The 114,190-nt window shown below is 72.7% G+C and carries 102 protein-coding genes, 1 pseudogene and 1 riboswitch; of the genes and pseudogenes, 74 read left to right on the top strand and 29 right to left on the bottom strand.

Features of this window, described 5'->3' with window-relative positions:
* The first annotated feature begins 70 nt into the window (after positions 1–70).
* The 3 genes from ACIQ9G_RS32205 (at position 71) to ACIQ9G_RS32195 (ending at position 4,030) form a co-directional block, all read left to right on the top strand.
* Positions 71–958: a FadR/GntR family transcriptional regulator gene (locus ACIQ9G_RS32205; RefSeq protein ID WP_403616700.1), complete on the top strand. Its 888-nt coding sequence runs from the start codon at positions 71–73 to the stop codon at positions 956–958.
* A gap of 547 nt (positions 959–1,505) precedes the next feature.
* Positions 1,506–3,047 carry an RNA polymerase sigma factor gene (locus ACIQ9G_RS32200; RefSeq protein ID WP_403616697.1) on the top strand — a complete coding sequence of 514 codons (1,542 nt, stop codon included), beginning with the start codon at positions 1,506–1,508 and terminating at the stop codon, positions 3,045–3,047.
* A 122-nt stretch (positions 3,048–3,169) separates the two neighbouring features.
* A complete protein-coding gene (locus ACIQ9G_RS32195; RefSeq protein ID WP_403616694.1) occupies positions 3,170–4,030 on the top strand; it encodes a S1 family peptidase in 861 nt (286 codons plus the stop codon).
* A 143-nt stretch (positions 4,031–4,173) separates the two neighbouring features.
* Here the strand turns inward: ACIQ9G_RS32195 and ACIQ9G_RS32190 are convergent, their stop codons facing one another.
* Entirely contained in the window at positions 4,174–4,404 is a 231-nt protein-coding gene (locus tag ACIQ9G_RS32190; RefSeq protein ID WP_392195154.1) for a hypothetical protein, read from the bottom strand.
* Positions 4,405–4,843: 439 nt separating this feature from the next.
* Here ACIQ9G_RS32190 and ACIQ9G_RS32185 point away from each other — a divergent pair, with 439 nt between their 5' ends.
* The 6 genes from ACIQ9G_RS32185 to ACIQ9G_RS32160 all read left to right on the top strand — a co-directional run bounded on the left by ACIQ9G_RS32185 (position 4,844) and on the right by ACIQ9G_RS32160 (position 11,819).
* Entirely contained in the window at positions 4,844–6,967 is a 2,124-nt protein-coding gene (locus tag ACIQ9G_RS32185; RefSeq protein WP_403616691.1) for a type IIA DNA topoisomerase subunit B, read from the top strand.
* 205 nt (positions 6,968–7,172) lie between these two features.
* Positions 7,173–7,769, top strand: a complete 597-nt coding sequence (locus ACIQ9G_RS32180) for a DUF1453 domain-containing protein (protein ID WP_403616689.1) — start codon at positions 7,173–7,175, stop codon at positions 7,767–7,769.
* Positions 7,766–8,917: a sensor histidine kinase gene (locus tag ACIQ9G_RS32175; protein ID WP_403616686.1), complete on the top strand. Its 1,152-nt coding sequence runs from the start codon at positions 7,766–7,768 to the stop codon at positions 8,915–8,917. Before ACIQ9G_RS32180 ends, ACIQ9G_RS32175 begins: the two co-directional genes overlap by 4 nt.
* The gene (locus ACIQ9G_RS32170) at positions 8,914–9,606 is read left to right on the top strand and encodes a response regulator (RefSeq protein WP_403616683.1); all 693 of its coding nucleotides are present in this window, start codon (positions 8,914–8,916) and stop codon (positions 9,604–9,606) included. Before ACIQ9G_RS32175 ends, ACIQ9G_RS32170 begins: the two co-directional genes overlap by 4 nt.
* A gap of 60 nt (positions 9,607–9,666) precedes the next feature.
* Entirely contained in the window at positions 9,667–10,230 is a 564-nt protein-coding gene (locus ACIQ9G_RS32165) for a DUF485 domain-containing protein (RefSeq protein WP_403616680.1), read from the top strand.
* Positions 10,227–11,819, top strand: a complete 1,593-nt coding sequence (locus ACIQ9G_RS32160) for a cation acetate symporter (protein ID WP_403616678.1) — start codon at positions 10,227–10,229, stop codon at positions 11,817–11,819. Before ACIQ9G_RS32165 ends, ACIQ9G_RS32160 begins: the two co-directional genes overlap by 4 nt.
* Positions 11,820–11,920: 101 nt before the next feature.
* Here the strand turns inward: ACIQ9G_RS32160 and ACIQ9G_RS32155 are convergent, their stop codons facing one another.
* Complete coding sequence (locus ACIQ9G_RS32155) at positions 11,921–12,613, bottom strand: response regulator (RefSeq protein WP_403616675.1); 693 nt, start codon at positions 12,611–12,613, stop codon at positions 11,921–11,923.
* 160 nt (positions 12,614–12,773) lie between these two features.
* Between ACIQ9G_RS32155 and ACIQ9G_RS32150 the strand changes: the two genes are divergently transcribed.
* The 3 genes from ACIQ9G_RS32150 to ACIQ9G_RS32140 all read left to right on the top strand — a co-directional run bounded on the left by ACIQ9G_RS32150 (position 12,774) and on the right by ACIQ9G_RS32140 (position 15,583).
* Positions 12,774–13,589 (top strand): ABC transporter ATP-binding protein, encoded by an 816-nt coding sequence (locus ACIQ9G_RS32150; protein ID WP_403616673.1) that lies wholly within the window; start codon positions 12,774–12,776, stop codon positions 13,587–13,589.
* Positions 13,579–14,442 (top strand): ABC transporter permease, encoded by an 864-nt coding sequence (locus ACIQ9G_RS32145; RefSeq protein ID WP_403616670.1) that lies wholly within the window; start codon positions 13,579–13,581, stop codon positions 14,440–14,442. Before ACIQ9G_RS32150 ends, ACIQ9G_RS32145 begins: the two co-directional genes overlap by 11 nt.
* A gap of 79 nt (positions 14,443–14,521) precedes the next feature.
* Positions 14,522–15,583, top strand: a complete 1,062-nt coding sequence (locus ACIQ9G_RS32140) for an ABC transporter substrate-binding protein (RefSeq protein ID WP_403616667.1) — start codon at positions 14,522–14,524, stop codon at positions 15,581–15,583.
* Between the two features lie 54 nt (positions 15,584–15,637).
* Here ACIQ9G_RS32140 and ACIQ9G_RS32135 read toward each other — a convergent pair whose 3' ends face one another.
* The 4 genes from ACIQ9G_RS32135 to ACIQ9G_RS32120 form a co-directional block, all read right to left on the bottom strand.
* The gene (locus ACIQ9G_RS32135) at positions 15,638–16,318 is read right to left on the bottom strand and encodes a response regulator (protein WP_403616664.1); all 681 of its coding nucleotides are present in this window, start codon (positions 16,316–16,318) and stop codon (positions 15,638–15,640) included.
* Positions 16,315–17,994, bottom strand: coding sequence for an ATP-binding protein (locus ACIQ9G_RS32130; RefSeq protein ID WP_403616661.1), 1,680 nt, complete (start codon positions 17,992–17,994; stop codon positions 16,315–16,317). Before ACIQ9G_RS32130 ends, ACIQ9G_RS32135 begins: the two co-directional genes overlap by 4 nt.
* 117 nt (positions 17,995–18,111) lie before the next feature.
* Entirely contained in the window at positions 18,112–19,074 is a 963-nt protein-coding gene (locus ACIQ9G_RS32125; RefSeq protein ID WP_403616658.1) for a sucrase ferredoxin, read from the bottom strand.
* Positions 19,075–19,128: 54 nt separating this feature from the next.
* Positions 19,129–20,388, bottom strand: a complete 1,260-nt coding sequence (locus tag ACIQ9G_RS32120; protein WP_403616655.1) for a citrate/2-methylcitrate synthase — start codon at positions 20,386–20,388, stop codon at positions 19,129–19,131.
* Positions 20,389–20,485: 97 nt separating this feature from the next.
* Between ACIQ9G_RS32120 and ACIQ9G_RS32115 the strand changes: the two genes are divergently transcribed.
* Both ACIQ9G_RS32115 and ACIQ9G_RS32110 read left to right on the top strand, forming a co-directional pair.
* Positions 20,486–21,649 carry a citrate synthase/methylcitrate synthase gene (locus tag ACIQ9G_RS32115; RefSeq protein ID WP_403616653.1) on the top strand — a complete coding sequence of 388 codons (1,164 nt, stop codon included), beginning with the start codon at positions 20,486–20,488 and terminating at the stop codon, positions 21,647–21,649.
* A 199-nt stretch (positions 21,650–21,848) separates the two neighbouring features.
* Positions 21,849–23,063 (top strand): CobW family GTP-binding protein, encoded by a 1,215-nt coding sequence (locus tag ACIQ9G_RS32110; protein WP_403616650.1) that lies wholly within the window; start codon positions 21,849–21,851, stop codon positions 23,061–23,063.
* A 282-nt stretch (positions 23,064–23,345) separates the two neighbouring features.
* Here the strand turns inward: ACIQ9G_RS32110 and ACIQ9G_RS32105 are convergent, their stop codons facing one another.
* Positions 23,346–25,796 carry a DNA topoisomerase (ATP-hydrolyzing) subunit A gene (locus tag ACIQ9G_RS32105; RefSeq protein WP_403616648.1) on the bottom strand — a complete coding sequence of 817 codons (2,451 nt, stop codon included), beginning with the start codon at positions 25,794–25,796 and terminating at the stop codon, positions 23,346–23,348.
* A 338-nt stretch (positions 25,797–26,134) separates the two neighbouring features.
* On the opposite strand from ACIQ9G_RS32105, the gene ACIQ9G_RS32100 reads away from it, so the two are divergent.
* The 4 genes from ACIQ9G_RS32100 (at position 26,135) to ACIQ9G_RS32085 (ending at position 30,974) form a co-directional block, all read left to right on the top strand.
* Positions 26,135–27,496, top strand: a complete 1,362-nt coding sequence (locus ACIQ9G_RS32100) for a M16 family metallopeptidase (protein ID WP_403616646.1) — start codon at positions 26,135–26,137, stop codon at positions 27,494–27,496.
* Complete coding sequence (locus tag ACIQ9G_RS32095) at positions 27,493–28,881, top strand: M16 family metallopeptidase (RefSeq protein ID WP_403616643.1); 1,389 nt, start codon at positions 27,493–27,495, stop codon at positions 28,879–28,881. Before ACIQ9G_RS32100 ends, ACIQ9G_RS32095 begins: the two co-directional genes overlap by 4 nt.
* Positions 28,882–29,132: 251 nt before the next feature.
* Positions 29,133–29,293, top strand: a riboswitch (cyclic di-AMP (ydaO/yuaA leader).
* A gap of 13 nt (positions 29,294–29,306) precedes the next feature.
* Positions 29,307–30,077 (top strand): M23 family metallopeptidase, encoded by a 771-nt coding sequence (locus ACIQ9G_RS32090; RefSeq protein ID WP_403616640.1) that lies wholly within the window; start codon positions 29,307–29,309, stop codon positions 30,075–30,077.
* Positions 30,078–30,278: 201 nt separating this feature from the next.
* Positions 30,279–30,974: a GntR family transcriptional regulator gene (locus ACIQ9G_RS32085; RefSeq protein WP_403616637.1), complete on the top strand. Its 696-nt coding sequence runs from the start codon at positions 30,279–30,281 to the stop codon at positions 30,972–30,974.
* 230 nt (positions 30,975–31,204) lie between these two features.
* Here ACIQ9G_RS32085 and ACIQ9G_RS32080 read toward each other — a convergent pair whose 3' ends face one another.
* Positions 31,205–31,486, bottom strand: coding sequence for an HPr family phosphocarrier protein (locus tag ACIQ9G_RS32080; RefSeq protein ID WP_403616634.1), 282 nt, complete (start codon positions 31,484–31,486; stop codon positions 31,205–31,207).
* Positions 31,487–31,733: 247 nt separating this feature from the next.
* Here ACIQ9G_RS32080 and ACIQ9G_RS32075 point away from each other — a divergent pair, with 247 nt between their 5' ends.
* From ACIQ9G_RS32075 to ACIQ9G_RS32060, 4 genes are read left to right on the top strand one after another with little or no spacing between them, the layout of a single operon-like run.
* Positions 31,734–34,715 (top strand): GNAT family N-acetyltransferase, encoded by a 2,982-nt coding sequence (locus ACIQ9G_RS32075; protein WP_403616631.1) that lies wholly within the window; start codon positions 31,734–31,736, stop codon positions 34,713–34,715.
* Positions 34,716–34,768: 53 nt separating this feature from the next.
* Entirely contained in the window at positions 34,769–35,365 is a 597-nt protein-coding gene (locus tag ACIQ9G_RS32070; protein WP_402438386.1) for a DUF5998 family protein, read from the top strand.
* Positions 35,365–36,555, top strand: coding sequence for an alkaline phosphatase family protein (locus tag ACIQ9G_RS32065; protein ID WP_403616629.1), 1,191 nt, complete (start codon positions 35,365–35,367; stop codon positions 36,553–36,555). Before ACIQ9G_RS32070 ends, ACIQ9G_RS32065 begins: the two co-directional genes overlap by 1 nt.
* A 60-nt stretch (positions 36,556–36,615) precedes the next feature.
* Positions 36,616–37,266 (top strand): thymidine kinase, encoded by a 651-nt coding sequence (locus ACIQ9G_RS32060; protein WP_403616626.1) that lies wholly within the window; start codon positions 36,616–36,618, stop codon positions 37,264–37,266.
* 92 nt (positions 37,267–37,358) lie between these two features.
* Here ACIQ9G_RS32060 and ACIQ9G_RS32055 read toward each other — a convergent pair whose 3' ends face one another.
* Together ACIQ9G_RS32055 and ACIQ9G_RS32050 are read right to left on the bottom strand one after the other, a co-directional pair.
* Entirely contained in the window at positions 37,359–37,574 is a 216-nt protein-coding gene (locus tag ACIQ9G_RS32055) for a DUF397 domain-containing protein (protein WP_403616623.1), read from the bottom strand.
* Positions 37,571–38,509, bottom strand: coding sequence for a helix-turn-helix domain-containing protein (locus ACIQ9G_RS32050; protein WP_403616854.1), 939 nt, complete (start codon positions 38,507–38,509; stop codon positions 37,571–37,573). The genes ACIQ9G_RS32055 and ACIQ9G_RS32050 overlap by 4 nt, the downstream gene beginning before the upstream one ends.
* 149 nt (positions 38,510–38,658) lie before the next feature.
* On the opposite strand from ACIQ9G_RS32050, the gene ACIQ9G_RS32045 reads away from it, so the two are divergent.
* Positions 38,659–39,144: an ATP-binding protein gene (locus ACIQ9G_RS32045; protein ID WP_403616621.1), complete on the top strand. Its 486-nt coding sequence runs from the start codon at positions 38,659–38,661 to the stop codon at positions 39,142–39,144.
* Between the two features lie 94 nt (positions 39,145–39,238).
* On the opposite strand, the gene ACIQ9G_RS32040 is transcribed toward ACIQ9G_RS32045, so the two are convergent.
* Positions 39,239–40,042, bottom strand: coding sequence for a VOC family protein (locus ACIQ9G_RS32040; protein WP_403616619.1), 804 nt, complete (start codon positions 40,040–40,042; stop codon positions 39,239–39,241).
* Between the two features lie 291 nt (positions 40,043–40,333).
* Between ACIQ9G_RS32040 and ACIQ9G_RS32035 the strand changes: the two genes are divergently transcribed.
* Entirely contained in the window at positions 40,334–41,185 is an 852-nt protein-coding gene (locus ACIQ9G_RS32035) for a sulfurtransferase (protein ID WP_403616617.1), read from the top strand.
* 95 nt (positions 41,186–41,280) lie between these two features.
* Here ACIQ9G_RS32035 and sepH read toward each other — a convergent pair whose 3' ends face one another.
* Entirely contained in the window at positions 41,281–42,315 is a 1,035-nt protein-coding gene (gene sepH / locus ACIQ9G_RS32030; protein ID WP_403616614.1) for a septation protein SepH, read from the bottom strand.
* A 475-nt stretch (positions 42,316–42,790) separates the two neighbouring features.
* Positions 42,791–44,110, bottom strand: a complete 1,320-nt coding sequence (locus ACIQ9G_RS32025; protein WP_403616611.1) for a D-arabinono-1,4-lactone oxidase — start codon at positions 44,108–44,110, stop codon at positions 42,791–42,793.
* A gap of 266 nt (positions 44,111–44,376) precedes the next feature.
* Here ACIQ9G_RS32025 and ACIQ9G_RS32020 point away from each other — a divergent pair, with 266 nt between their 5' ends.
* Both ACIQ9G_RS32020 and ACIQ9G_RS32015 read left to right on the top strand, forming a co-directional pair.
* Positions 44,377–45,504: a ferrochelatase gene (locus ACIQ9G_RS32020; RefSeq protein ID WP_403616608.1), complete on the top strand. Its 1,128-nt coding sequence runs from the start codon at positions 44,377–44,379 to the stop codon at positions 45,502–45,504.
* Between the two features lie 8 nt (positions 45,505–45,512).
* Positions 45,513–46,328, top strand: coding sequence for an inositol monophosphatase family protein (locus tag ACIQ9G_RS32015; protein WP_403616606.1), 816 nt, complete (start codon positions 45,513–45,515; stop codon positions 46,326–46,328).
* 128 nt (positions 46,329–46,456) lie between these two features.
* Here the strand turns inward: ACIQ9G_RS32015 and ACIQ9G_RS32010 are convergent, their stop codons facing one another.
* On the bottom strand, positions 46,457–46,630 hold the full coding sequence (locus tag ACIQ9G_RS32010) for a hypothetical protein (protein ID WP_356188208.1): 174 nt from the start codon (positions 46,628–46,630) through the stop codon (positions 46,457–46,459).
* Between the two features lie 437 nt (positions 46,631–47,067).
* On the opposite strand from ACIQ9G_RS32010, the gene ACIQ9G_RS32005 reads away from it, so the two are divergent.
* The 4 genes from ACIQ9G_RS32005 (at position 47,068) to ACIQ9G_RS31990 (ending at position 50,659) form a co-directional block, all read left to right on the top strand.
* Positions 47,068–47,721, top strand: coding sequence for a response regulator transcription factor (locus ACIQ9G_RS32005; RefSeq protein ID WP_403616604.1), 654 nt, complete (start codon positions 47,068–47,070; stop codon positions 47,719–47,721).
* A 6-nt stretch (positions 47,722–47,727) separates the two neighbouring features.
* Positions 47,728–48,960, top strand: a complete 1,233-nt coding sequence (locus ACIQ9G_RS32000; RefSeq protein WP_403616601.1) for a sensor histidine kinase — start codon at positions 47,728–47,730, stop codon at positions 48,958–48,960.
* A gap of 393 nt (positions 48,961–49,353) precedes the next feature.
* The gene (locus tag ACIQ9G_RS31995; RefSeq protein WP_005481602.1) at positions 49,354–49,650 is read left to right on the top strand and encodes a DUF4193 domain-containing protein; all 297 of its coding nucleotides are present in this window, start codon (positions 49,354–49,356) and stop codon (positions 49,648–49,650) included.
* A gap of 13 nt (positions 49,651–49,663) precedes the next feature.
* Positions 49,664–50,659: a hypothetical protein gene (locus ACIQ9G_RS31990; protein ID WP_403616599.1), complete on the top strand. Its 996-nt coding sequence runs from the start codon at positions 49,664–49,666 to the stop codon at positions 50,657–50,659.
* A 171-nt stretch (positions 50,660–50,830) separates the two neighbouring features.
* On the opposite strand, the gene ACIQ9G_RS31985 is transcribed toward ACIQ9G_RS31990, so the two are convergent.
* Positions 50,831–51,307 carry a DUF3093 domain-containing protein gene (locus ACIQ9G_RS31985; protein ID WP_403616596.1) on the bottom strand — a complete coding sequence of 159 codons (477 nt, stop codon included), beginning with the start codon at positions 51,305–51,307 and terminating at the stop codon, positions 50,831–50,833.
* Between the two features lie 57 nt (positions 51,308–51,364).
* Here ACIQ9G_RS31985 and ACIQ9G_RS31980 point away from each other — a divergent pair, with 57 nt between their 5' ends.
* The 7 genes from ACIQ9G_RS31980 (at position 51,365) to ACIQ9G_RS31950 (ending at position 58,148) form a co-directional block, all read left to right on the top strand.
* Entirely contained in the window at positions 51,365–51,949 is a 585-nt protein-coding gene (locus tag ACIQ9G_RS31980) for a PaaI family thioesterase (protein ID WP_403616594.1), read from the top strand.
* Positions 51,946–52,497, top strand: a complete 552-nt coding sequence (gene dut / locus ACIQ9G_RS31975) for a dUTP diphosphatase (RefSeq protein WP_356188197.1) — start codon at positions 51,946–51,948, stop codon at positions 52,495–52,497. Before ACIQ9G_RS31980 ends, dut begins: the two co-directional genes overlap by 4 nt.
* A 1-nt stretch (position 52,498) precedes the next feature.
* Positions 52,499–53,260 (top strand): DUF3710 domain-containing protein, encoded by a 762-nt coding sequence (locus ACIQ9G_RS31970; protein WP_403616592.1) that lies wholly within the window; start codon positions 52,499–52,501, stop codon positions 53,258–53,260.
* Positions 53,261–53,628: 368 nt separating this feature from the next.
* The gene (locus ACIQ9G_RS31965; RefSeq protein ID WP_403616589.1) at positions 53,629–56,187 is read left to right on the top strand and encodes a DUF4118 domain-containing protein; all 2,559 of its coding nucleotides are present in this window, start codon (positions 53,629–53,631) and stop codon (positions 56,185–56,187) included.
* The gene (locus ACIQ9G_RS31960) at positions 56,187–56,903 is read left to right on the top strand and encodes a response regulator (protein ID WP_403616587.1); all 717 of its coding nucleotides are present in this window, start codon (positions 56,187–56,189) and stop codon (positions 56,901–56,903) included. Before ACIQ9G_RS31965 ends, ACIQ9G_RS31960 begins: the two co-directional genes overlap by 1 nt.
* A gap of 75 nt (positions 56,904–56,978) precedes the next feature.
* Complete coding sequence (locus ACIQ9G_RS31955; protein ID WP_356188189.1) at positions 56,979–57,377, top strand: OB-fold nucleic acid binding domain-containing protein; 399 nt, start codon at positions 56,979–56,981, stop codon at positions 57,375–57,377.
* Positions 57,378–57,380: 3 nt separating this feature from the next.
* The gene (locus tag ACIQ9G_RS31950) at positions 57,381–58,148 is read left to right on the top strand and encodes a DUF3159 domain-containing protein (protein ID WP_392195113.1); all 768 of its coding nucleotides are present in this window, start codon (positions 57,381–57,383) and stop codon (positions 58,146–58,148) included.
* Positions 58,149–58,258: 110 nt separating this feature from the next.
* On the opposite strand, the gene ACIQ9G_RS31945 is transcribed toward ACIQ9G_RS31950, so the two are convergent.
* Together ACIQ9G_RS31945 and ACIQ9G_RS31940 are read right to left on the bottom strand one after the other, a co-directional pair.
* On the bottom strand, positions 58,259–58,936 hold the full coding sequence (locus ACIQ9G_RS31945; RefSeq protein ID WP_403616585.1) for a potassium channel family protein: 678 nt from the start codon (positions 58,934–58,936) through the stop codon (positions 58,259–58,261).
* Complete coding sequence (locus tag ACIQ9G_RS31940) at positions 58,936–59,607, bottom strand: potassium channel family protein (protein WP_403616582.1); 672 nt, start codon at positions 59,605–59,607, stop codon at positions 58,936–58,938. Before ACIQ9G_RS31940 ends, ACIQ9G_RS31945 begins: the two co-directional genes overlap by 1 nt.
* Before the next feature lie 409 nt (positions 59,608–60,016).
* Between ACIQ9G_RS31940 and ACIQ9G_RS31935 the strand changes: the two genes are divergently transcribed.
* Positions 60,017–62,068, top strand: coding sequence for an APC family permease (locus ACIQ9G_RS31935; RefSeq protein ID WP_403616580.1), 2,052 nt, complete (start codon positions 60,017–60,019; stop codon positions 62,066–62,068).
* Positions 62,069–62,202: 134 nt separating this feature from the next.
* Positions 62,203–63,531 (top strand): class I SAM-dependent RNA methyltransferase, encoded by a 1,329-nt coding sequence (locus ACIQ9G_RS31930; RefSeq protein WP_403616577.1) that lies wholly within the window; start codon positions 62,203–62,205, stop codon positions 63,529–63,531.
* 20 nt (positions 63,532–63,551) lie between these two features.
* Here ACIQ9G_RS31930 and ACIQ9G_RS31925 read toward each other — a convergent pair whose 3' ends face one another.
* The 5 genes from ACIQ9G_RS31925 to ACIQ9G_RS31905 form a co-directional block, all read right to left on the bottom strand.
* Entirely contained in the window at positions 63,552–64,400 is an 849-nt protein-coding gene (locus ACIQ9G_RS31925) for a hypothetical protein (protein WP_403616575.1), read from the bottom strand.
* Between the two features lie 126 nt (positions 64,401–64,526).
* Positions 64,527–66,248: an MFS transporter gene (locus ACIQ9G_RS31920; RefSeq protein ID WP_403616572.1), complete on the bottom strand. Its 1,722-nt coding sequence runs from the start codon at positions 66,246–66,248 to the stop codon at positions 64,527–64,529.
* A 234-nt stretch (positions 66,249–66,482) separates the two neighbouring features.
* The gene (locus ACIQ9G_RS31915) at positions 66,483–67,112 is read right to left on the bottom strand and encodes a lactate utilization protein C (RefSeq protein WP_403616851.1); all 630 of its coding nucleotides are present in this window, start codon (positions 67,110–67,112) and stop codon (positions 66,483–66,485) included.
* 56 nt (positions 67,113–67,168) lie between these two features.
* The gene (locus ACIQ9G_RS31910) at positions 67,169–68,713 is read right to left on the bottom strand and encodes a LutB/LldF family L-lactate oxidation iron-sulfur protein (protein ID WP_403616570.1); all 1,545 of its coding nucleotides are present in this window, start codon (positions 68,711–68,713) and stop codon (positions 67,169–67,171) included.
* Positions 68,710–69,477 (bottom strand): (Fe-S)-binding protein, encoded by a 768-nt coding sequence (locus tag ACIQ9G_RS31905; RefSeq protein ID WP_403616567.1) that lies wholly within the window; start codon positions 69,475–69,477, stop codon positions 68,710–68,712. The genes ACIQ9G_RS31910 and ACIQ9G_RS31905 overlap by 4 nt, the downstream gene beginning before the upstream one ends.
* Positions 69,478–69,702: 225 nt before the next feature.
* On the opposite strand from ACIQ9G_RS31905, the gene ACIQ9G_RS31900 reads away from it, so the two are divergent.
* Entirely contained in the window at positions 69,703–71,376 is a 1,674-nt protein-coding gene (locus ACIQ9G_RS31900; RefSeq protein ID WP_403616565.1) for an L-lactate permease, read from the top strand.
* Positions 71,377–71,504: 128 nt separating this feature from the next.
* Here the strand turns inward: ACIQ9G_RS31900 and ACIQ9G_RS31895 are convergent, their stop codons facing one another.
* Positions 71,505–72,242, bottom strand: coding sequence for a FadR/GntR family transcriptional regulator (locus tag ACIQ9G_RS31895; RefSeq protein WP_403616562.1), 738 nt, complete (start codon positions 72,240–72,242; stop codon positions 71,505–71,507).
* Positions 72,243–72,384: 142 nt separating this feature from the next.
* Here ACIQ9G_RS31895 and ACIQ9G_RS31890 point away from each other — a divergent pair, with 142 nt between their 5' ends.
* Positions 72,385–72,549 (top strand): hypothetical protein, encoded by a 165-nt coding sequence (locus ACIQ9G_RS31890; RefSeq protein WP_403616560.1) that lies wholly within the window; start codon positions 72,385–72,387, stop codon positions 72,547–72,549.
* 7 nt (positions 72,550–72,556) lie between these two features.
* Positions 72,557–72,832, top strand: a complete 276-nt coding sequence (locus tag ACIQ9G_RS31885) for a hypothetical protein (protein WP_403616558.1) — start codon at positions 72,557–72,559, stop codon at positions 72,830–72,832.
* 167 nt (positions 72,833–72,999) lie between these two features.
* Here ACIQ9G_RS31885 and ACIQ9G_RS31880 read toward each other — a convergent pair whose 3' ends face one another.
* Positions 73,000–75,669 (bottom strand): LuxR C-terminal-related transcriptional regulator, encoded by a 2,670-nt coding sequence (locus tag ACIQ9G_RS31880; protein ID WP_403616556.1) that lies wholly within the window; start codon positions 75,667–75,669, stop codon positions 73,000–73,002.
* A 177-nt stretch (positions 75,670–75,846) separates the two neighbouring features.
* On the opposite strand from ACIQ9G_RS31880, the gene ACIQ9G_RS31875 reads away from it, so the two are divergent.
* The 4 genes and pseudogenes from ACIQ9G_RS31875 to ACIQ9G_RS31860 all read left to right on the top strand — a co-directional run bounded on the left by ACIQ9G_RS31875 (position 75,847) and on the right by ACIQ9G_RS31860 (position 79,035).
* Positions 75,847–76,335: an ATP-binding protein gene (locus tag ACIQ9G_RS31875; RefSeq protein WP_403616554.1), complete on the top strand. Its 489-nt coding sequence runs from the start codon at positions 75,847–75,849 to the stop codon at positions 76,333–76,335.
* 67 nt (positions 76,336–76,402) lie between these two features.
* Positions 76,403–77,077: pseudogene (locus tag ACIQ9G_RS31870) on the top strand (rhodanese-like domain-containing protein); the annotation flags it as partial.
* A 151-nt stretch (positions 77,078–77,228) separates the two neighbouring features.
* Positions 77,229–77,816 (top strand): class I SAM-dependent methyltransferase, encoded by a 588-nt coding sequence (locus tag ACIQ9G_RS31865; RefSeq protein WP_403616551.1) that lies wholly within the window; start codon positions 77,229–77,231, stop codon positions 77,814–77,816.
* A 229-nt stretch (positions 77,817–78,045) separates the two neighbouring features.
* A complete protein-coding gene (locus ACIQ9G_RS31860) occupies positions 78,046–79,035 on the top strand; it encodes a mechanosensitive ion channel family protein (protein ID WP_403616549.1) in 990 nt (329 codons plus the stop codon).
* A gap of 24 nt (positions 79,036–79,059) precedes the next feature.
* On the opposite strand, the gene ACIQ9G_RS31855 is transcribed toward ACIQ9G_RS31860, so the two are convergent.
* Positions 79,060–80,793 carry a hypothetical protein gene (locus ACIQ9G_RS31855; RefSeq protein ID WP_403616546.1) on the bottom strand — a complete coding sequence of 578 codons (1,734 nt, stop codon included), beginning with the start codon at positions 80,791–80,793 and terminating at the stop codon, positions 79,060–79,062.
* Positions 80,794–81,043: 250 nt separating this feature from the next.
* Here ACIQ9G_RS31855 and ACIQ9G_RS31850 point away from each other — a divergent pair, with 250 nt between their 5' ends.
* The 5 genes from ACIQ9G_RS31850 to ACIQ9G_RS31830 all read left to right on the top strand — a co-directional run bounded on the left by ACIQ9G_RS31850 (position 81,044) and on the right by ACIQ9G_RS31830 (position 84,859).
* Positions 81,044–81,433, top strand: a complete 390-nt coding sequence (locus tag ACIQ9G_RS31850; RefSeq protein ID WP_403616544.1) for a cell division protein SepF — start codon at positions 81,044–81,046, stop codon at positions 81,431–81,433.
* 78 nt (positions 81,434–81,511) lie between these two features.
* Entirely contained in the window at positions 81,512–82,777 is a 1,266-nt protein-coding gene (locus tag ACIQ9G_RS31845) for an AAA family ATPase (RefSeq protein ID WP_403616541.1), read from the top strand.
* Positions 82,774–83,202 (top strand): nucleotide pyrophosphohydrolase, encoded by a 429-nt coding sequence (locus ACIQ9G_RS31840; protein WP_403616538.1) that lies wholly within the window; start codon positions 82,774–82,776, stop codon positions 83,200–83,202. The genes ACIQ9G_RS31845 and ACIQ9G_RS31840 overlap by 4 nt, the downstream gene beginning before the upstream one ends.
* 208 nt (positions 83,203–83,410) lie before the next feature.
* Positions 83,411–83,881: a DUF6099 family protein gene (locus ACIQ9G_RS31835; protein ID WP_403616536.1), complete on the top strand. Its 471-nt coding sequence runs from the start codon at positions 83,411–83,413 to the stop codon at positions 83,879–83,881.
* A 54-nt stretch (positions 83,882–83,935) separates the two neighbouring features.
* Positions 83,936–84,859 (top strand): LLM class F420-dependent oxidoreductase, encoded by a 924-nt coding sequence (locus ACIQ9G_RS31830; protein ID WP_403616535.1) that lies wholly within the window; start codon positions 83,936–83,938, stop codon positions 84,857–84,859.
* A gap of 151 nt (positions 84,860–85,010) precedes the next feature.
* Here the strand turns inward: ACIQ9G_RS31830 and ACIQ9G_RS31825 are convergent, their stop codons facing one another.
* From ACIQ9G_RS31825 to ACIQ9G_RS31810, 4 genes are all read right to left on the bottom strand, one after another.
* Complete coding sequence (locus ACIQ9G_RS31825) at positions 85,011–85,478, bottom strand: NUDIX hydrolase (protein ID WP_403616534.1); 468 nt, start codon at positions 85,476–85,478, stop codon at positions 85,011–85,013.
* Positions 85,479–85,649: 171 nt separating this feature from the next.
* Positions 85,650–86,054 carry a nuclear transport factor 2 family protein gene (locus ACIQ9G_RS31820; protein WP_403616532.1) on the bottom strand — a complete coding sequence of 135 codons (405 nt, stop codon included), beginning with the start codon at positions 86,052–86,054 and terminating at the stop codon, positions 85,650–85,652.
* Between the two features lie 15 nt (positions 86,055–86,069).
* Entirely contained in the window at positions 86,070–87,035 is a 966-nt protein-coding gene (locus ACIQ9G_RS31815) for an NAD-dependent epimerase/dehydratase family protein (protein ID WP_403616530.1), read from the bottom strand.
* Positions 87,036–87,114: 79 nt separating this feature from the next.
* On the bottom strand, positions 87,115–89,958 hold the full coding sequence (locus tag ACIQ9G_RS31810; RefSeq protein ID WP_403616527.1) for an alpha/beta fold hydrolase: 2,844 nt from the start codon (positions 89,956–89,958) through the stop codon (positions 87,115–87,117).
* A gap of 919 nt (positions 89,959–90,877) precedes the next feature.
* On the opposite strand from ACIQ9G_RS31810, the gene ACIQ9G_RS31805 reads away from it, so the two are divergent.
* The 23 genes from ACIQ9G_RS31805 to ACIQ9G_RS31695 form a co-directional block, all read left to right on the top strand.
* Entirely contained in the window at positions 90,878–91,660 is a 783-nt protein-coding gene (locus tag ACIQ9G_RS31805; protein ID WP_403616524.1) for a DNA-binding response regulator, read from the top strand.
* A 35-nt stretch (positions 91,661–91,695) separates the two neighbouring features.
* Positions 91,696–92,487, top strand: a complete 792-nt coding sequence (locus ACIQ9G_RS31800) for a LuxR family transcriptional regulator (RefSeq protein WP_403616522.1) — start codon at positions 91,696–91,698, stop codon at positions 92,485–92,487.
* Positions 92,488–92,772: 285 nt separating this feature from the next.
* Positions 92,773–93,639, top strand: coding sequence for an ACP S-malonyltransferase (locus tag ACIQ9G_RS31795; protein WP_403616519.1), 867 nt, complete (start codon positions 92,773–92,775; stop codon positions 93,637–93,639).
* Between the two features lie 31 nt (positions 93,640–93,670).
* Positions 93,671–94,423, top strand: a complete 753-nt coding sequence (locus ACIQ9G_RS31790) for a thioesterase II family protein (protein WP_403616516.1) — start codon at positions 93,671–93,673, stop codon at positions 94,421–94,423.
* Positions 94,420–95,178 carry a helix-turn-helix domain-containing protein gene (locus tag ACIQ9G_RS31785; RefSeq protein WP_356194317.1) on the top strand — a complete coding sequence of 253 codons (759 nt, stop codon included), beginning with the start codon at positions 94,420–94,422 and terminating at the stop codon, positions 95,176–95,178. The genes ACIQ9G_RS31790 and ACIQ9G_RS31785 overlap by 4 nt, the downstream gene beginning before the upstream one ends.
* A gap of 130 nt (positions 95,179–95,308) precedes the next feature.
* Complete coding sequence (locus tag ACIQ9G_RS31780; protein WP_356194314.1) at positions 95,309–95,563, top strand: acyl carrier protein; 255 nt, start codon at positions 95,309–95,311, stop codon at positions 95,561–95,563.
* A 31-nt stretch (positions 95,564–95,594) separates the two neighbouring features.
* A complete protein-coding gene (locus ACIQ9G_RS31775; protein ID WP_403616512.1) occupies positions 95,595–96,860 on the top strand; it encodes a beta-ketoacyl-[acyl-carrier-protein] synthase family protein in 1,266 nt (421 codons plus the stop codon).
* The gene (locus tag ACIQ9G_RS31770) at positions 96,857–98,008 is read left to right on the top strand and encodes a beta-ketoacyl-[acyl-carrier-protein] synthase family protein (protein ID WP_403616510.1); all 1,152 of its coding nucleotides are present in this window, start codon (positions 96,857–96,859) and stop codon (positions 98,006–98,008) included. The genes ACIQ9G_RS31775 and ACIQ9G_RS31770 overlap by 4 nt, the downstream gene beginning before the upstream one ends.
* Positions 98,005–98,886, top strand: coding sequence for a beta-ketoacyl synthase N-terminal-like domain-containing protein (locus ACIQ9G_RS31765; protein ID WP_403616507.1), 882 nt, complete (start codon positions 98,005–98,007; stop codon positions 98,884–98,886). Before ACIQ9G_RS31770 ends, ACIQ9G_RS31765 begins: the two co-directional genes overlap by 4 nt.
* A 22-nt stretch (positions 98,887–98,908) precedes the next feature.
* Positions 98,909–99,757, top strand: coding sequence for an alpha/beta fold hydrolase (locus ACIQ9G_RS31760; RefSeq protein WP_403616505.1), 849 nt, complete (start codon positions 98,909–98,911; stop codon positions 99,755–99,757).
* The gene (locus ACIQ9G_RS31755; protein ID WP_403616503.1) at positions 99,754–100,725 is read left to right on the top strand and encodes a hypothetical protein; all 972 of its coding nucleotides are present in this window, start codon (positions 99,754–99,756) and stop codon (positions 100,723–100,725) included. Before ACIQ9G_RS31760 ends, ACIQ9G_RS31755 begins: the two co-directional genes overlap by 4 nt.
* The gene (locus tag ACIQ9G_RS31750) at positions 100,722–101,066 is read left to right on the top strand and encodes a hypothetical protein (protein ID WP_356194297.1); all 345 of its coding nucleotides are present in this window, start codon (positions 100,722–100,724) and stop codon (positions 101,064–101,066) included. Before ACIQ9G_RS31755 ends, ACIQ9G_RS31750 begins: the two co-directional genes overlap by 4 nt.
* The gene (locus ACIQ9G_RS31745; protein ID WP_403616500.1) at positions 101,067–101,474 is read left to right on the top strand and encodes a hypothetical protein; all 408 of its coding nucleotides are present in this window, start codon (positions 101,067–101,069) and stop codon (positions 101,472–101,474) included.
* Positions 101,474–101,863: a hypothetical protein gene (locus ACIQ9G_RS31740; protein ID WP_403616498.1), complete on the top strand. Its 390-nt coding sequence runs from the start codon at positions 101,474–101,476 to the stop codon at positions 101,861–101,863. Before ACIQ9G_RS31745 ends, ACIQ9G_RS31740 begins: the two co-directional genes overlap by 1 nt.
* 53 nt (positions 101,864–101,916) lie before the next feature.
* On the top strand, positions 101,917–103,047 hold the full coding sequence (locus ACIQ9G_RS31735) for a beta-ketoacyl synthase N-terminal-like domain-containing protein (RefSeq protein WP_403616496.1): 1,131 nt from the start codon (positions 101,917–101,919) through the stop codon (positions 103,045–103,047).
* 91 nt (positions 103,048–103,138) lie between these two features.
* A complete protein-coding gene (locus ACIQ9G_RS31730) occupies positions 103,139–103,387 on the top strand; it encodes an acyl carrier protein (protein ID WP_403616493.1) in 249 nt (82 codons plus the stop codon).
* Positions 103,387–103,788: a 3-hydroxyacyl-ACP dehydratase FabZ family protein gene (locus ACIQ9G_RS31725; protein WP_403616490.1), complete on the top strand. Its 402-nt coding sequence runs from the start codon at positions 103,387–103,389 to the stop codon at positions 103,786–103,788. Before ACIQ9G_RS31730 ends, ACIQ9G_RS31725 begins: the two co-directional genes overlap by 1 nt.
* Positions 103,785–104,318, top strand: a complete 534-nt coding sequence (locus ACIQ9G_RS31720) for a 3-hydroxyacyl-ACP dehydratase FabZ family protein (protein ID WP_403616488.1) — start codon at positions 103,785–103,787, stop codon at positions 104,316–104,318. Before ACIQ9G_RS31725 ends, ACIQ9G_RS31720 begins: the two co-directional genes overlap by 4 nt.
* Positions 104,315–105,061 (top strand): 3-oxoacyl-[acyl-carrier-protein] reductase, encoded by a 747-nt coding sequence (fabG, locus tag ACIQ9G_RS31715; RefSeq protein WP_403616485.1) that lies wholly within the window; start codon positions 104,315–104,317, stop codon positions 105,059–105,061. Before ACIQ9G_RS31720 ends, fabG begins: the two co-directional genes overlap by 4 nt.
* Before the next feature lie 95 nt (positions 105,062–105,156).
* On the top strand, positions 105,157–105,780 hold the full coding sequence (locus ACIQ9G_RS31710) for a 2-hydroxychromene-2-carboxylate isomerase (RefSeq protein WP_403616482.1): 624 nt from the start codon (positions 105,157–105,159) through the stop codon (positions 105,778–105,780).
* A gap of 79 nt (positions 105,781–105,859) precedes the next feature.
* On the top strand, positions 105,860–106,072 hold the full coding sequence (locus tag ACIQ9G_RS31705) for an MbtH family protein (RefSeq protein WP_403616480.1): 213 nt from the start codon (positions 105,860–105,862) through the stop codon (positions 106,070–106,072).
* A gap of 200 nt (positions 106,073–106,272) precedes the next feature.
* A complete protein-coding gene (locus tag ACIQ9G_RS31700; RefSeq protein ID WP_403616478.1) occupies positions 106,273–110,262 on the top strand; it encodes an amino acid adenylation domain-containing protein in 3,990 nt (1,329 codons plus the stop codon).
* Between the two features lie 44 nt (positions 110,263–110,306).
* On the top strand, positions 110,307–114,190 hold a 3,884-nt coding region (locus tag ACIQ9G_RS31695; protein ID WP_403616475.1), incomplete at its 3' end, for an amino acid adenylation domain-containing protein.

Here is a 114,190-nt window from a genome sequence, read left to right as displayed (position 1 = left end):
GCGATCACCCTTTCGTGTGCTTTTCACCAAAGACCTCAAGGGAGTTGGAGACGGCGCCGACAAAGGATCCGTGAGTACCCTTGCGCACACCATGATGACCGCCGCCCGCTCCTCAGACTCCGGCCTCGTCGGCCCGGGCGGACTCGACCGCTACCCCTACGCCGAAGCGCCCGTCCCCGATCGCGTCGGCGCCCCCTCCTGGGAGGGGCCGGAACCGGAGCTGGGCCGGGTGGGCCGGCGTGCCACGGGCAGCCGCGGCCGCGGACTGCACGGCCAACTCGTTCAGCAGCTGGGACAGATGATCGTTTCCGGGGATCTGGGCGCCGACCGCCCGCTGGTGCCCGAGGAGATCGGCCAGCGCTTCGAGGTCTCCCGCACCGTCGTCCGCGAGTCCCTCCGCGTGCTGGAGGCAAAGGGCCTGGTCAGCGCCCGCCCGAACGTGGGCACGCGCGTACGCCCGGTCAGCGACTGGAACCTGCTGGACCCCGACATCATCGAGTGGCGGGCCTTCGGGCCGCAGCGCGACGACCAGCGCCGCGAGCTGAGCGAGCTGCGCTGGACGATCGAGCCGCTCGCCGCGCGCCTCGCCGCCGGGCACGGGCGCGAGGACGTCCAGCAGCGCCTCGCCGACATGGTCGAGATCATGGGGCACGCCCTGGGCCAGGGCGACGCGCTCACGTTCTCCCGCGCGGACGCCGAGTTCCACACCCTGCTCATCCAGATCGCGGGCAACCGCATGCTGGAGCACCTCTCCGGCATCGTGTCCGCCGCCCTCCAGGTCTCCGGCGGCCCCGTCACGGGCTGCGAACGGCCGAACGAGACCACCCTGGCGCAGCACGCGCGGATCGTCGACGCGCTCGCGGCGGGCGACGGCGCGGCGGCGGAGGCCGCCATGCGCCAGCTGCTCACGGTGCACCCCGAGGTCGAGCGCGTCGTCCCCGCGCCGCGCGAGCACTGACCCGCGCGGAGACGACACGGCCGGGCTCTGCCGTCCTCTCGAGCGGACGGCACGGCCGGCTGCATCGCCCCTCGCGGCCCCACCGAGGCGCCGGACCGCCGCTCGCAGGACCTCGCCGGATCCCTTGTGCATCCGGCGAGGTCCGCGAGCGACGGTCGCGAGCGACCGGGCGGCGTGGCGATCGGCCGGGAGCGAACGGCGAGTGCGCGGCGAGCGGCGCGGAAGCGGCTCGGCGGTGCGGCTACCGTGGTGAAGTCCGCAGGTAGGGTCCGGTCAGCGGCACAGGTGACCCCAATTGCCCACATCTGGCCGTTCTTGAGTGCTTACGGGGTGTGACTCGGGCCACGCAGATTGGGCGTAACGCTCGTGGAGACAGCGCGATGACCTAAGAGGTGACAGCCGCGGAGGGAATACGGACGCCGTTCACGGCGCTGTGCCTCTTCCCGGCCCCCGCCCGCGCCGTCGGCCCATCCCCAGGCCGGTGGTCGGCTCCTGTCCCCCGTGGACGGGGCCGGAAGCCGTTTTCCAACGTTCCGAGAGGTTGTTCGTGTCGGCCAGCACATCCCGTACGCTCCCGCCGGAGATCGCCGAGTCCGTCTCTGTCATGGCGCTCATTGAGCGGGGAAAGGCTGAGGGGCAGATCGCCGGCGACGATGTGCGTCGGGCCTTCGAAGCTGACCAGATTCCGGCCACTCAGTGGAAGAACGTACTGCGCAGCCTCAACCAGATCCTCGAGGAAGAGGGTGTGACGCTGATGGTCAGTGCCGCGGAGCCCAACAAGCGCACCCGAAAGAGCGTCGCAGCGAAGAGTCCGGCCAAGCGCACCGCCACCAAGACGGTCGCGGCGAAGACGGTGACCACCAGGAAGGCCACCGCCACCGCCACGCCGGCGGAGCCCGCCGCCGACGCGCCCGTCGAGGACGACGCCCCCAAGAAGGCCGCCGCCAAGAAGACGACCGCCGCCAAGAAGACGGCGGCGAAGAAGACCACTGCCGCCAAGAAGACGGCGGCGAAGAAGACGACCGCCGCCAAGAAGGACGACGCGGAGCTCCTCGAAGAGGAGGTCCTCGAGGACGCCCCGAAGGCCGGCGACGAGCCCGAGGGCGCCGAGAGCGCCGGTTTCGTGCTCTCCGACGAGGACGAGGACGACGCCCCGGCCCAGCAGGTCGCCGCGGCCGGCGCCACCGCCGACCCGGTCAAGGACTACCTCAAGCAGATCGGCAAGGTCCCCCTGCTCAACGCGGAGCAGGAGGTCGAGCTCGCCAAGCGCATCGAGGCCGGCCTGTTCGCCGAGGACAAGCTGGCCAACGCCGACAAGCTCGCCCCCAAGCTCAAGCGCGAGCTGGAGATCATCGCCGAGGACGGCCGCCGCGCCAAGAACCACCTCCTGGAGGCCAACCTCCGTCTGGTGGTCTCCCTGGCCAAGCGCTACACCGGCCGCGGCATGCTCTTCCTGGACCTCATCCAGGAGGGCAACCTCGGTCTGATCCGCGCGGTCGAGAAGTTCGACTACACCAAGGGCTACAAGTTCTCCACGTACGCCACCTGGTGGATCCGTCAGGCGATCACCCGCGCCATGGCCGACCAGGCCCGCACCATCCGTATCCCGGTGCACATGGTCGAGGTCATCAACAAGCTCGCGCGCGTGCAGCGCCAGATGCTCCAGGACCTGGGCCGCGAGCCCACCCCGGAGGAGCTGGCCAAGGAACTCGACATGACCCCGGAGAAGGTCATCGAGGTCCAGAAGTACGGCCGCGAGCCCATCTCGCTCCACACCCCGCTGGGCGAGGACGGCGACAGCGAGTTCGGTGACCTCATCGAGGACTCCGAGGCGGTCGTCCCGGCCGACGCGGTCAGCTTCACGCTGCTGCAGGAGCAGCTGCACTCGGTCCTCGACACCCTGTCCGAGCGCGAGGCGGGCGTCGTCTCCATGCGCTTCGGTCTCACCGACGGTCAGCCGAAGACTCTCGACGAGATCGGCAAGGTCTACGGCGTCACGCGTGAGCGCATCCGCCAGATCGAGTCCAAGACCATGTCGAAGCTGCGCCACCCGTCGCGTTCGCAGGTGCTGCGCGACTACCTCGACTAGGTCGCAGCGGTACGGCTCCGAAGGCCCGGTTCCCCTCAGGGGCGCCGGGCCTTCGTGCTGCGGCCCGCGCCGCTCTGAATCACTCTGGGTGTTCGATGACGCCCAAGGAGTGAGGAGTGTGCATGCGAAGCCGTATTGCCCGGGCACTGGCCCGGCCGCTGGTCATAGCGGCCGCCACGGCCGCGATACCGCTGGTGAACGCCGCCCCGGCGACCGCCGACGGCGTGGTCGTCGGCGGTACTCCCGTAGACGTGTCCGTGAGTCCGTGGGCGGTGGCGCTGTCCAGCCGTGACCGGTTCGGGGGTACCCGTGCCGGACAGTTCTGCGGAGGTGTGGCCATCGGCCCGACCACCGTGCTGACGGCCGCCCACTGCATGGCCAAGGAGGTCATCGGCGCGCCACCGACACCCGATCTGAAAGTCATCACAGGGCGTACGGATCTGCTCTCGGACGAGGGCAGGGAAGTCTCCGTACGCAGCGTCTGGATCAATCCGCGCTACAACGGTGCCACCAACGCCGGCGACTTCGCGGTGCTCTCCCTCGATGAGCCGCTGCCCCAGAGCTCGGTCATCGCGATGGCGGGCCCGGGCGACCCGGCGTACACACCGGGCACCGGCGCGACGGTCTACGGCTGGGGGGACACCACCGGCAACTCGGCGTATCCGCACACCCTGCACGCCGCCGGCGTGCACATCCTGTCCGACGCCCAGTGCCGACGGGCGTACCCGGGCGGTGTCGACGGCACCTACATGCCGCAGACCATGCTGTGCGCGGGGGAGGAGGAGGGGGGCAAGGACGCCTGCCAGGGGGACAGCGGTGGGCCGCTGGTCGCCGAGGGGCGGCTGGTGGGCCTCGTGTCCTGGGGGAACGGCTGCGGGCGGCCGGGGAGCCCGGGGGTCTACACGCGCGTGTCCGAGGTCGTACGGACGCTGGGCGCCTCCACCGGCAAGAACAAGACGCCGCACGGATCCCGCCAGGGCTGACGGGGATCAGCGGGGCGTGACGGCGATCGATGGATCAACGACGGCCCGGTGCGCGACGGCCACGTGGACGGGCGGCCGCTCCTGTGTGAGGAGTGGCCGCCCGTTCGCCGGCCTGCGCCGGCAGTGGCTCGTCGTGCGAGGTGTCAGCGCTCATCTTCGGACGCGGAAGCGGGAACGGTGGTGAGGCGCTCCGTCTCGTCCTGTATCTCAGCGGCGATCTTCTTGAGTTCCGGCTCGAACTTGCGGCCGTGGTGGGCGCAGAAGAGCAGTTCGCCGCCGCTCGCCAGGACGACGCGTAGGTACGCCTGGGCGCCGCAACGGTCGCAGCGGTCAGCGGCCGTCAGCGGGCTCGCGGGGGTCAGAACAGTAGTCACGTCGCCTCTTCTCTAGCTCGACGAGCTGTCGTACCAGGGTCAACATCCAACCAGCCCCAAACGTTCCCGCTCGTGGCTTTTTCTCGAAAAACCTTTCCGAGACGTCGGCTGCTGCCGGTTTGGCGGCGAATGTGCCGTATTGCGTTTCTGTGTGTCTTACGGTTTCGCGCGGTCGGTCATGGATCGGTCCTCCCGGCCGGGTTGCCGGTTGTTCATGAGGACGTGCCCGGAGCCTAAATGGTTCATGCCTCGAAGGGAACGTGATTCGTGCTTCACTCCATCGAAGGATCGAACATCCATACGACTCTCTACTACTCTGGGTCTCAGCCGAGGGTTGCGTTGCAAGGGCTCTACCAGGCCTCGGTACCCTCTGAGCGGCTACCGATGCCACGCCCTCACCCCGCAGGGCCCACTCGAAATTCAGCGAGGAGCGAACCGCGTGACCGCCGAGACGTCCGTGCCGTCCACAGCTCTGCTGGCAGGAGCAGACCGGGACGGTTCCAACTACACCGCGCGGCACCTGCTCGTCCTCGAGGGGCTCGAGGCCGTACGCAAGCGCCCGGGCATGTACATCGGCTCGACCGACAGCCGCGGTCTGATGCACTGCCTCTGGGAGATCATCGACAACTCCGTGGACGAGGCCCTGGGGGGCTACTGCGACCACATCGACGTGATCCTGCACGACGACGGCTCCGTCGAGGTGCGGGACAACGGCCGGGGCATCCCGGTCGACGTCGAGCCCAAGACCGGCATGTCCGGCGTCGAGGTCGTCATGACCAAGCTGCACGCGGGCGGCAAGTTCGGCGGCGGCTCGTACGCGGCCTCCGGCGGTCTGCACGGTGTCGGCGCCTCCGTGGTCAACGCCCTGTCCGCCCGCCTCGACGTCGAGGTGGACCGCGGCGGCCACACCCACGCCATCAGCTTCCGGCGCGGCGTCCCCGGCGCGTTCACCGGCAGCGGGCCCGACGCCAGGTTCGAGGCCAAGGGGGGCCTGCGGAAGGCCAAGAAGATCCCCAAGACCCGCACCGGCACCCGGGTGCGCTACTGGGCCGATCGGCAGATCTTCCTCAAGGACGCCAAGCTCTCCCTGGAGAACCTGCACCAGCGAGCCCGCCAGACCGCCTTCCTGGTGCCGGGCCTGACCATCGTGGTCCGCGACGAGTACGGGCTGGGCGAGGGCGGCAGCAAGGGCGAGGAGTCCTTCCGCTACGACGGCGGCATCAGCGAGTTCTGCGAGTACCTGGCCAGTGACAGGCCTGTCTGCGACGTCCTCCGCTTCACCGGGCACGGCACCTTCAAGGAGACGGTCCCGGTCCTCGACGACCATGGCCAGATGACGCCCACCGAGGTCACCCGTGAGCTCGGCGTGGACGTCGCGCTGCGCTGGGGAACCGGCTACGAGACGACCCTCCGGTCCTTCGTCAACATCATCGCCACCCCCAAGGGAGGCACCCACGTCGCCGGCTTCGAGCAGGCCGTCGCCAAGACGATGAACGAGGTGCTGCGGGCCAAGAAGCTGCTGCGCGTCGCCGAGGACGACATCGTCAAGGACGATGCCCTCGAGGGCCTCACCGCGGTCGTCACGGTCCGCCTCGCCGAACCGCAGTTCGAGGGCCAGACCAAGGAGGTCCTCGGTACCTCGGCGGCCCGCCGGATCGTGAACACCGTGATCAGCAGGGAACTCAAGGCGTTCCTGACCTCCACCAAGCGCGACGCGGCCCAGCAGGCCCGCGTGGTCATGGAGAAGGCCGTCGCCGCCGCACGCACGCGCATCGCCGCTCGGCAGCACAAGGACGCACAGCGCCGCAAGACGGCCCTGGAGTCCTCCTCGCTGCCCGCCAAGCTCGCCGACTGCCGCAGCGACGACGTCGACCGCAGCGAGCTCTTCATCGTCGAGGGCGACTCGGCCCTCGGTACGGCGAAGCTCGCGCGGAACTCCGAGTTCCAGGCGCTGCTGCCGATCCGAGGCAAGATCCTCAACGTCCAGAAGTCGTCCGTGACGGACATGCTGAAGAACGCCGAGTGCGGCGCGATCATCCAGGTGATAGGAGCGGGGTCAGGCCGGACCTTCGACCTGGACGCTGCCCGCTACGGCAAGATCATCATGATGACCGACGCCGATGTGGACGGCTCCCACATCCGCACCCTGCTGCTCACGCTCTTCCACCGCTACATGCGGCCCATGGTCGAGGCGGGCCGGGTGTTCGCCGCGGTGCCGCCGCTGCACCGCGTCGAGCTGATCCAGCCGAAGAAGGGCCAGGACAAGTACGTCTACACGTACTCGGACCGCGAGCTGCGCGACAAGCTGCTGGAGTTCCAGAGCAAGGGCATCCGCTACAAGGACTCGATCCAGCGGTACAAGGGCCTCGGTGAGATGGACGCCGACCAGCTGGCCGAGACGACCATGGACCCGCGCCACCGCACCCTGCGCCGGATCAACCTCTCCGACCTGGAGTCCGCGGAGCAGGTCTTCGACCTCCTGATGGGCAACGACGTGGCACCCCGCAAGGAGTTCATCGCGAGCTCGGCGGCGACGCTGGACCGCTCACGCATCGACGCGTAGCCGCTCCGCCGGGCGGGTGCGGGTGCCGGGGGAGTCCCTCTCCTCCGGCCTCCACCCGCGGGTGGAGAGGCGCGGTGTCTCGGGCTCCACCCTTGATCCACCCGTGGTCCACCCCGGCTCCGATCACCCGGCCCGCCGATTTCCGTAGCGTCGAAGGCGTCGGCGGCACTCGGCCGTCGCACCCCTTCCGTTTACGGAGGCTCCGATGTCCGGGCTGGTCAACGCGCTGGTGATCGTGGTCGTCGCCGCCCTGGTGATCTCGCGGCAGTTCCGCGCCCGCCGATTCGACGCCGACCGGCGCTGGTGGCTCCTGCCCGCGGTCCTCGCGGTCGTCGCGCTGCGCGATCCCGTCATGGTCGACGTCCGCCACCGCACCGAGTCCGTCGCGCTCCTCGCCGCCGAGGTCGCCGTCGGCCTCGCCGTCGGCGCCGGCTGGGCCTGGACCACCCGTTTATGGGTGGAGGCGGACGGCACGGTATGGACCAGGAGCGGCAGGGCCGGCGCGGCCGTCTGGATCGCGGGCGTCGCCGTGCGCGGGGGCCTCTTCGGACTCGGCGTGCTGCTGGGCGTGCGTCAGAACAGTTCCGCCGTGACCCTCGCCCTCGCGGGTACCTTGCTGATTCGCTCCGCCGTCCTGGCCTTGCGGACACGGGCCCTCGCCCCGTCCGACGTCCGTGTCCCGTCCGGCCTCCGCGCCACGACGGACGTCCCTGTCCCGTCCGATCTCCGCGCCACGACGGACGTCCGTGCCGCGGCGTACCGTGACGACAGGCCGCGGCCCGCGTGGAAGGAGCGCGTGTGACGGAGAACGTCTGGACGCGCTGGCCCTCGCGCGAGGCGCTCGGACGCGCCGGGATCTCCCGGGCGCGGCGATTCCTGGCGCTGTTCGCGAGGCTGCTGGTCCTGGGCATGCTGCTGTGGGGCGTCTTCACCGGAAGTCACGTCCACCCCTGGGCCGCGGCCGGGGCGGCGGTGGGCCTGCTGGCGGCCGCCCTGGCCTCCTGGGCCTTCTTCCGCACAACGCTCGACCACAGACTCCGGCCGTCCCTCGCTCTGGTCGCCGTGCTCATGGCGATCGGGGTGGTGGCACAGGTCACCGGCTTCCGGGTGCCGGCTCTGGTCCTCTGGTGCGGCTGCGCCGTGGTGTCGCTGGAGCGGCTGCCCCTGGCCGCCGCCCTGCCGGTGACGTCGGCAGCCCTCGCGACGTACGCGGCGGTCGACAGCGACCCGTGGCTGACCACCGCCGCCACGACCGCGGGCCTGGCCCTGGCCGGATACGTCCTGCGTCTCGACGCGGAGGCCCAGGGCCAGGCCCAGCGGCTGCTCGTCCAGGAGCGGGCGGCGCGGGCCGCGGAGGCGGAGTCGGCGGCGCTGGCGGAGCGGGCCCGGATCGCCCGGGAGATCCACGACGTCCTCGCCCACAGCCTCTCGGCGCAGCTCGTGCACCTGGAGGCCGCCCGGCTCCTGATCGAGCGGGGTGCCGACCGGGAGCAGATCCTTCAACGGGTGGTGGCGGCACGGGGCATGGCCCGCGACGGCCTCTCCGAGACCCGGCAGGCGCTGTCCGCCCTGCGCGGGGAGCTGACCCCGCTGGAGGACTTCCTCAACGGGCTCGTAGGGATGAACGACGGTGCCGATGTCACCGTCACGGGTGAACGCAGACCGCTGCCGGCCGAGGCCTCGCAGACCGTGCGCAGGGTCGCCCAGGAGGCGCTGACCAACGTCCGCAAGCACGCTCCGGGCGCCCGGGTCCGGGTGCGGCTGGACTACGGCGAGCACCAAGTCACCCTCGCCGTGCGGGACACGGGCGGCACGCCGGGAGAACTGACCGCGTCCGGAGGGGGGTACGGTCTGCTGGGCATGCGGGAGCGTGCCGAGCTGCTGGGCGGCTCGCTGGAGGCAGGGCCGCACGAGGAGGGTTTCGCGGTGACGCTGAAGGTGCCGGTATGACGGAAGAGCCCGGGAAGAGGCCCGCGCGGGTCGTCGTGGCGGACGACCAGACCGTGGTCCGCGAGGGCATCGTGATGCTGCTCGGGCTGCTGCCCGGGATCGAGGTCGTCGGGTCCGCGGGCGACGGGGACGAGGCGGTGGAACTCGTCGCCGAGCTGGCTCCGGACGTGGTCCTGATGGACCTGCGCATGCCCCGCTGCGACGGCGTGGAGGCCACCCGCCGGATCCGCTCGGAACATCCGGGGACACAGGTGGTGATCCTCACGACGTTCGCGGACGACGACTCCCTGTTCCCCGCTCTCGCAGCGGGAGCCCGCGGCTACCTCACCAAGGACGCCGGCGGGGACGAGATCGTCCGGGCCGTACAGAGCGTGCTGTCCGGGGACGCCGGACTGTCACCCGGCATCCAGCGGCGCCTGCTGGAGCGTCTGGCCGAAGCGCAGCCCCCGCCCGCCGTCCCGGCCGCGGCGCCGGACGGGCTCACCGCGCGGGAGACCGAAGTGCTGGAGCTCATCGCCGACGGCCTGAGCAACCAGGAGATCGCCCGCCGACTGCACGTCTCGACCGCCACCGTGAAGACCCACATCAACAACCTGTTCGCCAAGACGGGCCTCAAGGACCGTGCCCAGGCGGTGCGTTACGCCTATGCGAAGGGGCTGGTCCGGCCACCGACCCGGCCGATCACCTAATGGGGTGAAGAGGGCGGCGAAGAGAAGTCGGGGATCTTCCCGTTCTGTCCATCCTTGGACATGCAGTCAAGCAACGGTCGTTCCCGCGGTGGCGGTGAAGGTCCCGAGAACGTGGTCGAGAGCCACGAGGGCCAGGATTCGTCATCCGGAGACATGAGGTATCGGGACCCCTGGTACGACGCACTGGCCTCCGGATGGGGTGAGGGGGACGGAGTGCCCGTCCCGGCCGCACCGGTGCCGGGGGCGCGCCGGGAGGATCAATCCGTCGGCGCCGTCGGCGCCGTCGGCGCGGCGGCCGGCGTCTATCTCGAGGTGCAGCGCAGCGCGGCGTTCCGGGAGGTGCGCGGCCGGTACCGGAGGTTCGTGGTGCCGGCGGTCGCGGTCTTCTTCACCTGGTACGTGGGGTACGTGGTGACGGCGACGGCGGCGCCCGGGGTCATGGCGCGACCGGTGCTGGGCGCGGTGAACGTGGGGATGCTGGCGGGGCTCGGCCAGTTCCTCAGCACGTTCCTCCTCACCTGGGCCTACGCGCGGCACGCGCGGCTGCGCCGGGACCGGCCCGCGCTGGAACTGCGCTGGGACACCCAGGAACTGACGCGTGGCGTGCGGGGCGGGGTCTCGTGACGGACAACCATCAGACCCTGGCGCTGCTGCTGTTCAGCGCGTTCGTCGCCGTCACGCTGGGGATCACGACCTGGGTGAGCCGTCATCGGCACGGCTCGGCTGAGGAGTTCTACGCGGGCGGCCGGCTCTTCTCGCCCATGGAAAATGGTTTTGCCATCGCCGGCGACTACATGTCGGCGGCGTCCTTCCTGGGCGTCGCCGGGCTCATCGCGCTGTTCGGCTACGACGGGATGCTGTACGTGGTGGGCTTCCTCGTGGCCTGGCTGGTGGTGCTGTTCCTGGTCGCCGAGCTGGTGCGCAACTGCGGGCGGTTCACCCTGGCCGACGTGGTCGCGGCCCGGATGAGCGAGCGTCCGGTGCGGATCGCGGCGGGAACCTCGTCGGTGACCGTCTCGGTTCTGTACCTGGTGGCGCAGATGGTGGGCGCGGGCAGCCTGGTGGCGCTGCTCCTCGGACGGACCGACCAGGGGGCGCAGGCCTGGACGGTCGTCGGCGTCGGAGCCCTGATGGTGGTCTACGTGTCCTTCGGAGGGATGCGGGCCACCACCTGGATCCAGATCGTCAAGGCGGTCCTGCTGCTCGGCGGCACCGTCGTGCTGACCGTGCTCGTCCTGGTCCGGTTCCACGGCGACATCGACCGCCTGCTGCTCACCGCCGCCGAGCGCAGCGGCCACGGAGACGCCTTCCTGGCCCCCGGCCTGAAGTACGGCGGGGACTGGACGGCCCGCCTGGACTTCATCAGTCTCGGACTCGCCCTGGTGCTGGGCACGGGCGGACTGCCGCACATCCTGTCCCGGTTCTACACGGTGCCGACGGCGCGGGCCGCCCGCCGGTCGGTCATCTGGTCGATCGGACTCATCGGGGGCTTCTACCTGATGACGATCGTCCTCGGCTTCGGGGCGGCCGCGATCGTCGGCCCCGCGGCCGTGCGGGGCTCCAACGCGGCCGGGAACACCGCGGTTCCGCTGCTCGCCCTCGACCTGGGAGGCGGCGCGGACTCCACGGGGGGCACGGTGCTGTTCGCGGTGGTGGCCGCCGTCGCCTTCGCCACGATCCTCGCCGTCGTCGCCGGGATCACGCTCGCCTCCTCGGCGTCGGTGGCCCACGACCTGTACGCCTCCCTGCGCCGCCGGGGCGCCCGGCAGCGCAGCGAGGTCGCCGTGGCGCGGGTCGCCGCGGTCGGCATCGGCGTGGTGGCGATCGGGCTCGGTCTGCTCGCCCGCGATCTGAACGTCGCCTTTCTGGTGGGCCTCGCCTTCGCCGTCGCCGCCTCCGCGAACCTGCCCGTGCTGCTCTACTCGCTGTTCTGGCGGGGCTTCACGACGCGCGGCGCCGTGTGGGCCGTATACGGCGGGCTGGTGCCGGCGCTTGTGCTCGTCGTGCTGTCGCCGGTGGTGTCCGGCAGTCCCGACTCGCTGTTCCCGGGTGTCGACTTCCAGTACTTCCCGCTGCAGAACCCGGGCATCGTCTCCGTCCCGCTGGGCTTCCTCGCCGGCTGGCTGGGCACCGTCACCTCCGCCGAACTGCCGGACGAGGCCAAGCACGCGGAGACGGAGGTGCGGTCGCTGACCGGCGCGGGAGCCGTATAGACGCCGTCTCCGATGGATCAAGGGCGCGGGCAGGCGGTGAAAGCGCCCTTGATCAGGCCCGGTGAGCCGGTGGCGTCCCGTCGTGGTGTCCGGGTGCCGGGTTACGGCGCCACCCACGCGTACCGGTGTTCGGGGCGGCCCGTGTCGCCGTATCTGAGGGAGAGGCGCAGACGTCCGGCCTGTTCCAGGTGGCGGAGGTAGCGCTGGGCCGTGGAGCGGCTCAGGCCGGTCTCCGCGGCCACCTCGTGGGCCGACAGGGGCCCGCCGGCCCGGTGCAGGACGCCGCAGATCAGATCCGTGGTCGGCTCCGAGTGACCGCTGGGCAGGCCGGGGGAGGACGGCGCGGGGCTGGTGCGCAGGGCACCGAAGATCCGGTCCACCTGTTCCTGCCCGGCCACTCCCCGGCCGCCGACGCGGTCGACGGTGCGGCGCAGGGCCGCGTAGGAGTCCAGGCGGGTGCGCAGCGCGGCGAAGGTGAAGGGCTTGACCAGGTAGTGCAGCGCGCCCAGGCGCATCGCCTGCTGCACGGTCGCCACGTCGCCGGCCGCGGTGATCATGATGACGTCGGCGCCGTGGCCCTGTTCCCGCAGGTGATGGACGAGTTGCAGACCCGTCCGGTCGGGCAGGTAGTGGTCGAGCAGGACCAGGTCGATGCCGCCGCGCTGGACGGCGGTCAGAGCCTGCGCGGCACTGTGTGCGCGGGCGGTCACCCGGAAACCGGGAACCTTTCCCACGTACTTGGCGTTGATCTCGGCGACACGGAAGTCGTCGTCGACCACCAGGACGTCAATCATCGGGCCTCTCTCCCTCAAGGCCTTGGCGAGCGTCAAGCCCGTATTCGGCTACGTTGTTGTAGCGCGAGCAAAACGAGCACAACAGGTGCTTGCGAGCAAAAGAACGGCTTGCGCCCAGAAGACTGCTGCTGTGGCCCGCACCACACCTACCGTCCCGGCCATGAGCGCAGACACCAGCCCCGCCATCGAACTGCGGGGCGCCAGCAAGACGTTCAGGACCCCGTCAGGGGGCCTGCACACGGCCGTAAGGGGCCTCGACCTCACCGTGGCACGCGGTGAGTTCGTGGCCGTCGTCGGCCCCACCGGTTGCGGCAAGTCGACCACGCTGACCCTGGTCAGCGGCCTGGAGGAGCCCAGCGAGGGCGAGGTGCTGGTCGCCGGCACACCGGTTCGCGGTGTCGGCGACAAGGTCGGGTTCGTCTTCCAGCAGGACGCCACCTTCCCCTGGCGGACCGTGCTGTCCAACGTGATGGCCGGACCGCGTTTCCGCGGCGTACCGAAGGCGGAGGCGAAGGAGAAGGCGCGCGCATGGCTGGCCCGGGTCGGCCTCGCCGCCTTCGAGGACCGCTACCCGCACCAGCTCTCCGGCGGCCAGCGCAAGCGCGTCGCCCTCGCCGCCACCTTCGTCAACGACCCCGAGATCCTGCTGATGGACGAGCCGTTCTCGGCCCTCGACGTGCAGACCCGGGCGCTGATGTCGGACGAGCTGCTGGAGCTGTGGGAGGGCACGGGCGCCTCGGTCGTCTTCGTCACCCACGACCTGGAGGAGTCGATCGCGCTGGCCGACAAGGTCGTCGTGATGACCGCCGGTCCCGCGACGGTGAAGCACGTCTTCGACATCGACCTGCCCCGGCCGCGCAAGGTCGAGGAGGTGCGGCTGGAGCCGCGGTTCATCGACATCTACCGCGAGATCTGGGAGTCCCTCGGCGAAGAGGTCCGCATCACCCGTGAGAGGGGTGCCGCCCATGTCGCCTGAGGTCCTCACCACGCCCGTCGTCGACACGGCCAAGACGCCGGACCGCGCGCACTCCCGGGCCCGCGCCGCCCGCCGCCGCAGGACGATCGTGACCACCATGCGGGTCCTGCTCCTGGTCGCCGTGCTCGGCCTGTGGGAGGCGCTCTCCCGGGCCAGGATCATCGATCCGTTCAACTTCTCGATGCCCTCGAAGATCTGGGACCAGATATGGACCTGGATCACCCACGGCACCGCGCTCGGCTCGCTGGGCGAGCAGATCTGGTACACCCTGCACGAGGCGCTCCTCGGCTGGCTGTTCGGCGTCGTGGCCGGTGTGGTCCTCGGCATCGTGCTCGGCCGCGTCGCCTTCCTCGCCGACGTCCTCGGGCCCTACATCAAGGTGCTCAACTCCATACCGAGGATCGTGCTCGCCCCGATCTTCGTGATCTGGTTCGGGCTGGGACCGGCCTCCAAGGTCGCCTCCGCCGTGGTCCTGGTCTTCTTCCCGGTGTTCTTCAACGCCTTCCAGGGGGCCCGGGAGGTCGACCGCAACCTGGTGGCCAACGCCCGGATCCTCGGTGCCGGCGACCGCAGGGTGACCCTTCAGGTCGTCGTCCCGTCCGCCACCTCCTGGATCTTCACCAGCCTCCACGTCAGCTTCGGCTTCGCCCTCATCGGCGCGATCGTCGGCGAGTACATCGGCGCGACCAAGGGCATCGGCCTGCTCGTCGCGCAGTCCCAGGGCACGTTCAACGCGGCCGGTGTGTACGCCGCGATGGTGATCCTCGCCGTGGTCGCCCTCTTCGCCGAAGGGCTGCTCACCTTCGCCGAGCGCCGCATCTTCCGCTGGAAGCCCGCCGGCTCCGGGGACTGAACGAACCCCTCCCGTATCGCAGTTCGCATCATCAGCGCTTCTGCTGCCCGCACCGCCTCTCACAAGGACGTGAACTCCCATGCGCAAGACCGCCAGACTCGCCGCGTCGGCCGCCGCCGGCCTGCTCGCCCTCACCTCCCTCACCGCCTGCGCCAACGACGCGGCCAGTTCGACGTCCGACTCCGGCAGCGGCTCGGGGGGCGGCAAGGGCGAGCACGTCAAGATCATGGTCGGGGGCCTGGACAAGGTCATCTACCTGCCCGCGATGCTCACCCAGCGGCTCGGCTACTTCACCGCGGAGGGCCTGGACGTCCAGCTGCTGAGCGAGCCCGCCGGCGTCCAGGCCGAGACCGCGCTCGTCTCCGGCCAGGTCCAGGGCGCCGTCGGCTTCTACGACCACACCCTCGACCTGCAGGTGAAGGGGAAGTCGGTCGAGTCCGTCGTCCAGTTCTCGCACGCGCCCGGCGAGGTCGAGGTCGTCTCCGGCAAGGCGGCGGGCACGATCACCTCGCCCAAGGACTTCAAGGGGAAGAAGCTGGGCGTCACCGGCCTCGGCTCCTCGACCGACTTCCTCACCAAGTACCTCGCGGTCAAGAACGGGGTCAAGGTCAGCGAGTTCACCCCGGTGGCCGTCGGCGCCGGACCGACCTTCATCTCCGCGCTCCAGAAGGGCGCCATCGACGGCGGTATGACCACCGATCCGACCGTCGCGACGATCCTGGACAAGAAGGCGGGGAAGGTCCTCGTCGACATGCGGACACCGGAGGGTTCGCAGCAGGCGCTCGGTGGGCCGTACCCGTCGTCGAGCCTGTACATGCAGACGGACTGGGTCAACAGCCACAAGGACACCGTCCAGAAGCTGGCCAATGCGTTCGTCAAGACGCTCACGTGGATGTCCACGCACAGCGCCTCGGAGATCGCCGCCAAGATGCCCGCCGACTACTCCCAGGGCGACAAGGCGCTCTACGCCCAGGCGATCAAGAGCACGCTGCCGATGTTCACCAAGGACGGCATCATGCCGGCCGACGGACCGGGGACGGTCGAGAAGGTCCTCAAGGCGTTCAACCCGAACATCAAGAACGCCAAGATCGACCTCAGCAAGACGTACACGACGGAGTTCGCCGAGAAGGCCGCGGGCTGACATCCGTATGCATGGGGGGCACGGTCCCTTCCCCCGCCCCCACGGGCCGTGCCCTCAGGCGCGGGTCGCCCACACGTAACGGTGTTCCGGGCGGCCCGCGTCGCCGTACTTCAGGGTCAGCCGCGCCCGTCCCGTACGCTCCAGCAGCTTCAGATAGCGCTGGGCGGTCTGCCGGCTCACCCCGGTCCGCTCCGCGATCTCCTGGGCGGACACCGGCGCGTGCGCGCTCATCAAAGACCTGCGGACGAGTTCGGCGGTGGCGGGGGAGTGCCCCTTGGGCAGTCCGGGCTCCGGCGCCGCGGACAGCGTCCCGAAGATCCGGTCCACCTGCGCCTGCTCGGCCTCGCCGCCGCCGTCCAGGGTGCGCCGCAGCCGGGCGTACGCCTCCAGCTTGGCCCGCAGACCCGCGAAGGCGAACGGCTTGACCAGGTACTGCAGGGCTCCGTGCCGCATCGCCGCCTGCACGGTCGCCAGGTCCCGGGCCGCCGTCACCATGATCACGTCGAGCCGGTGACCACGCCGGCGCATCTCCCGGACCACCGCCAGGCCCGTCCCGTCGGGCAGGTAGTGGTCCATGAGCACCAGGTCCACCCGCGGCAGCGTCTCCAGCAGGCGCAGCGCCTCGGCCGCGCCGTGCGCCTCGCCCGCCACGTGGAAGCCGGGCACCTTCTCGACATAGGCCGCGTGGACCCGCGCCACCCGGGTGTCGTCGTCCACGACCAGGACCTCGATCATCGCGACTCCTCCCCGGCGGCACTCCCGGCCGCCCCATCGGCGGCGGCCGGCGCCGGTTCCGGGCCCGGCTCGGCTAGTGCCTCGGGCAGGACGACCGTGAACCGCGCGCCGCCGCCGTCCGCCTCGTCCACCGACACGCTCCCGCCCTGCCGCTCGGCGAGCCTGCGCACCAGGGACAGGCCGATCCCCCGCTTGCCGTGCGCCGGCGGCTGCTTGGTCGACCAGCCCTCCGTGAAGATCAACTCGCGCTGGTCCGCGGGAACGCCGGGCCCCGTGTCGCACACCCGGAGGACGGCGGTGCGTCCCTCGGCGCGCAGTTCGACCTCCACGCGCGCGTGCGGTGTGGCCGCGACCGCGTCGAGCGCGTTGTCCACCAGGTTGCCGACGACCGTCACCAGCCCCCCGGGATCGACCAGCCGGTCCGGCAGCCGGGTCCGGTCCGACACCCAGAGCGCGACCCCGCGCTCGGCGGCGACGGTCGCCTTGCCGACCAGCAGGGCGGCGAGCAGCGGGTCCTGGATCTTCTCGGTGACCTGTTCCGACGTGGCCCGGTGGTCGCCGACCACCTCCCCGACGAACTCGACGGCCTCGTCGTACATCTCCAGCTCCAGCAGCCCGAGCAGGGTGTGCATCCGGTTGGCGTGCTCGTGGTCCTGGGCGCGCAGGGCGTCGATCAGGCCGCGTGTGGAGTCCAGTTCGCGGCCCAGCTGCTCCAGTTCGGTGCGGTCGCGCAGGGTCGCCACGGCGCCGCCGTCACCGGTGGGCATGCGGTTGGCGACGAGGACGCGCTGCCCGCGGACGGTGAGCAGGTCGGTGCCGGTCACCCGGCCGGCCAGGACGTCGGTCGTGCGGCCCGCGCCGAGGGCCTCGTCGAGGGACCGGCCGACCGCCTCGTCGCCGAGGCCGAGCAGCCGCCGCGCCTCGTCGTTGAGCAGCCGGACGCGGCCGGTGCGGTCCAGCGCCACGACCCCCTCGCGGATGCCGTGCAGCATCGCCTCGCGTTCCGCGAGCAGCGCCGCGATGTCCGAGAAGGCCAGGTCCCGCGTCTGCCGCTGGACCCGGCGGGAGATCAGCCAGGCGGCCAGCGCGCCGACGGCCAGGGCGCCGCCCGCGTACGCGAGCAGGCCCGGGATGGCATGGAGCAGCCTGGCCCGGACGCTGTCGTACGCGATGCCGACGGAGACGGCCCCGACGATGCCGTGGTCGGCGCCGTACAGCGGCACCTTGCCGCGGGCGGAGCGGGCCAGCGTGCCCTTGTCGATCTCCATGACCTCCCGGCCGGCCAGCGCCTCGGTGGGGTCGGTCGACACGGGCCGGCCGATCCGCCGCGGGTCGGTGTGCGACCAGCGCACGCCCCGCCAGTCCATCACGACGATGTACTCCGCCCGCGTGGCCAGCCGGATCCGCTCCGCCGCCCGCTGTACGGGCCCGTCGGCCGTCGGGGCGGTGTTCTGCACGTCCCGCGCGATCTCGGGGTCCTGGGCGACGGTCCGCGCGATGGCGAGGGCGCGGCGCATCGCCTGGTCGTCCAGCTGATGGCTGAGCGGCGCGAGGAACAGCCCGGTCGCCAGCACCGCCACTCCCGCGGCGATCGCGAGCTGCATCAGCAGCACCTGCGAGAACACCCGCCGGGGCAGGCCGAGGCGCCGGCGGCGTGCCGGGGGAGTGGGGCTCATGCCCATGACGGTACGTCGGAGGGCGGGGGCCGCCCCAGGGGGTGTGGCGCGGATCTCGTGCCCCGTCGCGGGCCGACGGGACCGCGCGGGGGCCGGCCCCGGCGTGGGCCGGCGGGATCAGCCGGCGAGCCGAGCCGCCGTCAGTTCGCGCAGGGCCACCACGTCCATCCGGCCGGGCGTGCCCAGCACCGACGCGCCGCAGCTCTCGGGGCCGGGCGGCAGCGAGGTGTCCTGCGCCACGGACACCTGCCACCGTCGTCCGTCGGCATGGGCCACGGTCACCTCCCAGCGGGGCGCGGACCCTTCGGGGCACACGACGGCCGGCTCGGTGCGCACGACGGTCAGCGCGTCCGCCCCGTCCTCGCCCGTCGCCGCGCGCACGGCCAGCTCGGCGGCCTGCGCGGGCCGCTCCCAGGCCGTGCGGCCCCGGCAGCCCTCGACGACGACCCGGCCCTCCCGCACGGCGTGCAGCACGTCCTTGACGGCGTGCGCCTCGGCCCGGCCGTAGGCGTATCCGTACGGCAGCACCAACAGCGTCGGGGAGAAGCGGTGGCCGCCGAGGTGCGTGACCTCCCAGACGCCCTCGACTCCCGAGGCGGCGAGCTCGGTCGCCAGCGGACGGCCCAGCAGGGCGCAGCAGCGGTCGCGCTTGCCGTTGGTGCACACGAGGGCGAGCGGGTCGCCCGTGTGGGGCCGGCCCCCCAGCACCGCGTCGAAGGAGTGGTGATCGCCCCGGCCCAGCGCGGCGAAGTCGAGGTCGAGCAGCCGTTCCGGGGCGGCGGTCAGGGCGCTGCGCAGCCACATTCTCCCCGGAACGGTGTGGGCGGCGTATACCCGCCGCACGGACGGAGTACGGCGGTCGGCGTGCCGTCCGGGGCGGCGGATGAGCGCGACGCGGACGCCGGTGTCCCGCGTGGCCCGCTCCAGGGCGCGGCCCACGGCGGGGTCCAGGTGACTCGAGGTGAGCGCCTTGGCACCCCAGGGGCCGGGCTGTTCCAGGAGCAGCCACGTCGTCGCCGTGGCCGCGGTGGCGGACAGCGGCTCGTCGTGATCCCGGGAGGCGGTCGCGCAGGTACTCACACAGGTGAGCCTAACCTGACTCGGAGCGGAGCGACGCCCGACCGCCCGGGTGATCTATTCCGGCAGCGGTTGCGGTGGCCGCGGTCCCACGTAATGGCCGCTCGGGCGCATGCGCAGCGGACGCTCCCCGTACTCCTCCAGGGCGTGGGCGATCCAGCCCGCCGTCCGGGCCACGGCGAAGATCGTCTCGCCCGCGGTGTACGACATGCCGCTGGACGCGGTGAGCACGGCGAGCGCCAGGTCGACGTTGGCGTGCAGCGGGGTGTGGCGGGCCGCGGTGACCTCGATGTCGCGGGCCGCGGCGAGGGCCGGGGCTGCGCCCGGGATGCCCTCCAGGATCTCGAACAGCGCACGCGCGCGCGGGTCCTCGCCCGTGTAGAGGCGGTGGCCGAGTCCCGGGATGCGGCGGCCGTCCCGGAGTTCCTCGGCGATCACGGGGCCCGCCGAGCCCCGGTCGAGCACCTCCAGCAACAGCCGGTGGGCGAGCCCGCTGGCGGCGCCGTGCAGCGGGCCCTCGATCACGCCCAGTCCGGCGGAGACCGCCGCGTAGGCGTGCGCGCGGGCGGAGGCGGCGACGCGCACGGCGAGCGTCGAGGCGGCCAGATCGTGGTCGACGAGCAGGGCCAGCGCGGTGTCGAGGGCGCGCAGCGACACGTCGTCGGCCGGGCGGCCGCTCAGCCGCGCCCACAGGCGGTGAGCGAGCGGACCCTCGTCGTGGTGGTCCCCCATGACTGGCGGCAGCGCGGTGACGAGGGTGGGGATGAGGATGCGCGCGGTGCCGAGCACCGCGTCCTCCGACAGGTCGAAGCGCAGCGGGTCCGCGGCCGCGGCGGCGATCGCGGCGACCCGCAGCCGGTCGGTGGGCCCGGCGTGCTCGGGCAGGGCGTGCACGGCGCGGCGGGCCACGGCGACGGAGGCGGCGGGCGCGGTGAACGTGACACCGGGACGCAGCCGCCCCGTCCACAGCCACTCGGCGACCTCCTCGTACGTGTGCCGGGCGGCCAGCGCGGTCGCGTCGACGCCGCGGAAGTAGTACCGGTCCTTCTCGATGAGCGTGATGCGGGTGCGTACGGACAGTTCGCCGCCCGGGGCCGCCGAACCGCCGCCGCCCTCCCGCCTGTTGCGGCGGGCGAGCGTCTCGACCTCACGGGCGTCGAAGGTGCTGCCCCGGCCGCCCGGCGCACGCCGGCTGCTCAGCTGACCGCGGCTCACATAGGCGTACACGGTCTCGGGCTTCACACCGAGCAGTTCGGCGGTCTCCCTGGTGCTCAGCCGCCGCTCCGCGGAGCCGGGGGCGGGTTCCTGATCGCGCATGGGGCTCACGGTATCCGTCCGGTCGCGTATTGATCGAATCAATATTGACAATGAACGAGTCAAGCATGGACAGTCGAATCAAGTCCAGGGAGGAAACATGTCCAGCAACAGGGCCGCAGCCACGTTCGTCGACGTACCGCGGGGACTCGCGGGAGTCGTGGTCACCGACACCCGGATCGGTGACGTCCGCGGACGCGAGGGCTTCTACCACTACCGGCAGTACTCGGCCGTCGAGCTGGCGCGGACCCGCCGCTTCGAGGACGTCTGGCACCTGCTGGTGCACGGCGAACTGCCCGATCCGGAGGCGGGCGCCGCCTTCGCCGCGCGAACCGCGGCGCTGCGCCGGCTGCCCGAGGAGGTCCGGGCCGCGCTGCCCGCCGTCGCGGCCGCGAGTGCCCGGTCCGGCCCGCTCGCCGCGATGCGCACGGGGCTGTCCGTGCTGGGCGCGGCGAAGGGCTTCCGCCCGGTGTACGACATCGACCCGGACCGGCGGCGCGAGGACACGCTGACGGCCTGCGCGGCCGTACCGACGCTGCTCACCGCGCTGCACCGGCTGGGAAAGGGCCTTGAGCCGGTCGAGCCGCGCGAGGACCTGTCGTACGCGGCGAACTACCTGTACATGCTGACGGGTTCCGAGCCGGACCCGGAGCGCGCCCGTGCGGTCGAGCAGTACTTGATCTCAACCATTGACCACGGATTCAACGCGTCAACCTTCACGGCCCGGGTCATCGCCTCGACGGGCGCCGATGTGGTGGCATGCCTGGTGGGGGCCGTCGGCGCCCTGTCCGGACCGCTGCACGGCGGTGCGCCCAGCCGGGCACTGGACACCCTCGACGCCATCGGCACGCCCGACCGCATCGCCCCCTGGATCCGGGAACGCGTCCTCGCGGGCGAGCGCATCATGGGCTTCGGTCATGCGGTCTACCGCACCGAGGACCCCCGCTCCCACATGCTCCGGGAGACGGCCCGGCGCTTCGGCGGCCCGCGAGTCGAGTTCGCCGTCGAGGTGGAACGCCGGGTGGAGGCGATCCTGGCCGAACTGAAACCGGGCCGCGAGCTGCACACGAACGTGGAGTTCTACGCGGGCGTGGTCATGGAACTCTGCGGTCTGCCCCGCGAGATGTTCACCCCGACCTTCGCCGCGGGACGGGTGGTGGGCTGGAGCGCGAACATCCTCGAACAGGCGGAGGACTCGAAGATCATCCGCCCGGTGGCGCGGTACGTCGGACCTCAGGCGCCGGTGACGGTGCCGGCGGCCTGAGTGGCGGCCGGTCCGCAGCGGCGGCGGCAGCGAGGGGCGCACGGCCCGGCGCAATGTCCGACGTCGCCCCGCGCGAGCCGCTGACGATCGTTCACTCCGGCGGGTTTCCCGCGGCTCGTATCCTGTGTCGGCATTCAGTGTTGGTCCGCGCGTCACAGGGGTGAGCCGGTGCGCGCGTCGGCGTGAGAGAGGTCGCACGGTGAGTCAGCCGAGCCCGCGTACGGGGTCCACCCCGCGTCCGGGGCCGAGTCCGAGCGCGGGCACCCGCCCGGATCCCCGCACGAGTACCCGGCAGATCCCGGTCGTCGTACTCGCCGGATTCCTCGGCTCGGGCAAGACCACGCTGCTCAACCATCTGCTGCACCGCAGCGGCGGCAGCCGCATCGGCGCGATCGTCAACGACTTCGGCGCCATCGAGATCGACGCCATGGCGGTCGCGGGCGCGCTCGGGGACTCCACCGTCTCCCTCGGCAACGGATGCCTGTGCTGCGCCGTCGACGACAGTGAGCTCGATCTGTATCTGGACCGGCTCACCGCGCCCGCCGCCGGGATCGACGTCATAGTCATCGAGGCCAGTGGGCTCGCCGAGCCGCAGGAGCTGGTCCGCATGGTGCTGGCCAGCGAGAACCCCGCGGTCGTCTACGGCGGCCTGGTCGAGGTGGTCGACGCCGCGGAGTTCCACGGCACCCGGGCGCGGCACCCCGAGATCGACCGCCACCTCGCGCTCGCCGACCTCGTCGTCGTCAACAAGGTCGACCGGGCCGACGACGGCGAGAAACTGGTGGAGCTGGTGCGGTCCCTCGTCGACGGGGCCGCCGTCGTCCCGGCCCGCTACGGCCGCGTCGACCCCGAGTTCCTCTTCGACTGCCGCCCCGCCGGGGAGCGCGTCGGGCAGCTCTCCTTCGACGATCTGCACGGCGACCCGCCGTACGAGTGCGCGGAGCACGCCCCCGCCGGGCACCTGCACACCGGCTACGACAGCCTCTCCTTCACGTCCGACCTGCCCCTGGACCCCCGCCGGCTGATGCGGTTCCTCGACAGCCGCCCCGACGGGCTCTACCGGATCAAGGGCTACGTCGGATTCGGCCCCCACGACCCGCGCAACCGCTACGCCGTGCACGCCGTCGGCCGGTTCCTGCGCTTCTACCCCGAGCCCTGGCCGGCCGGCGACCCGCGCCGCACCCAACTCGTGCTCATCGGCTCCGCCATCGACACCGAAGCTCTCGGCAAGGAGCTGGAGGCGTGCGGGAACGACGCCCCGGACGCCGACGAGCACGGCATGTGGGGCGTCCTGCGCTACATACGGGACCCCGACCAGCGGGAGGTACAGGACCCCGACGAGCCCGAGCCCGACCCCGGGCCGGGCTCCGTGGGGCAGCACTCCGGCCCCACGGACCGTCCGGACGCGCTCTAGGCGAGAGGGCCCGGGCCCCGGCCCGGCATGCCAAGGGCCTGTCCGGCGGATCATGCCGCGGACGCGGGGTCCGGCACGCCCTCCCCCAAGCTCTTCGAGCAGGGGGTACCCCAGTGGCGTTGTCGTCGGTTGCCGACTCTCCCAAGCTCTCGGCTTCGGTCGAGAGGGGGACCTCCATCGCGTCGACGCCCTCCTCCGCCTTGCAGCTGGACGCCCCAGCCCCCGCTCACCTGCGCTGATGACGCGCCGTTGCCTCTCTGCGAATTGAACCGCCGGACAGGCCTAGACCGGCCCCGCCACCGCCGCGACCGTCTTCGCCAGCGACACGCCCGAGCCGTCGCGGCGCGGGTCCGTCTCCGGCAGCTCGGCCGGGGTGCCGTTCTTCTGCGCGGCCCGTGCCGGGATGGGCCCCGCCCAGGCGAAGGACAGGCAGTCCTCGCCCTTGAGGAACCGCTGGCAGCGGACCCCGCCGGTCGCCCGGCCCTTGCGCGGGTACTGGTCGAACGGCGTCAGCTTGGCCGTGGTGTGGACCGAGTCGTCCAGCGTGCCGCGCGAGCCGGCCACCGTGAAGACGACCGCGTCCGCGGCCGGGTCGACGGCCGTGAACGAGATGACCTTGGCGCCCTCGGCGAGCTTGACGCCCGCCATGCCGCCGGCCGGGCGGCCCTGCGGACGGACCTGCGCGGCCTGGTAGCGCAGCAACTGGGCGTCGTCGGTGATGAAGACCAGGTCCTCCTCGCCGGTGCGCAGCTCGACCGCGCCGACGATCCGGTCGCCCTCCCTGAGGGTGATGACCTCCAACTCGTCCTTGTTGGCCGGGTAGTCGGGCACCACGCGCTTGACCACACCCTGCTCGGTGCCCAGCGCCAGGCCCGGCGAGGACTCGTCCAGGGTGGTCAGGCAGACGACGGTCTCGTCGTCCTCCAGGGACACGAACTCGGCGAGCGGCGCGCCCCCGGAGAGGTTCGGCGCGGTGGCCGACTCCGGCAGCTGGGGCAGGTCCACGACGTTCAGCCGGAGCAGCCGGCCGGAGGAGGTCACCACGCCCACCTCGCCCCGGGCCGTCGCCGGGACCGCCGAGACGATCACGTCGTGCTTGTGGCGCCTGCCCTCGTGGGGCAGCGGCTCGTCGGTCATCGTGCGGGCCAGCAGGCCCGTCGAGGACAGCAGGACCCGGCACGGGTCGTCCGCGACCTGGAGGGACACGGCCGTGGCCGGGGCGGCGCCCGCCTCCAGCAGCAGAGTCCGCCGGGGCGTGGCGAACTTCTTCGCCACCGCCGCCAGTTCGGCGGAGACCAGCTTGCGCAGCTCCGCGTCCGACTCCAGGATCCGGGTCAGCTCCTCGATCTCCGCGATGAGCCTGTCCTTCTCCGCCTCCAGCTCGATGCGGTCGAACTTGGTCAGACGGCGCAGCGGCGTGTCGAGGATGTACTGGGTCTGGACGTCGCTCAGCGAGAAGCGCCGCATCAGGCGCTCCTTGGCCTGTGCGGAGTTCTCGCTGGAGCGGATCAGGCGGATCACCTCGTCGATGTCCACCAGCGCGGTGAGCAGGCCCTCGACCAGGTGCAGCCGGTCGCGCCGCTTGCCCCGGCGGTACTCGCTGCGCCGCCGCACCACCTCGAAGCGGTGGTCGAGGTAGACCTCCAGCAGCTCCTTCAGGCCCAGCGTCAGGGGCTGGCCGTCCACCAGCGCGACGTTGTTGATGCCGAAGGACTCCTCCATCGGCGTCAGCTTGTACAGCTGCTCGAGGACCGCCTCGGGCACGAAGCCGTTCTTGACCTCGATGACCAGGCGCAGGCCGTGCTCGCGGTCGGTGAGGTCCTTGACGTCGGCGATGCCCTGGATCTTCTTGGAACCGACCAGGTCCTTGATCTTGGCGATCACCTTCTCCGGGCCGACCGTGAAGGGCAGCTCGGTCACGACGAGGCCCTTGCGGCGCGCCGTCACCGTCTCCACCGTGACCGTCGCGCGGATCTTGAAGGTGCCCCGGCCGCTCTCGTAGGCGTCGCGGATGCCGGACAGGCCCACGATCCGGCCGCCGGTGGGCAGATCGGGGCCCGGGACGTGCTTCATCAGGGCGTCCAGATCCGCGTTCGGGTGGCGGATCAGGTGGCGGGCGGCCGCGACGACCTCGCCGAGGTTGTGCGGCGGCATGTTCGTGGCCATGCCGACCGCGATGCCCGACGCGCCGTTGACCAGCAGGTTCGGGAAGGCGGCGGGCAGGGCGACGGGCTCCCGCTCCTGACCGTCGTAGTTCGGCGCGAAGTCGACCGTGTCCTCGTCGATCGACTCCGTCATCAGGCTCGTCGCCTCGGTCATGCGGCACTCGGTGTACCGCATGGCGGCGGGCGGGTCGTCGTTGCCCAGGGAGCCGAAGTTGCCGTGACCGTCGACCAGGGGCACCCGCATGGAGAAGGGCTGCGCCATGCGCACCAGGGCGTCGTAGATCGACGCGTCGCCGTGCGGGTGGAGCTTGCCCATGACCTCGCCGACGACGCGAGCGCACTTCACGTAGCCGCGTTCGGGGCGCAGGCCCATCTCGTTCATCTGGTAGACGATGCGGCGGTGGACCGGCTTGAGGCCGTCCCGGGCGTCCGGCAGGGCGCGCGAGTAGATGACCGAGTACGCGTACTCGAGGAAGGAGCCCTGCATCTCGTCGACGACGTCGATGTCGAGGATCCTCTCCTCGTACGGCTCGTCGGGCGGCGGGGTCTTCGTGCTGCGGCGGGCCATCGCTGCCGGCTCCTTGCTGAAGCGTTGACGGGATCTGACGCGGACCATTGTGGACCGCGCGACTGACAGTGCGGACCAGGACCCGGCACCCGTTGCTTCACCCGGGGTTCCAAGGGGCCGTCGGAGCCGCCCCCCGGGGGTGGCGAGGCGACGGTTGCGGCACCCGCGGGGCGTGCGCGGCGCGGCACCCCGCTCTCGCTTTCGGCCCGCCCTCCCGTGCTCGCTCTCGGCGTACGACCTCCGGGAACTTCGCCAGGCGTGCGCGCGCTTGCATACAGTGGCAGGACGGCAGGAAAACGGCGGTTTCGACGACCGCCACCGCGATCGAAGGGACGTACATGCCCAAGGGTCACACGGCCACAGCCGAGGCAGGCTCCGGCGGCCTGACAGCGACCGAGCACCGCCTGGCCAACGGCCTGCGCGTGGTGCTCTCCGAGGACCACCTGACCCCGGTCGCGGCGGTGTGCCTCTGGTACGACGTCGGCTCCCGCCACGAGGTCAAGGGACGTACCGGTCTGGCTCACCTTTTCGAGCACTTGATGTTCCAGGGCTCCGCGCAGGTGAAGGGCAACGGCCACTTCGAGCTGGTGCAGGGCGCGGGCGGCTCGCTGAACGGCACCACCAGCTTCGAGCGCACCAACTACTTCGAGACCATGCCCGCCCACCAGCTCGAGCTCGCCCTCTGGCTGGAGGCCGACCGTATGGGCTCGCTGCTCGCGGCCCTCGACGAGGAGTCGATGGAGAACCAGCGGGACGTCGTCAAGAACGAGCGCCGCCAGCGCTACGACAACGTTCCGTACGGCACCGCGTTCGAGAGGCTCACCGCGCTCGCCTACCCGGAGGGCCACCCGTACCACCACACGCCCATCGGCTCGATGGCCGACCTGGACGCGGCCACGCTGGAGGACGCGCGCGCGTTCTTCCGCACGTACTACGCGCCCAACAACGCCGTCCTGTCCGTGGTGGGCGACATCGACCCCGAGCGGACGCTCGCCTGGATCGAGAAGTACTTCGGCTCCATCACCTCGCACAACGGCAAGCCGCAGCCCCGCGACGGCTCCCTGCCCGAGGTCATCGGCGAGCAGCTGCGCGAGGTCGTCGAGGAGGAGGTCCCGGCGCGGGCGCTGATGGCCGCCTACCGGCTGCCGCACGACGGCACGCGCGCGTGCGACGCGGCGGACCTGGCCCTGACCGTCCTGGGCGGCGGCGAGTCCTCCCGCCTCTACAACCGGCTGGTGCGCCGGGACCGCACGGCCGTCGCGGCCGGGTTCGGCCTGCTGCGGCTGGCCGGCGCGCCCTCCCTGGGCTGGCTGGACGTGAAGACCTCCGGTGACGTCGAGGTCCCGGTCATCGAGGCCGCCATCGACGAGGAGCTCGCCCGGTTCGCCGAGGAGGGCCCGACCGCCGAGGAGATGGAGCGGGCCCAGGCCCAGCTGGAGCGCGAGTGGCTGGACCGGCTCGGCACCGTCGCGGGCCGCGCCGACGAACTGTGCCGCTACACCGTCCTGTTCGACGACCCGCAGCTCGCCCTCACCGCCGTGCACCGCGTTCTGGAGATCACGCCGGAGGAGGTCCAGGAGGTCGCCAAGGCCCGCCTGCGCTCCGACAACCGCGCGGTGCTCGTCTACGAGCCGGTCGCGGCCGAGACCGAGGGCGCGGACGCCGCGGCCACCGACGACACCGAGGAGGCGGCGAAGTGACCGAGCTCGCCACGATGGAGTTCCACCCCCGGCCGCAGGCGGGCGAGGCCAGGCCGTGGGCGTTCCCGGCCCCCGAGCGCGGGACGCTGGACAACGGTCTGACGGTGCTGCGCTGCCACCGTCCCGGCCAGCAGGTCGTCGCCGTCGAGGTGCTGCTGGACGCGCCCCTGGAGGCGGAGCCGGCCGGCCTGGACGGCGTCGGCACGATCATGGCGCGGGCCTTCTCCGAGGGCACCGACAAGCACTCCGCCGAGGAGTTCGCCGCCGAGCTGGAGCGCGCCGGCGCCACTCTCGACGCGCACGCCGACCACCCCGGCGTCCGCCTGAGCCTGGAGGTCCCGGCGTCGCGCCTGGCCAAGGGGCTCGGCCTGCTCTCCGACGCGCTGCGGGCCCCCGCCTTCACCGAGAGCGAGGTCGAGCGGCTGGTGCGCAACCGGCTCGACGAGATCCCGCACGAGCTGGCCAACCCGTCCCGCCGCGCCGCCAAGGAGCTCTCCAAGGAGCTGTTCCCGGCCTCCTCGCGCATGTCGCGCCCGCGCCAGGGCACCGAGGAGACGGTCCGGACCATCGACTCGGCGGCGGTCCGCGCCTTCTACGACCGCCACGTCCGCCCCGCCACGGCCACCACCGTGGTCGTCGGCGACCTCACCGGCATCGACCTCGACGCGCTGCTCGGCGAGACCCTGGGCGCGTGGAGCGGCTCGCAGGCCAAGCCGCGGCCCGTGCCGCCCGTCACCGCCGACGACACCGGCCGCGTGGTGATCGTGGACCGCCCGGGCGCCGTCCAGACGCAGTTGCTCATCGGCCGTATCGGCCCCGACCGGCACGACCGCGTGTGGCCCGCCCAGGTGCTGGGCACCTACTGCCTCGGCGGCACCCTCACCTCCCGTCTGGACCGCGTCCTGCGCGAGGAGAAGGGCTACACCTACGGCGTGCGGGCGTTCGGCCAGGTGCTGCGCTCCGCTCCCGACGGCTCGGGCGCCTCGATGCTCGCGATCAGCGGCTCCGTCGACACCCCGAACACCGGCCCGGCGCTGGGGGACCTGTTCACGGTCCTGCGCAAGCTCGCCGCCGACGGTCTGACCGACGCCGAGCGGGACGTCGCCGTGCAGAACCTGGTGGGCGTGGCACCGCTCAAGTACGAGACGGCGTTGGCCGTGGCGGGCACGCTGGCCGACCAGGTCGAGCAGCACCTGCCCGACGACTACCAGGCGACGCTGTACCAGCAGCTCGCCGCGACCGGCACGGTGGAGGCCACCGCGGCGGTCGTCAACGCCTTCCCGGTGGACCGCCTGGTGACCGTCCTCGTCGGTGACGCGGCGCAGATCAAGGAGCCGGTCGAGGCCCTCGGCATCGGTCAAGTCGGCGTCGTGGCAGCCGAATAGGCGGCCGCGGCGCCCGCGCGGCACGGGTCCGCGCCCACCCACCCGCGCGGGCGGCCGGCGAGCGGTACGCGTGAGGGAGCCCCGGTGGCCGAAGTGTCACCGGGGCTCCCTGATGTCCGAATTGAGGGAGAGGCTGCCTTTCTGCCCTGTGTCCTGCGCTACAAAACCCACCATTCGTTTGGGATTTGAAAGCGGGCCCGTTTAGCGTCGGTCCGGCTGTCCGTCAGGCAACGCGCCGCGCCCGCGGCACCGGACAGTCATCGCCGAGTCCCCGTACGGCGCGAGCCAGGGGAGCCGGGGACCCACCGTCCCTGGGGTGAATCGGACACCCGCGCGTGCCGCGAGGGGGTCCGTAGGAGACCTTCCTGCTCCGAACCCGTCAGCTAACCCGGTAGGCGAGAAGGAAGGAAAGGAACAACGTCTGCATGGCGTTCACCCGCGCCACCGGGAAGCACCGTCGTCCCAGCCGGATGCACCGCACCACCGCACGCGCGGTGGGCGTCGCCGCCCTCACCACCTCCGGCGTCCTCGGCACCCTCTCCGCCGCCCCGGCCCTGGCCGCCGAGACGCCCGCTCCCGAGGACACCGGTCTCACCCCGGTCGTCACCATCGGTGACTCCGTCGCCGAGAAGATCGACGCACAGGCCGTCGCCCAGCACCGGGCCGCCGCCCAGAAGCAGGCCGAGGAGGCCGCGCGCGAGAAGGCCGCCGAGCAGGCGCGGAAGGCCCGCGAGGCGGCGCGTGAGGCCAAGGAGCGCGCGGCCCGCGCGGCCGAGCGCAAGCGCCTCAACACCTTCGTGGCGCCGATCTCCGACTCCTACGTCTCCACCGGGTACAAGACCGGCGGCACCCTGTGGTCGTCCGGCTCCCACACCGGTATCGACTTCCACGCCTCCAGCGGCACCGCCGTCCACGCGGTCGGCACGGGCACCGTCGTGAACACGGGCTGGGGCGGGGCGTACGGCAACCAGGTCGTGATCAGGATGGCCGACGGCATGTACACCATGTACGGCCACCTGTCGTCCATCGGCGTCTCGGTGGGCCAGAAGGTCGTGCCGGGCCAGCAGATCGGGCTCTCCGGCGCCACCGGCAACGTCACCGGACCGCACCTGCACTTCGAGGCCCGCACCACCCCGGAGTACGGCTCCGACATCGACCCCGTCGCCTACCTCCGCAAGCACGGCGTCGACGTCTGACGCGGCACCGGCGCCGCCCGCCTCCCGCGCATCCGAAGCCCCGGCTCTCGCAGCCGGGGCTTTCGGCGTTTAGGACGCCCCGCTGTCCAAAAAAACTCCATGGATTCCGACCCGCCGTCGGAAATTCCGGCTCATTGCAATAGAGTCACGGAACGGGCGTCCATCGTCGACGTTTCACGGGGATTAAGGCGGAGGTCGGTCATGCGTATTCCGGCGCACTCGGTGTGCACGGCGATCCGGGACGACATCGTCGCAGGCGTCCACGAGCGCGGCAGCCGGCTCACCGAGGAAGTCCTCGCGCGCCGCTACGGCGTCTCGCGCGTCCCCGTGCGCGAGGCCCTGCGCACCCTGGAGGCCGAGGGTTTCGTGGTGACCCGGCGGCACGCGGGCGCGTGTGTGGCCGAGCCGACCGAGCAGGAGGCGGCGGACCTGCTGGAGATGCGGATGCTCCTGGAGCCCCTCGGCGCCGCCCGCGCGGCCCAGCGCCGCACCGAGGCCCATCTGAAGGTCCTGCGCGGCCTGGTCAGGCTGGGCCAGGAACGGGCCCGCAGGGGCAGCAGCGAGGACCTGCGCTCCCTGGGCGGCTGGTTCCACGAGACGCTCGCCCAGGCCTCCGGCAGCCCCGCGCTGACCTCGATGCTGACCCAGCTGCGGCACAAGATCTCCTGGATGTACACGGTCGCGGCGCCGGCCGACCCGGTGGAGTCCTGGGTGGAGCACGGCGCCATCGTGGACGCCGTCGCGCGGGGCGACGGCGAGCGGGCGCGGACGGTCACCGCCGTGCACACCGAGCGCGCGACGGCCGCGCACCGGCTGCGTCCGCCCGGCGCCGCGCCCCGCGCCGACCGTGTGAGGACTTCGCAACATCCCGTAAACACGTCGGGCCCGTGCTATTAACACGAGCACCGTATACAAAGAAGGGATATTCGGCCGAGGTGTATTTCGGCTGCCCTTTTCCATGACCCCGGGAATTTCCGATCGGCGTGCCCCGAGGGGTGCGCGCCGTCCCAGGACGAATGTCCGCGCCAATTCGTCGGACCCGCCGAAACGTCGGACGGACCCGCCGGAACGCAGGAGGCCGCGCCGCCCGGAAAGGGCGACGCCGCCTCCTGCGCGCGGTGAGGCGGTCAGACCGTCTCGGGGAGCTCCTCGAGCCCCTCGGCGACCAGCTTGGCCAGCCGGTCGAGGGCGATCTCCGCGCCCTCGGCGTCGGAGGCCAGGACGACCTCCTCGCCGCCCTGGGCGCCGAGGCCGAGGACGGCCAGCATGGAGGCCGCGTTGACGGGGGTGCCGTCGGCCTTGGCGATCGTCACGGGGACCCCTGCGGCCGTGGCCGCCCGGACGAAGATGGAAGCGGGGCGGGCGTGGAGGCCCTCGGCCCAGCCGACGTTGACGCGGCGCTCAGCCATGTGATGCTGCCCTTCAGGTGTTCAGGGTTGTCTAGACCAGTTTTCCATATCGCGCGGCACCCTCCCGGAGCGGTCCGGTGTTCCGTACCCGGGAGGGCGTCGGGCCGCGGCCTCGGCCCGACATGTGCCTCCCACAGACTGCCTCGCGCCGTCGCCCTCGCGCCAGGGCGCGCCGTGCGGACCCCGACCGGACAGGCCCGGGTCCGCACTGATCCGAAAGGAAGATCCTGGCCGTACTCTGGGGCCCATGCAGAGCTCGTCGGACCGGCATGTGTACCCCGCCCACTGGGAGGCCGACGTGGTGCTGCGCGACGGCGGCACCGCACGGATCCGCCCCATCACCGTCGACGACGCCGACCGCCTGGTCAGCTTCTACGAGCAGGTGTCGGACGAGTCGAAGTACTACCGTTTCTTCGCGCCCTACCCACGCCTGTCCGCGAAGGACGTCCGCCGCTTCACGCACCACGACTTCGTGGACCGGGTGGGCCTCGCGGCCACGGTGGGCGGCGAGTTCATCGCCACCGTGCGCTACGACCGCATCGGCGCCGACGGCATGGCCGCGACGGGTCCCTCCGACGAGGCCGAGGTCGCCTTCCTCGTGCAGGACGCGCACCAGGGGCGCGGGGTCGCCTCCGCCCTCCTGGAGCACATCGCCGCCGTCGCGCGCGAGCGCGGCATCCGGCGCTTCACCGCCGAGGTGCTGCCCGCCAACAACAAGATGATCAAGGTGTTCACGGACGCCGGCTACACGCAGAAGCGCAGCTTCGAGGACGGCGTCGTCCACCTGGAGTTCGGCATCGAGCCGACGGACCGCTCGCTGGCGGTGCAGCGCGCCCGGGAACAGCGAGCCGAGGGCCGGTCGGTACGGCGCCTGCTGGCGCCCGGGTCGGTCGCTGTCGTCGGAGTCGGCCGCACCCCCGGCGGCGTGGGCCGCAGCATCCTCGGCAACATCCGCGACGCCGGGTTCACCGGCCGCCTGTACGCCGTGAACAGCGCCTTCGCCGAGGACCTGCGGGAGATCGACGGGGTGCCCGCGCACCGCTCGGTGCGGGAGATCGACTCCCCGGTCGACATCGCGGTCGTCGCCGTGCCCGCCGACCACGTCCCCGAGGTCGTCACCGAGTGCGGCGAGCACGGCGTCCAGGGGCTCGTCGTGGTCTCCGCCGGATACGCGGAGAGCGGCCCCGACGGACGCGAGCGCCAGCGCGCCCTCGTGCGGCACGCGCGCGCGTACGGCATGAGGATCATCGGGCCCAACGCCTTCGGCGTCATCAACACCTCGCCCGGCGTCCGGCTGAACGCCTCCCTCGCGCCCCGGATGCCCCGGCCCGGCCGCATCGGGCTGTTCGCGCAGTCCGGCGCCATCGGCATCGCGCTGCTGTCCCGGCTGCACCGGCGCGGCGGGGGCGTCACCGGCGTCACGGGCGTGTCGACGTTCGTGTCGTCCGGCAACCGGGCCGACGTCTCCGGCAACGACGTCCTGCAGTACTGGTACGACGACCCCGACACCGACGTCGCCCTCATGTACCTGGAGTCCATCGGCAACCCGCGCAAGTTCACCCGGCTCGCCCGGCGCACCGCCGCGGCGAAGCCGCTGGTCGTCGTCCAGGGCTCCGGCAGCGGCCCGCAGGGGCACACCGTACGGGCGACGCGGCTGCCGCACGCCACGGTGTCCGCGCTGCTCCGGCAGGCCGGGGTGATCCGCGTGGACACGATCACCGAACTGGTCGACACGGGCCTGCTGCTCGCCCGGCAGCCGCTGCCCGCCGGGGCGCGCGTGGCGATCCTCGGCAACTCCGAGTCGCTCGGCGTGCTGACGTACGACCGCTGCCTCGCCGAAGGGCTGCGCCCGCAGCGTCCCGTGGACCTGACGACGGCGGCCTCGGCGGAGGACTTCCGCGCGGCGCTGGCCCGGGTGCTCGCCGACGACACCTGCGACGCCGTGGTCGTGACGGCGATCCCGGCCGTGGGGGAGGGGGCCGCCGAGGACGCCGCCCTGGCCGAGGCGCTGCGGTCGGCCGCGGAGACGGTGCCCGGCAAGCCGGTGCTGGTGGTCCACGTCGAGCTGGGCGGACTCGCGGAGGCGCTGTCGGCGGCGGCCAGCACCGGCCCGCAGGCGGGCCCGGACACCGCCCCCCAGGCTGGACCGGACGCCGGTGCGCAGACCGGCCCCGAAACTGGCCCGCAGGCCGGACCGGACGCCGGCCCGGGCACCGCCCCGCAGGCCGCCCGAGACGCCGCCCCCCAGCCCGGCCCGGACACCCGCAGGCCCCCCGCCGCGGCGCCCCGAGCGGGCGCGGAGCCCGCCGCCGCGGCGTCCGCCCCGGCGCCCGAGACCCCGGCACCCGAGGCCTCCGGCGCCTGCTCCCGCCTGATCCCCGCGTATCCCGCCGCCGAGCGAGCCGTACGGGCCCTCGCCGAGGCGGTCAGGTACGCCCAGTGGCGGCGCGACGCCGCCGACCCCGGCAAGGTGCCCGAGTACGACGACATCGACGAGAAGGGCGCCGCCCAGCTGATCGACGGGCTGCTCGCGCGCGGGCAGGGGCTCACCCTCGGAGCCGAGGAGACCGGCGAGCTGCTCGGCCGCTACGGCATCCCCGTCCGCCGGGCCCTGCCCGCGCCGACTGCCGACGCCGCCGCCGAGGCCGCCCGCTCGCTCGGCTACCCCGTCGCCCTGAAGGCCACCGCCCCCCACCTGCGCCACCGCGCCGACCTCGGCGGCGTACGCCTGGACCTCGCCGACGAGGAGCAACTGCGCCGGGCGTACACGGAGTTGACCGACCTGTTCGGCAAGCCCGAGGAGCTGCGGCCGGTGGTGCAGGGCATGGCACCCAGGGGCGTCGACACCGTCGTACGGGCCGTCATCGACCCGGCGGCCGGCGCGGTGCTCTCCTTCGGGCTCGCCGGGGCCGCCTCACAGCTGCTCGACGACATGGCGCACCGGCTGGTCCCCGTCACCGACCGGGACGCCACCTCGATGCTCCGGTCGATCCGGATGGCCCCGCTGCTGTTCGGCTGGCGCGGCTCCGCGCCGGTCGACAGCCCCGCGCTGACGGAGCTGCTGCTGCGCGTGTCCCGGCTGGTCGACGACCACCCGGAGGTCGTCGCCGTCACCCTGGAGCCCGTCGTCGTGGCCCCGCGCGGGCTGAGCGTGCTGGGCGCCGGCGTCCGCCTCGCGCACCCGCCCGCCCGCGGCGACCTCGGCCCGCGGACCCTCCCGGCGTACTGAGCCGCGTTTCCCCGGCCCGCGGCGGTGCCTCGCAGTCAGTGCGCCCCCGTAGGATGGACGGCATGGCCAAGACCAGTACGACGACCCAGGGGCTGCGGGCGGCGATCGAACGCAGCGGCTACTACCCGGCTCTCGTGGCCGAAGCGGTGGAGGCCGCCGTGGGCGGCGAGCCCGTCCGGTCGTACCTGGTCCATCAGGAGACCACGTTCGACCAGAACGAGGTGCGGCGGCACGTGACCGTGCTCGTCCTCACCGGCAACCGCTTCATCGTCAGCCACACCGACGAGCAGGCCGCCGACAGCACCTCCCCGACGCCGTACGCCACCACCTCGACGGAGTCGGTGAAGCTCGACCGGATCTCCTCGGTCGTGGTCAGCCGCGTGGTGGCCAACCCGGAGCAGTACACGCCGGGCACCCCGCCCCGCGAGGTCGTGCTCACCATCGGCTGGGGCGCCGTCTCCCGCATCGACCTGGAGCCGGCCGCCTGCGGCGACCCCAACTGCGACGCGGACCACGGCTACACGGGCAGCTCGACGGCGGACGACCTGAGCCTCCGCGTCAGCGAGGCCGGGGACGGCCCGGAGACGGTGCGCCAGGCGCTCGCCTTCGCGCAGGCCGTCTCCGAGGCGACCGCGGACCCGACCCGCTGATGGCACAGCCCACCGCCTGGGACCACCCGGAGCCCCTGGCCGTCGAGTCCGCCCCCGTGCCGCAGTACGGATCCGGCTCGCTCGCCGACCTGCTGCCCACGCTCGCCGCCGGCATGGGCGTGCCGGACATGACCGCCGCGATCCAGGAGCTGACCCCGGCCGACCGCGCCTGCGTCTTCCTGATCGACGGACTCGGCTGGGAGCAGCTGCGGGCGCACCCCGAGGAGGCGCCCTTCCTGACCTCCCTGCTCGGCAGCTCGCGCGGCGGCACCGGCCGTCCGATCACCGCCGGCTACCCGGCCACCACCGCCACCTCCCTCGCCTCCGTCGGCACCGGCCTGCCGCCGGGCGCCCACGGCCTCCCCGGCTACACCGTGCGCAATCCCGGCACCGGCGAGCTGATGAACCAGCTGCGCTGGCACCCGTGGGCGCCTCCGCGCCCCTGGCAGCCGTACCCCACGGTCTTCCAGCTGGCCCACGACGCCGGTGTGCACGCCGCCCAGGTGTCCTCCCCGACCTTCCAGAACACCCCGCTGACCAAGGTCGCGCTCAGTGGAGGAACGTTCCTCGGGCGGCTGACCGGCGAGGACCGCATGGACGTCGCGGCCCGCGAGCTCGCCGCCGCGGACCGGGCCCTGGTCTACACGTACTACTCCGAGCTCGACGGCGCGGGCCACCGCTACGGCGTCGACTCGGACACCTGGCGCGGCCAGCTCATGCACGTCGACCGGCTCGTCCAGCGCCTGGCCGAGCAGCTCCCGCCGCGCAGCGCGCTCTACGTCACCGCCGACCACGGCATGGTCGACATCCCGTTCGACGAGCAGCACCGCATCGACTTCGACGAGGACTGGGAGCTGAGCGCGGGCGTCGCCCTGCTCGGCGGCGAGGGACGCGCCCGGCACGTGTACGCGCACCCGGGCGCCGCGAACGACGTGCTGACCTGCTGGCGCGAGGTGCTCGGCGAGCAGTTCTGGGTCGCCTCGCGGGACGAGGCGATCGCGGCCGGCTGGTTCGGGCCGCGGATCGACGACCGCGTCTACGAGCGCATCGGCGACGTGGTCGCGGCCGCCCGCGACGACGTGCTGCTCATCGCCTCGGAGCGCGAGCCCAAGGAGTCGTCGATGGTCGGCAACCACGGCTCGATGACCCCTGCCGAGCAGCTCGTCCCCCTGCTCGAAGTACGCTCCTGACGCCGCCGCCCGTCGCCCGCCGTCCCCGTCCGACCTCGCCCGAAAGGTGCTCGACTCCCCATGCCCGAGCTGGTGTTCTTCTCCGGAACGATGGACTGCGGGAAGTCGACACTGGCACTGCAGATCGAGCACAACCGCTCGGCGCGCGGGCTGGTGGGCCTGATCTTCACCCGCGACGACCGCGCCGGTGAGGGCAAGCTGTCCTCGCGCCTGGGCCTGGTCACCGACGCGGTGGAGGTCGAGGACGGTGTGGACCTGTACGCGTACATCGTCGAGCACCTGTCGCAGGGCGGCCGGGCCGACTACGTCATCGCGGACGAGGCGCAGTTCCTCGACCCGGAGCAGATAGACCAGCTCGCCCGCGTGGTCGACGACCTGGACGTCGACGTCTACGCCTTCGGCATCACGACCGACTTCCGCTCCAAACTGTTCCCCGGCTCGCAGCGCCTGGTGGAACTGGCCGACCGGGTCGAGGTCCTGCAGGTCGAGGCCCTGTGCTGGTGCGGCGCCCGCGCCACGCACAACGCCCGCACGGTGGGCGGCGTCATGGTCGTCGAGGGTGCCCAGGTCGTCGTCGGCGACGTCAACCGGTCCGCCGACGAGATCGGCTACGAGGTGCTGTGCCGGCGCCACCACCGCCGCCGCATGACGGCCGCATCGGCCCACGCGGCGGTGCTGTCACCGGACGTCCTGCCGGTGTCGTCCGGCTGACCGGTGTCGTGACATAGGGCGAGGAGACCGCCGACCTGAAAGAGCCCTGCCCTCCGACAGGAACAGGCAGGGCTCTTGCGGCCGCACGGGCGTCAGACGCGCCGCTCCCACGAGGCCGGCCCGACGAACCCCGCCCACGCCTCACGCGTGACCGTGAGCACGGGGCCGGGGACGGCCTTGGAGTCTCGGACGTGCACGGCAGCCGTTCCGGCCGCGACCTCTACACACTGACCGCCCTCAGTTCCGCTGTAGCTGCTCTTGAACCAGAGGAGACCAGTAGCGACGGTCGAGGACTCAGCGTTGTTCATGGTGATCCCAGCAACCCTTCGACGAACGCCAGCGACTCTCGCGGAGTGAGAGCTTGCGATCGGATAATCCCATAGCGTGCGGCGGCGAGAGCCGTCTGTTCCGGGTCGGTTTCAAGAGCGCTGGTGGCGTGCGTCTCGGCGTACACGAACTTCTTGCCGTCCTTGCGGGTGACGACCGTGAACGGTCCGTTCACGCCCGCATTGTCCTCGCATTCGGTCGGCATGACCTGGATCTCGACGTTCTGCTTCTGGCCGACCAGGAGGATGAGTTCCAGTTGTCCCCGCACGACACCCTTGCCGCCGTACCGATGCCGCAAGACGGCCTCGTCCATCACGAAACTCAGCAGTGGCGCGGGCCGCCGGTCGAAGATGTCCTGCCTGGCCAGCCGAGCGGTTACCCGCTGCTCGACCGTTTCCGGTTCCAGGGGCGGGCGCCGCATGGCGAGCAACGCCCTCATGTACTCCTCCGTCTGGAGGAGGCCGTTGACGACATGCGTGTCGTACATGAGCAGCTCAAGGCACTCCTTCTCCAGCGCCGCCATCCCCTGAAAGAACACCGGATACTGAGCCCGCTCCACCTGCTCCTTCCACAGGCACAGCAGCCCGCCCGCCCCCAGCACTTCATCGGCCCGCTCGATCGTCCTGGGAGACGGAATCCTCCGTCCCTGCTCGAACGACGCGATCGTGGACGCCGAGTACCCGAGCCGCCTCCCCAACTCCTCGCGTTCCAGGCCCTCCCGCATCCGCAGAGTCTTCATGGTCTGGCCGAACGCGAGGACGACGCCACGCCCGGCCTCGTCCTCCGGTCGCCGCCCGGCCCCGTCGTCGTTGTCCCAGCCGTCCCCGAGACTCACGTCCGCTCCCACTCCGCTGTCGCTCCCACGCGCCCCGGTAACCGCCTCGGTCCCCGCCCCCACGCTCTCGCGCTCCGCCATGTCCATCACCGCCTCCTCGCCTCAACGCCCCCGCGAGGGACGCCGTTACGGCACGCAGCTCGTACAAGCGCGTACAACACGCGTACAGCAGCCCCCTGTCACTGCGTCACCGCTGGTCACGTCCGGCGACCGACGAGACCGTGATCGGCATGACGACCGAACCGATCCGTCCAGTCCGGCCCGCCGCAGCCCCGCCGCGCGACCGCACCTTCGAGATGTGCTTCACCTCCACGCCCCGCGGCGCCCGCCTCGCGCGCCGTCTGGCGGCCGTCCGCCTGGACGCGTGGGGAATCCCGTACGGCACGGACGCGCACGACGCGATCGCGCTGATCGTCGCCGAGCTCACCACGAACGCCGTACGGCACGGGCACGTCCCCGGCCGGGACTTCCACCTGCGCCTCCACGCCCCGCCCCACGACCGGGCGGTGCGCGTCGAGGTCACCGACACCCGCGCCGAACGCCTTCCCCGCCGCCCCGCCGCCCCGGAGGGCGCAGCCGACACCGAGGAGGAAGCCGGCCGCGGGCTGATCCTCGTATCGCACCTGGCGACCCGCTGGGCCTGGCATCAGCGCCAGGACGGTCCGGGCAAGACCGTCTGGGCGGAGTACGCGCTCCCGTCACGGTCCCAGTCGTGATCTCACCCGGACCGTTCGACGTGAAGTGCACAGGCGTGCGCGAAGGGCCGACGGCAGAGGTTGTAGGCCCGCCGCCGATCTGAGCCGCAGGGCGTCAACGCTGCCGCTGGACCAGGCAGAACCGGGCGCCCTCCGGGTCCGCCACCGTGGCCGTCCGGCCGCGGGCGGTGTCGTGGGCCGGGTCCAGGACATGGCCGCCGAGGTCGGCGACCCGGGTGAGCGCGGCGGCCGTGTCGGCGACCTCGAAGTACGTCGTCCAGTGCGGTCCCCGGTCGCGGGGCAGGGCCGGACCCAGACCGTGGACGCCGGCGACCGGACGGCCGTCGAGGCACAGCGTCACCTGGTCGAGGCCGGCCGCCGCGCTCCGCCGCTCCTCGTAACCGAACAGCGTCTCGTAGAACTTGGCTACGGTCGCCGCCTCGTAGGTCACCAGCTCGTTCCAGACGGGGGTGCCGGGCACGCCGGTGACGCCCGTGCCCTGGTGCGCCCCGGCCTGCCAGACGCCGAAGACCGCGCCCGAGGGGTCGGAGCCGATCGCGAGGCGCCCGGCCTCGGCGGCGTCCAGCGGTCCCACTCCGATGGTGCCGCCGCACAGGCGTACCGTCTCCGCCGTCAGATCCACGTCGTCCGAGGCGAGATACGGCGTCCAGGCGACCGGCAGGTGTCGGTCCGGCGGCAGTTGACCGATCCCCGCCACCTCGCGACCGTCCAGCAGGGCCCGCACGTACGGGCCGAGCTGCTGGGGGCCGGGCCGGAACTCCCAGCCGAAGAGCTCGCCGTAGAAGGCCTCGGTCGCGGCCATCTGGTGAACCATCAGGCTCATCCAGCACGGCGTGCCGGGGGTGTACCGAGCGGGCGCCCCGCCGTTCGGGCCGGCCGACTCCGGTGCCTCGGTCATCGTCACTCTCTTCTCGGCCCCTCGCGGTGGCCGCGTCGCTTCCGCTCTCCGGACCCCGAGCCGATGCTCGTACCACCCGTCGCGGGCGCGTTCGGGGCGTGTCCTCAGGGCGGTTCCCGGCCCTGAGGATGCCCTGTGCGGCGTCCTGCCCGTTTCCGTGCGCTTGCCTACGGATGTCGATCGGCTGTACAGGATGTGGCCGATCCCGTACGCCGGGTGATCGGACCTGCCCGGCGGGCAGAGTAGCCGGAGCTGGACGCGGCGGCCACCCCGTGCGCAAGGATGGTGACCATGAACGCCATCATCTCCGCATCCGACCTCGCGAGCGCCCTCACCGGCCCGAACCCGCCGGTCCTGCTCGACGTGCGCTGGCAGCTCACCCTGGCCAGGACGGCCGGCGAACCGGCCTTCGACGGGCGCGCCGAGTACGAGACCGGGCACATCCCCGGCGCCGTTCACGTCGACCTGGACCGTGAACTGGCCTCGCCGCCGGGCGGGAGCGGCCGGCACCCGCTGCCCGGTACGGACGAGTTCGGCGCCGCGATGCGCCGCGCGGGGGTGTCGCCGGACCGGCCGGTGGTCGTGTACGACGGAGGGCAGGGCTGGGCGGCGGCCCGTGCGTGGTGGCTGCTGCGCTGGACGGGTCACCCGGACGTGAGGGTCCTGGACGGCGGGTTGACGGCGTGGCAGGGGCCGCTGGAGACGGCGGTGCCCGAGCCCGCGGCGGGCGACTTCGTGCCGCGGCCCGGGGTGCTGCCCCTGCTCGACGCCGACGGTGCCGCCGCGTTGGCGCGGTCGGGGGTGTTGTTCGACGCGCGGGCGGGGGAGCGGTACCGCGGGGACGTGGAGCCGATCGACCGGGTGGGAGGCCACATTCCGGGGGCGGTGTCCGCGCCCACCACCGAGAACGTGGCGGCGGACGGCCGATTCCTGCCCGCGGAGGAACTCCGGGCGCGCTTCAAGGCGCTGGGCGCGGGCGACGGCGGGAAGGTCGGCGTCTACTGCGGCTCCGGTGTCTCCGCGGCACACGAGGTCCTGGCCCTCGCCGTCGCGGGGATTCCCGCGGCCCTGTACGTCGGGTCGTGGTCGGAGTGGTCCTCGGACCCGTCGCGTCCGGTCGCGGTGGGGCCGGACCCGCAGTGAGCGGACGGGTGCGCGGACCGGCAGCGATCCGGTCCGCGCATCCGGGAGGGGGCCACCCGGACAGGCGCGGCCCTCCGTACGGCAGTGTCCTGCCGCTACTCCTGCTTCTTCCGGCGCGTCCCGAAAACGATCTCGTCCCAGCTCGGGACCGCGGCGCGGCGCCCGGGGCGGACGCCGTCCGCCTCGGCCTGACGGTCGGTGGCACCGATGAGCCGGTCGCGGTGGCTGCCGACGGAGCGCGGCATGAGGACGTCCGCGTAGGCGGAGCCCGCGCCGACCGAGGCCGCGGGCGCCGGAGGCTCCTCCGCTTCCGGTTCCGTCGGGGGTTCCTCCACGGGCTCCGGGGCACGCTCGGGCACCACCAGATCGCCGCGGAAGCTCGGCACCGCCTCCAGCAGGCTCGTCAGCGAGTCCCGTTCGTTCCGCTCGCCCGTGCTCTCCTCGGCCGGCTCGGGGGCCTGCGCGGGCAGGCTCGGCCGGTCGCGGTCGAAGGAGCGCTCGCGCGGCAGCCGGGCGATGCGCGGCACGAACGGGAAGGTGGGCTCCGGGGCGCCGATGTCGTCGGACTCGCCGATCAGGGACCGCGCCTCGTCGTCGACCGCCTGCACGAGCCGTCGCGGCGGGTCGTACGTCCAGCTCGCCGAGTGCGGTTCGCCCGCGACCCGGTACACCAGAAGGACTTCCCAGGTGCCGTCGTCGCGGCGCCAGGAGTCCCACTGGACGGTGTCCTTGTCGGCGCCGCGCAGCAGCAGCCGCTCCTGGACGGCCTCGCCGAGCGGCGGACCGGAGTTCTCGCCGGGGCGGCGCACCGGGGTCTTCCGGGCCCGCTCGGCCATGAAGGCGCGCTCGGCCAGGACGGGACCCTCGAAACGCCGTACACGATCGACGGTGATGCCGGCGAGTTGGGCGACCTCTTCCGCGGTCGCGCCGGCTCGTATCCGCGCCTGGATGTCACGGGGGCGGAGATGGCTCTCCACCTCGATCTCGATCTGGCCGAGGCGGGGACGGTCGCCGCGCACGGCGGCACGGAGCCGTTCGTCGATCGGAAGCGTGTACTCCGTGCTGTCCGCAGCCTTCAGCACCAACCGTGTGCCGTCATTCGAGACGGCCACGACACGCAGTTCGGGCATGGGGACCTCCCGGGTGGTGCCTGCCGACGTCACGTGCGTCGCTGCTTCCGCTAGTCGAGTGTGGCCTGCCCGGGTGCAGCCTGCCACAACCTTGCCGAGTTGCCCGGCGTGTCGGGCGCGGGCCCTGGAACGCCGTTATGGCACGGTTACCTGTTCACAACGCTCAGTGACCAACTGCGTCACCCTGTGCAACCAGCCCCCTCCCGGCGGTCCAGCAAGGTCCCGGACACCCTGGAGGGATACCGGACCCAGGGCTCGCCACAGTACTCCATTCGGACCACGTGCGTGGATTGGCGCGCCGTTCAACTTCTGGCAAGGAACGGGACTTGACGGTCCCTGCCCGGTTTTATCGATCATGAACGTGGCGTACTTCACGTAATCGACGGAAACGGAACTAACGGTTTCGTCCGCTTTTCTCCAATTCGGTGCTGTTGTAAGGACCTTGGCGCCTCGGGCCTGGCGGCCCGCGGCTCCGCTACGCGCCCAGCACCCTCCGCAAGTAGTCGTTCTGAAAGCGCCGTTCCGGGTCCAGCCGGTCGCGCAGCGCCGTGAACTCGCCGAAGCGGGGATACACCCCGGAGAGGTACTCGGCGTCCCGGGTGTGCACCTTGCCCCAGTGCGGCCGGCCCTCGTGCGCGGTGAAGATGTGCTCGGCGGCGGTGAAGTACCGCTGGTACGGCGTGCCCCGGAACATGTGGACCGCGACGTACGCACTGTCCCGGCCCGAGGCGGTGGAGAGCGTGATGTCGTCGGAGGGGGCGGTGCGCACCTCCACCGGGAAGCTCACCCTCAGGTCGGAGCGGTCGAGCATCCTCTGCAGTTCGCGCAGTGTGTCGGTCAGGGCCTCGCGCGGAACGGCGTACTCCATCTCCACGAACCGCACCCGGCGGGGCGAGGTGAAGACCTTGTACGGGATGTCGGTGTACGTCCGCGCGGACAGCGCCCGGCTGGAGATCCGGGCGAGCGCGGGGATGCCGGCCGGCACCGCGCGGCCGACCCAGTTGGCCGCCTGGAAGACCCCGTTGGAGAGGAACTCGTCCTCGAACCAGCCGGCCAGCCGCCCCACCGGCTGCTCCGGGCCCGCGCTGCGGTTGTTGCGCTTGGTGGTGGTGCTGCCGGTGTGCGGGAACCAGTAGAACTCGAAGTGCTCGTTCTCCGACCACAGTTGGTCGAACTCGGCGAGCACCCGGTCCAGGGTCATCGGCTCCTCGCGGGCCGTGAGGAGGAAGACGGGCTCCACCGCGAAGGTGATCGCGGTGACGATCCCCAGGGCGCCCAGCCCGATGCGGGCGGCCGCGAACACCTCCGGGTTCTCCTTCTCGGAGCAGGTGAGGACCGAACCGCCCGCGGTGACCAGCTCCAGCCCCTTGATCTGGGCGGCGATGGAGGCGGACTCGCGGCCGGTGCCGTGGGTGCCGGTGCTGGTCGCCCCGGACACCGTCTGCTCCATGATGTCGCCCATGTTGGTGAGCGAGAGACCCTCGCGGGCGAGTGCCACATTGAGTCTCTTGAGTGGCGTGCCCGCCTCGACCGTGACCGTCATGGCCTCGCGATCAATCTTGCGGATACCGGTCAAGAGTTGAGGGCGGATCAAGACGCCGTCCGTCGCGGCGATGCTCGTGAAGGAGTGCCCCGTACCGACCGCCTTCACCTTCAGCCCGTCCTCGGCGGCCTTCCGCACGGCCGCGGCCAGCTCCTCCACCGAGGCCGGCGCGACCTCCCGCGCGGGGCGCGCGCTGACGTTTCCGCCCCAGTTGCGCCAGGTGCCGTTCTTCGTGCTCGTCGTGCTGCCCAACGAAGCCTCCCCGAACCGGAGCCGGCCCGCTGAGCCGGCGAACAGCGCCACAGCCAGAAACGGCAGGCTTGCGACCAGTAGAAGGGGGATCATACTCACGGCCGTCGCTCATATGCCCGGCGCCCGGCGCCCGGCGGCCTGCGAGCGCCCCCGCCGGGCGCCCCCGCCGGGCGCCCCCGCCGGGCGCGGCGCCGTGGAACCCGTCGGCACCGGACGCGACACCCCGCCGTTTCCCGGCTGTCCGTACCGGGTGGCAGGATCGAGACATGCCAGACGCGCTCGATGCCACCCCGTACGACGCCCTGCTCCTGCTCTCCTTCGGCGGCCCCGAAGGCCCGGACGACGTGGTCCCGTTCCTGGAGAACGTGACGCGCGGGCGCGGCATCCCCAAGGAACGACTGAAGGAAGTCGGACAGCACTACTTCCTCTTCGGCGGGGTGAGCCCGATCAACGACCAGAACCGCGCCCTGCTCCAGGCGCTCCGCAAGGACTTCGCCGACCACGGCCTGGACCTGCCGGTCTACTGGGGCAACCGCAACTGGGCGCCTTACCTGACGGACACCCTGCGCGAGATGGTCCGGGACGGTCACCGCCGCGTCCTGGTCCTGGCCACCAGCGCCTACGCCTCGTACTCGGGCTGCCGCCAGTACCGCGAGAACCTCGCCGACTCGCTCGCCGCCCTCCGGGCCGAGGGCCTGGACCTCCCGCGGGTCGACAAGATGCGGCACTACTTCAACCACCCCGGCTTCCTCGAGCCCATGATCGACGGGGTGATCGAGTCCCTGGCCGGCCTGCCCGAGGACGTCCGCGACGGGGCGCACATCGCCTTCACCACCCACTCGATCCCGACCTCCGCCGCGGACACCTCCGGCCCGGTCGAGGGGCACGGCGACGGCGGGGCCTACGTCCGGCAGCACCTAAACGTGGCGAAGCTGGTCGCCGACGCCGTTCGCGAGCGCACCGGCGTCGACCACCCCTGGCAGCTCGTCTACCAGTCGCGCTCCGGCGCCCCCCACATCCCGTGGCTGGAGCCGGACATCTGCGACCACCTCGAGGAGCGGCACGCCGCCGGGGCCCCCGCCGTGGTGATGGCGCCCATCGGCTTCGTCTCCGACCACATGGAGGTCCTCTACGACCTGGACACGGAGGCCACGGCCAAGGCAGGGGAGCTGGGCCTGCCGGTGCGCCGCTCGGCCACCGTCGGCGCCGACCCGCGGTTCGCCGCGGCCGTCCGCGACCTGATCCTGGAGCGCGCCGCCGTCGAGCGCGGGCAGCGGGTCACGCCGTGCGCCCTCGGCGCCCTCGGCCCGAGCCACGACGTCTGCCCGGTCGGCTGCTGCCCGGCCCGCGCGCCCCGCCCCGCGGCCGCGGGCGCCGACACCCCTTACGCCTGAGGAGCCCCGTGATCGACGCCCTGACCACCGAACTGCTGGAGGTCGCGCGGGAGGCCGCGCGCCGCGCCGGGGAGCTGCTGCGGGACGGCCGTCCGGCCGACCTCGCGGTGGCCGCCACCAAGTCGAGTCCGATCGACGTCGTCACCGAGATGGACATCGCGGCCGAGAAACTGATCAACGGCCTGATCTCGGACCGCCGCCCCGACGACGGCTTCCTCGGGGAGGAGGGCGCCGCCACCGAGGGCACCAGCGGGATCCGCTGGGTCGTCGACCCGCTCGACGGCACGGTGAACTACCTGTACGGGCTGCCGACCTGGGCGGTGTCCGTCGCGGCCGAGCAGCACGGCGAGACCGTCGTCGGTGTGGTGGCCGCCCCGATGCGAGGGGAGACGTTCTACGCGGTGCGCGGCCGCGGCGCGTGGGCCACCGGCGTCTGGGCCGGCCAGCGCAAGCTGGCCTGCCGCGCCGCGCCGCCCCTCGACCAGGCCCTGGTCTCCACCGGCTTCAACTACGTCACCGAGGTGCGCACGCACCAGGCCGACGTCGCCCGGCGGCTCATCCCGCGGCTGCGGGACATCCGGCGCAGCGGCTCGGCCGCGGTCGACCTGTGCGACGTGGCCGCGGGCCGCCTCGACGGCTACTACGAGCGGGGCCTGAACGCCTGGGACTACGCAGCCGGCGACCTGATCGCCCGGGAGGCGGGCGCCCTGACCGGTGGCCGCCCCGGAGAGCGCGCCTCGCACGACCTCACGGTCGCGGGCACCCCGGGCGTCTTCGAGCCCCTCCAGCGCCTCCTGGAGGACCTCGGCGCCTGGCACGACTGACCGGAGACGACGCGGCCCGACCGCACACAGCGCGGCCCGACCGCACACAGCTTGGCGCACGACCGCACACGGCAACGAAGCGGGACCCCGGCGCTGGATTCGCCGGGGTCCCGCTTCGCGCACGCTGATCAGACGGCGGACACGCCGACTTCCACACCGTGTTCGGCGGCGAGGCGGCGCAGGTCGTCGAGCTCGGCCAGTTCGACGTCGACGAGGAAGTCGTCGCCTTCGTCGCGAGCCCGCGTCAGGTCGGACTCGGTCGCCTTTATACGCTGCAGAAGTCCTGCGGTGAATGCGTCCATGCTGCGCCCCCTCGTCCTGGGTCGTGGGTCGGTGGCACGGGGGTGTGCCGTTCGAAAGGGGCGATCACGTTTCCACTGGATGCCCAGCGCTGCCCGGCTGGGCGGCGACGGCGCCGGACACCCACGCCCACTCCGCCGGAAAGCGGATCATGATGTACCGCAGGTGGTACGGCACATGCAGAGCGTGATCGCGGGGTGTAAAGCCGTCCTCCCCAGCCTCCCTCCCGCGGAAACCTCAACCGCGCGGAAATATTCGGCATTCCCGGACCTTCATCCGGTTCTCATCCGTCCCACCCCTCCTCGTCGCCGGCCGCCTCCCCGGCTTACAGCCGACTTATGACCGAAAAGGGCAGGATGGAGGCACACACCCGTGAGGACCCCTGCCCGCGTGTGCCCGAGCGGCGCTACGCGGGTGGACATCAGGAAGGACAAGGGACGTGCGCGTACTCGTCGTCGAGGACGAGCAACTGCTCGCCGATGCGGTGGCCACCGGACTGCGCCGGGAGGCCATGGCCGTCGACGTCGTGTACGACGGTGCGGCCGCCCTCGAACGCATCGGCGTCAACGACTACGACGTGGTCGTCCTCGACCGCGACCTCCCCCTCGTGCACGGGGACGACGTCTGCCGCAAGATCGTGGAACTCGGCATGCCCACGCGCGTGCTGATGCTCACCGCGTCCGGCGACGTCAGCGACCGGGTCGAGGGCCTGGAGATCGGCGCCGACGACTATCTCCCCAAGCCCTTCGCGTTCAGCGAGCTGACGGCACGCGTGCGCGCCCTCGGCCGGCGCACCAGCGTGCCCCTGCCGCCCGTCCTGGAGCGCGCCGGCATCAAGCTCGACCCCAATCGCCGCGAGGTCTTCCGCGACGGCAGGGACGTCCAGCTCGCGCCGAAGGAGTTCGCCGTCCTGGAGGTCCTCATGCGCAGCGAGGGCGCGGTCGTCTCGGCGGAGCAGCTGCTGGAGAAGGCGTGGGACGAGAACACGGACCCGTTCACCAATGTCGTACGGGTCACCGTGATGACTCTGCGCCGCAAGCTCGGCGAGCCCCCGGTGATCGTCACCGTGCCCGGCTCCGGGTACCGGATCTGATCCGCCGTGGCCGCCACCCCCGCGCCGCCCCAGGCGCCGCCGAAACCCACCTGGGACCCCCGGAGGCCGGAGCCGCCCTTCCCGTGGCTGCGCCCGACCATCCGGATACGGCTCACCCTGCTCTACGGCGGCATGTTCCTGATCGCCGGCATCCTGCTGCTGTCGATCATCTACCTGCTCGCCGCGAACGCGCTGAACGTGGGCAGCGAGCTGCCATTCAAGATCATCTCGGGCCAGGTCACCAGCGACGCCTGCAACTTCCCGACCCAGACCACGGCGACGCAGCTCAACCACGCGATGAGCGAGTGTGTGAACGAGCAGCGCCAGCACGCCCTGGACAGCCTGCTCAGCCGCTCGCTGCTGGCCCTGCTCGGCCTCGCCGTCATCGCCTTCGCCTTCGGCTACGCGATGGCCGGCCGGGTGCTGTCCCCGCTCGGCCGGATCACCCGCACCGCACGCGCGGTGGCCGGCTCGGACCTGTCCCGGCGGATCGAGCTGGACGGCCCGGACGACGAGCTGAAGGAGCTCGCCGACACCTTCGACGAGATGCTGGAGCGGCTCCAGCGGGCCTTCACCGCCCAGCAGCGCTTCGTTGGCAACGCCTCGCACGAGCTGCGCACCCCGCTCGCGATCAATCGCACGCTGCTGGAGGTGCACCTGTCGGATCCGAACGCGCCGGTGGAGCTGCAGCAGCTCGGCAAGACGCTGCTGGCCACCAACGAGCGCAGCGAGCAGCTCGTGGAGGGCCTGCTGCTGCTCGCCCGCAGCGAGAACCAGATCGTCGAGCGCAAGCCGGTGGACCTCGCGGAGGTCGCCTCGCAGGCCGTCGACCAGGTGCACGGCGAGGCCGAGGCCAAGGGCGTCGAGATCCGCGGCGAGCGCAAGCCGGCGGTCGTCCAGGGCAACGGCGTCCTGCTGGAGCGGATCGCGCTGAACCTGGTGCAGAACGCCGTCCGGTACAACGTGCCCGAGGGGGGCTGGGTGGAGGTCACGACCGACGTCCAGCACGGCCAGGCGGTCCTTGTGGTCGCCAACACCGGCCCCGTCGTCCCGGCCTACGAGATCGACAACCTCTTCGAGCCCTTCCGGCGGCTGCGCACCGAGCGCACGGGCAGCGACAAGGGCGTGGGCCTCGGACTGTCGATCGCCCGCTCCGTGGCGCGGGCGCACGGCGGGCACATCTCGGCACGGCCTCGGGAAGGGGGCGGTCTCGTGATGCGCGTCACATTGCCCGTCTGAGATCATATGTGCGAGCACCGGGGTTGTTCGCTGCGCGCGGAATCCACAAGGGCCCGTTGGTGCCGCTCGGTGTGTGATCGATCACAGGCAATTTTTTCCGGCCATCCACTCTCCGTGATCATGAATCATGTCGGAAAGCCGGAAAAATCCTGGTTTTCAGGTGTACTGATCACGGGAAGTACACGGTGGGACCGCTTTGAAGTGCGGCATCCGGACCGTGTACGGTCCCGTTCGCCATCCAAGCCGATCACTCTTGAGGGGGCCGGTTGGGTGTCGATTGAGTAACAGACCTTGATGTGAGGCAAAATCTCCGCCTCAGGTCGGGCACAAGTCCGGCCTCTCACGCGTTACGTGCGCTGGAGACACCACAGACACCCAGAGGGGGAGAGCGACATGGCAACCGATTACGACACTCCACGCAAGACCGACGACGACGTCGACTCGGACAGCCTTGAAGAGCTGAAGGCCAGGCGGAACGACAAGTCGACCTCCGCCGTCGACGTGGACGAGTTCGAGGCCGCAGAAGGCCTGGAGCTTCCCGGCGCCGACCTCTCCAATGAGGAGCTGGCCGTCCGGGTGCTGCCCAAGCAGCAGGACGAGTTCACCTGCATGAGCTGCTTCCTGGTGCACCACCGCAGCCAGCTGGCCCGCGAGAAGAACGGCCAGCCGATCTGCCGCGACTGCGACTGAGGCGGGGTCGGCCGTGACCGGCTCGACCCCTCCCTGGAAGCGCCGTTCCCCTCGCGGGGGAGCGGACCCGGGGCCGTCCGACGGCCCCCACGGCGTGCGTGACGACGAGCGAGGCTCATCCGATGCGTCCGGCCCGGCCGGACCGACCGGATCAGCCTCGCTCGCATCGCTGTCCGGGCGCGGTGACCCCACCGGGCCCGAGACAGGTCCCGGGCCCGGTGCCCGGACTGAGACACCTCCTGCCCGGCCGGAGCCGGGAGCCGGGGGGAAGGCCGCGAGGCTGGGCGGCAGAGCCGCACGAGCGGCGCGCGACGGCGCCCGCAAGGGCGGCAGCCGCGCCAGGGCGGGACTGGCGTACCTCGTCGACCGGATCATCGACATCGCCCCGCGCATCCCCGTACGGGACCTCGCCGCCCTTCGCCGGCAGTTCCCGGGCCTGGGGCCCGAGCAGATCGCGGACAGGCTGGTCGCGGGCGCGGCCAAGGCCACCTCCGCGGTCGGAGCCGGGGTCGGAGCGGCGGCGATGCTGCCCGTGCCGCCCGCGATGCCGACGGAGCTGGCCGCCGAGATCACCGGCGTGGCGGCGATCGAGCTCAAGCTGATCGCGGAGCTCCACGAGGTGTACGGAGTGCGGCCGCCCGGAGATCTCAGGGCCCGCAGCGCCGCCTATCTGACCTCGTGGTCGGGGGAGCGCGGCATCGACGTGACCAGGCCTTCGACGTTCGACTCGGCCTTCGGCGGCCACCTGAGGCGCCGGCTCAGACACCAGATCATGAAGCGCACGGTGCGTGACCTGCCGAACCTGATGCCGTTCATGGTCGGGGCCGCCGCCGGTGCACTCCTCAACCGCCGGGAGACCCGCAGGCTCGCCGGGCGGATCCGCGCCGACCTCCGCCGGATCCAGGTCCGCTGGGACGCGTTGCCCGCGCTGCCGCCCCTGGAGACCCCCGCCGACGCGGTGGCGATCGACGACATCCCGGGCGACGTCCGCAAGGAGATCGGGCACTGACGGGATCGGGCACCGACGGAGCTCCACCGGACCGGTGCCCACGGCTCCGGTGGCTCCGGCCCGCTGGGGGCCGCCGCGGGCGTGCACGGCGTCGAGCCCTGTGCGGGGGCGTACCGAGCCCCGTACGAGGTGCCCGTACGGAATGCCGCACGAGGGGTGCCGAAGGGGCTTCTACGCGGTCCCTGGCGCCGCGGCCGCCCGGGCCGCCTTCAGGGCCTCGGCGAGGCCCTCCGGGTCACGGGTCGACAGGTACAGGTACGGCGTCGGGTCCTCCGGGTCGGTGACCTCCACGCGCAGCGCCCCGGGGACGTAGGCGCGCAGCAGCAGGAAGGCGCGGGTGTCGGCCTTGTAGGTGCGCCAGGCGCGCGCCTCCTCCGCGTCCAGCACCTCGGCCTCGCCGAGGGCCGTCACCGGGATCCTCGCCTCGCCCGCGACCAGCGTCCCGCCCACGACCCGGATGCGCGGGGAGCCGTACGCGCTCACCACGACCGCTGCCGCGGCGGTGCCGCCGACCAGCCCGCCCAGCGTCGGCAGGGTGCCGAAGGGAAGCATGATCAGGGCGCAGGAGACACCGATCAGGAAGCTCATCAACCACCAGGAGCGGGGCGCGGTGAGACGTTCTTCGTAGGGCGGGGCGGAGGGCTGCATGAGCCAAGCTTGGCACGGTGTCGGGGCCGGGCCGAGGCGCGGGTAAGGTCTGCGGCTGTGAGTGGTAGTTCCGCAGGTCTTCAGCCCCCGTCCGATGCCGTGAAACCCGTGCGGCACCCCGAGGCCCCCGCCCCCGGTGAACTCCTCGGCGCGCACTACGAGCAGTGCTTCGGGTGCGGCGGGGAGCAGTCGCACGGCCTGCACCTGCAGGCCCGGGCGGGTGAGGGTGTCTGCATCACCGCCGAGTTCACCGTGCAGAGCGCCCACCAGGGAGCGCCCGGACTGGCCCACGGCGGGGTGCTCGCGACCGCGCTCGACGAGACGCTCGGCTCGCTGAACTGGCTGCTGCGGACCATCGCGGTGACCGGCCGGCTGGAGACCGACTTCGTGCGCCCGGTGCCGGTGGGCACCACCCTCTATCTGGAGGCCGAGGTCACCGCGGTGGCCGGGCGGAAGATCTACTCGACCGCCACCGGCCGGATCGGCGGCCCCGACGGGCCGGTCGCCGTCCGCGCCGACGCGCTCTTCGTCGAGGTCAAGGTCGACCACTTCGTCAGCCACGGCCGGGAGCAGGAGATCCAGGCCGCCATGAGCGACCCGGACCAGATCCGGCGGACCCGCGCCTTCGAGGTGAACCCGTGAGCCGCGACCCGGTGGACGTGCTGATCCGGCGCGTCGACCCCGATGTACCCCTTCCGACGTACGCGCATCCCGGCGACGCGGGGGCCGATCTGCGCACCACCGCCGCCTGCGAACTCGCACCCGGGGAGAGGGCCGTGCTGCCCACCGGAGTGTCTGTCGCGCTGCCCGAGGGGTACGCGGCCTTCGTGCATCCCCGCTCCGGCCTCGCCGCCCGCTGCGGTGTCGCCCTCGTGAATGCCCCGGGGACGGTTGATGCCGGGTACCGTGGGGAGATCAAGGTGATCGTGGTGAATCTCGACCCGCGCGAGCCGGTGCGGTTCGAGCGCTTCGACCGGATTGCCCAACTGGTCGTCCAGCAGGTCGAGAGGGTCCGCTTCCAGGAGGTCGCGGAGCTTCCCGACTCGGCGCGGGCCGAAGGGGGCTTCGGGTCCACCGGCGGCCATGCCGCGGTGGACGGCGAAAGCGGCACAAGCGGTCGGGCCGCCGTGGGCGGCCGGACGGGTGGGAATCGATACGCTTCGGTCGTATCCGACCGGGAAGGACAGTGACGTGTTCGGACGTCGCAAGAAGAAGGGTGCCGCCGAGGACGCGGCCGGCGAGGCCGAGCAGGTCGTCGACAGCGTCGACACCGAGGCGGACGAAGAGGGCGAGCGCGAGCGCGTGCGGCTCGAGCCCGAGCCGCGGCCCGACGGGCCCTGGGACAGCTCCGAGGTGCGCGACCCGGCCGAGGGCCGCGTGGACCTCGGCGGTCTTCTCGTGCCGGGCGTCGACGGCATGGAGCTGCGGGTCGAGGTCGCGGGCGACGCGATCGTCGCGGCGACCGTCGTGCTCCGCGACAGCGCCATCCAGCTGCAGGCCTTCGCCGCGCCCAAGCGCGAGGGCATCTGGGGCGAGGTGCGCGAGGAGATCGGCAGCGGCATCACCCAACAGGGCGGCATCGTGGACGAGGTCGAGGGTCCGCTCGGCTGGGAGCTGCGCGCCCAGGTCCCGGTGCAGCTGCCGGACGGCACCGGCGGCTTCCAGGTGGTGCGGTTCGTCGGTGTGGACGGCCCCCGCTGGTTCCTGCGCGGTGTGATCTCGGGGCAGGGCGCGGTGCAGCCGCAGGCGGCCGGCCTGCTGGAGTCGATCTTCCGCGACACGGTCGTGGTGCGCGGTGAGGGCCCGATGGCGCCCCGCGACCCGATCGTCCTGAAGCTGCCCAACGACGCCCAGATGGTGCCCGAGGGCGTCCAACAGGACGAGGGCCAGTCCCGCTTCTCCGGCGGCATGGGCCAGCTCCAGCGCGGCCCGGAGATCACCGAGGTCCGCTAGCCGGGGTTCCGCGACGACGGACACAGCCTGCCAAGGGCCGCATCCCCCACGGGGTGCGGCCCTCGGCCGTGGGCCCGCGAGGAGAGCCCCGGTCGCCGTGCGCGCCCGCGAGGAGAGCCCCGGTCGCCGTGCGCGCCCGCGAGGAGAGCCCCGGTCCGGGGCCGTGCGGGCCGGCGAGGACGCCGAGCCCCGGGGGGAGAGAGACCGTCAGGCGCTGCCGGTCGGAAGAGCGCCGGGCCCCGGGGACGCCCAGTGCGTCAGGGATGCGTCAAAGACGTCCTAAGGGTGGCCGCTTGCCCGTCGCGCCGGCATCGAGGGCCGTATGGTCGACGCTGCCCACGCGGGGCGTACGGGAAGACAATGGGGCCATGGAACGCGGCAAGCTTCGGATCCACCTCGGTGCGGCACCGGGCGTCGGCAAGACCTACGCCATGCTGTCCGAGGCGCACCGCAGGGTGGAGCGGGGAACCGACTGCGTCGTCGGCTTCGTCGAGCACCACGACCGGCCGCGCACCAGCCTGATGCTGCACGGTCTGGAGCAGGTGCCGCGCCGTGAGCTGGCGTACCGGGGCGGGACCTTCACCGAGATGGACGTCGACGCGGTGCTGCGCAGGGCCCCGGCGGTCGCGCTGGTGGACGAGCTGGCGCACACGAACGTCCCCGGCTCGCGCAACGCCGAGCGCTGGCAGGACGTGGAGGAGCTGCTGGCGGCGGGGATCGACGTGATCTCCACGGTCGACATCCAGCATCTGGAGTCCCTCGGCGACGTGGTCGAGTCGATCACCGGGGTGCGGCAGCGGGAGACGGTGCCGGACGAGGTGGTGCGGCGGGCGGACCAGATCGAGCTGGTCGACATGTCGCCCGAGGCGCTGCGCCGGCGGATGGCGCACGGCAACATCTACCAGCCCGACAAGGTCGACGCGGCGCTGGCGAACTACTTCCGGCCGGGCAACCTCACCGCCCTGCGCGAGCTGGCGCTGCTGTGGGTGGCCGACCGGGTCGACGAGTACCTGAACGAGTACCGCAGCCGGCACGAGGTCTCGACGATCTGGGGCTCGCGGGAGCGGATCGTGGTCGGTCTGACCGGCGGCCCGGAGGGGCGCACGCTGATCCGCCGGGCGGTGCGCCTGGCGGAGAAGGGCGCCGGGGGCGAGGTGATGGCCGTGTACATCGCCCGCAGCGACGGACTGACCTCCGCCTCCCCGAAGGAGCTCGCGGTCCAGCGCACCCTGGTGGAGGACCTCGGCGGGACCTTCCACCACGTGGTCGGCGACGACGTCCCCGCCGCGCTGCTCGACTTCGCGCGCGGCGCGAACGCCACCCAGATCGTCCTGGGCTCCTCCCGCCGCAAGGCCTGGCAGTACGTCCTCGGGCCCGGCGTCGGCGCGACGGTGGCCCGCGATTCGGGGCCCGACCTGGACGTGCACATCGTCACGCACGAGGAGGCCGCCAAGGGGCGCGGGCTGCCGGTGGCCCGGGGCGCGAGGCTGGGCCGGGCGCGGATCGTCTCCGGCTGGGCGGTGGGCGTCGCGGGACCGGTGGTGGCGGCGCTGCTGCTGAACACCGTCCACCTGGGCCTCGCCAACGACATGCTGCTGTTCCTGGCGCTGACGGTCGCGGCGGCCCTGCTCGGCGGGCTGCTGCCGGCCCTCGCCTCGGCCGCCGTCGGATCGTTCCTGCTCAACTACTTCTACACCCCGCCGCTGCACCGGCTCACCATCGCCGACCCCAAGAACATCGTCGCCCTCGTGGTCTTCGTCGGGGTGGCCGTGGCGGTGGCGTCGGTGGTGGACGTGGCGGCCCGCCGCACGCACCAGGCCGCCCGGCTGCGCGCCGAGGCCGAGATACTGTCCTTCCTCGCGGGCAGTGTCCTGCGCGGCGAGACCGGCCTGGAGGAGCTGCTGGAGCGGGTCCGCGAGACCTTCGCCATGGAGTCGGTGGCGCTGCTGGAGCGGCGCGGCGGCGTCGACCCCTGGACCTGCGCCGGCCGGGTGGGCACGGGGGCCCCGCCGCGGCGGCCGGAGGATGCGGACGTGGACGTGCCCGTCGGCGACCGCATGGCGCTGGCGCTGACCGGACGCGTGCTGCCCGCCGCCGACCGCCGGGTCCTCGCCGCCTTCGCCGCCCAGGCCGTCGTCGTGCTGGACCGCCGCCGCCTCCAGGAGGAGGCCGACCGCGCCCGCGCCCTCGCCGAGGGCAACCGCATCCGCACCGCGCTGCTCGCCGCCGTCAGCCACGACCTGCGCACCCCGCTCGCGGGGATCAAGGCGGCAGTCTCCTCGCTGCGGTCCGAGGACGTCGAGTGGTCCGAGGAGGACCGGGCCGAGCTGCTCGAGGGCATCGAGGACGGCGCCGACCGGCTCGACCACCTCGTGGGCAACCTGCTGGACATGTCCCGGCTCCAGACCGGCACCGTCACCCCGCTGATCCGCGAGATCGACCTCGACGAGGTGGTGCCGATGGCGCTGGGCGGCGTGCCGGAGGGCAGTGTGGAGATGGACGTCCCGGAGTCCCTGCCCATGGTCCGGGTGGACCCGGGGCTGCTGGAGCGGTCGGTGGCCAACCTGGTCGAGAACGCCGTGAAGTACAGTCCGCCGGACAGGCCCGTCCTCGTGTCGGCCAGCGCCCTCGCCGACCGGGTCGAGGTGAGGGTCGTGGATGGCGGGCCGGGCGTCCCGGACGCGGCCAAGGAACGTATCTTCGAGCCCTTCCAGCGCTACGGCGACTCCCCGCGCGGCGCGGGCGTCGGCCTGGGCCTCGCGGTGGCACGCGGCTTCGCCGAGGCGATGGGCGGCACGCTCGCCGCCGACGACACACCCGGCGGTGGCCTCACCATGGTTCTCGGCCTCCGCGCGGCCGGCGCGCGTTCCGGGCCGGACGCCCCGCCGCGGACGGCGGGCCCCGTACTCACCGAAAGGCAGGTCTGATGCCGAGCCCGACCGGGGGGACCCCCCGGACCCCCACGCGCGTCCTGGTGATCGACGACGAGCCGCAGATCGTGCGGGCCCTCGTGATCAACCTCAGGGCGCGCGACTACGAGGTCGACGCGGCCGTCGACGGCAGGACCGCCCTCGACCTGGCCGCCTCCCGCCACCCCGACGTGGTGGTCCTCGACCTCGGCCTGCCGGACATGGACGGCGTCGAGGTGATCCGGGGCCTGCGCGGCTGGACCCGGGTGCCGATCCTGGTGCTGTCCGCCCGGCACTCCTCCGACGAGAAGGTCGAGGCGCTGGACGCGGGCGCCGACGACTACGTCACCAAGCCCTTCGGCATGGACGAGCTGCTGGCCCGGCTGCGCGCCGCCGTCCGCCGCGCCGAGCCCACCGGGGGCGGGGAGGACGACGTGACGGTGGAGACGGACGAGTTCACCGTCGACCTGGCCGCGAAGAAGGTCCACCGGGCCGGCCGGGACGTACGGCTGACCCCGACGGAGTGGCACCTGCTGGAGGTGCTGGTGCGCAACACCGGCCGCCTGGTCGGCCAGAAGCAGCTGCTGCGGGAGGTGTGGGGGCCGTCGTACGGGACGGAGACGAACTACCTGCGCGTCTACATGGCCCAGTTGCGCCGGAAGCTGGAGGCCGACCCGTCGCATCCCCGGCACTTCATCACGGAGCCGGGGATGGGATACCGCTTCGAGAAGTGAGGTCTCCGGACGCTCCGTCCCGATGACGGCCCCTGCCGCTGCGAAGGCGTCGGTGCACCCCGGTACGCTTCAGATATGAGTGCTGTTCCTCGTTCCGAAAAGCCGGTGGGCCGGTTCCGGCGCATGCTCGACCGGCTCTCCTCGTCGCAGGAGGACCTGGAGTCCGAGGAACTGCGGGAGGACGCCGCGACCGCGGGCTGCACCCGTATCGGCGACTGCCACGACCGCCAGATCGTCACGGTAACTGGTACCTTGCGCACGGTCACCCTGCGTCCGCGCGCCGGAGTCCCGGCCCTGGAGGCCGAGCTGTTCGACGGCTCCGCGGCCCTGGACGTGGTGTGGCTCGGCAGGCGCTCCATCGTGGGGATAGAACCGGGGCGCAAGCTGATCGCATCGGGCCGGATCTCCATGAGCCGGGGCCGCCGGGTGCTTTTCAACCCGAAGTACGAACTGCGACCCCTCGGACGGGAGTAGCCGGTGACCTCACTCGACAAGCCGACCGAAGATCCCCAGGCGAAGGCGGACGACGCCCGGGCGGTGACGGAGGCCGCGCTGTTCGAGGCGTTCGGCGGTGTGCGGGGCATGGTCGAGACGGTGCTGCCCGGCCTCCTCTTCGTCACGATCTTCACCATCGACAAGGACCTGCACTGGTCGGCGATCGCCGCGCTGGCCGTGTCCCTGGTGCTGGTCGTCGTCCGGCTGGCGATGCGGGACACCGTCAAGCACGCCTTCAGCGGCGTCTTCGGCGTCGCCTTCGGTGTCGTCTTCGCGATGATGACCGGCAACGCCAAGGACTTCTATCTGCCGGGCATGCTCTACACGCTGGGCCTGGCGCTGGCGTACATCGTCTCCACGCTCGCCGGCGTGCCGCTGATCGGCCTGATCCTCGGCCCGGTCTTCAAGGAGAACCTCTCCTGGCGAACCCGGAACCCCGGCCGCAAGAAGGCGTACGCCAAGGCCAGCTGGGCCTGGGGCCTGATCCTGCTCGCCAAGTGCGCGATCCTCTTCCCGCTGTACTGGTGGGCCGACACCACGCAGCTCGGCTGGGTCCTGATCGCCCTGAAGATCCCGCCCTTCCTGCTGGCGGTCTGGCTGACCTGGCTGTTCCTCGCCAAGGCCCCCGCGCCCATCGACGTCTTCGCCGAGATGGAGGCCGAGGAGAAGGCCGAGCAGGAGCGCGAGGCCGCCCTGGCGCGGGAGCGCGGAGAGGCCCCGAACGGCGGCCGTCACCGCCGCGAGGCCTGAGCCTTACCGTCACCGCCGCGAGGCCTGAGCCTTCCCCCTGAAGCCTGTACGACGACGAGGGGCGCCCGGAATCCACCGGGCGCCCCTCGTCGTCGTACGACCGGGAAGGCTCAGCCCTCCGTGTCCTCCCGGCGCACCGAAAGCAGGTCCTCCAACTGCTCCTCGCGGGCCTGCGCGGCCACGAACAGCAACTCGTCGCCCGCCTCCAGGGAGTCCTCCTGGGAGGGCGTCAGGACGCGGGTGCCGCGGATGATCGTGACCAGGGAGGTGTCCTGCGGCCACTCGACGTCGCCCACCTGGGTGCCCGCCAGCGCGGACTCCTCCGGCAGGGTCAGCTCGACGAGGTTGGCGTCGCCGTGGCTGAAGCGGAGCAGACGGACCAGGTCGCCCACGCTCACCGCCTCCTCCACCAGGGCGGACATCAGACGCGGGGTCGACACGGCGACGTCGACGCCCCACGACTCGTTGAACAGCCACTCGTTCTTCGGGTTGTTCACGCGGGCCACCACCCGCGGCACGCCGTACTCCGTCTTCGCGAGCAGGGAGACGACCAGGTTCACCTTGTCGTCGCCCGTCGCGGCGATCACGACGTTGCAGCGCTGCAGCGCGGCCTCGTCCAGGGAGGTGATCTCGCAGGCGTCGGCGAGCAGCCACTCGGCCTGCGGGACGCGCTCGACCGAGATGGCGGTCGGCGCCTTGTCGATGAGAAGGACCTCGTGGCCGTTCTCCAGCAGCTCGCCCGCGATCGAGCGACCGACCGCGCCGGCACCGGCAATGGCGACCCTCATCAGTGACCGCTCTCCTCTTCGGGGCCCTCGGCGAACGCCGCCTCGACCTTGTCCACGTCGTCCGTCCGCATCATCACGTGCACGAGGTCGCCCTCCTGCAGCACCGTCTGCGAGGTCGGCAGGATCGCCTCGCCGAGGCGGGTCAGGAACGACACACGGACGCCCGTCTCCTCCTGCAGCCTGCTGATCTTGTGACCGACCCACTTCGGGGAGGCGTGCACCTCGGCCAGCTGGACGCCGCCGGTGGGGTCGCGCCACAGCGGCTCGGCGCCCGAGGGCAGCAGCCGGCGCAGCATCTGGTCGGCCGTCCAGCGGACCGTGGCCACGGTCGGGATGCCCAGACGCTGGTAGACCTCGGCCCGGCGGGGGTCGTAGATACGGGCCGCGACGTTCTGCACGCCGAACATCTCGCGGGCCACGCGGGCGGCGATGATGTTCGAGTTGTCGCCGCTGGAGACGGCCGCGAACGCCCCGGCCTCCTCGATGCCCGCCTCGCGCAGGGTGTCCTGGTCGAAGCCGATTCCGGTGACCCGACGGCCGCCGAACCCGGGACCCAGCCGACGGAAGGCGGTGGGGTCCTGGTCGATCACGGCGACCGTGTGCCCCTGTTGCTCCAGGGTCTGGGCGAGAGCGGAACCCACTCTCCCGCAGCCCATGATGACGATGTGCACGCCCGTCCTTCCGGTGTCAATAGCCACTGCTCAGCCCCATCAGGGTCTCAGACAGAGGGACAAGCTACACATGCGCGGGGCGGGGTGGGCACCCCCCTGTCACATGCCGGGCGGTTCGCGGCGACGGGACACCTCGTTCCGCTTCGGGCGGGGGGCCGCCGAGTGATGCTGCGCACGCCGCACAGGGTGAGGAATCCGAGGCCCGGCAGGGCGGCACCGGCGCCGACGGGCTCTGCGGTCGCGGGCACGGAGCCTCCGGAAGTCGGCGCGCGGCGGCTTTCGTCGTCCAGGCACGGCGACCGCCTCACCTGCGGAATCCGTGGAGATTCCACTCGCCGAGTTCACCCGTGAGGCAGATCTCGGGTGGCGGGTGGGCGACCTCCTGTTCGAAGGCCTACGATCCTCTGTTGTGTCCAAACTGACCGACGTGCCCAAGCGGATCCTGATCGGGCGCGCACTGCGCAGCGACCGGCTGGGGGAAACGCTCCTGCCGAAGCGCATCGCCCTGCCCGTCTTCGCCTCCGACCCGCTGTCCTCCGTGGCGTACGCACCCGGCGAGGTTCTGCTGGTCCTGTCCATCGCGGGCGTGTCGGCGTACCACTTCAGCCCCTGGATCGCGGTCGCGGTCGTCGTGCTGATGTTCACCGTGGTCGCCTCCTACCGGCAGAACGTCCACGCCTACCCGAGCGGCGGCGGCGACTACGAGGTCGCGACCACCAACCTCGGCCCCAAGGCGGGCCTGACGGTCGCCAGCGCCCTGCTGGTCGACTACGTCCTCACCGTCGCCGTCTCCATCTCCTCCGGCATCGAGAACCTCGGCTCCGCGGTCCCCTTCGTCGTCGAGCACAAGGTGCTCTGCGCGACCGCCGTGATCGTGCTGCTGACGCTGATGAACCTGCGCGGCGTGAAGGAGTCCGGCAAGCTCTTCGCGATCCCGACGTACGTCTTCGTCGGTGGCGTCTTCATCATGATCGCGTGGGGTGCGTTCCGCGGGCTCGTCCTCGGCGACACCATGCACGCGCCGACGGCCGGCTTCCACATCAAGGCCGAGCACCAGGGCCTGGCCGGCTTCGCCCTGGTCTTCCTGCTGCTGCGCGCCTTCTCCTCCGGCTGTGCCGCGCTCACCGGTGTCGAGGCGATCTCCAACGGCGTCCCCGCCTTCCGCAAGCCCAAGTCGAAGAACGCGGCGACCACGCTGGCGATGATGGGCCTGCTGGCCGTGACGATGTTCTGCGGCATCATCGCGCTGGCCATGAGCACCAATGTGCGCATGGCCGAGAACCCGGCCACCGACCTCATCCGCAACGGGGTCCCGATCGGCCCGGGCTACGTCCAGAACCCGGTGATCTCCCAGGTCGCCGAGGCGGTCTTCGGCAAGGGCAGCTTCCTGTTCGTCGTGCTCGCCGCGGCCACCGCCCTGGTCCTCTTCCTCGCGGCGAACACCGCGTACAACGGCTTCCCGCTGCTCGGCTCCATCCTCGCCCAGGACCGCTACCTGCCCCGCCAGCTGCACACCCGCGGCGACCGCCTCGCCTTCTCCAACGGCATCGTGCTCCTCGCGGGCACCGCCACCCTGCTGGTGGTCATCTACGGCGCGGACTCCACCCGGCTGATCCAGCTGTACATCGTCGGCGTGTTCGTGTCCTTCACGCTCAGCCAGACCGGCATGGTCCGGCACTGGAACCGTCACCTGGCCACCGAGAAGGACCCGGCCAAGCGCAGCCACATGATCCGCTCCCGCGCGATCAACACCTTCGGCGCCTTCTTCACCGGCCTGGTGCTGGTCGTCGTCCTGGTCACCAAGTTCACGCACGGCGCCTGGGTCGCCCTGCTCGGCATGTGCATCTTCTACGCGACGATGACGGCGATCCGTAAGCACTACGACCGGGTGGCCGAGGAGATCGCGGCGCCCGAGGGCCCGAGCGACGACAGCGTACGGCCCTCGCGCGTCCACTCCGTCGTGCTGATCTCCAAGATCCACCGCCCCACCCTGCGCGCCCTGGCCTACGCCAAGCTGATGCGCTCGGACACCCTGGAGGCGCTCACCGTCAACGTGGATCCGGCGGAGACCAAGGCGCTGCGGGAGGAGTGGGAGCGGCGGGGCATCCAGGTCCCGCTGAAGGTGCTCGACTCGCCCTACCGCGAGATCACCCGGCCGATCATCGAGTACGTCAAGAGCCTGCGCAAGGAGTCCCCGCGCGACGCCGTCTCGGTGATCATCCCCGAGTACGTGGTCGGCCACTGGTACGAGCACCTGCTGCACAACCAGAGCGCGCTGCGCCTGAAGGGCCGGCTGCTGTTCACGCCCGGCGTGATGGTGACCTCCGTGCCCTACCAGCTGGCCTCGTCCGAGGCGGCGAAGCTGCGCGCCCGCAAGCGCCAGGAGTGGAACGCCCCGGGTTCGGTGCGGCGCGGTCCGGCACAGGAGCGGCCGAAGGAGTCCCCGGCGGTCAAGGGCTGAACCGCGGCGCGGCGCCCGACGCCGCCCCGTCGCTGCCCCCCACCACGCCCGTGGTGAACGGCCGGACGGCACCCACGTAGACTGGTGGGCTGTTGTCCGGCCGTTCCCGCTTCCCGATCTGGAGTCACCCCGCCATGCAGGCAGAACCGAAGAAGTCGCTGGTGGGGGAGGAGTACGAGGTCGAGGTCGGCCCCGTCGCCCACGGCGGCCACTGCATCGCCCGCACCTCGGAGGGCCAGGTGCTGTTCGTCCGGCACGCGCTGCCGGGTGAGCGGGTCGTGGCGCGGGTGACGGAGGGCGAGGAGGGGGCCCGGTTCCTGCGCGCGGACGCCGTCGAGGTGCTGTCCGCTTCCAAGGACCGCATCGACCCGCCCTGCCCCTACGCGGGCCCCGGCCGTTGCGGCGGCTGCGACTGGCAGCACGCCAAGCCGGGCGCCCAGCGGCGGCTGAAGGGCGAGGTGATCGCCGAGCAGTTGCAGCGGCTCGCGGGCCTCACGCCCGAGGACGCCGGCTGGGACGGCACGGTGATGCCGGCCGAGGGCGACAAGCTCCCGGCGGGCGAGGTCCCGCGGTGGCGCACGCGCGTGCAGTACGCGGTGGACCCGGGCGGCCGGGCGGGGCTGCGCCGCCACCGCTCGCACGAGGTCGAGCCGATCGAGCACTGCATGATCGCCGCCCCGGGCGTCAGCGAGCTGGGCATCGAGAAGCGCGACTGGACGGGCATGGACTCCGTCGAGGCGATCGCGGCGACCGGCTCGCAGGACCGCCAGGTGATCCTCACCCCGAAGCCGGGCGCACGGCTGCCGCTGGTGGAGCTGGACCGTCCGGTGTCGGTGCTGCGGGTGGACGAGCGGAACGGCGCGATCCACCGGGTGCACGGCCGCCCCTTCGTCCGCGAACGCGCCGACGGCCGCACCTACCGGGTCGGCGCCGGCGGCTTCTGGCAGGTCCACCCGATGGCGGCGGACACCCTGGTGAAGGCGGTCATGCAGGGCCTGCTGCCCCGCAAGGGCGAGATGGCCCTTGATCTCTACTGCGGCGCGGGCCTGTTCGCGGGCGCCCTGGCCGACCGCCTCGGCGAGAAGGGCGCGGTCCTCGGCATCGAGTCCGGCAAGCGCGCCGTGGAGGACGCCCGGTACAACCTCGCCGAATTCCCCCGCGTCCGCATCGAGCAGGGCAAGGTCGAGTCGGTCCTGCCCCGCACCGGCATCACCGAGGTCGACCTGATCGTCCTGGACCCGCCCCGCGCGGGCGCGGGCCGCTCGACGGTCGCCCACCTCTCGGCCCTCGGCGCCCGCCGCATCGCCTACGTCGCCTGCGACCCGGCCGCCCTGGCCCGGGACCTGGCGTACTTCCGCGAGGGCGGGTATCGCGTGCGGACACTGCGGGCGTTCGACCTGTTCCCCATGACTCACCACGTGGAGTGCGTGGCGATTCTGGAACCGGCCGCGAAGGGCTCCTGACCCGCTGGTTCTCGGACTTCTCAGGTTCCGGGCGTCTCGGGTCGCGACTCGTAGTGCAGGGTGTGGAAGCGGCCGTTCTCCTCGCACCCCGTGGGGTCGCGGCCCAGCGCACGGACCGCCGCGATCGCGTAGCGCCGTTCGCGCTCGTCGGTGAAGAGGCGCTGGGGGTAGGTGCGGGAGGCGTCGACGGTGGTGCTCAGGCCGTGTGCGGCCAGGGTGCGGGCGATCGGCTGGTACGACACCGTCCGCAGCACGAAGGCGCTGACCCACACCGGCCTGCGGGCGGCGTCCAGCAGTGCCGTGAAGGTTCGGGCGGTGATGTAGCTGCCGCCGCCGGTCACCGTGATGAGGCCGACCTCGGCGAGCGCGCGGCGCAGGCGGGGGCCGGGGGAGGCCTGTTCCAGATCGTCGGAGAAGGCGGCGTCCAGCAGGCCTGCCTCCAGTGCGTACCGCACGGCGGGGGCCGCGACGTCCAGCCCGAACACCGGCACCGCGTCCGGGCGGCGCCGGGCGGCGTAGAAGGCCTTGTCCGACGCCGTCAGTTCCGCCGTCGACATCGCCCGGCTGTCGGGGGAGGTGTACCGCTCGTACATCTCGGCCAGCGTCACGTCGTGGTTGAGCAGCGCGGCGTTGATCCCGTAGGAGCAGCACACGTCCAGCACCGCCGGCGCGGGGGTGCGCGCGTCGTCGAGCGCGGTCCGTTCGGCGGCGGCCTGCCGGAAGAACGGCTGGGCGTGGTGCGGGATCTCGTACTCCAGTGGCGCCAGCCGGGTGAAGTAGGCGCGGGGGTCCGGTCGGCCGTAGATGTCGTCGAACCGTGCCTTGCCGCCCGCCACGTCCTCGGTACCGCCGGAGCCGGGCTCGGCCATGCCGTACTCCTCCTCGCGCGACGTATCCGTACTTTCATCATGTCTCGCCCCTTGTGTCGCGGTATGTCTGCCACACCGGCCGGCGGACTCGGCCGAGCGATCCAGGACCCCCGAGTGGACGCCGGGCTACGTCGAAGGCGCCTCGCGGCCCGGGCCGGTGGCCCTCGTCGTCCCGGCGGGGACGGGGAGACGGAGTGCCATCAGCCAGCCGACGAGGGCCAGGGTGGCCATCCCGGTGGCCGACACGGTCAGCGCCTGCTCCCTGGCACGTGCGTTGATCCGTACCAGCCCGTCGGCCTCGGCGCCCGTGATGCCCCGCGACATCAGCTTCGCCCGCACGGCGTCGTCGGACACCGCGGTGATCTGGACCTGCTGCGCCAGCGTCCGCGTCACCCACTCCTTCTGGGCGGTGGTGAGGACGCTGCTGTCGTTCACGCCGGCCTCGAACGTGTACAGCAGGGCCGTGGCCATCAGGGCGCCGGCGAGCGCGACGCCGAAGGAGCCCCCGAGGTACCCGGCCGTGTAGGAGAGCCCTGTCACGTCGCTCAGCTGGTCCGGCTCTGGCGCCGACTGGACGAGGTCGGTGAGCGTCGTGGCCATGCCCCGGCCGAGCCCGATGAGGAGAATGCCCGGCATGAGGGCGAGGCCCACGGCCGTCACTCCTTGCGCGTGCGGACTGAACAGGACGGCGACCGCGCCGCAGCCGGCGCCCATGCAGACGAACGCCCCCATCGCGGCGGCGCGGTGGGTCATCCTGCCCCGCCCGACGCGCCGGGCGGTCGGCGGTGCGGCCACCATCAGCCCCAGTGCGATCGGGAGGAGCACGATCCCGCAGTACAGCGCGCCGAACCCGAAGGCCGTCTGCAGGAAGACCGGCACCAGGAAGAGCACGCCGTTGGGCACCAGGATCAGCATCAGCTGGGTCGAGATCCCGGCCCGGACGGTGCGGTTCCGCAGCACCGTCACACGGACCAGCGGATCCCTTCCGCTCCTGACGAGACGCAGTTCCCATCCGGCGAAGGCGGCCAGAACCGCAAGCCCCAGGCCCGCCAGGAGGGGCACGGGTGACAGGCCGCCACGCTCCAGCAGGGTGTGGCCGAGCACCACGAAATCCTGCCGGGCCCTGAGCAGGCCGTACTGCCCCGAGAGCAGGGCCGCGACGACGAGCAGAACCAGTCCGGTCGTGGACAGCAGCACCCCGCGGACGTCGAAGCTCCGTCCGGGGCGACCCGGGAAGGCCCCGGCATCGACCGTACGCCGTACGAGCCATGTCGCGGCCAGGGTGATCACGGCTCCCAGGAGGAACGACACGCGCCAGGTCAGGAAGCTGGTGATCAGGCCGCCCAGAACGGGACCGGATGCCGCACCGACTCCGGACGTCATGGCGAGCAGCGACAGCGCCTTGGTCCGTACGGCCCCGGCGAAGGTCTGGGTGAGCATCGCCATCAGCGCCGGGAGCATCAGCGCGACCCCGAACCCCTGGAGCACGGACCAGCCGAGCAGCATGAACGGCAGGCTCGGGGCGAAGGCGGTGATCAGCGCGCCCAGGACGAAGACTCCGCCGCCGAGGGCGAACGTCCGCCGGTATCCGTGGCGGGTGCCGAGCTTGCTTCCGCTGATCATGAACGCGGCGACCACCAGGGCGTACAGCGAGATCGCCGACTGCACGCCGGTCAGCGTGGTGTGCAGGTCCCCGACGAGCGCCGACAGGGCCACGTTCATGGCGGTGGCGGTGTAGTTGATCAGCAGGTTCTCGGCTGCGAGGAGGAGGAACAGGGTCCGGGCGGCCGACGACGTGTCCCCTCCCGTCGGCCCCCTGAACCGCCGAGCTCCGTTCCGCCCTTGCACGAATGCGTCCTGCCGTTCGATCGCTCCACCCCGGGCAGGCCCGCTGCCGCCAGGGCCGGCCTCTGTCTCCGGCTCCCCGGTTCAGAGTGCACGCCGTGCGCGGCGCACGCTTGCGGGACGCGCCCACACAGACCCGAGCGGGCGACACGGGCGCCGCCCGGCCCTCGCCGCCGCGGCGCCCCGCTTCGCCCCGCCCCGGTCAGGCGTCGGTGCGGCGCCCCGCCCCGCTCCCGGTCACGCGTCGGTGCGGATGATCACGTCCAGGGTGCGGGGGCCGTGCACGCCCTCCACCCGTTCGAGTTCGATGTCGGACGTGGCCGACGGGCCGCTGATCAGCGTCGTCGGCCGGGTCGGCACCAGGCGGGCCAGCGCCTCCGGCACGCCCGCCTCGACGGTCGACAGGTCCACGACGCACACGTGGAGGTCGGGGACCAGGGACAGGGCGCGGCGGCCCTGCGCGGCCGAGCCGTCCAGGAAGATCGTCCCGGTCTCGGCGCAGCTGACCGCCGACGCCGTGACGACGCCGTCGAGCGTGTCGAGGCGGGGCGCGGGCACGTCGGGCGAGTCGGTGTGGACGGTGCCGTCGAAGCCGGCGAGCCAGGCCGGGTCGAGGCCGGCGGGGACGCCGACCGTCCGTGCGCCGCGCTCCCGCAGGACGCGAGCGACCGTCGCCGCGGTGTCGGCGGTGACGCAGGTGTGGACCTCGGCGCGGTAGTCGACGAGCCGGTCGACGAAGAGGTCGAGACGCTCGGCGGCGGGCAGCGCGCGCCCGGTGCGGTAGGCGCGTTCGACGGTGACGGGCGGCTTGGGGGCGAGGGCCAGAGCGTCCCTGACCCGGCCGAGCACGACGTCCCGTGCGGACATTCCGTCCGGGACGGTCCGCGCGGCCCCGGTCGCCCCGGTGTTCTTCCTCGGCGTGCTCAACGTCCGTCACTCTCCTCGCCGTGCCGGCCGGATGCGGCGGCTTCCTCGGCGCGCAGCGCCTGCTGTCCCTCCGCCGAGGAGAACCAGTCGCGGAACGTCTGCTTCGGCGGCGCCGCGATGTCCCGGCTGTCGCTCCAGCCGTCGAACGGCTTCGGCAGTTTCGTGATCTTGCGGTCGCGTCCGGCGACGACCCGGCCGATCCCGGCGGCCTTCTGCGCGGTGGTGTACAGGCCGGGCCGCGCCATGACCGCGGCCGCCGCCCTCATGGCGAGTTTCTCGGCGGTGGTGCCGGACTGCTCGGTGTGCTGGTGGCGCAGCTCCACGAGCAGCGACGGGATGTCGATCTTCACGGGGCAGGCGTCGAAGCACGCGCCGCAGAGGGTGGAGGCGTAGGGCAGCGAGGAGTTGGGGTCGTTCTTCGCCTCGTGCATGCCGGCGAGCTGCGGGGTGAGTACGGCGCCGATGGGGCCGGGATAGGTGGAGCCGTAGGCGTGGCCGCCCGCACGCTCGTAGACCGGGCAGACGTTGAGACAGGCCGAGCAGCGGATGCAGTTGAGGGCCTCGCGGCCGATGGCGTCGGCGAGCGCGGCGGTGCGGCCGTTGTCCAGGAGGACGAGGTGGAACTCCCGCGGGCCGTCCCCCTCGGTCACCCCCGTCCACAGCGAGGTGTACGGGTTCATGCGCTCGCCGGTGGAGGAGCGCGGCAGGAGCTGGAAGAAGACCTCCAGGTCCTGGTACCGGGGCAGGACCTTCTCGATGCCCATGACGGTGATGAGGGTCTCGGGCAGGGTCAGGCACATGCGGCCGTTGCCCTCGGACTCGACGACCGACAGGGTGCCGGTCTCGGCGATGCCGAAGTTGGCGCCCGAGACGGCGACCTTCGTGGTCATGAACTTCTCGCGCAGATAGGCGCGCGCCGCGGCGGCGAGATGCGCGGGGACGGAGTCGAGCCCGGCGTCGACGCCGGGGATCCGTTCGAGGAAGATCTCACGGATCTCGTCGCGGTTGCGGTGGATGGCCGGGACGAGGATGTGGGACGGCTTGTCGTGGGCGAGCTGCACGATCAGCTCGGCGAGGTCCGTCTCGTGGGCGGTGATGCCCTGGCTCTCCAGGTGTTCGTTGAGGCCGATCTCCTGGGTCGCCATCGACTTGACCTTGATGACCTCGTCGCTGCCGGTCGCGGCGACCAGACGCGTGACGATCGCGTTGGCCTCCGCGGCGTCGCGGGCCCAGTGGACGGTGCCGCCGGCCGCGGTGACCTTCGCCTCCAGCTGTTCGAGCAGCTCGGGCAGGCGGTTCATGGTGTCGGTCTTGATCTGGGAGCCGGCGGTGCGCAGCGCCTCCCAGTCGGGCAGCTCCGTGGTGACGGCCAGACGCTTGCCGCGGATGGTGTGGGTGGCGTTGCGGAGGTTGCGGCGCAGCTGCTGGTTGCGCAGCTCGCCGCGGGCGGCCTCGGGGAATTTCGCGTCGCCCCGCAGATTGCCCTCGCCGTACGGGGCGCGCGGCGGGGTGGCGGGCATACCGAGAAACGTGCTGCTCATCGGGCGGCCTCCGGGAGGACGTACGGCGCGGTGCGGGTGGCGGCGAGGACCTGCGCGAGGTGCAGGGTGCGAGTGCCCGAGGCGATGCGGGACAGCCCGCCGCCGATGTGCATCAGGCACGAGGAGTCACCGGCGGTGCAGACGTCGGCGCCGGTGGAGGTCACGTTCGCGACCTTGTCGTGGAGCATGGCGGAGGACGTGTCGGCGTTCTTGAGGGCGAACGTGCCGCCGAAGCCGCAGCAGGAGTCCGCTTCGGGCAGCTCGACGAGATCGATGCCCTCGACGGCGCGCAGGAGTCGGAGCGGCTTGTCGCCCACGCGCAGCATCCGCAGGGAGTGGCAGGTGGGGTGGTAGGAGACGCGGTGCGGGAAGTAGGCGCCCACGTCCACGGTGCCGAGGACGTCGACGAGCAGCTCCGACAGTTCGTACGTCTTCGCCCTGACCGCGGCGACCCCTGAGCGCAGCGCCGCGTCGCCGTACCGCTCGGCGATCAGCGCGTGCTGGTGGCGCACGGATCCGGCGCAGGAGCCGGACGGCATGACGACGGCGTCGATGGAGCCGTCGCCGAACTGCTCGGCGAAGGCGCGCACCAGCGGGACGGGTTCGCGCTGGTAGCCGGTGTTGACGTGCATCTGGCCGCAGCAGGTCTGCCCCGGCGGGAACACCAGCTCATGGCCGAGGCGGGTCAGCAGCCGGGCCGTGGACTTCACCGCGTCGGGGAAGAGCGTGTCCCCCAGGCAGGTGGCGAAGAGTCCGATACGCATGGGAGGACCTCCACGATCTCTTTATGGTCCGACCATAGCATCACCGGACCTGAAGTCGGCGAGCCAGATTTTTGGGAGAAGGACGGAGCGCAATTTGGTCCGACCTTATTGACATGCGACATCTCCAATGCGCTACTGAGTCGGTCCTCCAGGCGCACCGACCCCCTGCCTCACGAGCGGGACCTCGTGGTGGGGGTCTACGAAACTCGACGAGGAGTTGCTCGCGTGGCCCCTACTCCATCCGCCGCACTCGCGGTCACCTACACGCCCGACGTGACCGCCGTCGGCGGCAGCCTTGCCGCCACCGCCCTTCTGGGGCTCGTTCCCCTGGCCGCCTTCTTCCTGCTGCTGATGATCGCCAAGCGGCCCGCATGGCAGTCCGCGCTCGGCGCGCTGATCGTGGCGCTGCTCGTCGCGGTGTTCGGCATGGGGATGCCGGTCCGGCTGGGTGTCCTGTCCGCCGCCCAGGGCCTGCTCTTCGGCCTCTTCCCGGTCATGCTGATCGTGGTCGCGGCCATCTGGTTCTACGAACTGACCGTGATCAGCAAGCGCTTCGAGGACCTGCGCCGGGCCTTCAGTGCCGTGGGCCGCGGTGATCTGCGCGTACAGGCGATACTCATCGCGTTCTGCTTCGGTGGCCTGCTGGAGGCCCTGGCCGGTTTCGGCGCGCCCGTCGCGATCACCGCCGCCATGCTGATGGCGGTCGGCCTGCCGCCGCTGCGCGCCGCCGTCACCGTCCTGGTCGCCAACACCGCGCCCGTCGCCTTCGGCTCCATGGCCATCCCGATCACCACCGCGGGCAACCTCACCGGCATTCCGGCCGAGGACATCGCCGCCGTCGTCGGCCGGCAGACCCCCCTGCTCGCGCTGTTCGTGCCGCTGCTCCTCCTCTTCCTCGTCGACGGCGTCCGAGGCATGCGCGAGCTGTGGCCGATCGCCCTGGTCACCGGCGCCGTCTTCGCCGTCGCCCAGTTCTGGTGCTCCGCACACTTCGCCTACGAGCTGACCGACGTCGTCGCCGCCCTCGCCGGGTTCGCCGCAGCCGTGGTCATGCTGCGCTTCTGGAAGCCGAACACCCCCGCCGACCAGCGCTCCCAGGTCGAGTCGGAGCCGCTCACGCCGGGCCGCGTCGCGCTGGCCGTGCTGCCGTACGCGCTCGTCATCGTCGTCTTCGCGCTGGCCAAGCTGAACGCCGGCGGCCTCGACATGCCCACGCTGCTCGGCCACTGGAACATCGAGCTGGAGTGGCCCGGCCTCTACGGCAACCTCCTCGCCGGCGACGGCTCGGCGGCAGGCAGCGCGATCTACAAGCTGGAAGTGCTCGGCAACCCCGGCACCCTGCTGATCGTCTCCGGCGTCCTGGTCACCCTCGTCTACCGGCTCACGAGCAGCGACCGCTACCCGATGACCGGCGGCATGGCCGTGCGGGCGGCAGGCTCGACGCTGAGGAACATGAAGGCCTCCATAGCCACCGTCGCCGCGGTCCTCGCCCTCGGCTACGTGATGAACCAGTCGGGCCAGACCGTCGCCATCGGCACCTGGCTGGCCGCCGCGGGCGGCGCGTTCGCGCTGCTCTCACCGACCCTGGGCTGGCTGGGCACCGCCGTGACCGGCTCGGACACGTCGGCCAACGCGCTGTTCGCCACTCTCCAGCAGGCCGCCGGCCAGAAGGCGGGCATCGACCCGCACCTGCTGGTCGCCGCGAACACCTCCGGCGGCGTGGTCGGCAAGCTGGTCAGCCCGCAGAACCTGACGATCGCCGCCACGGCCGTGGAGAAGCCGGGCAGCGAACACGTCCTGCTCCGCCGGGTCGCCAAGTACAGCCTCGCGCTGCTCGCGGCCCTGTGCGTGCTGGTGTATCTCCAGTCGCTGCCGGCGCTGTCCTGGGTGCTGCCGTAGTCCGCGCGGGCGGGAACGGCGGGCGGGAACGGCGGGCCGGCCCGGGGCGTTCGCCCGGGGCCGGCCGGCCCTTCAGGGGTGCGGGGGAACCGCGCGAACCGCCCGGCTGCGGGGCGGCCTCCGCCCGGCTACAGGTCGGCCTCCGCCCGGTCGTCGACCAGTGTCCCGTGGAAGCCCCGGATGTGCTCCTCCACCAGATCGGCGGCCCCGGCCCCGTCCCCGGCACGCACCAGCCGCAGCAACTCCGCGTGCTGCGCGTTGAGTCCGGCGGCGGTCGCGGTCCAGTCCTCCGCGTCCTCCTCCGCCTTGAGGATCAGCGTGCGCACGGACTCGCGGACCGCCGAGGTGAGCGTCGAGATGAGCCGGTTGCCCGAGCTGCGGGCGATCAGTACGTGGAACAGCGTGTCCAGCTCGTTGTACTCCGCCACGGTGAGGCCCGGCTCCCGCATCCGCGCGAGCACCTCCTCCGCCTGCGCCAGGTCGTCCTCCGACGCCCTGCGCGCGGCGGCCTCGAAGCTCGAGCGCTCCAGGGTGACGCGGGCCTCCAGGACGTCCTGGAGGTCGTAGCTGCCGAGCGCCAGATGCAGGCGCAGCAGGCGCCCGAGCGCGTCGTCGGGGTTGCGGACGATCCGGGCACCCGCGTCCGGCCCCCGGCCCGCGTGGGCGACCAGGACACCGATCGTCTCCATGACCCGCAGCGCCTCGCGCAGCGCGGAGCGGCTCACGCCGAGGGTGGGGGCGAGCTCACGTTCGGGCGGAAGGCGGTCTCCGGCCTTCAACTCACCGGCGAGCACCCGCTCCTCGATGCTTTCGAGCACGAGTTCATGCGTGCGTGACTGCCGCACCGGACGCCACTCGGCTGTCATCGGCACCTCCCCGACTCGCTTTCCGTAGCAACTATGTCACAGCGCTATGAGGTCGGACCTCTCGGCAGGGTGAGCGTCCGCGTACGCCGTACGGGGCCGTGGGCCGGCGTCGGTCGCCTACGTCGTCGACGGGCAGCGATCGGTGTTCGTCGGCGACGCCGTGCAGGTACACGGGGCCGCCAACGGCTTCCCCGGCTACACGGACCCGGTCGCCCACCGCACCGGCCCGGAGTACCTGCGTGACGAGGTCCGTCCGCGGCATCTGTACCTCGGGCACCCGTACCGCCGCGCCGACGGCACGCCGTGAGGAGTACGTGCTGCGGCTCTGCCCGTTCGCCGCCACCTTCCGGCCGGGCCACCGCCTGGTGGTGGACTTGTCGAACGACGAGCCGATGGCCGACGCGCACAACGCGCTGCTGCCGCCGGACGCCTTCCACCTGCCGGTGGGCCGCCCCGTCACCCACAAGATCTACCGCGACGCCGCGCACCCCTCCCGGCTCGTCCTGCCGTTCACGACGGCCACGCCCGAAGCGGCGGCGGGTCCGGGCTCCGCGCGTCACGGCGAAGGAGACCGGCCGGGCGGCTCCTGAGAGCAGACAGAACGGCGGCCGGGGGCGCGGCCCCCGGTCGCCGGCCCTGGGTGGGCGGCGGGTTGCAGCGCCGCGTGGGGGGTGGGGGCCGGCGCTGCAACCGGGGCCGATCCTGGCGCGAGCGCGGCTCCCGGACCATCCGGGGGCCGGAGTTCACGGATACGCAATCAACGCGCGGCCGCCTCCAGGGCGTGGGCGAGTTGCTGCCGGGAGTGCACACCGATCTTCTGGAGCGCCCGGGCGACGTGCTGCTCGACGGTGCGCGGCGACAGGTGCAGCGTGCCGGCGATCTCCCGGTTGGACATGCCCGCGGCGGCGAGCTCCGCGACCTCCGCCTCCCGCGGCGAGAGCACATCGCCGTACCGGGGGCGGCCGGGCGGCCGGCGTTCCCCGGCGGGCTGGTGACGGCGCAGGTCGGCGCGGGTGCGGGCGGCGTCCCAGGTCGCGCCGAGCGAGTCGAAGACCGTGGCGCGGTCGGTGAGCGCGGCGACGGCGGAGCCGCTGTCGTCCCCCAGGGCCAGGGCGCAGCGGGCGGCCCGCGCGGAGGTGAGCGCCTCGTGGTACGGCCGGGGGAGCGCCCGGTACGCGGCGGCGCTCCTCTCGTAGTACGCGGCGGCCTCGGCCGTCCTTTCCGTGTGCTCGGCCAGGACGCCGCGGGTCCAGACGAGCGCGGCCTCGGCCGACGGCGCGTCGCGGCCCTCCAGCCCGGCGGCGAACTCGTCGGTCATCGCGCTCGCGGTGGACGCGTCGCCGGCCCGCAGGGTCGCCTCCACCGCCCAGGGGGCGAGTTCCGCGGCCCAGGCCCACAGCCCCTTGGCGCGCAGCCGTGTCCACGCGGCGGCCGCCTCGGCGGCCGCACCCGCGATGTCGTCGTGGGCGAGGGCGAGTCTGACCAGGGCACCGGACACGGTCGCCGAGATCGGTACGGGGCCGGTGTCGAGATCGGCCGCCTCGGGCCCGGTCAAGTGGGTGAGCGTAGCGGCCCATTCGCCGCGGGACAGGGCGAGCAGGCCGAGGACCATCCGGGCGTCGGAGGCGAGGTAGGGCATGTCACCGGCCTCGTCGACGAACGCGCGGCACCGGTCGGCGAGGCCGGACCAGCGGCCGGTCGCCCAGTCCAGGACGAGGGCGCAGCCGCGGCCGGTGTGCTCGGCGTAGACGGCGCCGCTGCGCGCGGCCAGTTCGACGCCCTCGGCGAGCAGGGTGCGCGACTTCTCGTAGTGGCCGAGCCACACCACCGCGTCCGCCGCGTTGCACAGGCCGCGCGCGGTCTGCTGCCGGCAGCCGACGAGGTCGCTGTCGCGGGGCAGGCGCTCGACGAGCTGCCAGGCGGCCGGGTCTCCGCCGTTGAGCAGGACGCTCACGTGGTTCGCGGCGACGGCGGCCCGGACCACAGGGTCCTTCGACTCGTCCGCGACGGCCACGGCACGTTCGCTCCAGACGATGTTCTCGGCGAAGGACGCGTCCGGCCCGTACGGCATCGCCAGCGCCGACATCGCCCGGGCCAGCGGCACCGGCCGGCCCGCCAACTCGTCGACCGCGCGGACGAGTTCGTCATGTCCCTCGATGACGAGGCCCATCTGGTTGCACTGCAGGAGCCCGAGGTCCAGCCGGATCTCACCGCGCACGGCGGGAGGGAGGTTGGGGTCGGCCACGATGTGCCGGAGCACCTTCAGCGTCTGGTCGGAGCGCAGGCCCACCACGGCACAGCGGGCCAGCTGCATGGCGAGCCGGGAACGGGCCTGCTCGGGAACCGGGACGGTCGCCAGCGCCGACTCCAGAAGGCCCACGGCCCGCTGCTGCTCGCCGGCGTCCTCGTACTGCTGGGCGGCGCGTTCGACGGCGTGCAGCCAGCCCCGTTCGTCGCCGCAGGCGCGGCGGTGTCCGGCCACGCGCTCCCAGGGGACGGGCTGGCGCCCGGCGAGCAGGCGCGCGGCCCGCCCGTGCAGCGCCTCGCGGGCGGGCCCGGGCGCCGCGCGGCGGGCGGCGGAGGCGGCGAGCGGTGAGGTGAAGCCGTACCGGCCGTCCCCGTGCTCCTCCAGCGCCGCGGCCCGCAGGGCCGCCACCAGGGCGTCGTGGCCGGCCCGGCCGGTGAGGCCCGAGACGACGGCGAGGTCGCGTGCCGTGGCGGGCTCGTCCAGGACGGCGGCGGCGAAGACGATCCGCCGGTGCTCCTCGGGCACGGCGGCGGTGCGGCGAAGAACCAGGGCGTCGAGGCGGGGAGGGGCGGCCGGCCGGCCGAGATCGGCGGGGAGCGGCCGGCCGTCGGCGGGGGAGTCCGCGATCAGCCGGTCGAGCAGGTCGGCCACGGTCTGCGCGACACCCCCGGCGGCGCGGTGCAGGGTCTCGGCCAGGCCGGCCGGGCAACGGTCCGCGCCGATCGCGTCCTCGGCCATCCGGCGCACCGCGGTGACGTCGAGCGGCCCGAGGACGTGCCGCACCACGGTCAGTTCGGCCGGGAACTCGGTGTCGGGCCCCAGGACCAGCCCAGGTTCGGTGAGTTCCTCGGGGCGGTAGCTCAGGACGCACGCGAGGTGGGCGGGCGGGTCGGCGAGCAGCGCGCGCAGGCCGGCGGTACCGGCGGACGCCGCGCGGTGCACGTCCTCGACCACGAGCAGCAGCGGGCCGTGCCGGGGCAGCGGCCCGTCGGGGGCCGTCCGGTGCACGGACTCGCCCCGGGCCGCCGCGAGTCGGCGCAGCAGACGGCTCTTGCCGGTTCCCGCGGGCCCCTCGACCAGGAGCAGCAGGGGCCGGCCGGGGCCGTCCGGGGCAAGGGCGGAATCGAGCCGTCGCAGCAGTGCGGCCTCGGCTTCGTCCGCACTTGCGGCGTCCGGCATGGTTCGTCACCCCGACTTCACACAGACAACCTTGTTGTTTGCGTATCCGTACTCAGTCTGCCCTGATTGCCGCGCGCTCGGGGCGGCGGGCACGGTGAAATCCGTGAGGCCCCGCGGTCCGCAGGGACCGGCGGGGCCCGCCGCCTGACGCGGTCGGCTGCCAAGCAGGAGTACGGCGTGAGCTACGTGACGTGTCCGAGCCCCGGCGGGGCGTCCCTCGGTGTGGACGAGCCGCCGAGATCCGAGCGCCGCCGCGAGAGGGTGTCTCCCGGTACCGGGCGCGTCCTGGCGGTGGCCGCCCTCGAGGCGTCTCCGCACGCCGTGTCCCGCTTACGCCGGCTGGCGCGGGCGGTGGCGCGCGGCCGTGGGCTGTCCGCGGCGGCGGAGGAGGCGCTCGCCGTGATCGTCAGCGAACTGGCGACCAATGTCGTCCTGCACAGCGGCAGCGCCGACCTGACGATGATGCTGCAGAGCGACGACGTCACGCTGATTGTGTCGGTGCGCGACCGCGGCCAATGGCGGGAGCGCCCCTCTCCCCGTTGCGAGGCGGCCGACATGGACGCCGAATTCGGCCGCGGGCTCGCCCTGGTCGACGCCTACTCCGTGGACAGCACCGTGCAGTGCTCCGACGAGGGCACGCTGGTGCGAGCCGTGATCGCCCTGTAGCACCGAGTCCCTTTCACCGGGCTGCCGCCACCGCCCCGGAGAATACCCAGGGGGGTATTTGACGCTCGCGCGTCCGGGCTACGACGCCGACCTCAACCGGCGCGAACGGGCCCTGCACGACCCCGCCGTGGCCCCGAAGCCCCTGACGGTCGAGGAGTTCCTCGCCCGCCGCGCCCGGGGCGCGGTCGTGGTCGACGCCCGTGACCCGCAGGAGTTCGGTGCCGGGCACCTGCGCGGGGCCGTCAACGTACCCGCCGACGGACGCTTCGCCGAGCAGGCCGGCACCGTGCTCTCGCCGGCCGACGAACTCCTCGTCGTCGCCCCGCAGAACCGGGAGGAGGAGATCGTGACCCGGCTGGCCCGTATCGGGTTCGACCGTGTCGGCGGATACCTGCGCGGCCCCGACGACGCCCTCGCCGGGCTGGGCGCGGAGGTCACCCCTGCCAGCCGCCTCACGGCCGCCCGGCTGCGCGAGGCGCTGGGCGAGGACAACCCGCCGCTCGTCATCGACGTGCGCTCCTGCGGCGAACGCAGCGCCAACGGGCAGATCGACCAGGCCCTGCACATCCCCCTCGGTGAACTCCCCTCGCGGATCGGCGAGATCGAGAAGGGACGTCCGCTCGTCCTGCACTGCGCGGGCGGCCACCGCTCCTCCATCGCCGCGAGCCTGCTGCGCCACCGCGGATTCGAGGACGTCTCCGACTTCCTCGGCGGATACGGCGCCTGGGCGGCGACCGCCTGAACCCGCCCGCACCGGGGCGGCCGGCGTCATGCCGCCCCCGATGCCGCCGGGGTACGGGTTTCCCGTTCCCGTAGCGTTGAGGCGGGTCGGCCGGTCCGGTCCGCCGCACCGGCGGGAAGGACGTGGCGGACCCGAGGAGCGAGGAGGAGACATGGACGCGGACGCCTGGGACGAGCGTTACCGGGCCGCGGAGCGCGTGTGGTCGGCCGAGCCGAACCGGTGGGTGGCCCGGGAGACCGCCGGACTGCGCCCCGGACGCGCGCTGGATCTGGCGGCGGGGGAGGGCCGTAACGCCGCGTGGCTGGCGAGCCGGGGCTGGCGGGTCGACGCGCTCGACTTCTCCCCGGTCGCGGTGCGCCGGATCGAGGAAGCGGCCGGGCGGTACGAGGGGGCGGTGCGGGCCGCGGTGGCCGATGTCACCCGGTACACGCCCGAGGAGGCCGCCTACGACCTGGTCCTGATCTCCTACCTTCATCTCCCCCCGCCGGAGATGGACCGGGTGCTGGAGAGCGCCTGCCGTGCCGTGCGGCCGGGAGGCACGCTCCTGCTGGTCGGCCACGACGCCGACAACCTGGAGCACGGCACCGGCGGTCCGCGGGACCCACGGGTGCTGTCCAGCGTCGAGCGGGTGCGGGCGGTGTGGGAACCGTGCGCCGATCTCGTCGTGGCCGAGGTGGCCCGCCGTCCGGTCGGCGACGCCGTGGCCCTCGACACGGTGGTCCGCGCCGTCCGCCACTGAACCCGAGCGCCCGCGGCACCCCCCCGCGCGGTCCGCCGCGTCACCCACATCGCGGTGTGAGGTGGGCTACCCGGCCCCGCGGCGGACAGGAGGGCCGCCGCCGACGCGGGCGCCGCCGCTCACCGCCGGTGGCGCCGCAGGCCAGTTCGGTGTCATGACCGCTCGCGGTTGTGGGTAGGCGCGCACGACGTCAGCGCAACACCACTCCAGGAACGGAGCACACGAGTTTATGGCGCACCTACCTGACCTGGCCGGTGCCGCGAACGCGGCCGTCGCGATGCCCCGCTGGATCAGCGACCACACCGCCGCCCTGATCGGGATCCCGCTGCGGATCGCTCTGATCGTCATCGTCGTCGCGCTGGTCAGGATGCTGGCGAAGCGGGCGATCACCCGTGTCGTCCAGCACATCCTGCAACCCGCCGAGGAGGGGGCCCAGGAGGCACGCCGCAGGACGGGCCGGGGGCCCGCGGTGCTGCACCGCGACAGCAGCCGGGCCGGCGAGCGGCGCCAGCAGCGCGCGCGCACCATCGGCTCCGTCCTCAGCAGCGTCGTCTCCATCGTGCTCTTCGCGGTCGGCGTCGCCATGGTGCTCGACCAGATCGGCATCGCCCTGGGCCCGGTGCTCGCCAGCGCCGGTGTGGTCGGCCTCGCGATCGGCTTCGGCGCGCAGAACCTCGTCGCCGACTACCTCTCCGGCATGCTCATCATGATCGAGGACCAGTACGGCGTCGGCGACTCCGTCGACCTCGGTGAGGCCGTGGGCGAGGTCGAGCACGTCGGCCTGCGGCTGACCCATGTCCGCGACCTCAACGGCGGTCTGTGGCACATCCGCAACGGCGAGATCCAGCGGGTCCGCAACGACAGCCAGGAGTGGGCCCGGGCCGTCCTCGACGTCGCCGTCGCCTACGAGGCGAACCTGGACGAGGTCTACCGGGTCCTGGAGGAGACCGGACACGCCATGCGGCAGGATCCGGCGTTCGCGGGCGTGCTGCTGGAGGACCCCTCGGTGTGGGGCGTGCAGTCCCTGGACGCGGACGGCGTGCTGGTGCGCCTCGCGGTCAAGACGGTGCCGCTCAAACAGTGGGGGGTCACCCGCGAGCTGCGCCGCCGGGTCAAGGAGGCCCTGGACGCGGCCGGCATCGACATCCCCTTCCCGCAGCGGACCATCTGGCTGCGCAGCGACGACGGCACCACCACCTCCCTCGCCGAACTGCGCTGACCGGGCGGGTCCCCCGGCGCACCGTCATCCCCGCCGCCGCGCCGTCAGCCGGATGTCCTGGCTCGACAGGGTCTGGGGCTCGGCCGTGAAGGCGCGCAGACGGATGCGGGCGCCGGGGCGGGGGACCGGGTACCGGCCGCCGGGAGCCCGCAGTTCGACGCGGGCGGTGGTGTGCGCGGGGATCTCGGCCGGGCCGTGCGCGAGGGGCCAGTAACGGGTCATCCCCTGGCCCGTGGTGAGCATGAAGTGCGGGGCCAGGGCGCTGTCGCCGGTGTTGGTGACCTGAAGGGCCAGCCCGGTGACGTACGCGGCGGAGTCCCTTCGCACCGACGTGACCCGCATGGCCAGCGGCGGGCGCCCCGTCGCGGCCACGGTCGCGCTCACCAGCGCGGGCAGGAGCAGGAGGACGGCCGCGGCGATCCGGGCCGGCCGGCGGTGCCGGCCGGACAGCGGGCGCGGCCGGGGCTGCCAGGCCCCGGCGAACTCCGACGGGGGCGCGGTGACCGCGGCCGCCAGCCACAGCGGCGCCATCATCAGGTAGTAGCCGTCCTGGGACCGGGTCGCCACGAAGAAGGCGCACCAGGGCAGGACGGTCGCCGCCGGTCCCAGACGCCGGACGAAGAGCACGAAGACGGCCAGCAGGGCAGCGGCCAGCAGCAGGCTGGCGTGCGCGTACCAGTCCAGGCGGTCGCTGCCGTCGGTGAGGTACAGCGAGACGTCCACCAGGCCCTGCCCGTGCAGCACCGCGCCCTGCGTCAGCGGCAGCGCGATGCCCGACAGCCAGGGGCCCGGCTCGCGCACCACGAAGTAGGTGTCGACCAGCAGCCATACGGTGACCGCGACCGCGGTGACCCGCAGCACGACCAGCCCGGCCCGCCGGGGGCCCAGTTCCCCGCGGCGCACCGCGTAGATCCCGGCCAGCAGGAACGGCGTGAGGAACCAGGGCAGTTGCTGCGCCGCGCAGGCCGCGCCCAGGCATGCGGCCCGCGCCAGGCCCGCCGGGCCGAGCCGTCCGCCCCGTCCGATCCGGGGCCAGCGCACCACCACCGGCACGAGCAGCGCGAGGGCGAGGATCGCCGGATAACCCTGCCGCCCGTAGGTCGGCAGGAACCCGAAGCCGAGGCACACCATGGTCGCCGCCGACCGCCACGGCACCGGCAGCATCCGCCACAGCACGACCGCGCCCGTGACGAGCGCCCCGGTGCCCATCGCCGTCGCGGGCGCGCCGCCGTGCCCCAGCCACAGCAGCGGAACGGTCAGCCAGATCGCCAGCGGGGGATAGCCGTACGTGTAGTCGTAGCCGCCGTGCACCGTCGGCGTCAGGGCGATGTGGTGGGCGTGGAAGAGCCAGGGCCACGGCCGGCCGTAGACCGGGTGCCCGGCGGTCAGTTCCCGGGCGGCCTGGGTGGTGAGCACCGCCTCGTCGCCGCCCGCGTGGTTCATCGCCCACGCGCACAGGACGAGGGCCACCGCCGTCGCCAGCACGCACAGGTCCAGCCGGGCCAGCGACCGCGCCCGGCGCACCACCAGGGCGAGCACCCCGCACCCCAGGATCGAGGCGTAGCAGAGCGAGATGACCGCGGCGACGGGCAGCCGGTGCGAGGCGGCCTGTGTCCACACCGCCCGGGTGCCGATGAACAGGCTGATGTCGGCGAGCAGGGTGAGGACGCGGTGCCACTGAGCGGGGCTTTCCGGTAGGGACGCCACCGGCCGGGCCGGCCGGCCGGGCGCCACCAGATGCTTCTCTGCCACGTGCACGGCACCGGACGCTAACCGCGGCCGGTGAGCGGGTCGTGACAGGAGATGAAAAGTCCGGTGTGAGGCCGGTAAGAAGGCATGTTCGGGCCGTAACCGCTCCAACGCGGCGTCAGGGGCGTTCCGGACGCACGGCGGTGGAAGAAAGCGGGAGAGTTCGTCGCGCACCGTGTCGCTGTTCGGCCGAACGGGTGACTTGGCGTAAGAATTGACCAGTGCAGGCGATGAGTACGAGTCAGGTCGGGGGGAGCCGGTGAACAGCTACGACGTCACCGATGAGCAGTGGGAGGGGCTCGCCCAGGTCGTCCCGCTGCGCGGCCGGGACGCCTGGCCGTCCGCGGTGGACCACCGTGTCCGGCCCGACGCGGAGACGGAGACCCGCCGCCGTTTCGTCGTCCTCCGGGTCAATGTGTTCGCGGACGCCCGCGACGTGGCCGAGACGCTGATGGCGGGTGTCCCGGTGCTGCTCGACCTCACCGGCGCCGAGACCGAGGTCGCCAAGCGGGTCCTGGACTTCAGCACCGGGGTCGTCTTCGGGCTGGCGAGCGGGATGCACCGCGTCGACCGCAATGTGTTCCTGCTCACGCCGCCCGGTACCGAGGTCAGTGGGCTCATGGAGGGTGCGGCGGTCCCCGGCGTGTAGCGGGGGCGTCCCCCGATCGTAGGAAGCTCCCCCGGGCGGAACGGTTCGTCCCACGCGGGCTCTCCTACCGTCCGGGACATGACCGTGTCACCCGCGTCCGCTCCCACCCCGCCGTCGTCCCGGACGCCGGGAGCGGAGCCGGCTTCCCCGGCTTCTCCGGCTTCCCCGGCTTCCCCGACGTCTTTCGGCGGTCCCGAGGACCGTCCGGCCCGGCGGGAGCGCCCGGCCCGCCCGGACCGCCCGTGCGTCACGGAACTGCGGCTCTCCGCGTTCGCCGGGCACCGCGGCGCGCGCCTCCCGCTCGGGCCGCTCAGCCTGCTCGCCGGGCCCAGCGGATCCGGCAAGACCAGCGCGCTCACCGCGTACGAGGCACTCGCCCGCCTCGGCGGCGGCGCCGAACTCGGCGCGGTCTTCCCCGACCCGGTCGCCTGCGTGCCCGAACGGGCCCGGCCCGACGCCCAGCGCCGCCGCGGCTTCCGCATCGGCTGCACGGTGGACGGCCCCGAGGGGCCGGTCCGGCTGGACGTCGCCGTCCAGGCCGAGCCGGAACTGCGCATCGTGGGCGAACGGCTGACCGGCGGGGGGCTGGTCCTGCTGGAGACCGCCCTGCGCGATCCGGGACGGCGCACCGTCCAGGCCGCCTGGCACACGGCGGGCTCCTCGCCGGTGACCCGCGCGCCGCTGCCCGACGACCGGCTCGGCACCGCGCTGCTGCCGCTGCGGGTGGCCGGGAAGACCGACGGGCAGCGGCAGGTGATCGCCGCGGCCGAGCAGACGCTGGTGGCCCTGCGGTCGGTGTTCGCCTGCGACCCGTCGCCCGCCCGGATGCGCGAGCCGGTGCCGGCCGGCGCCGGGCGGCTCCTGCGGGGCTGCGACAACCTCGCCGACGTGCTGTGGCGCACCCGTGCCGAATGCGGGCGGCGCCACGCCCGGCTCGTGGCGGCGGTGCGCGCGGGCTGCGCCGGGCCGGTGGCGGACGTGCTCGCCGAGCCGGTGGACGGCGGGCTGGTCCGGGCGGTGCTGGACCGCGGGGACGGGGTGCGCACCGGGTTCGAGCGGCTGGGTGACGGCGAACTGCGGTACGCGGCGCTGGCCCTGGTGCTGCTGACCGGGCCGGGCGTGCTGGAGGTCGACCCGGCGGGCGAGGTGCCCGCCGCCCTGCAGACCCTGACGGTCCTCGCCGACGGATTCGACCGGGGACTGGACCCCGGCCAGCGGGACGGGCTGCTGCGGTTGGCGGCGCAGATGTGCGCACGCGGGCACATCCGGCTCACCGGCGCGGTGAGCGACGCGTCGGGGGCCGCCGGGGTGCCCGGGGCGAGGGTGGTAGACCTGGTGCCGTGACGAAGGACACCGAGCGGCCGCTGGACGTGGCCGGGTTGCAGGCCCGGCTGGCAGCGTTCGCTACCGCACGCGGCTGGCAGCCGTACCACACCCCCAAGAACCTGGTCGCGGCGCTGAGCGTGGAGGCCTCCGAACTGGTCGAGATCTTCCAGTGGCTGACGCCCGAGGAGTCGGCCCGCGTCATGGCCGACCCGGAGACCGCGCACCGCGTGACCGACGAGGTGGCGGACGTCCTCGCCTATCTGCTCCAGCTCTGCGAGGTGCTCGGCGTCGACCCGCTGGCGGCGCTCGACGCGAAGATCGACCGGAACGAGCGGAGGTTCCCGGTGCCGGGGGAGCCGGAGCCCACGGACGCCCCGGGGGCTCCGGGCGCTCTGGAGGCTCCGGGCGCCACCGACGCTCCGGGCGACGCCGCGGGGGCTTAGGCCCGCCAGGGCCAGGGTGGGCGACTTGAGGGGAATTGCGGACTCCGCTATCACTCTCCGGAGTCGTCAAGCTGTCCGCTACCGATTTGTTGTCCGCAGATTTCCGTCTTCCTCTGGCTTTTCGCCCCATCGCACTTCACTCTGGGTAGTGAATAAGGGAGTTCGGGCGGACGTGCGATGAGCACGTCGGGAGAGACGGGGACAGCGCATGGACGCGGTGCGGCTCATCCTGGCGAGCAGACGTGCCCTGGCGGGGAGCGGCGACGCCTCCGCGACCCTGACGGAGGTGTGGCAGGCGCAGGCCCTAGCGCAGGCGATAGGCAGCAGGCTCGCGGTTTCGGGCCCGCCCGAACTGCGCGGGGAGGCACTGGGGTTGACGGAGCTGGCGGGCCGGGGCTGCGGGGTGCTGGACGTGACACACCTCGACCCCGGGGACCTGCGGGCGGCCCAGCTGACCGAGCTGGACGACGCCCGCCAGGCCCTGCTGTGCCTGGACGGCCTGCTCGGCGACGTCGGTATATCGCTCGTCGGCGTCGCCAGCTCGGCGGCCGACGAGGGCGTGTACTGGCAGTGCGTGGAGGCGATCGACGCGGCGGACGAGTCCCGGGACCGGGTCCGCGAGATGCTGCGGAAACTGGCGGCCCGCGAGGAGGCCCTGCCGGAACGGGAGCCGGGCTAGGAACCCGAGCCCGGCCGGCGCCGGAACGGTAGCCCGGTCGGGCAGGATGGAGACATGGATCTTCGCATCTTCACCGAGCCCCAGCAGGGGGCCGGCTACGACACCTTGCTCGCCGTGGCGAAGGCCACGGAAGACCTCGGGTTCGACGCCTTCTTCCGCTCGGACCACTATCTCCGCATGGGCAGCGTGGACGGCCTCCCCGGCCCCACGGACGCCTGGATCACCCTGGCCGGACTCGCCCGCGAGACCAAGCGCATCCGGCTCGGCACACTGATGACCGCCGGCACCTTCCGGCTGCCCGGAGTGCTCGCCATCCAGGTCGCCCAGGTCGACCAGATGTCCGGCGGCCGGGTCGAACTCGGCCTTGGCGCGGGCTGGTTCGAGGAGGAGCACAAGGCGTACGGCATCCCCTTCCCCAAGGAGAAGTTCGCCCGCCTCGAGGAGCAACTGGCCATCGTCACCGGCCTGTGGGCCACGGAGGTCGGCAAGACCTTCGACTTCCACGGGACGTACTACGACCTCACCGGGTCGCCCGCGCTGCCGAAGCCCGCGCAGGCCCGGATCCCGGTGCTGATCGGCGGCCACGGCCCGACCCGCACGCCGAGGCTCGCCGCCCAGTACGCCGACGAGTTCAACATGCCGTTCGCCTCCGTCGAGGACAGCGAGCGCCAGTTCGGCCGGGTGCGCGCCGCCGCCGAGCAGGCCGGCCGCGGGCCCGAGGCCCTGATCTACTCCAACGCCCTGGTGGCCTGCGTCGGCCGGGACGACCAGGAGGTCGCCCGCCGGGCCGCGGCGATCGGCCGCGAGGTCGACGAACTGAAGGCCAACGGTCTGGCCGGCTCACCGGCCGAGGTCGTCGACAAGATCGGCCGCTACGCCGAGGCCGGCTCCCGGCGGATCTACCTCCAGATGCTCGACCTGCACGACCTGGACCACCTGGAGCTGATCTCGTCCCAGGTCCAGGCGCAGCTGTCGTAGTCTCCGCGGCCGCCCTGCCGGACACTCCGGCCGCCCCGGGCGAACGACCGCCCCGGCCGCCTCGCACGAGCGGCCGCCCCGGGTCGCCCCGGACCGACGACCGCCCCCGCCCCACCGGCCGGGGCGGTCGGGCGGGGGCGACTCGCCCGGCTCACCACGCGGTGCCCTCCCGCAGGCACACGGGTGTTCCGCCCAGGGCGGCCGCACGCAGGGCCGTGAGTGTCGGCAGGGAGCCGGCGAGCGGGGTGCCGGGCAGGTCGGCGAGGTCGAACCAGCCGTGCCCGTCGTGCTCGGGGCTGAGCCGGACGGCCGTGTCCGACTCGCCGGGGAGCGTGCCGCCGTGGAAGAAGCAGTCGAGGACGGGGCCGGTGCCGAGGACGTCCACGCGGTGGCTCACGCCGATCAACAGGGGCACGGGCCCCAACTCGATCCCGGTCTCCTCGCGCATCTCCCGCCGGGCAGCGGTCCACGGGTCCTCGCCGTGGTCGAGCATTCCGCCGGGCAGCCACCAGGCGCCGGCGGCCGGCTGGCCGGGGCCGTAGCGCAGGAGCAGGACGCGGCCCGCTTCGTCCAGCACCACCACACACGCGGCGAGAAGCGCCTGGGGCTGCGTCTTCACCCATTCCTCGCGGGGCAACCACTCCACCACTCGTCCCTCCCGGACGGTCTCGGACCACACGGCTCCTGCCGCCCTGACCAACGACGGCCGGCGCGAGCGGCAACCGGCGAGGGACGGCGGGCCGGACCCGCGGGGCGCCCGGCAGGGCCCGGCGCCCGCCCGCGGCGCCGGTCAGCGTTCGATGAGGCGGTGGAACAGGACCGTGTCGAAGACGTCCTCCATCCGCACCGCCACGCCGTCGCGCAGCGTCCAGGAGTGGATGAACGGCAGGGTCTGCGTGGCGCCGCGCACCGAGGTCACCTCCCGGACGCCGAAGACCACCACCCGGTCGCCGGCGGACACGAACTCCTGCGGCTCCAGGCGCATTCCGCCGAGCACGGTGGGCACATGGGCGAGGAACTCCTTGACGCCCGCGTGGCCGCGCTTGGTGCCGCCGAGGCCGTACTCGGCCATGCCGTCCGGGTGCACCCACTCGACCTGCGGGTCCAGGGTGTCCAGCAGCGCGCCCACGTCGCGGGCGTGGAAGGCCTGGTAGGCGCGCTGGATCAACTGCAGATTGAGGTCGGTCGTCGCCATGCCGGTCGTCCTTTCTCAGGCTCCGAGGCGGTCCGGGTGGAGGGCGCGCAAGGTGCGCTCGATGCCGTCCCGCCAGCCGATGCGGCAGGGGCCGGTGAGGCTGCGGCGCAGGGTGGGGTCGAACTGGTAGGTCTCCCGGGTGACCGCGCTCGGCACGAGGTCGGCCCGCACGCCGGTGAGCGCCTCGATGTGCCGGACGCAGTCGGTGACCCCGACCGCCTCGTCACCGCCCCAGTTCACCAGCGTCGCCGGGGCCGCGGCCGCCCGCCACAGATGCGGGACCTGGTCGACGAGGTCGTCGGTGTGGAGGGGCGAGCACCAGTTCTGCCCCCGCAGCGGTACGGCGATGGGCTCCCCGGCGAGCATCCGGCGGAAGTACAGCATCGGCACGCCGCCGTAACCGCCGGGCCCGTAGGCGATGTTGAGGCGGGCGATGGTGGTGGGCAGGCCCAGCACCTGGGCGAAGGCGCGCACCGCTCCCTCGGTGGCGAGCTTGCCCATCGGGTAGGCGGGCAGCCAGTCGGCGGCGCCGTCGACCGGGTCGTCCTCGGTGTACCGGTGGTCCAGGGTCTGCCGCCGGTACAGGGCGCCGGTCGAGACGTACAGGAACGCCTCGGCGGTGCGGCAGTGGCTCATCAGACGGCCGGTGGCCACCGCGTTGATCTCCGCGGTGGCGTTGAAGTCGCCGTCCTCGCCGCGCCGGACGGCCGAGTGCATCACGTGCGTGAAGTCCTCCGGCAGGCCCTTCAGCGCGTCCGGCGACGGGTCGGCCATGTCCCACCGCCAGGTGGTGACGCCCCTGTCCTGGAGTGCGCGCTCGACGGCCGGGTCGCCGAAACGGCCCAGGCACCACACCTCGTTGTGCTCGGCCAGCGCCTCCGCGACGGGTCTCGCGACCTGACCGGTGCCGCCGGTGATCAGGATTCTGGCACCGCGCGGGGCGGGCGGGGCCTGCGGCGTGATCGGTTCGTACGGGGTCATCGGTCCTCCGGGGTCTCGCGTCCTGCGGCGTCGTGGGGGTCGGCGGCGTGGTGGGGTTCGGCGGTCTCGGGCCGCGGGGTCATCGGGTGTCTCCGCGCCGGTCCGCGAGTGCGTCCGCCTCGGCCAGCCGGTGGTCCAGCTCACGGCGCAGGATCGCCTGGAAGTCCGCCACGTGCCGGGGGCTCATCAGGGTGTAGTGCTCGCCCGGCACCTCGATGTAGCGGTTGGGCTCGGTGGTGAACTCGTCCCAGCGGCGCAGTTCGTGGTCGAGCCAGTCCTGTTTCGTGCCGCGCAGCGGGATGGCGTGGAAGACGCTCATCGAGCGCACCGATCCGCTGGGCCGGTAGCCGCGCCCGAGGTCGGTGAGCGCGTCGGCGAGCTCGGCCCAGGCGGCGAACCTGGCCGCGTCCAAGTCGAGTTCGGCGAGCCGGCCGGCGGGTGCCAGTGCGATCAGCCGGGCGATCTGCTCCTCGCGGGGGAGGTGGCGCAGCAGGCCGGGGAGTTCGAGGCTCTGCTTCTTGTCGATCAGGGCGAGGAAGAAGGCCAGGTTGGCGGCCGTCTCGACGAAGTCCAGTTCCTCCATGCGGTACTTGATGTGCGGCGGCAGGTTGAAGCTGCCGACGAAGTCGACCCGTTCGCCGCGCGCCCGGAGCGCCTTGGCGATCTCGAAGGCGACCGCGCCGCCGTACGAGTAGCCCGCCACCGCGTACGGCCCGTGCGGCTGCCGCCGCTGGATGGCGTCCGCATAGCAGTCCACCATCTGCTCGAAGGTCGCGAAGGGCTTCTCGCCCTCGTTGAACCCACGGGCCCGCAGCGCGTAGAACGGGCGGTCTCCCACGAAGTACTTGGCGAGGTTGACGAAGACCAGGACTTCGCCGACCCCGGGGTGCACACAGAACAGCGGGGTCTTGGTGCCGCCGGTCTGGAGCGGCACCAGCGGGTCGTACGCGCGGGCGCCGGGCGCGGTGTGCTCGCCGAGCCGGGCGGCCAGGGCCCGGACCGTGGGCGCGGTCAGGACCGTGACGACCTCCAGGCCCCGCACGCCGAGCCGCTCGGCGACCCTGCCGCGCAGCCGCAGGATGTCCAGCGACGTGCCGCCGAGGTCGAAGAAGTTGGCGGTGGCGCTGACGGTGCCGGGGTCGGCGTCGAACAGCTCGGCGTAGATGCCGGCGAGCACCCGCTCGGTCTCGCCCTCGGGGGCCGTGTATCCGCCCAGCATTCGCAGGGTCAGCTCGTCGGCGGCCCGGCGCTCGGTGTCGTACGCGCCGGACTCCAGGCGCTGCCGCATCAGCGAGCGCTGGATCTTGCCGAGGCTGGTCTTGGGGAAGGCGTCCGCGGGCAGCGGCAGCACGAGCGCGGGACGGAAGCCCCAGTGCATCACCACCGTGCTGCGGATCGCCGTGATCAGCCGGTGCAGCGCGGCGTCCTCGGCGTGGGTGCCGGGTTCGGCGTCCGGGGCGGTCCCGGTGGTGCGGGTGAGTCCCGGTTCGGGGGCGAAGGCGATCACGAGCTGCTCGGTGTCGCTGCCGGACGGGCGGAGGGGGAAGGCCGCGACATGGGAGCGGGCCACCCCGTCGAGCCGTTCCAGGGCGGACTCCACGTCGTGGCTGAAGTAGTTGACCCCGTTGACGATGATGCTGTCCTTGCTGCGGCCGACCAGCGTCAGCCGTCCCCCGTCGAGGCGGCCCAGGTCGCCGCTGCGGAACCAGCCGTCGGCGGTGAACGCCTCGCGGGTGGCCGCCGCGTTGTTGTGGTAGCCGCGGGTGATCACGGGTCCCCGGAGCTGGAGTTCGCCGACCTCGCCCTCGGGCAGCGGACGGTCGTCCGGGCCGGCGACACGGATGTCCAGGCCCTCGACCGGTGTGCCCAGGTTGGCGAACTCGGCGCCCCGGTCGGCTTCGGGGAACGCCTTGCGGGAGTACACGCTGCCCGCGCAGGTCTCCGTCATCCCGAAGGCGGGCCACAGCGCGTCCCGGGCCAGCCCGTGGGGCGCGAAGCGGTCGAGGAACGCCTCGCCGGTGGCGACCACGACGGCCTCGCCGCCGCTGATGATGTGCCGCAGCCGGGACAGGTCGAGCCGCTCGCCGGTCTCCCGCAGCCGCCCGGCCGCCGCGTTGACCAGACCGAGCAGGAAGTTGGGGGTGAAGGTCATCGTCACGCCGTGCCGGGAGATCAGCCGCAGGAACTCCAGCGGGTCGCCGAGCACGACGGGTGCCTCCACGTGGAGCTGGCGGCTGCCGGTGGACAGCGGGAGCAGGTGGCACTCCAGCAGGGCGGCCACATGGTCGAAGGAGACCCAGTTCAGTGTGGTGTCCGCGGCGGTCAGCCGGTGGTGGCCGTTCTTGGCGGTCATGGAGGCCAGCAGATTGGCGTGACTGAGGACGACCGCCTTGGAGTGGCCCGTGGACCCCGAGGTCAGCACGAGCAGGGCGGTGTCCTCCGGGGCGGCCCGGTGGAACGCCTCCGCGGGGGTCTCCTCCGCGCTGTCGAGGCTCTCCACGGTCACCACCGACAGACCCCGCACCGACGGGAGTTCGGCGGCCAGGGCTTCTGTCACGACCACCAGCGGGGCTTCGAGCAGCTCGTTCACATGGGCCAGCTGGGCGCCCCAGCGTTCCCGGTCGCCGCGCAGCGGCGCCATGGGGCAGGGAACGAAGCCGCCGAGCACGGCCGCCCAGAACGCGGGCAGGAACTCCTGCGGGCGCTCCAGAATCAGCACGATGCGGTCGCCGGGGCGCAGCCCTTCGGCCCGCAGCCCGGTGAGCAGCCGGGCCGCCTCGGTGAGGAGCCCCGGATACGGCAGGTCGAGGTGGCCCGCGTCGGCCGGGCCGAGACAGTGGCGGACGCCGGAGGACGGGTGCCGCTCGGCGGCGTCGAGGAGCAGGTCGGCGAGGGAACGCGCGGTGCGGGAGGGGGAGTTCACGGTCGGCTGTCTCCTGGCTTCGGGGCGCGGCGGGTCTGCGGGACGCGCCGGCGGATGCGGAAAGGGACGTGACTGCGACTGTGCTTCGCGTGCCGTACGGCGGGATTCGGGTGCCGTGGGACGGCGTTTCGGATGCCGCGGGACGGCGTTTCGGATGCCGCGGGACGGCGTTTCAGATGCCGTGGGACGGCGCTGCGGGCGCGGTTCGGGGACCGCATTCTCGGCCACCCGTAATTCCCCCGGGCGGTTGCCGGAATACCCGGTGCGGGACCCGCCCCGGGAGGGTGGCGCGCGCGATGAACTCCTCGCGAACATTGGCCGACCGCATTCGGTCCGCGCTCACCGGTTCCGTCTCTCCGAGTAGCTGATGATCGTTCCTGCTGTACCGTCCGGCGCTCCGTCGCCCCCGTTCGACATCCGAATCTGCGGTGTCCGGAAGTGGCGTGATTGTGTGCCGGGCGGCCCCCGTGTGGCTTGTGGTCACGCAGTCACCGTAGGCTCGGGCATGGGCGAACTGCCGTGCGGGTAACGGTGGTTGGCCGGAACCGGACAGACGTACGATGCGTCGTCGAGGGGGCGGCGGGCTCCAGGACGGAAGCGGAAGCGGAAAGTCAACTTCTGTAGTCCGTGTGCAGCTTGCTGTCAGAGTGGCTGGAAAAAAGCCGCCCGTGCCGGGAAAAGCGGGACAGCGAATAAGGGCCTCTCGGGATCTTCCCGGGTGCGGGATTCGTTGACTGGTTCTGAGCCAGCGAACTAGTGTCGGAGCGGAGCCGACCCCATGGATGCCGCACGCCGAAGAGTTTTTCCATTGAACAGTTTAAGACTCATGTTCTTGGTGCGGGGGCGACGGGGTCCGTCGGCTGCCGGCACGGGGTGTGCGGGGGCCTTGAGCAGGTCTCGGGAAACCAAGGGGGAGCAAGTGACAGGTGCTGTCATCGAGTCATCGGGCGCGGAGGGTGCGGAGGAACTCGCCCCAGGAGCCCATGCCGCGCATGTCGAGGAGACCCTGCTGCAGGCGCGGGCCCTCATCGAGTCCACCGTCTCCCTCTACCGGAACCGGCCCTCCGGCGGCCCGGACGGGACGCACACCAGCGTCACCGCGCTCCGCGAGACCGTCGCCCAGCTGCTGGTCGACGCGCGTCACTCGGTCTGCATCGCCCTGTCCTCGGCCGACGAGTTCAGCGACACGGTGAAGGAACTGCTGGCCGAGCGGGAACCGGGGCCGGTGGTCCGGGTGCTGTGCGCGACCACGGTCGCGGACTGCTCCCTCGCCCGGCTCGGCGCGGCCCCCGGCTCCCGCTTCGAGATCCGCTGCTCCGAGGGGGAGCTGCGGGACGCCGTGGTGGTGGACGGGGCCCGGGCCCTGGTCCGAGCCGTCCCCGGCAACGGCGGCTCCCAGGCGATCATGGTCACCGACACCGCCGCCGTGCGCGCGCTGGAACTGCTCTTCGCCGGCACCTGGTCCCGCTGCCGGCGGCTCGACGACCACCTCGCCCTCAGCCCGCGGCTGCACAGCGAGCTGACCCGCAGGATCCTGGAACGGCTGCGGGCCGGCCGGACCGACGACGCGGCGGCCCGCGAACTGGACGTGTCCCTGCGCACCTACCGCCGCCACGTCGCGGAGATCATGCGCGAACTCGGCGCCACCTCGCGCTTCCAGGCCGGAGCCCGCGCGGTGGAACTGGGGCTCATACAGAACTAGACGCTCAAAAAAACGGGGAAACGGGGGAGTACGAGGTGCCCAACGGGCCTGAGGACGAGTTGGAGCAGGCGCTCCTGCAGGTGCAGAACCTGATCGAGTCGACGGTGGCCATCCACCGCGACCGCAGCCTCCAGGAACAGCAGATCACCGTGGTCGACGGCGGCTACCGGGAAGTGCTCGCGCTGGCGGAGGAGTTCATCACGGGGGCGAGAAGGACCATCGACATCGTGCACGCCCGGATGCCGGGCTCCGAGGAGGAACCCGACCGCGGCGAACAGACCGAGCGCCAGCTGATCTACCGTGCCGCCGAGTCGGTCTCGGCCCGGTTGCTGACCAGCCCCGCCCTGGTCGACGAGGACTTCGTCCACGAACAACTGGCCCTGGAGAGACCCGTGGCCATCCGCATCGCGCGGGTGCCGCCCCTGCAGGCGCTCATGGTCGACGGAACCGTCGCACTCGTCGTCGCCGAGTCCGCCGTGGGCCGCCGCGCCTCGGTGATCCGGGCGCCGGAGCTGATGCACACCCTGCGCACCCTGTTCGAGAACGTCTGGCGCAACGCCGTCCCGGCGGGCGAGCGCATCGTCTTCGGCAACCGGGACCGCGGCGCCCTGGCCCGCCAGATCCTCGGCGCGCTCTGGGCCGGCGTCACCGACGAGGTCGCCGCCCGCGACCTCGCCGTGTCCGTCCGCACCTACCGGCGCCACGTCGCCGAGATCATGGCGCTGCTCGGCGCCAACTCCCGCTTCCAGGCCGGAGTCAGGGCCGCGGAACTGGGCCTGCTGCCGCCCGCCGCCCCGCCCGGCGGGGCATCCTCCCGCCGTCCGTGACCGGCGCACTGGCAGCTTCCTGAAACTTTTGTTGCCGCCCCCGCGCACCGGCAGTTGTATGGAGCCCGAGGAAAGGGATTCGCCCCGGAGGGGCATTACGGAATTCCTTCCCCGGCGGCTTCCGAGAATCCCCCGCTCCCTGTGCCGCCGGTGAGCGGGGACCCGTGCGCCTCCATACCCGCACGGGTCCCCGCCCCTCCCCGGTGAATTCGCGCGGAAGGCGGGACCATGAGTCGCATGCCGATTGCCCTGCTGTTTCCCGGTCAGGGAACGCAGAAAGAGGCCATGGGTGAACCCTGGCGGAACACCCCGTCCTGGGAACTCACCCGGGACATCTCCGAGGTGACCGGGGAGGACCTCCCCGAACTCCTGCTGCGCACCCCCGGCGAACGGCTGCGCCGTACCGACCTGGCGCAGCTCGCCGTCTTCACCGTCTCGGTGATCGCCCACGCCGAGGCGGTGCGCCGGGACGCGCTCGGCGGCCGGGCCGCCGCCTGCGCCGGGCACAGCCTGGGCGAGTACGCCGCCCTCGTCGCCGCCGGGGCGCTCACCGTGCCCGCCGCGGCCGCGCTGGTCGCCGCCCGCGGCCGGGCCATGCGCAGGGCCGCCGAGGCCAAGGAGGGCACCATGGGCGTCCTCGTCGCCGCGCCGCTCGCGGAGGTGACCGCCCTGACCGGGCGGATGCGGGCGGACGGCTGCGAGGTATGGGTCGCCAACGTCAACGCCCCAGGCCAGACCGTGGTGTCCGGCGCCGTCGAGGCCATCGACCGGCTCGCCGGCGAGGCGCCCTCCATCGGCGCCAAGCTGATCCGGCTCCAGGTCGGCGGCGCCTTCCACAGCCCGTACATGGCCCCCGCCGCCGACGCCCTGCGCGCCGCCCTGAAGGACACCGCCTTCGCGCCGGCTCACCTGCCGGTCGTGGCCAACGTGGACGCCGAGGCCCACGCCGGCGACTGCGACTGGCCCGACCTCGGCACCCGCCAGCTCACCTCCCCGGTGCTCTGGGAGCAGAGCGTGCGCACCCTCGTCGGCCCGCTCGGCTGCCGCCGCCTCGTCGAACTCGGCCCCGGCCGCACCCTGGCCGGGCTGGTCCGCCGGATCTCCCCGGACACCGAGGTCGTGTCGCTGGACGGGCCGGGCGCCCTGGACTGACCATTTCCACGCCGTCAGGAGACCACCCACCATGGCACTTGGCACCAAAAGCATCTGGCTGCGCCGGTACGCCGGCCCCGCGCCGCCCCGGCTGCGCCTGCTCTGCCTCCCGCACGCCGGCGGCTCGGCCGGCTTCTTCCACAGCTGGGGGCACGCCTTCGGCGACGACGTGGAGGTGCTCGCCGTCCGCTATCCCGGCCGGCAGGAACGCATCGCCGAGGAGCCCTTCACCCGCGTCGAGGACGTCGCCGACGCCCTCGCCGACGAGCTGTCGCCCTACCTGGACGTCCCGCTGGCCGTCTTCGGCCACAGCATGGGCGCCTCCATCGGATACGAGCTCGCCCTGCGGCTCCAGGCACGCCACCACACCGCCCCGGCCCTGCTGATGGTCTCCTGCCGCAAGCCGCCGCACCTGCTGACCCCGCGCACCGCCGCGCTCGCCGACGACGATGCGCTCATCGCCGAGGTCGGCCGGCTGGGCGGCACCGACGCCGCGCTCCTCGCCGACCCGGACCTGCGCGAGCTGGTGCTCCCCGCGATCCGCGCCGACTTCACCGCCGTCGCCCGCTACACCGCCCGGCCCGGTCTCCCGCTCGACTGCCCGGTGACCGGTTACGTCGGCGAGGGCGACCCGGACATCCGGGCGGACGAGGTCGCCGCCTGGGCGGGCCTCGCACCCCGCGGCTTCGACCTGAAGGTGCTGCCCGGCGGCCACTTCTACCTGGTGGACCAGCGCGACGCCCTGGTCGCGGACATCCGCGCACGGCTGGCACCGCAGTGGTGAGCACCGCGACCCGGCCCGGGCAGACCAGCGGGGTGGGCGTACTCGACAAGGCGGCGGCGCTGCTCGACATCGTTGAGGGCGGCCCTGCCACCCTCGGCGACCTCGTCTCGTTCAGCGGCCTGCCCCGGCCGACCGTGCACCGCATCGCCCTCGCCCTGGAGCGGCTCGGGCTGCTCACCCGCGACCGGCACGGCCGCTGGGTGCTCGGACCCCGGCTCGACGCCGCCGCCATCGGCGTCCACCACGACCGGCTGGCCGGGGCAGCCGGACCCGTACTCGCCGAACTGCGCGCACGTACCGGCCTGGACGCCCGGCTCTACCGCCGCCGCGACGGCCTGCAGATCTGCGTCGCCGCCGCCGCGGACCCGGCCGGCCGGCCCGGCGCGGTGCCCGTCGGCGCGATCCGGCCCGCCTCCGCCGGCCCGATCGCCCAGGTGCTGCTGGCCTGGGCGGAACCCGACGAGCTGTACCAGGGCCTGCAGTCCGCGCGGTTCACCGCCGCCCAGCTCACCGTCGTACGCCGCCGCGGCTGGGCCTACGGGCCCGACGCCGTGCCGCCCGGCAGCGTCTCCTACGCCGTCCCCGTGTGCACCCGGGACGGGCGGATCGCCGCGGCCCTCGCCCTGACCGGGCCCGCCGCGCGGATGCCCGAGGCGCCCACGCGCCCGCTCGGCGGCGCCATGTTCGACGCGCTGGCGGGCCTCGCCGACGCGTTGCTGCGGCTGCGCGAGGAAATGCGCCCGGCCGGCTCCTGAGAACCACCGGCGCATGGCAGGTTGTTGCAGCCGCCATTGTCTCCGGGGAAGCAACACCCGCACCATTCAAAGGCGATTGCAGAGCGCCGTCCGCGAATCCGCGGCGGCCGATTCGAAAAAGGGGAAAAGCGTGTCCACTCTCACGCGCGACGAGCGTCTGGAAACCATCAAGGAAATCGTCTGCGACATTCTCGAGATAGAGGAGGACGAGGTCACCGAGGTCAGCCTGTTCAAGGAGGACCACAACGCCGACTCGCTGCGCGCCATCGAGATTCTCGCCGCCCTGGAGAAGGAGTTCGGCGTCGTCATCAACCAGAGCGAGCTGCCGCGCATGGTGAACCTCAAGGGCGTCTACGAGGTCGTCGCGGAGCCGGCGGGCTGGTAGTCGGACCGCTCGCGCGGACTGGGAGGTTGGCATGACGACGGCAGTGAGCGGCCCCGGCCACGGACGGCCGGAGCGGCACCGGGTGGTCCTCACCGGACTCGGGGTGGTCTCCGGCATCGGACTCGGCGCGAAGGAGTTCCTCCAGGGACTCCGCGAAGGCCGCAGCGGTGCCCGGCCCATCACGGTGTTCGACACCGAGGGCTTCGCCCACGCGAACGGGTGCGAGATCACGGACTTCGACCCGCGGGACTGGATCAGCACGCTCGACGTGGAACAGCTCGGCCGGGCCGCGCAGTTCTCGACGGCGGCTGCCCGGATGGCCCTGGAGGACTCCGGACTCGACCTGACCTGGCTGCGCGCCCGGCGCGGGCTGATCTCCATCGGCACCACCGACGGCGAGAGCCACGACCTCGACCAGCTGGTCGAGAGCGAACTCGCCCACGGCACCGGCTCGTTCGACCCCACGGCCGCCCGGCGGGTGCCGGCCGGGCGGCTGTCGGTGGCCATCGCCCAGGAACTGGGCCTGAGCGACGTGGAGGCGCTCACCATCCCCACCGCCTGCTCGGCGGGGAACTACGCCATCGGCTACGGCTTCGACGCCGTCAGCTCCGGCGAGGCGGACTTCGCCTTCTGCGGCGGCGCCGACGCCATGTGCCGCAAGACGTTCACCGGCTTCTACCGCCTCGGCACCATCGCCCCGGACCGCTGCCAGCCCTTCGACGTCGACCGCAAGGGCATCCTCACCGGAGAGGGCGCCGGCGTTCTCGTCCTGGAGCGGCTGGACTCCGCCCTGGAGCGCGGCGCCACCATCTACGCCGAGGTCCTCGGCTACGGCCTCAACTGCGACGCCCACCACCAGGTGGCACCCGACCAGGACAGCGTCGCCGACCTCATGCGGCTCGCCCTGGACAACGCCGGCGTCGCCCCGCACGAGGTGGACCTCATCTCCGCCCACGGCACCGGCACCAGGGCCAACGACATCACCGAGGCGGGCGCCATCCGCCAGGTCTTCGGAGACAGGCCCCCGCGGACCGTCTCCATGAAGTCGATGCTCGGCCACACCATGGGCGCGGCCAGCGCGCTCGGCGCCATCGGCTGTGCCCTCGCCATCCAGAACCGGTTCATCCCGCCCACCATCAACCACGTCACCACCGACCCCGAGTGCGACGTGGACTGCGTGCCGAACCAGGCCGTCGAGGCCGACCTGAGGATCGTCCAGAACAACGGTCTGGCGTTCGGCGGCAACAACGCGGCGGTCCTGCTCGGCCGGTACGACGCGACCCGGGAGGCGTCATGACGAACCGTCCCGTCATCGGCATGGGGGCCGTCGCCGCCACCGGCTCCGGCGTCGGCGAGCTCTTCGACGCCCTGTGCCGCGGCACCAGCGGCCGCGCCGGGCTGCGCGGCTTCGACCGCAGCCGGTTCCGCGCCCAGCACGCCTACGAGGTCGACGACCGGCCGGTGCCCGGCCAGGACGTACCCGGACGCGCCACCCGGCTGCTGCTCGACGCGGTCGGGCAGGCCGCCGCCGACGCCGGCCTCGGCGACGACCTCAGCGGCATCCCCGTCCTGGTCGGCACCGGGCTGCGCGAGCTGCGCTCGATGGAGCTGTGGTGGCGCGACGGTTCCCCGTTCGCCGACTCCGGGCTGCACTTCGGCACCGGGCTGCGCGAACGCTTCAACGCCGACGTCACCCACACCTTCTCCAACGCCTGCTCCGCCTCGCTGTACGCCCTGGCCCTCGCCTCCGACCTGCTCGACCAGCAGGGCGACGGCGCCCCCGACACGGTGATCGTCGCCGGCGTCGACGTGCTGACCGAGTCGATGTACGGGCTGCTCGAACGCGTCCACCCGCAACCCCCGGACCGGGTACGGCCCTTCGACCGCAACCGCACCGGCGTGCTGATGGGCGACGGCGCCGCCGCCGTCGTCCTGCGCCGCACCGACGAGGGCGCCCCGCAGGTCTACGGACGGCTGCGCGGCGTCGCCGTCAACTGCGACGCGTACCACGTCACCGCGCCCTCCCCGGACGGCATCGCCGAGGCCATGCGCGCCGCCCACCGGCTCGCCGGCGTCAAGCCGTCCGACATCGACCTGGTGATGCTGCACGGCACCGGCACCCTGCTCAACGACGAGGCCGAGGCCGCGGCCCTGCGCGAGGTGCTCGGCGACGACGCCTCCGTCCCGCTGATGACCGCCGTGAAGTCCATGACCGGCCACACCTCCGGCGCCTCCGGGCTGCTCAACCTGATCGTCGGCATCCGCGCCCTGCAGGAGGGGCGCGTCCCGCCGACCGTGGGCCTGGACGACCCGGTGGAGGAGGCCGCGCCGTTCCGCTTCGTCACCGGCGAGGCCGCGTCCGGGCGCGAGCTCGGAGTGGCCCAGCTCAACGCCTTCGGATTCGGCGGCATCAACGCCGTGGCCATTGTGGAGGGTCCCCGATGACACTGACACCAGCGACCGCCCCCGCCGCCGTGGTGGTCTCCGGCGCCGCCGTGCTGCTGCCGGGCGCCGACACCGTGCGGGCCCTGGCCGACGGACCAGCCCCCGGCGGCGCGGCCGTCGAACCGGCCGACCACGTCGGCCGCAAGGGGCTGCGCTACAAGGACCGGGCCACCCAGCTCGGCTACGCCCTGACCGCCGCCGCGCTGCGCGACGCCGGGCTGCTCGGCGCGGACGGCCTGACCGTGCCCGCCGCCAGCACCGGCATCGTCGCCAGCTCCAACTTCGGCAACCTGGACACGGTGGCCCGGGCCCTCGACACCATCCGCGAGGAGACCGTCACCGCCACCAGCCCGATGGACCTGCCCAACGCCTCCAGCAACGTCATCGCCTCCTCGGCGGCCATCCGCTACGGGCTGCGCGGCCCCAACCTGATGGTCTGCAACGGCGAGACCTCCGGCCTGGACGCCGTGCACTGGGCCGCCACGATGATCGGGGCGGGCCGGGCCGAGCGGTTCCTGGTGCTCGGCGTCGAACCCGACAACGAGGTCGTGCGCCGCCTGCTCGGCGGCGCACGCGCCGTCGACGGCGGAGCCGCGCTCGTCCTGGAGTCCCGCACCGCGGCCGCCGAACGCTCCGCCACCGTCCGCGCCGTGCTCGGCCCGTACCGCAGGGGAGCGGACGAGCCGGGCGGCACGGCCCCCGGCTGGGAGCTGCCCGCGCACCTCGGCAGCGCCTCCGGCGCCCACGGGGTGCTCCAGATCGCCGCCGCCGTCGGCTGGTTCGACGCCGGCCGGCGCGAACCGGTGCGCGCGGTGGCGGGCGGCCCCGGCCACGACGCCGGCGCGGGCCTGCTGCTGCTCGCCCCCGAGGCGGCCTGACCGCCATGAGGAGGACATCCCGGTGAACACGCACATCGACCTGCGGCCCGTCTCCGTGGAACAGCGCACCGAAGGCAGCGGACCCCGGGTCCTGCTGCTGCACGGCCTCGCCGCCGCCGACAGCGTCTGGGAACGCACCCTGCCGCTGCTGCCGGACACCTACCAGCTGTGGACCGCCCGGCTGCCCTGGCGCACCGAGACCATCGCCGACTGGGACGCGCAGCCCAACCTCCGCGGCTGGCTCGCCCAGGCGCTGGCGGCCGTGCCCGACGGACCCGAGGTGGTGGTCGCCCACTCCATGGCGGCCAACGTGCTGCTGGACCTGCTCGACCAGAAGCAGCGGGGCGGCGTCGACGCGCTGCGCCGGTTCGGCATCCGCGCCCTGGTGCTGGTGTCGCCCTTCTATCGCTCCGGCGCCGAGGAGTTCGACTGGAGCACCATCAGCTACTACCTCAACGACTTCCACCTGATCATGGAGGAAGGGATCCGCGCCCACTCCGGCGGCCGGTTCCCCGAGGACGTCCAGCGCGCCATGGCCCTGCGGGTGCGCGACCGGGTCGGTCCCTACGGATGGCTCCGCTTCTTCGACCTCTATCTGCGCACCCCCGCCCTGGACACCGGCCGCGTCACCGTGCCCACGCTGGTGCTGGCCGGGGAGACCGACTTCGCCGCCCGGCCCGAGGAGGGCCTGGCGCTCGCCGGCGCGCTCCCCGACGCCACGGCCCGCGTCCTGCCCGGCTGCGGGCACTTCCCGATGCTCGACGCGGCCGAGGACTTCGCCGCCGAGCTGAGCAGTTTCGTCCACTCGACCCTGAGCCTCCCGCTGCAGCGGGGAGCCGCCCCTCTCGACGCCCTGGAGCCCCAGCGATGACCCTCGTCACGGACACCGCCGTCAAGGCGCTGCTGACCACCGCCACCACCACGCAGGTGCGCCCCCGCTACGAGGGCTCCAACATCTGCACCTGGATCGGCTTCAAGCACGTCAACTACCTCGTCGAGGAAGCCGTCCTGGACCACTTCCGCCAGGCCGGACTGCCGGCCCGCGCCCTCTACGAGGAGCACGGCCTCGGCCTGGACCTGGTGTCCCTCGACACCCGCATCCTGCACGCCTTCCACATGGACGACGTCGCCGAGGCCGAGGTCGTGCCGTGGACCAAGGACGAGGACGCGACCATCGGGTTCAAGGTCACCATCCGGTTCGAGCGCGACGGCGAGATCCACAAGGCCGTCACGTCCAAGGTCCGCGTCTCGCTGCGCAGGGACACCTACCTGGAAGCGGCCGGTGAGGTGCCCGAGCCGCTCGCCCGGTTCGCCGTCGCCGTGCTCGGCGACGACCTGGAGCGCGAGCCGGGCGCCACCGCCCCGGCCGAGGAGGAGATCCTCGCCTCGCTCACCGCGGGACGCAACGCCTACGCCTGGAAGTGGAACATCCCCTACCCGTACTGCCACTTCACCGAGCGCATCCAGATGTCCGGCTACCTGCGGCTGATGGAGGAGGGCAAGGACCGCTTCGTCGCCGACCGCGGCATCTCCATCAAGACCCTGCTGGACGACCGCCGCTGGATCCCCGTCGTGCCCCGCTCCGACATCCGCGTCCTCGGCGAGGCGCTGATGGAGGAGGACCTGTACACCGTCTACACGGTGGAGGAGGTCTTCAAGGACTTCACCTACACCTCCCGCATGGACTGGTACGTGCTGCGCGACGGCGAGCTGGTGAAGACCGCCACCGGGCGCATCGTGCACGGCTACGCCCGGATCGAGAACCGCCGCGACTGGAAGCTGGTCACCTTCGACCAGCACGTCCTCGACGCCCTGAACGGCAAGGCGCCCGGGGCGTGACGGAGGACTGGGAGAGCGGCACGCCACGGCTGCTGCTCGTCGAGAGCCAGGCCGGCGCCGCCGGGGACACGGGTTTCCGGCGCGACGCGGTCACCCAGGTGCTCACCGGGCAGTCCGCCCTGCTCTTCCTGGTGCAGGACGGCGTCGTGCTCGCGGTGCCGGGCAGCGACGCCGACCTGGACCGGTTCCAGAAGGAGGGCGGCGTCCTCGCGGCCGACAGCTTCTCGCTGGCCCAGCACGGGCTGGACACCGCGACCCTGCGGCCCGAGCTGCGCGTGGTCGGCATGGACGTGGTGGCGGGGTGGATCCTCGATCCGGCGGTCCGGGTGGTGTGGCACTAGGTGGCCAGGCAGATTCCGCACACCGATGTGCTCATCACCCTCATGGGCGCGCCCCACGCCTCGGACCAGGTCACCAGCGCCCTGCGGCTCACCCAGGCCCTGCTGGAGCGCGACGCCACCGTCCAGGTGTGGACCTGCGGGTACGCCACGCTGCTGACCCAGCGGGCCCAGGGTCCCGACAAGCCGCGCAACCTCGCCGAGTGGAACCGGACGTACCGCTCCCTGCCGGGTCTGGCCGGGGAACTGCTCGACGCGTTCCCCGACCGCCTGCACTGGTACGGCTGCCGCTTCTGCAGCGACGACCGGGGCGTGGCCGAGCACCTGCCGGCGGTGGTGCTCCGGCCGCCCGCCGGGTACGCCGCCAATGTCGCCGCCGCCGGCAAGACCCTGCTGATCGGGGTGATCTGATGCCGCATCAGCAACGTGTACTGGCCATCGTGGAGCGTGGGTACCGGGGCGCCCTGGACAAGCAGTTCTTCGACGAGCTCTACCTCGCCACCGAACTGCACCGCCAGCTCGGCGGCCTGGACATCCTGCTGCGCGGTAAGGCCGTCGGCTACGCCCTGGACGCCGACCCGCCGCCGCCCCTGCGCATCGGCAACCTCACCGTCGACACCCTCACCGACCCCCGCAAGGGGCTCCGCTCGCTGCTCGACGCGGGCGTCGGCGTCTGGGTGGAGCGGCCCGCGCTCGCCGCGCTCCACTCGCCCCGGCCGCCGCTCGCCGGCATCCGACTCGCCGGGGAGGGCGAGGTGGCGGCGCGCTGGGGCGAGTACCGGATGGTCTTCTTCCTCTGAACTCCCCCGAAACACACCCGCATTCCCGTGAACGGAAGGAACTCGTGACGGTCATGACCACCCTCACCCAGGGCAGGGACACCGGTACCGGCACCGGCACCGGACGCCCGGTGATCACCGCATGGTCGGCCGTGTCGCCGTACGGCATCGGCCGGGGCGCGTACGCCGAGGGCCTGCGCGAGCGGCGCGGCACCGTCACCGGCCTCGGCCCCGAGCACGGCCCCACCCCCGACGGCGTCGGCTGCGTCGTGCCCGGCTTCGGCGTACGCGAGGTGCTCGGCAGGAAGGGCACCCGCTCCATGGACCGGGTCACCGGACTCGCGGTCACCGCCGCCGGCGCGCTGCTGGACGACGCCGAGCGCAACCGTGCCGTGGGCACCGGCGAGGGCGCCGCCTTCGCGCTCGGCACCACCACCGGCAGCGCCCAGTCGATGATGGACTTCACCCGCGACTCGCTCACCGGAGACCAGCCGTTCTTCGTCGACCCGGCGCGCTTCCCCAACACCGTGATGAACTGCGCGGCCGGCCAGAGCGCCATCTGGTACCGGCTCAAGGGCCCCAACGCGACCATCGCCGGCGGCCGCACGGCCGGGCTGCACGCGCTCAACTACGCCCGTCGGCTGCTCGGTTCGGGCCGCGCCCGCACCGTGCTGTGCGGCGCCGCCGAGGAGTTCTCGCCCGCCCGCGCCTGGCTGGAGCACCACTGCGCGGACGGCACGGCCGCCGCCCCGCCGCTCGGCGAGGGCTGCGCGATGCTCCTCGTCGAGCCGCACGCGCCCGACGACCCCGGACAGCCCGTCCTCGCCGAGGTCCTCGCCGTCGAACTCGGCGTCGTCCTGCACGGCGACACCCGCCCCGCCCTCGTCGCCTGCCTGCGCTCGGCGCTGCGCCGGGCCGGCGTCGCACCGGACCGGGTGACCGCCGTCGCCCGCTCCGGCGCCCCCGGCCGTGAGGGCCGCGGCGAGGCGGAGGCGGTGCGCGAGGTGCTGGGCGCGGCGGACGCCGCCGACGTGACGCCGACCACCCTGATCGGCGACACCGGCGCCGCGGCCGCCGCGTTCCAGGCCGCCGCCCTCCTGTCGTACGCCGCGGACCGGCCCGCCGGACCGGTCGGCCGGGTCGGCGTGATCACCTCCGTGGACCGCAGCGGCAGCGTCGGCTGCGCGCTGCTCGGCCTGCGCTGAGCGCCGGGCCCGCCCCCGGGCCTCTCCCCGCCCCCGAATCCCTCCCCTCACCACCCCTCCCCGCATTCCGAGCTGCCGAAAGGACCCGATCGTGCTGGACAAGGAAGAACTGCGTGCCCTCGTGGCGCAGGTGCTCGACGTCGACGTCAGCGAGGTGACCGACGACGCCCGGTTCGTCGACGACCTGGAGGTCGACTCCCTGATGGCCCTGGAGGTCGTCGTGATCCTGGAGAAGAAGTACGGCATCCGGCTGCCGGAGTCCGACCTCAAGCGGATCGTCACCCTGCAGAGCGCCTACGAGCTGCTGCTCGGCAAGCTCGACCCGGCGCGGGTGGCCTGATGACCGCCGCGAGCCCGCTCGCGGCCCGCGTCGAAGTGCTGCCCGCCGAAGGGGAGTTCAGCACCGCAGCCCGCTTCACGGTGGACCCCGCCGAGACCGTGCTGCCCGGCCACTACCCGGGCTTCCCGATCTTCCCGGGGGTCTGCCTGGTGGAGTGCACCCATCAGGGTGCCGTGGCGACCGCGCCGGACGGGGCCAAGGGCGCCGCGCTGGCCGCCGTGGAGTCGGCCCGGTTCACCGGACCGGTCTTCCCCGGCGACCGGGTGGACATCGCCATGGCCTGGAAGCGGACCCCGGCCGGCGACTGGCAGTGCCGGGCCAGGCTGGGCACCGCCCGCGGTGCCGCCGCCTCCGTGCGGCTCCGCTACACCCCGCGGCCGGCCGGGGAGGCGGCGGCATGACGGGCCAGCGCGAGATCCGGGCCCGGCTGCCGCACCGCTTCCCGATGCTGCTCGTGGACCGGCTCGTCGACGTCGTACCCGGCGAGCGGCTGGTCGCGCTGAAGGCGGTCACCTGCAACGAGCCCTGGTACGAGAAGCTCGGCCCGGACACCCCCGCCGAGGACTTCGCCTACCCGCCGGCCCTGCTCGTGGAGTCCTGGTGCCAGGCCGCCGGGGTCCTCGCCACCTGGGACGCCCCCAACCCGGACGTGCTGACCGGGCAGGTGATGCTCTTCGGCGGCATGACCGGCGTCGCCTTCCACCGCCCGGTGCTGCCGGGCGAGGTGCTGGAGCACCGTGTACGGCTCGACCGCCGGGTCGACGACACCGTGCTGTTCGAGGGCGAGAGCCGGTCCGCGGGCGAGCCGGTGATGAGCGTGGAGCGCGTCGTCATGGCCTTCCGCCCGGCCTCCGCCCTGCGCCCGGCGTCCCCTCCGGGCCCCGCCGCCCTGACGCACCCCGCACGCACACCCACGAAAGAGAGACCATGACTGACAGCACACGCCGGGTGGCGCTGGTCACCGGCGGGTCGCGCGGCATCGGCCGGGCCACCGTCCGCGCGCTCGCCCGCGACGGCTTCGACGTCGCCTTCTGCTACCGCTCGGACGACGTCTCGGCCCGCACCCTGGAGAAGGCCGGCGACGAGTTCGGCGCACGGATCACCGGCACCCGCGTCGACGTGGCCGACGCCGCCTCCGTACGCGCCTGGATCGAGACGACCGAGGAGCGCCTCGGCCCGATCGACGCGGCCGTCACGGCCGCCGGCATCACCCGCGACAACCCGCTGGTCCTCATGGAGGACGAGCAGTGGCGGCAGGTCATCGAGACCAACCTGGACGGCGTCTACCACGTCTGCCGGGCGGTCGTCTTCGGCATGATGAAGCGCCGCCGGGGAGCCATCGTCAACCTCTCCTCGGTCGCCGGCGTCCACGGCCACGGCACCCAGACCAACTACTCGGCGTCGAAGGCCGGGATCATCGGCTTCTCCCGTGCCCTGGCCAAGGAGACCGGGCGGTCCGGGATCCGGGTCAACGCGGTCGCCCCCGGCTTCATCGACACCGACATGGTCGCGGCGATGAACGACCAGGCCCGCAAGGAGGCCCTCGCCGCCATCCCGCTGCGCCGCATGGGCACCGCCGAGGAGGTCGCCGACCTGGTCGCCTACCTGGTGTCGGACCGGGGCGCCTACATCACCGGCGCCGTGCTCCAGATCGACGGCGGCATCACCCTCTGAGGCCCGCCCCCGCCGCCGTCAGGCGGTCCGGCCCCCGGCCCCCGGCCGGCGGGCCTCCCGAACCACCCGAGCACAACCGACCGTTGGAGGCGGTGATGGCACGACGCGGACCGCGCTGGTACTTCTCCTTCCGCAGCCCCTACTCCTGGATGGCCTACCGGGACCTGCTGGACCGCTACCCGGACGTGGCCGGACAGATCGAGTGGCTGCCCTTCTGGGAGCCCGACCAGCCGGCCCTGGACGAACTCGAGCGCAGCAACGTCCGGCTGCCGTACGTCGCGATGTCCAAGGAGAAGCACCTCTACATCCTCCAGGACGTGCGCCGCCTCGCCCGCGCCCGCGAACTGGAGATGGTGTGGCCGGTGGACACCGCGCCGCGCTGGGAGGTCTCCCACCTCGCCTATCTGGCCGCCGAACGGCTGGGCGCGGGGCCGGAGTTCATCGCCGCCACCTACCGCGCGCGCTGGGAGCTCGGCGAGGACATCTCCGACCCGCGGACCATGGCCCGGATCGGCCGGGACATCGGCATCGACCCCGGTGCGCTGGAGGGCGCGCACGACGATCCCGCGGTGCGGGAGAAGGGCCTTCAGGCGCTGAATTCGCTGCACCGGGACGGAGTGTTCGGCGTTCCCTTCTTCATCGTCGGATTCGACAAGTTCTGGGGAGTCGACCGGCTGCCCCAATTCGCGGAATCGGTGCGGGCGAAAGTCGCCACGTGACCGGCGTACGACCACCGAACAAGACGTACGACCACCGCACAAAGAGAAGCAGCGATCGCAGAGAAAGGCGACCTGAATCATGGCCACCAATCCCTTCGAGGACGACACCGCGGACTACTTCGTCCTCGTGAACGACGAGGGCCAGTACTCCCTGTGGCCCGCATTCGCCGAGGTGCCGGCGGGCTGGACCGTGCGGCACGGTGCGGCGGGCCGGCAGGAGTGCCTCGACCACATCAACGAGCACTGGACGGACATGCGTCCGGCCGGACTGGTCCGCGCCATGGGCGGCTGACCGGGACGGAAGGACGCGGCCGCGGGCCGCGGGGGAGCGGGCGTTGGCAGTTATCTGCAACGCCCGCTTCGCGTGTGCGGGAGCGGTTGGCAGGTTGATGCAGTGGGCGTTGTCGGTGAATTCCGGCGGATGCGAGAGTTTCAGCGGTTCCCCGGAACTGCTGATCGAGGTTGTTCACCGAAGTTGTCTGCTAGGGGTGGATGGGAATGCTTGGAGACGGCATATCGCTGACCGCGGCCCAGGCCGGAATCTGGTTCGCGCAGCAGCTGGACCCGCAGAACCCGATCTACAACGCGGCCGAATACCTCGACATCCGGGGAGACATCGACGCCGAAATCCTCGAAAGGGCGCTGCGCGTCCTGGTCGGGGAGGCCGAGGCGCTGCGGATGCGCGTCGTCGAGGACGGCGAGGGCCTGTGGCAGGTCGCCGACCCCGACCCGGAGTGGACGCTGGAGCGGCTGGACCTGAGGGGCGAGGAGGACCCGGAGGCGGCGGCCGAGGAGTGGATGCGCTCGGTCCTCGCGGAGCCCGTCGACCCGCGCCACGACCTGCTGTTCCGGTTCGCCCTGCTGCGCGTGGCCGCCGACCGCTGCTTCTGGTTCTACCGCTACCACCACGTCACCGTGGACGGCTTCGCCGTCGCCCTGCTCGCCCGCCGGGCCGCCGACCTCTACACCGCGCTCGCCGCGGGCGAGGAGCCGCCGGCCGGCGGGTTCGGCCCGGTCGCCGAGCTGGTCGCCGCGGACACCGAGTACCGGGCATCCGAACGCTTCACCGCCGACCGGGAGTTCTGGCGGGACCGGCTGGCCGGCTGCCCCGAGCCGGTGGGCCTGTCCGACCGCACCCCGGTCATGGCGCACGGCCTGGTCCGCCGCACCTCGTTCCTGCCCCGGGAGAGCCTGGAGCGGCTGCGGGACACCGCCCGCGAGGTCGGCGTCACCTGGCCGGCGACGATGATGACCGCCGCGGCCCTCTATCTCCAGCGGTCCACGGGAGCCGACGAGGTGGTCCTCGGCGTCCCCGTCTCCTGCCGCCTCGGCCGGGCCGCCCGCTCCGTACCGGGCATGGTCTCCAACGTGGTGCCGCTGCGGGTGCCCGTCACCCAGGACACGACCCTGTCCGAGCTGCTCCACAGGCTCTCGGCGGAGCTGCGGGCCGTGATGAAGCACCAGCACTACCGGTACGAGGACCTGGTCCGCGACCGCAACCTGCTGGGCGGCGGCGGACGGCTGACCGGCCCCGAGATCAACATCATGATGTTCGACTACGGCCTGGCCTTCGGCGACGCCCCCGCGATGGTGCGCAACCTCTCCATCGGCCCCTCCGACGACCTGTCCCTGATCGTCTACGAGCGTTCCGACGGCCGCGGCCTCCAGGTCGACTTCGACGCCAACCCCGCCCTCTACACCGGCGAGGAGATCGCCGCCCACCAGCGGCGCTTCATCGGCTTCCTGGACCGGCTGGCGACCGCCGCCCCCGACACCCCGGTCGGGCACCTCGACCTCCTGGACGCCCCCGAGCGCGCCCTGGTGCTCCGCGGCCACAACGACACCGCGCACCCCGTGCCGGACACCACCCTGACCACGCTCCTCGAACAGCAGGCCCGGCGCACCCCCCACGCGGAGGCGCTGCGCTTCGAGGGCAGCTCCCTGACCTACCGCGACCTGCACGCCCGCGCCGACCGGCTCGCCCACGTGCTGCGGTCGAACGGCGTCGGCCCGGAGAGCCTCGTGGCGCTCGCCGTGCCCCGCTCCGAGCACCTGGTGACCGGCCTGCTCGCGGTGCTCAAGGCGGGCGCCGCCTACCTGCCCGTGGACCCCGACTACCCGGCCGAACGCGTCCGCTTCATGGTCGCCGACGCCCGGCCCGCGCTGCTGCTCACCACCGCCCGGACGGCCGCACGGCTGCCGGACGACCTGTCCGTGCCCACGCTCGTCCTGGACACCGACGACACGGCGGCCCGGCTGCGCACCCAGCCCGGCACCCCGCCCGCCGGCCCGGCCCCCGACGGGGACCACCCGGCGTACGTCATCTACACCTCGGGCTCCACCGGCCGCCCCAAGGGCGCCGTCGTCCCCCACCGTGCCATCGTCAACCGGCTGCTGTGGATGCAGCACCGGTACGGGCTCGGCGCCGACGACCGCGTCCTGCAGAAGACCCCGTCCGGGTTCGACGTGTCCGTCTGGGAGTTCTTCTGGCCGCTGATCACCGGCGCCACGCTCGTCGTAGCCCGTCCCGAGGGCCACAAGGACCCCCAGTACCTGGCCGCGCTGATCCGCGACGAGCGGGTCACCACCGCGCACTTCGTGCCGTCCATGCTCCAGGTCTTCGTCCAGGAGCCGGCCGCCGCCCGCTGCACCGGACTGCGCCGGGTGATCTGCAGCGGCGAGGCGCTCCCCGGCGAACTGCAGAACCAGTTCTTCCGCGTCCTGCCGCGCGTCGGCCTCTACAACCTGTACGGGCCGACCGAGGCCGCGGTCGACGTCACCTGCTGGGAGTGCGCCCCCGCGGACGGACCCGTGCCGATCGGCCGGCCCGTCTGGAACACCCGCACCTACGTCCTCGACGCGGCCCTGCGCCCGGCCGCGCCCGGCACGCCCGGCGAGCTCTACCTCGCCGGTGTCCAGCTCGCCCGCGGCTACCTCGGCCGGCCGGGACTGACCGCCGGGCGGTTCGTCGCCGACCCGTACGGCCCGCCGGGATCCCGGATGTACCGCACCGGAGACCTCGCCCGCTGGTCCGACGACGGCGCCCTCGTCTACCTCGGCCGCACCGACGACCAGGTCAAGGTCCGCGGCCTGCGCATCGAACTCGGCGAGATCGAGGCCGCCCTCACCCGGCACCCCGGTGTCCGCCAGGCCGCCGTGGTGACCCGCGAGGACCAGCCGGGCGACCAGCGGATCGTCGCCTACGTCGTTCCCGCCGACGGAATCGGCACCGGGACCGGCGACACCGGCGCCGGTCCCGAGGCCGACGAACTCCGTCGCCAACTGGCCCGGGAACTGCCCGAGTTCATGGTTCCCACCGCCTTCGTCGGCCTGCCCGAACTGCCCGTCACCCCCAACGGCAAGCTGGACCGGCGGGCGCTGCCCGCCCCCGACCGCACGGCCGCCGCCGGCGGACGCGCCCCCGGCAGCCCGCGCGAGGAGATGGTCTGCCGGCTCTTCGCCGACGTGCTCGGACTGCCCCGGATCGGCATGGACGACAACTTCTTCACCCTCGGCGGCCACTCCCTGCTCGCCACCCGCCTCGTCTCCCGCGTCCGCGCCACCTTCGGCGCCGAACTCACCATCCGCAGCATCTTCGAGGCGCCCACCCCGGCCCTCCTCGCGGCCAGGATCGCGGGCGGCGACCGGGACGAGGACCCGCTCGACGTGGTCCTGCCGCTGCGCCCGCACGGCACCCGCCCCGCCGTGTTCTGCGTGCACCCGGCCGGCGGCCTCGGCTGGTGCTACGCCGGACTCATCCGCCACCTCGACCAGGACGTGCCCGTGTACGCCCTCCAGGCCCGCGGCCTGGACGGAACCGGGCCGCTGCCGGCCTCCTTCCACGAGATGGCCGCCGACTACATCGAGCAGATCCGCCGGATCCAGCCGCACGGCCCCTACCATCTGCTCGGCTACTCCTCCGGCGGCATCGCCGCCCACGTCATCGCCTGCGCGCTGCAACAGGCCGGCGAGGAGGTCGGACTCCTCGCCATCCTCGACACCTACCCCGGGCAGACCCTCGCCGAGCTGGGCGAACAGGAGATCCTCGCCGACCTGCTGCGCTGGGTCGGCTACGACCGCCGCTACCTCGGCCGCAAGCCGCTCAGGCACGACAAGGTCATCGGGATCCTGCGCAAGCTCGGCAGCTCCCTGGCCAGCCTGGAACCCCACCACATCGAGGCCATCGGCCGGGTGTACGCCAACGGGCGTGACCTGGTCCACGAGTTCGTGCCCGACCGCTTCGACGGGGACGTCACGGTCCTCGTCGCCTCGCTCGACAAGGTCGACATCTCCCCGACCCCCGAGACCTGGCGCCCGTACGTGAGCGGCGACATCACCGCGCACCACCTGGAACGCAGCCACAACGACCTCATGAAGCCCGCCGCCCTGGCCGAGATCGGCCGGATCCTCGCGGCCGAGCTGCGGCACACCGACCGGCGCACCGACACCGCGGTCCCCGCCCCGTCCCCGGCCGGCGTATGACCGGCGACCGCGCAACCGACAGCCATTCAAGGGTGGTCAACACGATGAACGACACCGTGGGCGCCGTGCCGGACGCCGACCCGACGGAGCTGATCGAGGCCCAGGCCGCCCGCACCCCGCACGCCACCGCGGTGGTCTTCGAGGGGCGGCGGCTCACGTACGCCGAACTCAACGCCCGCGCCAACCGGCTGGCCCGGGTCCTCGTGGCGCGCGGCGCCGGGCCGGAGGGCCTGGTCGCCCTCACCCTGCCGCGCTCCCTCGAACTGCCCGTAGCGCTGCTGGCGGTGCTCAAGTCCGGCGCCGGGTACATACCGCTCGACCCCGACTACCCGGCTGACCGCGTCCGCTACATCCTCGACGACGCCCGCCCCGCCCTGCACCTCGACGCCGCACGGCTCGCCCAGGCCGAGGCCGAGGGCACCCGTCTCGCGGACGACGACCTCACCGACGCCGACCGCCTCGCCCCGCTCCGGCCCGCCCACCCGGCGTACACGATCTACACCTCGGGCTCCACCGGCCGGCCCAAGGGGGTGCTGATCACCCGCCGCAACCTGCTCAACTTCCTTTCCTTCATGGCCGACCGCTTCCCCATGACCGGCCGGGACCGGCTGCTCGCGGTGACCACGGTCGCCTTCGACATCGCCGTCGTGGAGATGTACCTGCCGCTCCTGACCGGAGCCGCGGTGGTGATCGCCCCCCGGGAGACCGTCGTCGACCCCGCCCGGCTCGGCGCGCTCGCCACCGCGAGCGGCGCCACCGTCCTCCAGGCGACCCCCTCGCTGTGGCAGGCCCTGACGGCCGAACGGCCCGACGCCGTACGGGGACTGCGGATGCTGGTCGGCGGGGAGGCCCTGCCGCCCTCGCTCGCCTCCGCGATGACCGCGCTCGGCGCCGAGGTCACCAACCTGTACGGGCCCACCGAGACCACCGTCTGGTCCACCTCCCTGCGGATCGAGGACGCCGCCCAGCTGCCCGGCATCGGCGGCCCGATCTGGAACACCTCCCTCTACGTCCTCGACGACCGGCTGCGCCCGAGCGAGGAGGGCGAGCTGTACCTCGGCGGCGAGGGCCTGGCCCGCGGCTACCGGAACCGGCCGGGACTGACCGCCGAACGGTTCGTCGCCGACCCCTTCGGAGCGCCCGGCGCCCGCATGTACCGCACCGGCGACCTCGCCCGCCGCCGCGCCGACGGTGGTGTGGACTACCTCGGCCGCGTCGACCACCAGGTCAAGATCCGCGGCTTCCGGATCGAGCTCGGCGAGATCGAGTCCGTCCTCGCCGCGCACCCGGAGGTCGCCCAGGCCGCCGTGGTCGCCCGCGAGGACCGCCCCGGCTCCCCGCTGCTCGCCGCGTACGTCGTCCCGTCCGCCCACGCCCGCGCCACCGGCGGCCCCGGCCCCGCCGCCCTACGTGAACTGGCCGCCCGGACCCTGCCCGACTACATGGTCCCGGCCGCCTTCGTCGCCCTCGACGCGCTGCCGCTCACCCCCAACGGCAAGCTGGACCGCAAGGCCCTGCCCGCCCCCGACTTCTCCTCCGCCGGCACGGGACGGGCGCCCCGCACACCGCACGAGGAGCTGCTCGCCGGGCTCTTCGCCGAGGTGCTCGCGCTGTCCTCGGCCGGCATCGACGACGACTTCTTCCACCTCGGCGGGCACTCCCTGCTCGCCACCCGCCTGGTCGGCCGGATCCGCTCCGCCCTCGGCGTCGAACTCCCCGTCCGCGCCGTCTTCGAGGCGCCCACCGTGGCCGCGCTCGCCGAACGCCTCGGCGACGCGGACACCGCGCGGCCCGCGGTGCGCCCCGCCGTCCGCCCCCACCGGGTCCCGCTGTCCTCCGCCCAGCTCCGCCTGTGGTTCCTCGACCGGCTGGAGAACGGAAGCGCCGCCTACCACCTGCCCTACGCCCTGCGTCTGCGGGGTGGGGTGGATCGTGAGGCGTTGCGGGCGGCGCTGGGTGATGTGGTGGCGCGGCACGAGAGTCTGCGGACGGTGTTCCCGGAGGAGGGGGGTGTGCCGTGGCAGGAGGTGCTGCCCGCCGGTGAGGTGGGGTTGGAGTTGCCGGTGGTGGAGGTTGCTGCCGGTGGGCTGGAGGCGGCGTTGGCGGCTGCGGTGGCGGGTGGTTTCGATCTGGGGTCCGGGTTGCCGGTGCGGGCGGAGTTGTTCGTGCTGGGTGCCGAGGATCAGGTGCTGCTGCTGACGGTGCATCACATTGCTGCTGATGGGTGGTCGCTGGTTCCGCTGGGTCGGGATCTGGCGGTGGCGTACGAGGCGCGGTCGGCGGGGCGGCGGCCTCAGTGGTCGGCGCCGCTGCCGGTGCAGTACGGGGATTACAGCTTGTGGCAGCGGGAGCTGCTGGGGGAGGAGGGTGACGAAGCGAGCCTGGTCTCGCAGCAGTTGGAGTTCTGGAGGGCTGCTCTGGCGGGTGCTCCGGATCTGCTGGAGCTGCCGACCGACCGTCCCCGTCCCGCCGTGGCCGGCCACCGCGGAGCCACCCACGCCTTCGAGATCCCGGCCGAACTGGGCCTGCGGCTCCGGCGCACGGCCGAGGACTCCCGGGCGACGTTGTTCATGGTGTTGCAGGCGGGTCTGGCCGCGTTGTTGTCGCGGTTGGGTGCGGGTGAGGACATTCCGCTGGGGGGTGCGATCGCGGGGCGTCAGGACGAGGCGCTGGACGATCTGGTCGGGTTCTTCGTGAACACGCTGGTGCTGCGCACGGATGTGTCGGGGGACCCGAGTTTCCGTGAACTGCTGGGCCGGGTGCGGGAGTGGGATCTGGCTGCGTACGCGCATCAGGACGTGCCGTTCGAGCGGGTGGTGGACGCGGTCGCGCCGGACCGTTCCCAGGCGCGGCATCCCCTGTTCCAGGTGATGCTGGTGCTGCAGAACACGGCCGCCGCCGAACTCCGCCTCCCCGGAGTGCACACGGAGATGCGCCGCGTCGACACCGGAGCGGCGAAGTTCGACCTCGCCTTCGAGCTGACCGAGCACCAGGACGGAGCCGTCGCCGGCCTCCTGGAGTACGCCACCGACCTCTTCGACGCCGAGACCGTCGCGGGCCTCGCCGCCCGCCTCGTCCGGCTTCTGGACGCCCTGACCGCAGCCCCCGACGCATCCATCGGCTCGCACGACGTGCTCGACCCCGCGGAACGCCGTCAGGTGCTGGGGGAGTGGAGCGGCGATGCCCGCGAAATCGGGCAGCCGACCGTGCCGGAGCTGTTCGCGCGCCGGGTGGCGGCGGATCCGCAGGCGCCCGCGGTGATCTCCGGTGCGGGGACGTTGTCGGCGGCCGAACTGGACGTTCGGGCCGACCGGTTGGCGTATGAGCTGCGGGCGCGTGGGATCGGTGCGGAGTCGCTGGTGGCGCTGGCGCTGCCGCGGTCCACCGAGGAGCTGGTGGTGGCCGTGGTGGCGGTGTGGAAGGCGGGCGGCGCGTATCTGCCGGTGGATCCCGCCTATCCGGAGGAGCGCATCGCGTACATGCTCGACGACGCACGCCCCGCGCTGGTCCTGGCGACCACCGAGACCGCCGGACGGCTGCCGCAGGGGACGCGTCCTCTGCTGCTCGATTCCCTGGAGCGGGCAGACCTCCCGGACACCGTACCCGCACAAGCGACACGCGTCCGGCCGGAGCATCCGGCCTACGTCATCTACACCTCGGGTTCGACGGGGCGTCCCAAGGGGGTCGTGGTCTCCCATGGGGGTGTGGCGAGTCTGCTGGCCACGCAGGCGGAGCGGCTGGGGGTGGGGCCGGGCAGCCGGGTGCTGCAGTTCGCGTCGCCGAGTTTCGACGCGACGTTCTGGGAGCTGTGCATGGGCCTGCTCTCCGGGGCCGCGGTCGTGGTGGCGGGAGCGGACGGCCTCCAGCCGGGCGAACCGCTGGCTGAGACTTTGAAGGCCCACCGGGTCACGCATGCGACGCTGCCGCC

Source organism: Streptomyces sp. NPDC096152 (assembly GCF_044763235.1).
GTDB lineage: Bacteria > Actinomycetota > Actinomycetes > Streptomycetales > Streptomycetaceae > Streptomyces.
Note: the sequence above shows the minus strand (reverse complement) of the source record. Positions and strands in the feature narration are given on the sequence as shown.

Excerpts from the sequence above, each read along its gene's own strand:
- ACIQ9G_RS31865 (WP_403616551.1), top strand. The coding sequence starts at position 77,229 with ATGGACGCGGACGCCTGGGACGAGCGTTACCGGGCCGCGGAGCGCGTG.
- ACIQ9G_RS31910 (WP_403616570.1), bottom strand. The coding sequence starts at position 68,713 with ATGAGCAGCACGTTTCTCGGTATGCCCGCCACCCCGCCGCGCGCCCCG.
- ACIQ9G_RS31790 (WP_403616516.1), top strand. The coding sequence starts at position 93,671 with ATGGCACTTGGCACCAAAAGCATCTGGCTGCGCCGGTACGCCGGCCCC.
- ACIQ9G_RS32090 (WP_403616640.1), top strand. The coding sequence starts at position 29,307 with ATGGCGTTCACCCGCGCCACCGGGAAGCACCGTCGTCCCAGCCGGATG.
- ACIQ9G_RS32165 (WP_403616680.1), top strand. The coding sequence starts at position 9,667 with ATGCAGTCAAGCAACGGTCGTTCCCGCGGTGGCGGTGAAGGTCCCGAG.
- ACIQ9G_RS32155 (WP_403616675.1), bottom strand. The coding sequence starts at position 12,613 with ATGATTGACGTCCTGGTGGTCGACGACGACTTCCGTGTCGCCGAGATC.
- ACIQ9G_RS32070 (WP_402438386.1), top strand. The coding sequence starts at position 34,769 with ATGGACGGCATGGCCAAGACCAGTACGACGACCCAGGGGCTGCGGGCG.
- ACIQ9G_RS31740 (WP_403616498.1), top strand. The coding sequence starts at position 101,474 with ATGCCGCATCAGCAACGTGTACTGGCCATCGTGGAGCGTGGGTACCGG.
- ACIQ9G_RS31755 (WP_403616503.1), top strand. The coding sequence starts at position 99,754 with ATGACCCTCGTCACGGACACCGCCGTCAAGGCGCTGCTGACCACCGCC.
- ACIQ9G_RS32105 (WP_403616648.1), bottom strand. The coding sequence starts at position 25,796 with ATGGCCCGCCGCAGCACGAAGACCCCGCCGCCCGACGAGCCGTACGAG.
- ACIQ9G_RS32140 (WP_403616667.1), top strand. The coding sequence starts at position 14,522 with ATGCGCAAGACCGCCAGACTCGCCGCGTCGGCCGCCGCCGGCCTGCTC.
- ACIQ9G_RS32085 (WP_403616637.1), top strand. The coding sequence starts at position 30,279 with ATGCGTATTCCGGCGCACTCGGTGTGCACGGCGATCCGGGACGACATC.
- ACIQ9G_RS32170 (WP_403616683.1), top strand. The coding sequence starts at position 8,914 with ATGACGGAAGAGCCCGGGAAGAGGCCCGCGCGGGTCGTCGTGGCGGAC.
- sepH (WP_403616614.1), bottom strand. The coding sequence starts at position 42,315 with ATGCCCGAACTGCGTGTCGTGGCCGTCTCGAATGACGGCACACGGTTG.
- ACIQ9G_RS31905 (WP_403616567.1), bottom strand. The coding sequence starts at position 69,477 with ATGCGTATCGGACTCTTCGCCACCTGCCTGGGGGACACGCTCTTCCCC.
- ACIQ9G_RS32050 (WP_403616854.1), bottom strand. The coding sequence starts at position 38,509 with ATGGCGGAGCGCGAGAGCGTGGGGGCGGGGACCGAGGCGGTTACCGGG.
- ACIQ9G_RS31985 (WP_403616596.1), bottom strand. The coding sequence starts at position 51,307 with ATGCAGCCCTCCGCCCCGCCCTACGAAGAACGTCTCACCGCGCCCCGC.
- ACIQ9G_RS31795 (WP_403616519.1), top strand. The coding sequence starts at position 92,773 with ATGGGTGAACCCTGGCGGAACACCCCGTCCTGGGAACTCACCCGGGAC.
- ACIQ9G_RS32075 (WP_403616631.1), top strand. The coding sequence starts at position 31,734 with ATGCAGAGCTCGTCGGACCGGCATGTGTACCCCGCCCACTGGGAGGCC.
- ACIQ9G_RS31725 (WP_403616490.1), top strand. The coding sequence starts at position 103,387 with ATGACCGCCGCGAGCCCGCTCGCGGCCCGCGTCGAAGTGCTGCCCGCC.
- ACIQ9G_RS32035 (WP_403616617.1), top strand. The coding sequence starts at position 40,334 with ATGAACGCCATCATCTCCGCATCCGACCTCGCGAGCGCCCTCACCGGC.
- ACIQ9G_RS31995 (WP_005481602.1), top strand. The coding sequence starts at position 49,354 with ATGGCAACCGATTACGACACTCCACGCAAGACCGACGACGACGTCGAC.
- ACIQ9G_RS32080 (WP_403616634.1), bottom strand. The coding sequence starts at position 31,486 with ATGGCTGAGCGCCGCGTCAACGTCGGCTGGGCCGAGGGCCTCCACGCC.
- ACIQ9G_RS31770 (WP_403616510.1), top strand. The coding sequence starts at position 96,857 with ATGACGAACCGTCCCGTCATCGGCATGGGGGCCGTCGCCGCCACCGGC.
- ACIQ9G_RS31820 (WP_403616532.1), bottom strand. The coding sequence starts at position 86,054 with ATGGCGACGACCGACCTCAATCTGCAGTTGATCCAGCGCGCCTACCAG.
- ACIQ9G_RS31710 (WP_403616482.1), top strand. The coding sequence starts at position 105,157 with ATGGCACGACGCGGACCGCGCTGGTACTTCTCCTTCCGCAGCCCCTAC.
- ACIQ9G_RS31880 (WP_403616556.1), bottom strand. The coding sequence starts at position 75,669 with ATGCCGGACGCCGCAAGTGCGGACGAAGCCGAGGCCGCACTGCTGCGA.
- ACIQ9G_RS32055 (WP_403616623.1), bottom strand. The coding sequence starts at position 37,574 with ATGAACAACGCTGAGTCCTCGACCGTCGCTACTGGTCTCCTCTGGTTC.
- ACIQ9G_RS31830 (WP_403616535.1), top strand. The coding sequence starts at position 83,936 with ATGGATCTTCGCATCTTCACCGAGCCCCAGCAGGGGGCCGGCTACGAC.
- ACIQ9G_RS31955 (WP_356188189.1), top strand. The coding sequence starts at position 56,979 with ATGAGTGCTGTTCCTCGTTCCGAAAAGCCGGTGGGCCGGTTCCGGCGC.
- ACIQ9G_RS31720 (WP_403616488.1), top strand. The coding sequence starts at position 103,785 with ATGACGGGCCAGCGCGAGATCCGGGCCCGGCTGCCGCACCGCTTCCCG.
- ACIQ9G_RS31845 (WP_403616541.1), top strand. The coding sequence starts at position 81,512 with ATGACCGTGTCACCCGCGTCCGCTCCCACCCCGCCGTCGTCCCGGACG.
- ACIQ9G_RS31895 (WP_403616562.1), bottom strand. The coding sequence starts at position 72,242 with ATGACAGCCGAGTGGCGTCCGGTGCGGCAGTCACGCACGCATGAACTC.
- ACIQ9G_RS31815 (WP_403616530.1), bottom strand. The coding sequence starts at position 87,035 with ATGACCCCGTACGAACCGATCACGCCGCAGGCCCCGCCCGCCCCGCGC.
- ACIQ9G_RS31945 (WP_403616585.1), bottom strand. The coding sequence starts at position 58,936 with ATGAGGGTCGCCATTGCCGGTGCCGGCGCGGTCGGTCGCTCGATCGCG.
- ACIQ9G_RS31960 (WP_403616587.1), top strand. The coding sequence starts at position 56,187 with ATGCCGAGCCCGACCGGGGGGACCCCCCGGACCCCCACGCGCGTCCTG.
- ACIQ9G_RS32135 (WP_403616664.1), bottom strand. The coding sequence starts at position 16,318 with ATGATCGAGGTCCTGGTCGTGGACGACGACACCCGGGTGGCGCGGGTC.
- ACIQ9G_RS31965 (WP_403616589.1), top strand. The coding sequence starts at position 53,629 with ATGGAACGCGGCAAGCTTCGGATCCACCTCGGTGCGGCACCGGGCGTC.
- ACIQ9G_RS31700 (WP_403616478.1), top strand. The coding sequence starts at position 106,273 with ATGGGAATGCTTGGAGACGGCATATCGCTGACCGCGGCCCAGGCCGGA.
- ACIQ9G_RS32145 (WP_403616670.1), top strand. The coding sequence starts at position 13,579 with ATGTCGCCTGAGGTCCTCACCACGCCCGTCGTCGACACGGCCAAGACG.
- ACIQ9G_RS32100 (WP_403616646.1), top strand. The coding sequence starts at position 26,135 with ATGCCCAAGGGTCACACGGCCACAGCCGAGGCAGGCTCCGGCGGCCTG.
- ACIQ9G_RS31835 (WP_403616536.1), top strand. The coding sequence starts at position 83,411 with ATGGACGCGGTGCGGCTCATCCTGGCGAGCAGACGTGCCCTGGCGGGG.
- ACIQ9G_RS31925 (WP_403616575.1), bottom strand. The coding sequence starts at position 64,400 with ATGGCCGAGCCCGGCTCCGGCGGTACCGAGGACGTGGCGGGCGGCAAG.
- ACIQ9G_RS31915 (WP_403616851.1), bottom strand. The coding sequence starts at position 67,112 with ATGTCCGCACGGGACGTCGTGCTCGGCCGGGTCAGGGACGCTCTGGCC.
- ACIQ9G_RS32020 (WP_403616608.1), top strand. The coding sequence starts at position 44,377 with ATGCCAGACGCGCTCGATGCCACCCCGTACGACGCCCTGCTCCTGCTC.
- ACIQ9G_RS32120 (WP_403616655.1), bottom strand. The coding sequence starts at position 20,388 with ATGCGCGATCAGGAACCCGCCCCCGGCTCCGCGGAGCGGCGGCTGAGC.
- ACIQ9G_RS32010 (WP_356188208.1), bottom strand. The coding sequence starts at position 46,630 with ATGGACGCATTCACCGCAGGACTTCTGCAGCGTATAAAGGCGACCGAG.
- ACIQ9G_RS31765 (WP_403616507.1), top strand. The coding sequence starts at position 98,005 with ATGACACTGACACCAGCGACCGCCCCCGCCGCCGTGGTGGTCTCCGGC.
- ACIQ9G_RS31775 (WP_403616512.1), top strand. The coding sequence starts at position 95,595 with ATGACGACGGCAGTGAGCGGCCCCGGCCACGGACGGCCGGAGCGGCAC.
- ACIQ9G_RS32150 (WP_403616673.1), top strand. The coding sequence starts at position 12,774 with ATGAGCGCAGACACCAGCCCCGCCATCGAACTGCGGGGCGCCAGCAAG.
- ACIQ9G_RS32040 (WP_403616619.1), bottom strand. The coding sequence starts at position 40,042 with ATGACCGAGGCACCGGAGTCGGCCGGCCCGAACGGCGGGGCGCCCGCT.
- fabG (WP_403616485.1), top strand. The coding sequence starts at position 104,315 with ATGACTGACAGCACACGCCGGGTGGCGCTGGTCACCGGCGGGTCGCGC.
- ACIQ9G_RS31930 (WP_403616577.1), top strand. The coding sequence starts at position 62,203 with ATGCAGGCAGAACCGAAGAAGTCGCTGGTGGGGGAGGAGTACGAGGTC.
- ACIQ9G_RS32115 (WP_403616653.1), top strand. The coding sequence starts at position 20,486 with ATGTCCAGCAACAGGGCCGCAGCCACGTTCGTCGACGTACCGCGGGGA.
- ACIQ9G_RS31735 (WP_403616496.1), top strand. The coding sequence starts at position 101,917 with ATGACCACCCTCACCCAGGGCAGGGACACCGGTACCGGCACCGGCACC.
- ACIQ9G_RS31705 (WP_403616480.1), top strand. The coding sequence starts at position 105,860 with ATGGCCACCAATCCCTTCGAGGACGACACCGCGGACTACTTCGTCCTC.
- ACIQ9G_RS32060 (WP_403616626.1), top strand. The coding sequence starts at position 36,616 with ATGCCCGAGCTGGTGTTCTTCTCCGGAACGATGGACTGCGGGAAGTCG.
- ACIQ9G_RS32195 (WP_403616694.1), top strand. The coding sequence starts at position 3,170 with ATGCGAAGCCGTATTGCCCGGGCACTGGCCCGGCCGCTGGTCATAGCG.
- ACIQ9G_RS32130 (WP_403616661.1), bottom strand. The coding sequence starts at position 17,994 with ATGAGCCCCACTCCCCCGGCACGCCGCCGGCGCCTCGGCCTGCCCCGG.
- ACIQ9G_RS32180 (WP_403616689.1), top strand. The coding sequence starts at position 7,173 with ATGTCCGGGCTGGTCAACGCGCTGGTGATCGTGGTCGTCGCCGCCCTG.
- ACIQ9G_RS32045 (WP_403616621.1), top strand. The coding sequence starts at position 38,659 with ATGACGACCGAACCGATCCGTCCAGTCCGGCCCGCCGCAGCCCCGCCG.
- ACIQ9G_RS31860 (WP_403616549.1), top strand. The coding sequence starts at position 78,046 with ATGGCGCACCTACCTGACCTGGCCGGTGCCGCGAACGCGGCCGTCGCG.
- ACIQ9G_RS32065 (WP_403616629.1), top strand. The coding sequence starts at position 35,365 with ATGGCACAGCCCACCGCCTGGGACCACCCGGAGCCCCTGGCCGTCGAG.